This is a genomic window from Veillonella criceti (assembly GCF_900460315.1).
Lineage (GTDB): Bacteria > Bacillota > Negativicutes > Veillonellales > Veillonellaceae > Veillonella_A > Veillonella_A criceti.
The window spans coordinates 1365514-1480856 of record NZ_UHIO01000001.1; the positions used below are offsets into that span (position 1 = coordinate 1365514).

The 115343-nt window shown below is 37.8% G+C and carries 89 protein-coding genes, 1 tRNA gene, 1 other RNA gene, 1 pseudogene, 1 CRISPR repeat array and 1 other annotated feature (2 of these 94 only partly in view); of the genes and pseudogenes, 22 read left to right on the forward strand and 70 right to left on the reverse strand.

Features of this window, described 5'->3' with window-relative positions; translation table 11 throughout:
- Both DYE54_RS06175 and ileS read right to left on the reverse strand, forming a co-directional pair.
- Positions 1-149, reverse strand: partial view of an HAD family hydrolase gene (locus tag DYE54_RS06175; protein ID WP_172460567.1) — the 5' portion only. Its footprint begins 808 nt before the window's first position; 149 of the gene's 957 nt are visible here — the first part of the coding sequence; its start codon is at positions 147-149; its stop codon lies off the left edge, out of view.
- A 228-nt stretch (positions 150-377) separates the two neighbouring features.
- Positions 378-3209 (reverse strand): isoleucine--tRNA ligase, encoded by a 2832-nt coding sequence (gene ileS, locus DYE54_RS06180; protein WP_115310417.1) that lies wholly within the window; start codon positions 3207-3209, stop codon positions 378-380.
- A 41-nt stretch (positions 3210-3250) separates the two neighbouring features.
- Positions 3251-3451 (reverse strand) — a binding site (T-box leader).
- Between the two features lie 242 nt (positions 3452-3693).
- On the opposite strand from ileS, the gene DYE54_RS06185 reads away from it, so the two are divergent.
- Positions 3694-4875, forward strand: coding sequence for an MFS transporter (locus tag DYE54_RS06185; RefSeq protein ID WP_115310418.1), 1182 nt, complete (start codon positions 3694-3696; stop codon positions 4873-4875).
- A gap of 57 nt (positions 4876-4932) precedes the next feature.
- Here the strand turns inward: DYE54_RS06185 and DYE54_RS06190 are convergent, their stop codons facing one another.
- The 4 genes from DYE54_RS06190 to fusA form a co-directional block, all read right to left on the reverse strand.
- Positions 4933-5256 carry an ArsR/SmtB family transcription factor gene (locus DYE54_RS06190; protein ID WP_115310419.1) on the reverse strand — a complete coding sequence of 108 codons (324 nt, stop codon included), beginning with the start codon at positions 5254-5256 and terminating at the stop codon, positions 4933-4935.
- A gap of 126 nt (positions 5257-5382) precedes the next feature.
- A complete protein-coding gene (locus DYE54_RS06195) occupies positions 5383-6279 on the reverse strand; it encodes a DMT family transporter (RefSeq protein WP_115310420.1) in 897 nt (298 codons plus the stop codon).
- Positions 6280-6375: 96 nt separating this feature from the next.
- The gene (locus DYE54_RS06200; RefSeq protein WP_115310421.1) at positions 6376-6849 is read right to left on the reverse strand and encodes a NanQ anomerase/TabA/YiaL family protein; all 474 of its coding nucleotides are present in this window, start codon (positions 6847-6849) and stop codon (positions 6376-6378) included.
- Positions 6850-6972: 123 nt separating this feature from the next.
- Positions 6973-9045 carry an elongation factor G gene (fusA, locus tag DYE54_RS06205; RefSeq protein WP_115310422.1) on the reverse strand — a complete coding sequence of 691 codons (2073 nt, stop codon included), beginning with the start codon at positions 9043-9045 and terminating at the stop codon, positions 6973-6975.
- A gap of 262 nt (positions 9046-9307) precedes the next feature.
- Between fusA and DYE54_RS06210 the strand changes: the two genes are divergently transcribed.
- Entirely contained in the window at positions 9308-10678 is a 1371-nt protein-coding gene (locus DYE54_RS06210; protein WP_115310423.1) for an amino acid permease, read from the forward strand.
- A gap of 303 nt (positions 10679-10981) precedes the next feature.
- On the opposite strand, the gene DYE54_RS06215 is transcribed toward DYE54_RS06210, so the two are convergent.
- The 6 genes from DYE54_RS06215 to DYE54_RS06240 all read right to left on the reverse strand — a co-directional run bounded on the left by DYE54_RS06215 (position 10982) and on the right by DYE54_RS06240 (position 18093).
- A complete protein-coding gene (locus DYE54_RS06215; RefSeq protein WP_115310424.1) occupies positions 10982-11887 on the reverse strand; it encodes a LysR family transcriptional regulator in 906 nt (301 codons plus the stop codon).
- A 107-nt stretch (positions 11888-11994) separates the two neighbouring features.
- The gene (potE, locus tag DYE54_RS06220) at positions 11995-13323 is read right to left on the reverse strand and encodes a putrescine-ornithine antiporter (protein WP_115310425.1); all 1329 of its coding nucleotides are present in this window, start codon (positions 13321-13323) and stop codon (positions 11995-11997) included.
- Between the two features lie 617 nt (positions 13324-13940).
- The gene (locus DYE54_RS06225) at positions 13941-14534 is read right to left on the reverse strand and encodes a hydrolase (protein ID WP_115310426.1); all 594 of its coding nucleotides are present in this window, start codon (positions 14532-14534) and stop codon (positions 13941-13943) included.
- 1 nt (position 14535) lies between these two features.
- On the reverse strand, positions 14536-15957 hold the full coding sequence (gene argH / locus DYE54_RS06230; protein WP_115310427.1) for an argininosuccinate lyase: 1422 nt from the start codon (positions 15955-15957) through the stop codon (positions 14536-14538).
- On the reverse strand, positions 15958-17169 hold the full coding sequence (locus DYE54_RS06235; protein WP_115310428.1) for an argininosuccinate synthase: 1212 nt from the start codon (positions 17167-17169) through the stop codon (positions 15958-15960).
- 111 nt (positions 17170-17280) lie between these two features.
- A complete protein-coding gene (locus DYE54_RS06240; protein WP_115310429.1) occupies positions 17281-18093 on the reverse strand; it encodes a class III extradiol ring-cleavage dioxygenase family protein in 813 nt (270 codons plus the stop codon).
- Positions 18094-18336: 243 nt separating this feature from the next.
- On the opposite strand from DYE54_RS06240, the gene DYE54_RS06245 reads away from it, so the two are divergent.
- Positions 18337-19269 carry a transglycosylase domain-containing protein gene (locus tag DYE54_RS06245; RefSeq protein ID WP_115310430.1) on the forward strand — a complete coding sequence of 311 codons (933 nt, stop codon included), beginning with the start codon at positions 18337-18339 and terminating at the stop codon, positions 19267-19269.
- Positions 19270-19466: 197 nt separating this feature from the next.
- Positions 19467-20060 carry a helix-turn-helix domain-containing protein gene (locus DYE54_RS06250; RefSeq protein WP_115310431.1) on the forward strand — a complete coding sequence of 198 codons (594 nt, stop codon included), beginning with the start codon at positions 19467-19469 and terminating at the stop codon, positions 20058-20060.
- A gap of 101 nt (positions 20061-20161) precedes the next feature.
- On the opposite strand, the gene DYE54_RS06255 is transcribed toward DYE54_RS06250, so the two are convergent.
- Genes DYE54_RS06255 through DYE54_RS06270 form a run of 4 tightly spaced genes read right to left on the reverse strand, consistent with a single transcriptional unit; the run spans position 20162 to position 22425 of the window.
- Positions 20162-20416 (reverse strand): putative Se/S carrier protein, encoded by a 255-nt coding sequence (locus tag DYE54_RS06255; RefSeq protein ID WP_172460568.1) that lies wholly within the window; start codon positions 20414-20416, stop codon positions 20162-20164.
- Positions 20417-20452: 36 nt separating this feature from the next.
- Positions 20453-21139, reverse strand: coding sequence for a sulfurtransferase-like selenium metabolism protein YedF (gene yedF / locus DYE54_RS06260; protein WP_115310433.1), 687 nt, complete (start codon positions 21137-21139; stop codon positions 20453-20455).
- On the reverse strand, positions 21129-22166 hold the full coding sequence (gene selD, locus DYE54_RS06265) for a selenide, water dikinase SelD (protein WP_422822099.1): 1038 nt from the start codon (positions 22164-22166) through the stop codon (positions 21129-21131). Before selD ends, yedF begins: the two co-directional genes overlap by 11 nt.
- A complete protein-coding gene (locus DYE54_RS06270) occupies positions 22159-22425 on the reverse strand; it encodes a DUF951 domain-containing protein (RefSeq protein WP_115311099.1) in 267 nt (88 codons plus the stop codon). Before DYE54_RS06270 ends, selD begins: the two co-directional genes overlap by 8 nt.
- A gap of 601 nt (positions 22426-23026) precedes the next feature.
- Between DYE54_RS06270 and rbr the strand changes: the two genes are divergently transcribed.
- Complete coding sequence (gene rbr, locus DYE54_RS06275; RefSeq protein ID WP_115310435.1) at positions 23027-23575, forward strand: rubrerythrin; 549 nt, start codon at positions 23027-23029, stop codon at positions 23573-23575.
- A 268-nt stretch (positions 23576-23843) separates the two neighbouring features.
- Here rbr and DYE54_RS06280 read toward each other — a convergent pair whose 3' ends face one another.
- From DYE54_RS06280 to modA, 3 genes are read right to left on the reverse strand one after another with little or no spacing between them, the layout of a single operon-like run.
- Entirely contained in the window at positions 23844-24473 is a 630-nt protein-coding gene (locus DYE54_RS06280; RefSeq protein WP_115310436.1) for an ATP-binding cassette domain-containing protein, read from the reverse strand.
- An 11-nt stretch (positions 24474-24484) separates the two neighbouring features.
- Positions 24485-25153 (reverse strand): molybdate ABC transporter permease subunit, encoded by a 669-nt coding sequence (gene modB, locus DYE54_RS06285; RefSeq protein ID WP_115310437.1) that lies wholly within the window; start codon positions 25151-25153, stop codon positions 24485-24487.
- 36 nt (positions 25154-25189) lie between these two features.
- Positions 25190-25993: a molybdate ABC transporter substrate-binding protein gene (gene modA, locus DYE54_RS06290; protein ID WP_115310438.1), complete on the reverse strand. Its 804-nt coding sequence runs from the start codon at positions 25991-25993 to the stop codon at positions 25190-25192.
- Positions 25994-26298: 305 nt separating this feature from the next.
- Here modA and DYE54_RS06295 point away from each other — a divergent pair, with 305 nt between their 5' ends.
- From DYE54_RS06295 to DYE54_RS06325, 7 genes are all read left to right on the forward strand, one after another.
- On the forward strand, positions 26299-27276 hold the full coding sequence (locus DYE54_RS06295; RefSeq protein ID WP_115310439.1) for an AEC family transporter: 978 nt from the start codon (positions 26299-26301) through the stop codon (positions 27274-27276).
- Positions 27277-27683: 407 nt separating this feature from the next.
- Positions 27684-28721 (forward strand): N-acetyl-gamma-glutamyl-phosphate reductase, encoded by a 1038-nt coding sequence (gene argC / locus DYE54_RS06300; protein ID WP_218564760.1) that lies wholly within the window; start codon positions 27684-27686, stop codon positions 28719-28721.
- A 93-nt stretch (positions 28722-28814) separates the two neighbouring features.
- Positions 28815-30035 (forward strand): bifunctional glutamate N-acetyltransferase/amino-acid acetyltransferase ArgJ, encoded by a 1221-nt coding sequence (argJ, locus tag DYE54_RS06305; RefSeq protein ID WP_218564761.1) that lies wholly within the window; start codon positions 28815-28817, stop codon positions 30033-30035.
- Positions 30036-30142: 107 nt separating this feature from the next.
- Positions 30143-31096: an acetylglutamate kinase gene (gene argB / locus DYE54_RS06310; protein ID WP_115310440.1), complete on the forward strand. Its 954-nt coding sequence runs from the start codon at positions 30143-30145 to the stop codon at positions 31094-31096.
- An 11-nt stretch (positions 31097-31107) separates the two neighbouring features.
- Positions 31108-32304 (forward strand): acetylornithine transaminase, encoded by a 1197-nt coding sequence (locus tag DYE54_RS06315; protein WP_115310441.1) that lies wholly within the window; start codon positions 31108-31110, stop codon positions 32302-32304.
- 113 nt (positions 32305-32417) lie between these two features.
- On the forward strand, positions 32418-33344 hold the full coding sequence (argF, locus tag DYE54_RS06320) for an ornithine carbamoyltransferase (protein ID WP_115310442.1): 927 nt from the start codon (positions 32418-32420) through the stop codon (positions 33342-33344).
- Between the two features lie 167 nt (positions 33345-33511).
- Complete coding sequence (locus DYE54_RS06325; protein WP_115310443.1) at positions 33512-34075, forward strand: biotin transporter BioY; 564 nt, start codon at positions 33512-33514, stop codon at positions 34073-34075.
- Between the two features lie 130 nt (positions 34076-34205).
- Here DYE54_RS06325 and DYE54_RS06330 read toward each other — a convergent pair whose 3' ends face one another.
- From DYE54_RS06330 to DYE54_RS06380, 11 genes are all read right to left on the reverse strand, one after another.
- Complete coding sequence (locus DYE54_RS06330) at positions 34206-35093, reverse strand: dioxygenase family protein (protein ID WP_115310444.1); 888 nt, start codon at positions 35091-35093, stop codon at positions 34206-34208.
- 231 nt (positions 35094-35324) lie between these two features.
- Positions 35325-37851: a CRISPR direct-repeat array (repeat unit 33 nt; unit sequence ACTTCAATCCACTTGCACTCATAAGCACAAGAC).
- Between the two features lie 517 nt (positions 37852-38368).
- Complete coding sequence (gene cas2, locus DYE54_RS06335; RefSeq protein WP_115310445.1) at positions 38369-38659, reverse strand: CRISPR-associated endonuclease Cas2; 291 nt, start codon at positions 38657-38659, stop codon at positions 38369-38371.
- Between the two features lie 33 nt (positions 38660-38692).
- On the reverse strand, positions 38693-39724 hold the full coding sequence (cas1c, locus tag DYE54_RS06340) for a type I-C CRISPR-associated endonuclease Cas1c (protein ID WP_115310446.1): 1032 nt from the start codon (positions 39722-39724) through the stop codon (positions 38693-38695).
- Positions 39721-40374: a CRISPR-associated protein Cas4 gene (cas4, locus tag DYE54_RS06345; protein ID WP_115310447.1), complete on the reverse strand. Its 654-nt coding sequence runs from the start codon at positions 40372-40374 to the stop codon at positions 39721-39723. Before cas4 ends, cas1c begins: the two co-directional genes overlap by 4 nt.
- 43 nt (positions 40375-40417) lie before the next feature.
- Positions 40418-41266 carry a type I-C CRISPR-associated protein Cas7/Csd2 gene (cas7c, locus tag DYE54_RS06350; RefSeq protein ID WP_115310448.1) on the reverse strand — a complete coding sequence of 283 codons (849 nt, stop codon included), beginning with the start codon at positions 41264-41266 and terminating at the stop codon, positions 40418-40420.
- Between the two features lie 69 nt (positions 41267-41335).
- Positions 41336-43348, reverse strand: a complete 2013-nt coding sequence (gene cas8c / locus DYE54_RS06355; protein ID WP_115310449.1) for a type I-C CRISPR-associated protein Cas8c/Csd1 — start codon at positions 43346-43348, stop codon at positions 41336-41338.
- Positions 43345-44142 carry a type I-C CRISPR-associated protein Cas5c gene (gene cas5c, locus DYE54_RS06360; protein WP_115310450.1) on the reverse strand — a complete coding sequence of 266 codons (798 nt, stop codon included), beginning with the start codon at positions 44140-44142 and terminating at the stop codon, positions 43345-43347. The genes cas8c and cas5c overlap by 4 nt, the downstream gene beginning before the upstream one ends.
- Before the next feature lie 13 nt (positions 44143-44155).
- Positions 44156-46894, reverse strand: coding sequence for a CRISPR-associated helicase Cas3' (cas3, locus tag DYE54_RS06365; protein ID WP_115310451.1), 2739 nt, complete (start codon positions 46892-46894; stop codon positions 44156-44158).
- 336 nt (positions 46895-47230) lie between these two features.
- Positions 47231-48643 carry an anion permease gene (locus tag DYE54_RS06370; RefSeq protein WP_115310452.1) on the reverse strand — a complete coding sequence of 471 codons (1413 nt, stop codon included), beginning with the start codon at positions 48641-48643 and terminating at the stop codon, positions 47231-47233.
- A gap of 63 nt (positions 48644-48706) precedes the next feature.
- Positions 48707-49258: a FumA C-terminus/TtdB family hydratase beta subunit gene (locus tag DYE54_RS06375; RefSeq protein WP_115310453.1), complete on the reverse strand. Its 552-nt coding sequence runs from the start codon at positions 49256-49258 to the stop codon at positions 48707-48709.
- A 9-nt stretch (positions 49259-49267) separates the two neighbouring features.
- The gene (locus DYE54_RS06380) at positions 49268-50110 is read right to left on the reverse strand and encodes a fumarate hydratase (protein ID WP_115310454.1); all 843 of its coding nucleotides are present in this window, start codon (positions 50108-50110) and stop codon (positions 49268-49270) included.
- A gap of 217 nt (positions 50111-50327) precedes the next feature.
- Here DYE54_RS06380 and DYE54_RS06385 point away from each other — a divergent pair, with 217 nt between their 5' ends.
- Positions 50328-51209 (forward strand): LysR family transcriptional regulator, encoded by an 882-nt coding sequence (locus tag DYE54_RS06385; RefSeq protein WP_115310455.1) that lies wholly within the window; start codon positions 50328-50330, stop codon positions 51207-51209.
- A 196-nt stretch (positions 51210-51405) separates the two neighbouring features.
- Here the strand turns inward: DYE54_RS06385 and DYE54_RS06390 are convergent, their stop codons facing one another.
- Both DYE54_RS06390 and DYE54_RS06395 read right to left on the reverse strand, forming a co-directional pair.
- Positions 51406-51543 (reverse strand): rubredoxin, encoded by a 138-nt coding sequence (locus DYE54_RS06390; RefSeq protein WP_115310456.1) that lies wholly within the window; start codon positions 51541-51543, stop codon positions 51406-51408.
- 54 nt (positions 51544-51597) lie between these two features.
- The gene (locus DYE54_RS06395; protein ID WP_115310457.1) at positions 51598-53076 is read right to left on the reverse strand and encodes an FAD-dependent oxidoreductase; all 1479 of its coding nucleotides are present in this window, start codon (positions 53074-53076) and stop codon (positions 51598-51600) included.
- 322 nt (positions 53077-53398) lie between these two features.
- Here DYE54_RS06395 and DYE54_RS06400 point away from each other — a divergent pair, with 322 nt between their 5' ends.
- Entirely contained in the window at positions 53399-53770 is a 372-nt protein-coding gene (locus DYE54_RS06400; RefSeq protein WP_115310458.1) for a pyridoxamine 5'-phosphate oxidase family protein, read from the forward strand.
- Between the two features lie 122 nt (positions 53771-53892).
- On the opposite strand, the gene DYE54_RS06405 is transcribed toward DYE54_RS06400, so the two are convergent.
- A complete protein-coding gene (locus DYE54_RS06405; protein WP_115310459.1) occupies positions 53893-54753 on the reverse strand; it encodes an MBL fold metallo-hydrolase in 861 nt (286 codons plus the stop codon).
- 204 nt (positions 54754-54957) lie between these two features.
- Between DYE54_RS06405 and DYE54_RS06410 the strand changes: the two genes are divergently transcribed.
- Positions 54958-55584: a TetR/AcrR family transcriptional regulator gene (locus tag DYE54_RS06410; protein WP_115310460.1), complete on the forward strand. Its 627-nt coding sequence runs from the start codon at positions 54958-54960 to the stop codon at positions 55582-55584.
- Between the two features lie 84 nt (positions 55585-55668).
- Here the strand turns inward: DYE54_RS06410 and DYE54_RS06415 are convergent.
- The 12 genes from DYE54_RS06415 to DYE54_RS06470 all read right to left on the reverse strand — a co-directional run bounded on the left by DYE54_RS06415 (position 55669) and on the right by DYE54_RS06470 (position 70776).
- Positions 55669-55744: transfer RNA gene (locus tag DYE54_RS06415), tRNA-Thr, on the reverse strand.
- Positions 55745-55910: 166 nt separating this feature from the next.
- A complete protein-coding gene (locus DYE54_RS10115; RefSeq protein WP_147285263.1) occupies positions 55911-56732 on the reverse strand; it encodes a TPM domain-containing protein in 822 nt (273 codons plus the stop codon).
- A gap of 62 nt (positions 56733-56794) precedes the next feature.
- Positions 56795-57349, reverse strand: a complete 555-nt coding sequence (locus DYE54_RS06425; RefSeq protein ID WP_115310461.1) for a LemA family protein — start codon at positions 57347-57349, stop codon at positions 56795-56797.
- A 268-nt stretch (positions 57350-57617) separates the two neighbouring features.
- Positions 57618-58574 carry a magnesium transporter CorA family protein gene (locus tag DYE54_RS06430; protein ID WP_115310462.1) on the reverse strand — a complete coding sequence of 319 codons (957 nt, stop codon included), beginning with the start codon at positions 58572-58574 and terminating at the stop codon, positions 57618-57620.
- 225 nt (positions 58575-58799) lie between these two features.
- Positions 58800-60896, reverse strand: coding sequence for a heavy metal translocating P-type ATPase (locus DYE54_RS06435; protein WP_115310463.1), 2097 nt, complete (start codon positions 60894-60896; stop codon positions 58800-58802).
- 381 nt (positions 60897-61277) lie between these two features.
- Positions 61278-61838, reverse strand: coding sequence for a Fe-S-containing hydro-lyase (locus tag DYE54_RS06440; RefSeq protein ID WP_115310464.1), 561 nt, complete (start codon positions 61836-61838; stop codon positions 61278-61280).
- A gap of 21 nt (positions 61839-61859) precedes the next feature.
- Complete coding sequence (locus DYE54_RS06445; protein ID WP_115310465.1) at positions 61860-62702, reverse strand: fumarate hydratase; 843 nt, start codon at positions 62700-62702, stop codon at positions 61860-61862.
- Positions 62703-63458: 756 nt separating this feature from the next.
- Complete coding sequence (gene narI, locus DYE54_RS06450; protein WP_115310466.1) at positions 63459-64121, reverse strand: respiratory nitrate reductase subunit gamma; 663 nt, start codon at positions 64119-64121, stop codon at positions 63459-63461.
- Positions 64118-64690 (reverse strand): nitrate reductase molybdenum cofactor assembly chaperone, encoded by a 573-nt coding sequence (narJ, locus tag DYE54_RS06455; protein WP_115310467.1) that lies wholly within the window; start codon positions 64688-64690, stop codon positions 64118-64120. The genes narI and narJ overlap by 4 nt, the downstream gene beginning before the upstream one ends.
- Positions 64683-66155 carry a nitrate reductase subunit beta gene (gene narH, locus DYE54_RS06460; RefSeq protein WP_115310468.1) on the reverse strand — a complete coding sequence of 491 codons (1473 nt, stop codon included), beginning with the start codon at positions 66153-66155 and terminating at the stop codon, positions 64683-64685. The genes narJ and narH overlap by 8 nt, the downstream gene beginning before the upstream one ends.
- Positions 66145-69867, reverse strand: a complete 3723-nt coding sequence (locus tag DYE54_RS06465) for a nitrate reductase subunit alpha (RefSeq protein ID WP_115310469.1) — start codon at positions 69865-69867, stop codon at positions 66145-66147. The genes narH and DYE54_RS06465 overlap by 11 nt, the downstream gene beginning before the upstream one ends.
- A 228-nt stretch (positions 69868-70095) precedes the next feature.
- Complete coding sequence (locus DYE54_RS06470; RefSeq protein WP_115310470.1) at positions 70096-70776, reverse strand: Crp/Fnr family transcriptional regulator; 681 nt, start codon at positions 70774-70776, stop codon at positions 70096-70098.
- Positions 70777-71220: 444 nt separating this feature from the next.
- Here DYE54_RS06470 and DYE54_RS06475 point away from each other — a divergent pair, with 444 nt between their 5' ends.
- Both DYE54_RS06475 and DYE54_RS06480 read left to right on the forward strand, forming a co-directional pair.
- Entirely contained in the window at positions 71221-72558 is a 1338-nt protein-coding gene (locus DYE54_RS06475) for an MFS transporter (RefSeq protein ID WP_115310471.1), read from the forward strand.
- 279 nt (positions 72559-72837) lie between these two features.
- Positions 72838-73272, forward strand: a complete 435-nt coding sequence (locus DYE54_RS06480) for a Dps family protein (RefSeq protein WP_115310472.1) — start codon at positions 72838-72840, stop codon at positions 73270-73272.
- Between the two features lie 134 nt (positions 73273-73406).
- Here the strand turns inward: DYE54_RS06480 and DYE54_RS06485 are convergent, their stop codons facing one another.
- Together DYE54_RS06485 and DYE54_RS06490 are read right to left on the reverse strand one after the other, a co-directional pair.
- A complete protein-coding gene (locus DYE54_RS06485) occupies positions 73407-74384 on the reverse strand; it encodes an aldo/keto reductase (protein ID WP_115310473.1) in 978 nt (325 codons plus the stop codon).
- 197 nt (positions 74385-74581) lie between these two features.
- Positions 74582-75316, reverse strand: coding sequence for a hypothetical protein (locus DYE54_RS06490; protein ID WP_115310474.1), 735 nt, complete (start codon positions 75314-75316; stop codon positions 74582-74584).
- A gap of 141 nt (positions 75317-75457) precedes the next feature.
- On the opposite strand from DYE54_RS06490, the gene DYE54_RS06495 reads away from it, so the two are divergent.
- Positions 75458-76090 (forward strand): hypothetical protein, encoded by a 633-nt coding sequence (locus tag DYE54_RS06495; RefSeq protein WP_147285264.1) that lies wholly within the window; start codon positions 75458-75460, stop codon positions 76088-76090.
- Between the two features lie 113 nt (positions 76091-76203).
- Here the strand turns inward: DYE54_RS06495 and DYE54_RS06500 are convergent, their stop codons facing one another.
- Both DYE54_RS06500 and DYE54_RS06505 read right to left on the reverse strand, forming a co-directional pair.
- Positions 76204-77523: a phospholipase D-like domain-containing protein gene (locus DYE54_RS06500; RefSeq protein ID WP_115310476.1), complete on the reverse strand. Its 1320-nt coding sequence runs from the start codon at positions 77521-77523 to the stop codon at positions 76204-76206.
- Between the two features lie 35 nt (positions 77524-77558).
- Positions 77559-78776 carry a DNA cytosine methyltransferase gene (locus tag DYE54_RS06505; protein WP_115310477.1) on the reverse strand — a complete coding sequence of 406 codons (1218 nt, stop codon included), beginning with the start codon at positions 78774-78776 and terminating at the stop codon, positions 77559-77561.
- A gap of 285 nt (positions 78777-79061) precedes the next feature.
- Between DYE54_RS06505 and DYE54_RS06515 the strand changes: the two genes are divergently transcribed.
- Positions 79062-80603, forward strand: coding sequence for an IS1182 family transposase (locus DYE54_RS06515; RefSeq protein WP_245935699.1), 1542 nt, complete (start codon positions 79062-79064; stop codon positions 80601-80603).
- Positions 80604-80962: 359 nt separating this feature from the next.
- Here DYE54_RS06515 and DYE54_RS06520 read toward each other — a convergent pair whose 3' ends face one another.
- The 11 genes and pseudogenes from DYE54_RS06520 to ffs all read right to left on the reverse strand — a co-directional run bounded on the left by DYE54_RS06520 (position 80963) and on the right by ffs (position 95201).
- Entirely contained in the window at positions 80963-82159 is a 1197-nt protein-coding gene (locus DYE54_RS06520; RefSeq protein WP_115310479.1) for a phospholipase D-like domain-containing protein, read from the reverse strand.
- 52 nt (positions 82160-82211) lie between these two features.
- A pseudogene (locus tag DYE54_RS06530) lies at positions 82212-84355 on the reverse strand (AAA family ATPase).
- A gap of 478 nt (positions 84356-84833) precedes the next feature.
- A complete protein-coding gene (locus DYE54_RS06535; RefSeq protein WP_115310482.1) occupies positions 84834-86159 on the reverse strand; it encodes an ATP-binding protein in 1326 nt (441 codons plus the stop codon).
- A gap of 178 nt (positions 86160-86337) precedes the next feature.
- Positions 86338-87663: an MFS transporter gene (locus DYE54_RS06540; RefSeq protein WP_115310483.1), complete on the reverse strand. Its 1326-nt coding sequence runs from the start codon at positions 87661-87663 to the stop codon at positions 86338-86340.
- Between the two features lie 274 nt (positions 87664-87937).
- Positions 87938-88864, reverse strand: coding sequence for an RluA family pseudouridine synthase (locus DYE54_RS06545; RefSeq protein WP_115310484.1), 927 nt, complete (start codon positions 88862-88864; stop codon positions 87938-87940).
- Between the two features lie 54 nt (positions 88865-88918).
- The gene (locus tag DYE54_RS06550) at positions 88919-91489 is read right to left on the reverse strand and encodes a 3'-5' exonuclease (protein ID WP_115310485.1); all 2571 of its coding nucleotides are present in this window, start codon (positions 91487-91489) and stop codon (positions 88919-88921) included.
- 15 nt (positions 91490-91504) lie between these two features.
- Positions 91505-91738, reverse strand: coding sequence for a hypothetical protein (locus tag DYE54_RS06555; RefSeq protein WP_115310486.1), 234 nt, complete (start codon positions 91736-91738; stop codon positions 91505-91507).
- A gap of 9 nt (positions 91739-91747) precedes the next feature.
- A complete protein-coding gene (gene recR / locus DYE54_RS06560) occupies positions 91748-92338 on the reverse strand; it encodes a recombination mediator RecR (RefSeq protein WP_115310487.1) in 591 nt (196 codons plus the stop codon).
- A gap of 1 nt (position 92339) precedes the next feature.
- A complete protein-coding gene (locus DYE54_RS06565) occupies positions 92340-92675 on the reverse strand; it encodes a YbaB/EbfC family nucleoid-associated protein (RefSeq protein WP_115310488.1) in 336 nt (111 codons plus the stop codon).
- Positions 92676-92714: 39 nt separating this feature from the next.
- Positions 92715-94982 (reverse strand): DNA polymerase III subunit gamma/tau, encoded by a 2268-nt coding sequence (gene dnaX, locus DYE54_RS06570; protein WP_115310489.1) that lies wholly within the window; start codon positions 94980-94982, stop codon positions 92715-92717.
- 119 nt (positions 94983-95101) lie between these two features.
- An RNA gene (gene ffs, locus DYE54_RS06575) (signal recognition particle sRNA small type) lies at positions 95102-95201 on the reverse strand.
- 211 nt (positions 95202-95412) lie between these two features.
- Here ffs and DYE54_RS06580 point away from each other — a divergent pair.
- Complete coding sequence (locus tag DYE54_RS06580) at positions 95413-96834, forward strand: alanine/glycine:cation symporter family protein (protein ID WP_115310490.1); 1422 nt, start codon at positions 95413-95415, stop codon at positions 96832-96834.
- 121 nt (positions 96835-96955) lie between these two features.
- Complete coding sequence (locus DYE54_RS06585; protein WP_172460570.1) at positions 96956-97747, forward strand: basic amino acid ABC transporter substrate-binding protein; 792 nt, start codon at positions 96956-96958, stop codon at positions 97745-97747.
- Between the two features lie 172 nt (positions 97748-97919).
- Here the strand turns inward: DYE54_RS06585 and DYE54_RS06590 are convergent, their stop codons facing one another.
- Genes DYE54_RS06590 through DYE54_RS06600 form a run of 3 tightly spaced genes read right to left on the reverse strand, consistent with a single transcriptional unit; the run spans position 97920 to position 102410 of the window.
- Positions 97920-99320 carry a DASS family sodium-coupled anion symporter gene (locus DYE54_RS06590; RefSeq protein WP_115310491.1) on the reverse strand — a complete coding sequence of 467 codons (1401 nt, stop codon included), beginning with the start codon at positions 99318-99320 and terminating at the stop codon, positions 97920-97922.
- A 13-nt stretch (positions 99321-99333) separates the two neighbouring features.
- Positions 99334-100473: a 2-methylaconitate cis-trans isomerase PrpF family protein gene (locus DYE54_RS06595; protein ID WP_115310492.1), complete on the reverse strand. Its 1140-nt coding sequence runs from the start codon at positions 100471-100473 to the stop codon at positions 99334-99336.
- A gap of 2 nt (positions 100474-100475) precedes the next feature.
- Positions 100476-102410 (reverse strand): aconitate hydratase, encoded by a 1935-nt coding sequence (locus DYE54_RS06600; protein WP_115310493.1) that lies wholly within the window; start codon positions 102408-102410, stop codon positions 100476-100478.
- A 158-nt stretch (positions 102411-102568) separates the two neighbouring features.
- Between DYE54_RS06600 and DYE54_RS06605 the strand changes: the two genes are divergently transcribed.
- Positions 102569-103471, forward strand: coding sequence for a LysR family transcriptional regulator (locus DYE54_RS06605; protein WP_172460571.1), 903 nt, complete (start codon positions 102569-102571; stop codon positions 103469-103471).
- A 126-nt stretch (positions 103472-103597) separates the two neighbouring features.
- On the opposite strand, the gene DYE54_RS06610 is transcribed toward DYE54_RS06605, so the two are convergent.
- The 7 genes from DYE54_RS06610 to DYE54_RS06640 form a co-directional block, all read right to left on the reverse strand.
- Positions 103598-104560, reverse strand: a complete 963-nt coding sequence (locus DYE54_RS06610; RefSeq protein ID WP_172460572.1) for a siderophore ABC transporter substrate-binding protein — start codon at positions 104558-104560, stop codon at positions 103598-103600.
- 16 nt (positions 104561-104576) lie between these two features.
- Positions 104577-105335 (reverse strand): iron ABC transporter ATP-binding protein, encoded by a 759-nt coding sequence (locus DYE54_RS06615; RefSeq protein ID WP_115310496.1) that lies wholly within the window; start codon positions 105333-105335, stop codon positions 104577-104579.
- Entirely contained in the window at positions 105329-106285 is a 957-nt protein-coding gene (locus tag DYE54_RS06620) for an iron chelate uptake ABC transporter family permease subunit (RefSeq protein ID WP_115310497.1), read from the reverse strand. Before DYE54_RS06620 ends, DYE54_RS06615 begins: the two co-directional genes overlap by 7 nt.
- Entirely contained in the window at positions 106278-107213 is a 936-nt protein-coding gene (locus DYE54_RS06625; RefSeq protein ID WP_115310498.1) for an ABC transporter permease, read from the reverse strand. Before DYE54_RS06625 ends, DYE54_RS06620 begins: the two co-directional genes overlap by 8 nt.
- An 80-nt stretch (positions 107214-107293) precedes the next feature.
- A complete protein-coding gene (locus DYE54_RS06630; RefSeq protein WP_115310499.1) occupies positions 107294-109477 on the reverse strand; it encodes a TonB-dependent receptor domain-containing protein in 2184 nt (727 codons plus the stop codon).
- A gap of 491 nt (positions 109478-109968) precedes the next feature.
- The gene (locus tag DYE54_RS06635) at positions 109969-113814 is read right to left on the reverse strand and encodes a UvrD-helicase domain-containing protein (protein WP_115310500.1); all 3846 of its coding nucleotides are present in this window, start codon (positions 113812-113814) and stop codon (positions 109969-109971) included.
- Positions 113774-115343 carry the 3' portion of a PD-(D/E)XK nuclease family protein gene (locus tag DYE54_RS06640; RefSeq protein WP_115310501.1) on the reverse strand. The gene runs 1916 nt beyond the window's last position, so only the last 1570 of its 3486 coding nucleotides appear in the window; the start codon falls outside the window, past its right edge; the stop codon is at positions 113774-113776. The genes DYE54_RS06635 and DYE54_RS06640 overlap by 41 nt, the downstream gene beginning before the upstream one ends.

Sequence of the window (115343 nt, forward strand, 5' to 3'; positions counted from 1 at the left end):
TCTACATCGGATACCATCAACTTAATCGGCTTTTTTAATTGTAAATCACCTACTGTAGTGGGTAAACTTGCTTCTTTGCCTCGTTGCTCCGCCGCTTTAAACATAGCGGCTTGATCATCTATATTTACGGAATTTATTTTATCTGTCATAGTCATCTCCATTACTATATAAATACTATAAATACTTAAGGTACGCTATCACTATACGAATTTCCATCAAATCAACGAAATATGTCAATATAATTATTATATCATACAAAAAGGCTCCTCTTCCTGCAACATTTCTAAATCTTTGATCTAGATTTGAGCAAAAGAGGAGCCTAAAAAGGCTTCTTACTATCAACGCCTTTTCAGTAAGAAAAATCGTTTACAAGAATTTTATTTACCTAACACATCGGCACAACGATGACATAAGGTAGGATGTTCAGCATCTTGACCGACTGTATCACGATGAATCCAGCAGCGTTCACATTTTTCAAATTCACTTGGTTTTACAACTACACTCAAGTGACCTTCTTCTGTCGCCACAGCTTCAGCCGGTGCATTATTACGACCTTCTACAAGGTACGCTTCACTCACAATAAGAAGGGCTGCCAAGTCTTTCACTTGTGCTAACATTTCATAAGCAGCGCCATCAGCATAAACAGTGATAGCAGCATCTAACGAATGGCCGATAACTTTATCTTGACGAGCTGTTTCAAGCGCTTTAGTTAATTCACCACGAAGAGCTAACACTTGACTCCATTTTTCAGCTAAGGCAGCATCATAATGTGCTTCATTACCGATAGGCCAATCTTCAAGCATTACACTTTCACGCATACCGTCTTCTTTAGGCATATATTGCCATACTTCTTCAGCTGTAAAGGAAAGCACTGGTGCTACCATGCGAACTAAGGTAGTTACAATTTCATACATAGCGGTCTGCGCACTACGACGTGCTACAGAAGTTGCTTCTTCTGCATACATCGTATCTTTCAATACATCTAAGTAGAAAGAACTTAAATCAACAGTGCAGAAGTTATGAATTGTATGATATAAAATATGGAATTCATAGTTTTCATAGGCTTCCGTTACTTTACGACGAACTTCTTCTAAGCGAAGGAGCGCCCATTTATCAATTTCAGATAATTGATCATAGGAAACTTTGTCAGTATTTGGATTGAAGTCATCCAAATTACCAAGCAAGAAACGGAATGTGTTGCGAATCTTACGATAGACTTCAGATAACTGTTTTACGATATCTTTAGACAAACGTACATCGCCTTGATAATCAGCAGAGGATACCCAAAGGCGCATTACGTCAGCCCCATATACATCAATGATATCGGAAGGTGCCACTGTATTCCCTACGGATTTAGACATTTTACGCCCTTCACCATCTACTACGAAACCATGTGTTAATACTGAATTATAAGGGGCTTTACCTGTCGTTGCTACGCCAGTTAACAAGGATGAGTTAAACCAACCACGATGTTGGTCAGACCCTTCAAGATACATAGCACATGGCACATCAAGTCCTTCATTTTCAAGTACGCCAGACCAAGAAGAACCACTATCAAACCAAACGTCCATAATATCTGTTTCTTTACGGAATTCATCATGACCACAATGAGGGCATGTGAAACCATCTGGCAATAATTCTTTTTCCGTATGATTCCACCAAGCATCAGAGCCTTCTTTAGCTACCCATGCTTGCACAGATTTAATGGTATCATCATTGATAACATAATCACCACAAGATTTACAGTAGAATACAGGAATTGGCACACCCCAAACACGTTGACGAGATACACACCAATCACCACGGTCAGCAATCATATTATAGATACGATCATGGCCCCATTTAGGAATCCACTGTACTTGATTATCAATAACGTCGAGGGCTTCTTTACGATAGCCATCTACTGAAGAAAACCACTGTTCTGTAGCACGGTAGATAACAGGATTTTTACAACGCCAGCAATGTGCATATTGGTGGCGCAAGCTACCTTTATGAAGTAACGCACCATTATGCGCTACAATTTTTAAAATAGGCACTTCTGCATCATGAATTTCTTTGCCAGCCAAAGCTTCTTCCGTATCGCCATAGCGACCATTATCGACCGCACTTACATACGTACCAGTGGGATCCACAAAAGAAGTGATTTCAAAATCAACTTTGCCTGCTTTTTTATATGTCTGATATACACCAAAGTCTTCTTCACCATGAGCCGGTGCCGTATGAACACAACCTGTACCAGCTTCCAAAGTTACATGATCACCTAAGAATACAGGCACTTCACGTTCAATAAATGGATGTTTAAAGGTAGCCAATTCTAAATCAGCCCCAGAGAAGGTATTAAGAACTGTATATTCAGCCACTTGAGCATCTTTAAACGCATTCGCTACCAAATCAGTGGCCATCAAATAGTATTCATCACCCACTTGTACCCAAGAATATTCTAATTCTGGATTAACAGAAATCGCTTGTGATGCTGGTAATGTCCAAGGCGTTGTTGTCCAAATAACAGCATACGCTTTCTTTGTATCTACATCAGCTGGCAAAGTACGTTTTAACTCATTTACATAGGCGTACTTCACATAAATGGAGAAGGATTTCTTTTCTTTATATTCGATTTCAGCTTCTGCCAAGGCCGTTTCACAATGAGTACACCAATATACTGTTTTTAAACCTTTGTAAATATGGCCTCGTTTCGCCATTTCACCAAAGATACCAAGCTGTTTCACTTCAAATGCAGGTTTCAACGTCAAATACGGATCTTCAAAACGACCAAGTACCCCAAAACGAACAAAGTCTTTCTTTTGATCTTCTACACATTGTAATGCGTAATCTTTACATTTAGCACGTAAATCTAGCGGACTCATTTCATGACGATTAAGGCCTGTATTCTTGATAACAGCATGTTCAATTGGCAAACCATGTGTATCCCAACCAGGGATGTACGGTGTGTAATAGCCCTGCATCGTTTTATATTTCATAATAATATCTTTTAATGTTTTATTGAGGGCATGACCAATATGGAGTTTGCCGTTGGCATACGGAGGGCCATCATGTAACACAAATGGCTTGTTCCCTTTGCGCAACTCTAAGCGTTTTTCATAAATTTTGTTTTCTTCCCAATATTTTAAATATTCTGGTTCTCGTTTTGGTAAGTTGCCGCGCATTGGAAATTCTGTAGCAGGCAAATGTAATGTTTTACCGTAATCCATAATAAACTCTCCTCTCAACTAATAAAAAAAGCGTTCATCCCCGAAGGGACGAACGCTATAAGTCCGTGGTACCACCCTACTGACTCTATAATAGAGCCACTCACGCATATAACGGTGCTCACCGATAAATGTAACATTTATATGCTCCCAAGTGATTCGTCATCTCTTCATTCGCTGAACTCACACCATACATCAGCTCGCTGAGAACTACCCGAAATGACCGTCTTCGTCATCGCATTTCATATACAGTTATAGAAATAAGTCTTACTGTCATGGACAGTTGACCAACTCATAGTAACGTTTGTTATAGATAGAGTATAGAGAAGGGATTTCGTTTTGTCAAGTAACTTTATGATTATTAATACCATAAAGTCTTCTCTTTATTTGAATCCTGCATATTTTGTTAAAAAAGAGTATAATAAAATCATATTTTACGTTATGAATTATCTCTAAGACTTGCCATCAATCATAAAGGAGGACGCCTATGCCCGCCTGGTTACGCACGGACTATATTTGTTTCTTCGGTGCTTTTCTATCGGCCCTTGGCATGAGCCAATTAGCACCACTCTTACCACTTTATTTGCATGATATGGGCGTAACTGCCACCAACGAAGTCGCCTATTGGTCAGGCCTGGCTATGGGTGTGACCTATCTTATCGTAGCCTTTGTTTCCCCTTTTTGGGGGCGTCTCGCCGATCGACGGGGCCGTAAAATTTTATTATTGCGCTCTAGTTTTGGCATGATGCTATGTAATTTGTTAATCTGCTTTGTCCAAACACCAGAACAGCTTGTATTGATTCGATTTGTCCAAGGTCTCGTATCAGGCTTTTTCTCCGCGTCCGTTACACTCGTTGCTTCTGAAACGCCAGAAAACAAAACAGGCTGGGCGTTATCCGTTTTGGCGTCAGCTAACTTAGCTGGCTCACTCTTAGGGCCTCTGATTGGTGGTTATTTAGCCAGTACCTTCGGTATCCGCACTAGCTTTTTTGTCATTGCCTGTTTCTTAGGGGCGGCCTTTCTCCTCATTTTCTTTCTTGTTCACGAAACCTTTGAGCCACAACCTGATACGGTTCCTCATAGTTTCAAAGAATTACAGAATCAACTACCCCATCTCCATGAACTATTTATTATTGCTGCCTCTACCTTTATTTACGCTCTTTCTATGATGTCATTACAACCAATTATCACCGTATACTTAGATGAAATTATGCCTCCCCATACACCACACCTTGCGCTCATTGCCGGTGCTGTCTTTGCAGCTACGGGCTTTGCGCAAATGCTCAGCAGCTCCTATATGGGCAAATGGATTGACCGCATTGGTCCTCGTCGCATTCTTATTGGCTCACTGATTTATACAGCCGTCATGACCATTCCACAAGCCTATGTAACAACATCCTGGCAACTAGGCGTCTTACGATTTCTCACAGGACTAGGTCTTGCTGGTTTATTACCATCCCTAAATACCTATATTTCAACCCATTCACCTAAACATCTATCTGGGCAAGTCTTTTCCTATAACCAAACTACTCAATTTTTAGGTTATTTTATGGGATCTGTCGGCGGAGCCCTCTTTATGGGACAATTTGGTTTTACCGCCTTATTCTGGGGCACTGGTTTACTATTCTTATTTAACGCCATATGGGTATACACAAAATTAAAAGCCTAAATACTTCTCTAATTTTTAAAATTAGACTAAAAAACAGCCCTAGGGCTGTTTTTTTGCTTATAATTCTGTTCCAACATACGCCGCGAATGCCTCTATCGTTGCATTATTACGACGATAATACGTCCATTTACCATAACGAGCCGACTCCAATAATCCTGCTCGCTGCATCAAATCTAAATAATGTGATACTGCGGATTGTGAAATGCCTAACTTATCTTGAATACTCCCCACACAGACTCCTCCTTTAAATGAGTCGTCCTCAAGAACGTGAAGTCCTTGGGGTGGAAAATGTTTCGTTGGTTCTTTGAGCCATTGCAAGATTTTTAAGCGACTTTCATTAGATAAGACTTTAAAAATATCAAGTAATTGTTTATCATTCATAATTTTATTATATCTTTTTTTCTAGATATGTCAATCTATTTTATCGAAATTAATCAATATATTTTACCAAAACAAAACCCATCAAGTCATTCATGAACTGATGGGTTTAACCTATTTGCCCCTATTTTAATGATTGTGTTTCTCTCTTGCCAAGATAAATATAGTCGACAAAATCAACATAAAGCCAATAATATCACTGGTCATAAAGGCACTTCCTAAGACTAACCAGCTCAATACAGCCGCCGAAATGGGTTCAATAGAAGATAGTACAGACCCTTTTACCGCTCCAATACGACGAACACCTTCCAGATATGCATTAAAGGAAACAATAGTACCTAATACAACCACATTAAAAACGCCCACATAGGTCCACATATCCCAAACGCCAGGAATATCAAAAGGAGATGCTATCATCGCTGTCACCAGACCTGACAACAACATGGCAAAGCCAACTACAGGTCCCGTCCCATATCGTCGCAACAGTGATACCGGCTGCACGCTATAAATCGCTACAGCCACTGCTGATAAAAGACCCCAAAATAATACTCTTTCGTCAATGCCCGCCAATTCAAAATTTCCATGAAAGGCAATCAAAGCCGTCCCCAGCATGGCCAATATAACACTAATCCCTTCACCCCACGTTGGTAACGTAAAGTAACGAACCGCCATATACACTACAATCATAGCCGGCGCTAAATATTGTAATACCGTAGCAATCCCTGCGCCAGCATAATAAATAGAGCGAAAATACGCATACTGACAAAGGGCCATACCTAATAAACCAAATACAAATAAACCGACTACATGACTCGGTGTCTTAAAAATTGTAAAAATATGCACTCGTCCTTGATAAAAAGCGGCTAACACGGTCACAATTCCCGCTATCAGCAAGCGTACTGTCAGTAACCACTCAGGACTAATAGCTCGTTGTTGCTGCAAAAACTGAGCCGATATGCCCGATAACCCCCATAAAATACCACCAAATAAAGTAAGGGCAATCCCTACTGCTTTATCCCTATCCATCATGCCCTCCTTTATTAATAGCATTTATTTACCTAATGAATTTATAAAGACGACCAGCAAGCACTGGTCGCCTTTAACTATACTTTTATTATACCATTAGTCAACTAATTTCATAGCGACTTTTACTACTACTTTTAACACCTTACTTGGCTCATCATTGACTGCGCAACAAGGGCGATGAATATCTTCAGGGAAGAAAATAGCATAGGAACCAGATTGAGCAATAATATAGCCTTCATCAGGTAAGTCCTGTTTGTAGAAATACAAATCCTTGTCATCATGTGCTTCTACCACTGGTTCAGTTTGGCGATCTGGTAAAAAGCCCATTTTTTCCTTGCCATCAATAACAAACTGCACATCTAAGTACTGCTTATGTGCTTCAGGGCGAGTTTCTGCAAACTTCTTAGTGATTACTTCTTGTACTAAAGCAAAGATATTATCTCCCTCAATATCATGACGACCAATTGCTAAACTTTTTAAATCAGTGTCTTTTAACCAATCGAGGACGCGTTCTAATACAGGTGCATAACCTAACCCTTTGTAATTCACATTCACACTACCAAATATCATATATATTATCTCCTTTGGCCCGCTTGGGGCTATTTATTTTTAACTCTACTTAGATGAGCCACATCTTCAAGCCAAGGTAAACTATACTGAAACGTCCCGCCAAACTACTGTTTCAAGTACTAGCTATTCATCATCACCAGTCCCGTCAAACTTAGCAATAATGCCTTCCGCTGTTTTATGCGGCACTTCTTCATAGGAGCTAAATTCCATATTAAACACGCCTTGACCTTGTGTCATACTGCGCAATACGGTTACATAATCAAGCATTTCGGCAAATGGCACTTGCGCTTTAACAACGGTAATTCCTTCCCGTTCACCTTGTTCCATGCCCAATACACGACCACGACGACTGTTTAAGTCACCCATAATATCGCCCATGAAATTATCAGGTGCAAATACATTGACATTATAAACAGGTTCTAATAAAACTGGTTTGGCTTGAGGCACTCCTTTTTTAAGAGCCTGAGCAGCCGCTACTTTAAAGGCCAACTCGGAAGAGTCTACCGCATGATATGACCCATCTAATAAGGTCACTTTTACACCAATCATTGGATAACCTGCTAACAAGCCTTTATCTAGTGTTTCTTTTGCCCCTTTTTCAACAGCTGGAATATATTGTTTTGGTACAGCACCACCGAAGATTTTATCTACAAATTCAAAATCTCCTTCATAGGAAGGTTCAATGGCTAATTTAACATGACCATATTGACCATGGCCACCACTTTGTTTTTTATGTTTCCCTTCCACTTCTATTTTACCACGAACTGTTTCACGATATGGAATATATGGTTTTTCTAATTTCGCTTTAACACCATATTTGCGTTCCATCTTCGTAAGAATATGTTCTAAATGCACTTCGCCCATACAACGCACTTGCATCTGACGACCTTCCACATCTTTGACTACTACGCAAGTTGGATCTTCTTCAGAAATACGCTGTAACGCACTTGCTAATTTTTCTTCTTCCCCTTTCTTTTCAGGGACCATTGCTACTGTATGTAATGGTTGTGGGAAGCGAATTTGACGATATTTTACTTTAAAACCTGGCGTTGCAAAGGTATCGCCAGTCTTAGTCGCTGTAAGTTTAGGAATAACTACAATATCCCCAGCCCCCGCTTCTGTAACAGGCACTTGTTGCTTACCAATTAGAGTATACATTTTACCCCATTTTTCTTCAATCCCTTGCGTTACATTAAGCAGTTTATCGCCTTCTTTAAGTTCTCCTGAGAATACTCTAACAAAGCTTTGCTTCCCTGCAAATGGATCTAAGATAGTCTTAAATACAAAGCCTGTAAATGGTTTATCTACATGAACAATCCGTTCTTCACCAGTATCTACATCTTCGGCGGTCATCACCCGTTTAGACGCATCAGGCATGTAGCGAATCATACGATCTAATACTTGGTCCATGCCAATATTATTAATGGCACTACCGCACATAACAGCACAAACACGGCCAGTCAACATACCTTCGCGCAAACCTTGACGGATTTCTTCTAAGGTTAATTCTTGACCATCTAAGTATTTTTCAAGTAATTCATCATTACCTTCAGCCGCCGCTTCTACTGTCATTTCACGAATTTCTTCTACTTTAGCTTCTAATTCAGCAGGAACAGCTACTTCAGTCATCTTACCATTTTCATAAATATAAGCTGTGCGTTTCGCTACGTCTACAACGCCTTTAAAGTCAGGCCCTTCTCCAATTGGAATCTGCAATGGCATGATAGCTTTACCAAATAGAGCATGCATTTTTTCAAGGGTCCCAAAGAAATCGGCTCCTTCTACATCCATCTTGTTGATAAATGCCATGCGTGGCATCTGCAATTCTACCCCATAATCCCAAGCACGAATGGTATCTACTTCAACGCCAGAGGTTGCCGATAATACCATAAGCATACCATCGGCTGCACGCAAAGCTGCTCGTACTTCTCCATGGAATTCAGAATAACCAGGGGTATCAATGAAATTAATTTTATAATTTTTCCATTCACAAGGTGCCATACCTAATTGAATTGTTACATTACGTTTAATTTCTTCAGGCTCAAAGTCCATAATGTGTTTATTATCTTGACCTTTACCTACGGATGCTACGGCACCGCAAGCCAATAGTAAAGATTCCACTAATGCTGTTTTACCAGCTCCATCGTGAGATACAATTGCCACATTACGAATCAAATCACTAGCATATTCTTTCATATGAACCGCCTCCTTTAAAGCGCAGAAACGCAATTTACTGTACTTATTCGCTACTCATGTATGAATCTCCTTTATTCTTGTTATACATTTTTCGAAAGTATGCTAATTTTTTACAAATTGTCCTGTTAAATTATACAAATAGCTTGCCAAAACCGACTATTTACCGTAACATTAAAGAATATATATAGGTTTGGCCACCCAAAATTCAAGTAATATAGTAGTTTAGTAGAGTCGAATGGCCAAACACGAAGGGGGATTTTTTATGAGTGAACATGAAACACAAGACAAGCATCATATGAAGCGTGGTCTGAAAAATCGTCACATGCAGATGATTGCCTTAGGTGCATCGGTGGGGACAGGCTTATTCTATGGCTCAGCACCAACCATTAAATTAGTTGGCCCTGGGATTATTGCCTCGTATGCCTTAGCGGGTCTCTTTATTTTCTTTGTTATGCGCATGCTCGGTGAAATGGCGGTCCGTGAACCAGTATCTGGTTCATTCAGTCATTTTGCTAATAAATATTGGAATGGCTTCATGGGATATCTAGCCGGTTGGAATTATTGGACTTTATTTATGCTGGCTGGCATGGCTGAATTAGCCGCCATTGCCGTCTATCTAGCTTACTGGTTCCCAGATATACCGCACTGGCTCACCACCCTCATATGTCTGGTTATTATTACGGCTATTAACTTAATCAATGTTAAAGCCTATGGTGAAGTAGAATTCTGGGCCTCCTTTATTAAAATTGGGGCCATCGTCAGTATGATACTCTTTGGTTTCTATCTTATTTTCACAACTATGGGTTCTTTCCCTAATAACTTCCATAATTTATGGGATAACGGGGGCTTCTTCCCTAATGGTTCATGGGGTTTCCTTTGCTCATTAGCGGTTGTTATGTTCTCCTTTGGAGGCGTGGATCTTATCGGTATTACCGCTGGTGAAGCTGAAAATCCTGAAAAGAGTTTGCCAACAGCGATTAATGAATTATTACTTCGTATCTTAATTTTCTACATCGGCACTATGGTTGTACTTATGTCCCTCGCACCATGGGATAAAGTAGGCCTTGAAGCTAGTCCATTTGTACAAATCTTTGAAGAAATTGGCATTCCCGCTGCTTCTAATATTTTAAACTTAGTCGTATTAGTGGCTGCACTTTCTGTTTTCAACAGTATTTTGTACAGTAATTCACGTATGCTTTACGGTCTGGCGAAAGCAGGGAATGCCCCTAAAATTTTTGGCTATTTAACAGTAAGTGGTGTGCCTTTAGCCAGTACCTTATTTTCAGCAGGTCTTGCCTTAATCATCGTATTAACAACTTACCTCTACCCACAGGCAGGCGAAGTTTTCATGCATCTGCTAGCCCTTGTGGTAGCGGGCCTTGTTATTAGTTGGTTCGTCATCATTGCGACACATATTAAATTCCGCAATACGTTCATTCGTGAGAATCGCTTAGATGAACTAAAATTCAAATCGCCAATGTATCCTTTCATCAACTACTTGTGTATCCTATTCCTACTTGTAGTTGTAGGTGTAATGTGGCAAATGGATAGTTTCAAACCATCCGTTATTGCAATTCCATTCTGGATTTTGTTCTTATATGTAACCTATAAGTTAAAACGAACAAAGAAATAATGTAACACAACATAAAACGCCTGTAAGCACTTTATACTCTATAGTGCTTACAGGCGTTTTTAGTTACGCTCTCTTCTCACTCAATATAAGGTCAATCCATCTTTATAACAATAACTTGACTACCTTAAACCCCAACGTAACTCTCTCTTTTTCCCTCAATCTCCCTAGTCAATACCACTAACCCCTTGACTGGAATTTATTATACGTGCTTTTTTACTTCATGACTAATATATACAAAAAATGGTTAGTTATAGTCTAATCCTATAACTAACCATTTTCATATTAATGTAGCTAATCAACCGATTACACACTTTGCGTATTTTTCTTTAATGCTTCAATGTACTGTTGACAATACTTACCTGCTGCTACTTTATTATGCAATATGTAGCCAATTTCAATTTTTTCATCCACATCAAGAGGAATAGCTAAAATATTAGGACCATTCAATTTTTCACTAATAATCCCTGAACAAATGGTATACCCATCAAGACCAATTAACAAATTAAACAAAGTCGCTCGATCACACACTACAATATCTTTAGCACTTTCACAAGTACTTAGAATCTCTTCCGAAAAGTAAAACGAATTATGTTCACCTTGCTCATAGGAAAGTCTTGGAAATGGCGCTAAGTCCTCTAGGGTTACAATATCCTTGGTTGCTAAAGGACTAAAAGAACTGACAAATACATGAGGACGCGCTGTAAACAATGGATGAAACGTTAAATCATGGCGTTTAAATTCCTTACGCAAAATTGTTTCATTAAATTCATTTAAATACAAAATCCCAATTTCACTGCGCAAACGAGCTACATCTTCAATAATTTCATAGGTCTGCGTTTCACGAATACGGAAGTCATATTCATTACCACCATAAGCCTTTAACACATCCACAAAAGCTTCTACTGCAAACGAATAATGTTGAGTAGACACACAAAACTCATGTTTCACAGCCGTCTGCCCAAAATATTTTTCTTCAATTAAATTGGTTTGCTCAATCACCTGACGAGCATAGCCTAGAAACTCATCCCCTTCAGGCGATACGATAACCCCTTTATTTGTCCGTGAAAAAATGGTAATGCCTAATTCTTGTTCTAATTCTTTAATAGCCGCAGTTAAACTCGGTTGCGCAATAAAAAGTTCTTTAGCTGCTTTATTAATCGATCCTTGCTTAGCTACGGTTACAATATATTTTAACTGTAATAATGTCATACATACCCTCTTTTAATCTCTTAGCCTCAAAATACTATATTTAAATTGTAATAGAAAACAAAAAGGACTGCAAGCCCACTAAGAGCCTTACAGTCCTCAATATATTATTAGATGATGCTACGTTTGGAACGAACCGCACGAGGTACAATATTGAAAGCTAATTGATAGATAATATATCCTACGATGATGGCAATCGTACCACCTACGATTGGTCCTTCACCGCTCGCATAGATTGCATATACCGAGTAAGCAAAGGCAACTACGCTCAAACCATACATGCTACGACGAGTAAATAAGGAAGCTCCTTCAGTTTTCAATAATTTATTAACAGCAATACAGCAAAGAAGATAAGGGAATACATTCGTTACAACTGCTAAATTAACTAAATTTTCAAACTGACGGCTTAAAGAATCATTCATTGTCATGAACGCTAAGGCAGATTGAACAGCTAATAAAATTAACAAACCACGAACTGGTGCATCTGCTTTATTAACACGGCTGAATACTTTAGGGAATAAACCTGCATCAGCAGAACTTTTGAATACACGAGATAAAGTAAACTGCCAGCAAAGAATAGCCCCACAACAAGAAATTACCATGGCTGCCATCACAATTTTACCAACGGTATCATTAAACATCTGAGCAAATACCATACCGAATGGTGCTGTGGAATTCAACAAATCCACATTAGGCACGATTCCTGCCATTATATTAGTAGACAATACATAAATCACCGCTACTGCTAATGTGCCGAAGAACGTTGCAATTGGTACGTTTTTCTTTGGATTTTCAACAGCATCCATGTTAGCTGCTGCGGATTCAAAACCTAAGAATCCCCAAAGAGTTAAAGCGATGGAAGAACTCACTGCATCAAAGAAGGGCAGTTGATTTGGATTCCATACAGCTGAATACAAACTTGGGTCAAACCAGAACCAGCCAAATACACTGATGAAAAGAACTGGTAGGATAGCCCCCCAAACCGTAATATTACTTATACGACCAGTTTTAGCATTGCCACCAAAATTTAATACAGCCGCAAGCCATAACAACACAATCGTTGCTAAACTCATTTGTACTGGCGATAAGGTTAAATCAAATAAGACAGCTGCGTAGCCCACTGCGGAAATCGCAATCGCTACGTTTGCAATTACAAGCGAAATGGCATAAGCATAATTTGCCATAAAATGTCCGGTTTTGCCAAAACTATACTCTGCATAGCCCCCCATGCCACCACTTTTAGTTGTGAACATACCACACTGTGCAAAGATATGGGCCAATACTAAAGACCCTACGGCTGTAATCAGCCAAGACAAAACGGAAATGGTTCCTACTTCTGCAAGTTTAGTAGGTAACATAATAATCCCAGCACCCATCATATTCGCTGCAACGAGCGTGGTCAACTGGAATACAGACATTTTTTTAGCGGTGGTTTTCATGTATCAATCCCCTTTCTATGTAGCTCAACATCTACAACTTAACTAAGTGAACCGCTATCGATATCAGTCCTTGCGGTTGTGCGTGGATGTGATATCGCATGTAACGTATTTCTATTTTTTATTGACGACTTATTCTAACATCTATTAGAAAATAATAAAAGTCTTTTTTTCAATATAAAAAGTCCAACAAAGCTAGACGCCGTCTAATTCGGCACCTGTTTTTCTGAACTGAATTCTCAAAGTAGGCATTAACACTACTTTTTTAGTTTTTTCATAGTCTATTTCTACCATTGGCGGACACAAAATTGTTACACGAATTGAATAATTCTTTATAAACCAACTATTTAAAACGAGGAGAACTCATTTTATCCATAATAAGTTTTAATTTTAGTCTATTTTTTCCTATGCCAATTAGGTATTTTCAAGGCCTATTACGAAATAATTATGACTTTTTTCGAAGCAACAGTGTCTATATCCACTCCAAAAGTACACAAAATTCAATGAATTTTATAAGAAATTTCTATTGGCTTATAATTTCACAGTTTGTTAACTAAAAAAGAGAGAGTCATTGATTAATATATTCCTCAATGACTCTTTCTTTTTATGCTAAACCGACCTCAACCAACTTGTTGATTATATTCAGTTATAATATGATCTTCCATCGCTTGCATAGCCGCTAATGTTTTACTCAATAATTCATCTAACTCCCAGCCCAATCGATCTGCCCCCGCTTTAATTACATCACGAGAGCAACCAGCTGCGAATTTTTTATCTTTGAATTTTTTCTTTAAACTCTTAAGTTCCATATCCTTAGTCGATTTAGAAGGACGCATCAAGGCGGCCGCCCCAATAAGACCGGTTAATTCATCAGCTGCAAACAAGACATTTTCCATCAATTCTTTTGGTTCCCAATCGATGCAAATACCATAACCATGGCAACAAATTGAATATACCATATCATCAGCTACGCCAGCTTGTTTTAACAACGCTTGTGCTTTCACACAATGTTCTTCAGGATACATTTCAAAATCTAAATCATGTAATAAGCCAACTTGTGCCCAATAATCAGCCTCTTCAGTAAAACCTAGTTGTTCCGCATACCAACGCATAACCGCTTCTACGGTTAAGGCATGTTGAATATGAAATGGCTCTTTATTATATGTTTTTAACAATTCTAAGGCCGTTTCACGACTTAACGATGGTGTATGCATATTAAACCCTCCCCAGTTGATCAGCCCATGTTGCCAATTGTGCTTCTTCTTCCTCGATTTGAGCTGCTCCCACTTGCCGTTGACGCGCCACACATTCAGGCGCCGTACCACTGTAATTTTTACGGCCAGCTACGCAAGCTTCAATCGTAATAGCTTCTAATATATCCGCTTCAAATACAGGGGAAATCTTTTTAAAATCCTCTACTGTCAAATCAAGCAATACACAATGATTTTGAATACAATGTTGCACCGCTTCCCCCACAATTGCATGTGCTTCGCGGAAAGGAACCCCTTTTTTGGCTAAATAATCCGCCATATCCGTAGCATTGGAGAAATCATTAGCTAATACTGCATAAGTACGTTCTCCATTTACTTTCATCTGGCGCAACATATCTGCCATAATGGATAAGGCAAAATGTAAAGTATCAACCGCATCAAAGATACCTTCTTTATCTTCTTGCATATCTTTATTATATGTAAGTGGAAGGCCTTTCATTGTAGTCAATAAGCCCAATAAATGGCCATAAATACGTCCCGTTTTACCACGAACAAGCTCACACACATCAGGATTCTTCTTCTGTGGCATAATACTAGAGCCTGTACAATGTGCATCGTCAAGTTCAACAAAACCAAATTCGGTGCTCGACCAAATAATAAGTTCTTCACTTAAACGGCTTAAATGCATCATAACAGTAGAAGCAAAATGCAAAAATTCAAGTACATAATCACGGTCACTAACTGCATCCATACTATTTTCGTAAATTTTACTAAATGCCAATAGTTCTTGCGTATAGGCTTGATCAATTGGATAGGTAGTTCCTGCTAAAGCCCCTGCACCTAAAGGCATAACATCAGCATGTTTATAAATCAATGGCAAATGATCAAAATCACGTTGAAACATAGAGAAATAAGCCATCATATGATGACTAAATAAAACTGGCTGCGCCCGTTGTAAATGCGTATACCCCGGCATAATTATATCTTGATGTTTTTCAGCTACCTCAAGCAACGCTTTTTGTAGATTAACAAGCAATTCACCCATATGAACGACCGTTTTACGGACATACATATGAAGATCTACAGCACATTGATCATTACGGCTACGTCCTGTATGGAGCCGTCCACCAGCTTCACCAATGGCATCAGTTAATCGTTTTTCAATATTCATATGAATATCTTCCAAGGCCACGGAAAAGTCGAAAGTGCCTGCTTCAATCTGTTTTTGAATGTCTGTTAAGCCAGCTACAATATCATTACAATCAGTTTGTGAAATGATACCTTGTTTTGCTAGCATCTTCGCATGTGCTTTACTACCTGCAATATCTTCCGCATACATACGGGCATCAAAAGCGATAGAGGACGTAAAGTCCTCTACCGCTTTGTCAGTCCCCTTTGTAAAACGGCCACCCCAAAGTTTAGCCATTTATTTACCTGCCTTTTCTTTCATCAATGCATTAATTTTAAGTGGTAATCCGAAGAGATTAATGAACCCTTCTGCATCAGCTTGATTATATACATCATCTTCTTCAAATGTAACAAATTCCTGATTATATAAGGAATAAGGAGATGTAGCACCAGCACTGATAATATTACCTTTATATAATTTCAAGTTAATCGTACCTGTTACTGTTTTCTGTGTTTCATCAACAAATGCTTGTAACGCTGCCATTAATGGTGCAAACCACATACCATCATATACAAGTTCTGCATATTTATTAGCCACTAATTCTTTGTAATGGTAAGTAGCCCGATCAAGGCAAAGGTATTCTAATTCACGATGGGCATACATGATAATAGCTCCACCTGGATTTTCATACACGCCACGGGATTTCATACCCACTAAACGGTTTTCAACAATATCAACAATGCCGACTCCATTAGCCGCACCCAATTCATTTAATGTTTGTAATAACTCAAGTGGTGTGCCCGCTTTACCATTAACAGCCACTGGCACCCCTTCTTTAAATTCAATCGATACTAGAGCTGGGGTATCAGGTGCTTCTTCTGGAGATTTACAAACTAAATGCACATCATTTTTAGGTGCATTTGCAGGATCTTCTAAGTCGCCACCTTCATGCGATAAATGCCATACATTTTGATCCATACTATAAGGATGAGATTTAGTCGCTACTACTGGAATATCATGTTTAGCTGCAAATTCCATGCAATCTTCACGAGATTTCAAATCCCATTCACGCCATGGGGCAATAATTTTAGTATTAGGTGCTAATGCTTTAATCGTCAACTCAAAACGTACTTGGTCATTCCCTTTACCAGTAGCGCCATGAGCAATCGCATCCGCCCCTTCTTGCTTAGCCACTTCTACTAATTTTTTAGCAATCAACGGACGGGCAAAAGAAGTCCCTAATAAATATTTGCCTTCATATACGGCACCAGCTTTGACAGTTGGCCAAATATAATCAGCCACGAATTCTTCTTGTACATCTAAAATATAGGCTTTAGAGGCACCTGATTTAATGGCTTTCTTTTCAACGGCCGCATAATCTTCTGGTTGACCAAGATTACAGCAAACAGCAATAACTTCACAGCCATAATTTTCTTTAAGCCAGGGAATAATAACAGACGTATCAAGACCACCGGAATATGCTAATACTACTTTTTTAATGTCACTCATTATAAACACCTCAACTTGCTTTTCATTAAAATGGATTTCTCTATTTCATGTGTAACATTATACATACTAACGAATATTAATGCAAGTATTTTTGTAAAAATATACAGAAATTTATTTTTGTTTAAGTTTATACTGCACTAAACCATACGTTTCCCCATTCACAGATGAAAAGTGATGCGTTTCAACACTCCCATTAAGACCACTAACAGCCCCCAGCACAAACGCTGCTGTACGCAAGGAATAATCTTCTTCTGCCGGATACCCTAACTCTTGCAAAATACGTGGCTGCTGATCACCTAATGCTTGCATAATACCAATATTTACATCTAAATTTTTATCTACACCATTAACCCAATGATTAGGTAATAAATTAGCGCTCCCAATAACGGCTACGCGACGCCCTGAAGATTCAGCCGCTAACTGAACAACTCGCCCAAAAGTATATAACTCTTCATAGCTTAAACGCCCCATTGTAAGGCGAACAATTTGCTTATTAGTCAACCCTTGTTCTGATAGGAAATGAAGTGGAATCGTAGCCGTATGATGTAATAAATAGTCATCCGTTGAAATAATCGGTAAACTATCCAAAATACTCGTCAAGGGAATGCCCATGCGTTCACTTTGAAGTTGTAATGCCTGATTAAACACACTATCTGTTTCAAGGCCTACAGTAAATGTAGTCCCATTCGTCAAAGGAATAGCCCCTCGCAAACGCGCTTGTGGGCTAAAACCTAAAGCATCATTTAGCGTCAATTGATAACGGCTTAATATTAAAATAGTTTGCGGTTTGCTTGCTTTAATCGCCTGTGCCGCTTGTTCCATAGCACCTATGACTTCATTATATGAACCACGATCTGCTGCTACCGCTTCATAATAACGCAAAGGTGCCGGCCAATAAGAAACACTAACGATACGCCCCTTCATAGAGACCTCCTTGTTAACACTTGACACTTAATTTAGAAATGTATATCACAATAATCAATTTTCATATTAATACAATTATAGTATTAATTTTATTTTACTCTATTTTACTATAAATTAATTTTTATTTCATCTGTATGAAGAAAGAAATAACCTTTTTTCATGTACAATTTCTTTTTACCAAATATATGATAACTATGCATAAAAAGGACTAGCTTATTTTCTAACATATGGTATGATAGAGCCATGAAACTTCTATTTAAATTATTACTAACACTTATCGTATTAGGGCTTGGCTTATACTGGTTTGCAGGCTATACCCCTGAAGACACTAATACACCTCGAAGCCCTCATACACAGCGCGAAGAATCTCTTGAATCTACAGAAGACCAACTAAGTCGTACAGAGCGTATTAATCGTTTATTCCATTTTAAAGAGGCTGTACAAACAGCCCTTCATAACCGTGTGCCTCAAAATCAACAAGTGAAAGGAGACCAAATTAGCACACACTTAAAAGAAGCGCTCGTAGCAACAGAAGACAAACGCTTTTATGATCACGGCGCTATTGATGTATTTGGTATTGGCCGTGCCTTTTATACCAATGTGACAGCTGGTAAAACCGTAGAAGGCGGTAGCACCATTACGCAACAATTAGTAAAAAACCTATTTCTATCATCAAAACGAATTATGTCGCGTAAAGTAGAGGAAGTTATTTTAGCGTATTTAATGGAATACTATTATACCAAGGATGAAATCTTAGCCATGTATTTAAATACAATCTATTATGGCAATGATTATTATGGTATTTACCAAGCTAGTAACGGTTATTTTGACACTACACCGGCCCATTTAACCTTAGGCCAATCAGCCTTATTAGCGGGTTTACCACAAGCCCCATCCTACTATAATCCTATTAAAAATTATAAAGTTGCCAAAGAGCGACAACGAACGGTGTTAACCTTAATGGCACAACAAGGAATCATTTCTAATCGCGAAGCAGATAAAGCCTATTATTCAAATTTACAATTAACTAGTGGCGAGACGGACTCTACTGATTATTCAAATACAGAACTAGAGTCTAAAACAACAACAGATTCTAATTCTACTTCACGTACAAGTAAATCAAGTCACCCCTCCAGCCATTCCTCATCCCCCGATAAATTCAGTCTTGATGAGTAATAAACACCATAAATTCCATATGTAAAAAAGTCTACGCTCCATAGATTGTGTGCGTAGACTTTTTATATTACACTTACTATGAAAGACGTCTTTAAATTGCTATCTTGCTAACAACAATTAGTTTTAATTTTAGCACAATCATTAAAACAGCAAAGATAAATTAACTATAAATTTATTGTCCCCAAACAGGAGTTATTATGGATACAGAAAAAATTGGACAATTGATTTCTCAATTGCGCAAGGAAAAACAATTAACACAACAACAATTAGCTGAGGCACTTCATATCACCAACAAAACCATATCTAAATGGGAATGTGGTAAAGGCATTCCTGATATCACACTATGGGAGCCATTAGCCCAACTATTAGGCGCAGATATCTTAAAACTTTTACAAGGAAATTTATCACTTAATACTATAGATACTGGTAATATACGTCGTTTAAAAATATTTGTATGCCCTCATTGTGGTAATATTCTAACTAGTACTAGCACAACTACGATTACCTGTTGCGGACGCTCACTGACAGCCCTAACAGCTATGTTAAATGATACCACTCATAAACCAAACGTAATTAGTATTGACGGTGCTAACTATCTAACTTTTACTCACACCATGACGAAAGAAGAATATATATATTTTGTAGCTTATATATATGACGATTTTATTTGGCTACAAAGATTATATCCAGAACAAGAACCAGCTATACAATTACCTCGCTTAAAGCGTGGCGGAAAATTATTAGTCTATTGTTTAAATCACGGTCTTTTTTCCTATCAGCATATAATATAAACTTACAATTTTAAATTTATATAACAATAAAAGTCTACGCTCCATAAATTGGATGCGTAGACTTTTTCATTAGTCAAGTAAAGTAGTGCCATACGAATTATCTATAGCACAGTTAATTTACTACACTTTTTCGCAGCTCGATCATACTCATATACACCAGAATGCGATACCCGCGCCTCTTTTAAAACGGCAAGGACTCGTACTAAATCATCTTTAGCACATAAAATACATAAACCACACGCATGATGTAAAACTGCTGGTGTCGGAATTAATTGCAACTTAATATCAGCTGCTTTTAATACTTTCTCAGCCTTGGTAGCAAAATAATAATCTGTAAAAACAATTAAAAGCTCCATACGCAGTGTCCTCATATAATCGATTATTCAATATTTTTATAGCGTTATCATTGACTCCATCATCATGGCATCTGTAACAGCATATAAATTTGTAATAGAACCGACTGCCACTTTTTCTTTTAAGCCATAAAAATCTAAACAAATGCCACAAGCTGCTATTTCAACCCCTGCGTCAACCAATTTCTGAAGATTTTCTAAATGTTCAGATTCTTCGGTTACCATTTTAACACCACTATTGATAAAGAATACTTTAGCTGGCTTTACGTCCGCCTCGGTTAAACAAAACCAAAAGGTCTTCATCAATGTGCGACCTAATTCTTGATTACCTTCTCCTAAGTAATCTTTGGTTGCCAACAATACTTTACCGCCCACTGAGGCTGGTGTATCTAACATGGCCATAGTAGCCGGTGTTTCTACCAAAGTCACACCATCACCTATTGGAGTTTCATCTGTAACAGTAACAGGTATTAATGTTACATAAAAATCAGCCCCATCAGCCGTTATCGTTACATTACACTGACGAGATTGCCCAAATTTAGCTACATTATCACGACTTACTTCATTATCTACAATAGTCGTAAATACAGCGCCAGGATGGTCTTCCATAGCTTTTTTCGTTTCAATTACTGGCGTTGGACATAATGAACCACGCACATCCACTACTATATTATTAGCACCTACTAAGGCTGTATTAACTATTTTGTTATTATCTTTATTTAACATATACTGCATACTCTCCTTTCACTGCAACATGACCAATATGGCGTGCCTGTGTCAGCCCTGCCTGCTTTAATGCCAATAACAAAGCATCCCTTTCCTCAGCAGGTACGGCTAACAATAATCCTCCTGACGTCTGCGGATCATAACAAATATCACTCCACACAGGAGCCAATTTTTCAAATCCGGTCACCGATGTAATGGCCTTACGATTGCCATAAGTCGCCGCCGGCACTAAGCCCATTTCAGCAGCTTCAATAGCGCCAGTAAACAAAGGCAATGCTTCCGTTTGAAGCACAATAGATACGCCACTGCCCTCTGCCATTTCACAACTATGACCAAGCAAACTAAAGCCCGTAATATCTGTACAGGCATGTACAGTAAAGGCTTGTGCCATCTCACGAGCCTCTTTATTTAAGGTCCCCATACTCTGAGTAGCTTCCTCTGTTCCAGCCTGAAATAAATCCCCTTTCAAGGCTGTACTCATAATACCCGTGCCCAGCGGTTTCGTAAGAATCAATACGTCACCAACTTGCGCCCCACTATTACGCCATATGTTATGAGGATTCACATGACCAGTCACGGACATACCAAAAATAGGAGTTTCATTTTCAATACTATGGCCCCCCACGACTACAACCTGAGCTTCTTTTAATACGCTCATAGCGCCTTCTAAAACAGCAGTCAATGCACCTTGCTCTACCAAAGGCACGGGAAATCCTACTAAATTCATAGCCGTCAGTGGAGTACCTCCCATAGCATATACATCACTCAAGCTATTGGCTGCTGCAATTCGACCAAACAGATATGGATCATCCACAATAGGCGTAAAAAAATCAACAGTCTGTACCAACGCCATGTCATTACTTATTTGATATACACCTGCATCATCAGAGCCTTGCATATTAACCAAAACAGATTCATTGGTTGGGAATTCTAAGCCAGTTAAGACAGACTGCAAAATGTGAGGACCTAACTTACAGGCACAGCCACCTTTAGCAGCATAATTCGTCAATTTAACCAAATTACTCACCACCTAAAGGGTCTACTTTACCATTTGCCGGAGTCTGTGCATTCGCTCCATCTAAGGTCCCTTCTTGCACTACACGACTAACAATTTTCTTTACAGCTTTCTCAAACTTAGGACGAGCAATCATCACTTGATGCCCACAACCACGACACACTATGGTAAAGTCAGTACCAATACGACGAACTTCCCATTCATCACTACCACAAGGATGTGATTTTTTCATTTTCACCACATCACCTACATAATATCGTACAAATGCCATAGTTGCCTCCTTAACCACATTCACCACTACTACGTCCAATAATTCTAAATACATTCAATACTATAGCCATCCTATGTAAGGTGCTATTCTCTATACGTATATCTTACTATTTTGATTCTTTTATACTTTATATTATATACTGAATCAAACTTTATGCGTACTTTTTTCTACTATTGAAATAGTTTCTACTATACACTATGTATGGTATATAAAAATATATTCTGTACTACACGTAGTAGATTTCTTTTTTAATTCCTACTAAAATTTAGGATATTCTCATTGAACTTCTTTACAAAGCGATATCAATTCTCATTTACACAAACAGCTTAATTATCCCTTTATCCAGTAACGAATATCCCAAAATGCCAGCAAAATCAAGCATTGATAAACATTATCAAATAAATATTTTTTGACTCTTTTCGATTTTAGCACTTGATTTTCTCATTTTCATAGTCTATAATGTAATCAACAATGATTATTCATTAGTTTGAATTGTTGTAAACATTATAAAGTGTATTTCTAAGCTATTTAATTTTTTACTTCATTTTGTAAGTACATTATGATTGTAGTAAAGTTACTACAATAAGAAGGAGAGATTAACATGTCTGAATTAAAAGGTACAAAAACAGAACAAAATTTACAAGCCGCTTTTGCTGGTGAATCCCAAGCTAACCGCAAATATACTTACTACGCTTCTGCAGCTCGCAAAGCTGGTTTAAACAAAATTGCTGATTATTTTGAAGAAACTGCTTTGAACGAAAGCGCTCATGCTAAAGTATGGTTCAAATTATTGCATGGTGGCGACGTAAACGCTGATGTAGTTGTCAACTTAAAAGATGCAGCTGCTGGTGAAAACTACGAACACACTGAAATGTACCCTGAATTCGCTAAAGTAGCAAAAGAAGAAGGCTTCACTAAAATTGCTTACTTATTTGAACAAGTTGGTAAAATCGAAGCTCGTCACGAACAACGTTATCTTGACTTGGTAGAATATGTAAATGGTGGCCGTGTATTCAAACGCGAACAGCCAGTAGCATGGATTTGTGCAAACTGTGGTTACATTCATGTAGGTACAGAAGCTCCTCAAGTTTGCCCAGTATGTGCTCACCCACAAGCATTCTTCTCCCAACACATCGAAACAACTTTATAATTTAAAACAAACTGTGCCATACACAGTACTCAAGTGAGCTATTCATTATAAAAGCAAGTGCTAATTTTTACATAATCAAGTGTTCTATTACTGATTTAACTTTAGTCCCTAGCATATGAGGAATAAGTATTTCCTTCCTATTATATATTTTGAAAGTTCAATTAGTACTAACGCCAAGTGGCGTCCTATATGATTTGAAACCAAGTGGTTTCCATAGTAACAGTACGAGAAAAAGCCCCCAATTGGGGGCTTTTTCTTATATTATCTACTATTGTGTCCCCTTAAGGACACCCTTTTCAAAATACCAATGATTATGACCCACTATTTGTGCTTCCTCCTCATCATGAGTCACCCACAAGCAAGGAATATTCCACTCTTTAATAATGTCCACAATATCAGCTTGCACTTGATGACGCAATGTCCAGTCTAATGCAGATAAAGGCTCATCGAGCAACAATATACAAGGCTTAGCATACAAAGCTCGGCCTAAAGCTACCCGTTGCTGTTCACCACCAGATAACTTACCAGCTTTCGTATGGCTATATCGCTCTAGTTGTAGCCGTTCCATAATCCGGGCCAACAAAACTTCATCGCCTCGTTTACTATACGTAATATTTTGCAAAACACTCATATGAGGAAAAATAATATTCCCCTGTGGCATATATCCAACCTGACGCTGTTGTGGCTTTAAAAAGATTTTTTCAGATTTATTAAACCAATATACATCATCCTGCTTAATATAACCGCTCTTAGGTTTTATTAAACCAGCCAAACTCTTGATTAATGTGGATTTGCCATTACCCGATGCACCGGTTAGTGCCGTAATCCCTGCACCAAGAGAACCTGCTCCTTGTATTAAAATAGTAGGCCGTTGTACGGCTATATCAAAACATATCATATCCGTACCTCCTAGCGTTCTTCTTCATATTTAAACAATGACCCCTTCGTAATAAAATGTACAGTCCAAAGGAGGCCTAATGTAAGTGCACAAATATAAATAACTAACTCAAAAGCTCCCGCATAATCGCCAAACTCTACTAATGAATAAATGGCTAATGGCATCGTTCTAGTTACACCAGGAATATTGCCAGCAATTAATATAGTGGCGCCAAATTCTCCCAGGGCGCGACTAAAAGCCAAAATGCTCCCTGTCAAAATTCCTTTCCAAGCCAAAGGAATAGAAATTGTTAAAAAGATACGCCACTCCGAAGCCCCTAATGTACGAGCTACATCTTCTACTGAAGAATCAATAGAACCTAATGCCGTGCGCACCGTTTGATAAAATAAAGGAAACCCAATAATAGAAGAGGCCAGAATCGCGCCTACTTTAGAAAACACCACTTGCCAGCCATACATATCTAACCAAGCACCCAACGCACTTCCAGGTGTAAATACTAATAATAAGGCAAATCCCACTACCACAGGTGGCAATACAAGTGGCAGGGTCACAATCGAATCGATTAACGCTTTACCAGGAAAGCGATACCGTTTCAAAATATAACAAAGCAATAAGCCCCCTATGACTATATTACAGAGAGCAATGCTTGCTACCTCTAGCGATAGCCATAAAGGGCTCATATTTAATAACCTTTCTTATACTATGTCTAATTTACACTACTTAGCACTATTATCGATACTTGTAAAACCATATTTTTGTAAAATTTGTTGTGCTTCTTTACTGGTTAAATATTCATAAAATTGCTGTGCTAATTCATTGTCATATTTAGTTACGAGCGCAATTGGATAACGAATGGGATCATGACTATCACTCGGCGCTGTAGCCACTATTTGCACACGATCTTTTAAATCAATGGCATCTGTTTTATATACAAAACCTGCATCGGCAGAGCCTTCAGCCACATATGCAGCTACGGCCTTAACATCTTTAGCATACACAATCTTACTTTCTACTTGATTCCAGAGATTCAATTTAGTCAATGCCTGCTTCGCATATTTACCAGCCGGTACTGTCTCAACGGTCCCTAAGGCTAGGCGATTCACACTGGGCACTTGTTCTAGCGTAATTTGTGGTTTATCTTTAGGAACAATTAATACTAATGAATTAGATATTAATGGTTTCACTTTTGTTACTAAATTCTTTTCCTGTAACTGATGCATATTTTTCTCATCAGCAGAAATAAAAATACTTGCTGGTGCTCCATTTTCAATTTGTTGGCGTAAAGTACCAGAACCACCAAAATTAAGCGTAATCTGAGTCGGATCTAAATGACGCGATTTAATAAAATTATCCTTTAATTCATTAGCTGCTGCTTGTAAACTAGCTGCAGCCGATACAGTGATGGATTCTGATTTAGTTGCTTGTGCCGCCTTCTGATCATTAGACGAGCCCCCACAACCAGACACCGCTAAAGCCATAGCACTCAAAGCTACCATAAGCCACATTCTGTACCGTTTCATGTAAATTGCCTCCTTACTTTGCTAAATTACACTACCTAACTTAGCTTTTTACTTCTAACATCTACCCTGCTATTCTACTACGCCTAGTAAAATAACTATTTGTAAATTCATTATACTCTATTTATAAGATAAATGTAATATAAAGCCCCTCTTTAAAATGCCAATTTTTCCTTACTCATCTAACCATATAAAAAAATATCAACTCATCAATATATTTACCATCCTTTTAGTTGTTTTTTATATTGCAATTGCGTTATAGTATAAATGAAACATAGTGTAATAGAAATGTAAAGGAGGCCATTCTATTGTCATTATTTCTGCATATCTTCTGGACAAGTGTCGTTCCAATTTTAGTCTTAGTGGCTGTAGGCTTTATTTTGGATAAAAATTTCAATCTTGACTTACGCTCATTGAGCAAATTAAATTTTTTTATTTTGCTCCCAGCCTATGTATTTAGGTCTCTATATACAGCTCATCTAACAACAGAAAGTATTGGCATTTCAGTATGTGCCTTTATTATTTTATTCTCCAATAGTTTTATGGCCTTAGGCGTCTCCAAATTTTTTGGCTATGATCGAAAAAAGACGCAAATCGTACGCAATGCCACCATGTTTAATAATGGTGGTAACATTGGGGTGGCCATAGCTACCTTCGTGTTCTCCAATATGCCCTACATTGTTGATGGGCAAACACCGTACTTAGAAGCTGGCATCGTAGCCGTTATTGCTACATTTATTATTCAGACTATCTTCTGTAATACTTTAGGCTTTTATCAAGCTGGCTCCGGCCTTTTAACACGCCACGATGCGCTAAAACTCGTATTCCACATGCCTGTATTATATGCGGCCCCAGCCGCTTTGTTAGCGCGCCTAATTCCCTATGATTTAACAACATTAGTCCTATGGTCTCCACTCAACATCTTTGCCAGTGCTTTTGTTGGAATGGCCATGATTACCTTAGGCGTTCAAATGAGTCGTACTCCTTATAATTTCTTCAAAAAGGATGTTATGGTAACAACGTCCTTACGACTAATCGGTGGTCCTATTCTCGCCTGCGTCGTTATGCTACTATATATCTTCCTTTATAAACCAGTGGATCCTATAGCAGCACAAGCTATTATTATTACTTATAGCGTACCATCAGCTGTTAATACAGCCCTCATTGCTTTTGAAATGAAAAACAATCCAGAATTTGCTACCCAGGTAGTTATGTCAACAACATTACTCTCCGCCATAACCATGCCGTTAGCCATTCTCTTTGCTTATTATACCTTCCCTATTTAATGTTGCTGTGATTAATATCACCTAATACCATACTATCAAAACACCGTTAGCTTTAGCCAACGGTGTTTTTTTATACATTTTTATAGTTTTAAAAGCTAAAAAAGAACCATTACTCTCCCCTTCATTTTAGTGATATCAATGAAGATAATTACATAATATCATATTTCATATTCTTAAGTAATATATAGACTTTCGTGTATTTTTATAATTCAATATTGCATTTTTATTCCTCAAAGGTGTATAATTTCAACCATAGAATTTTTATACACATTAAACGAATATTAATTCCAAATTATATTTAAAGATTCACATAATTAAAGCTAACAATTCGTCGTGAATCGCTAACTACATAAAAAGTATATACATATATACATGCATATTTAATTAGGTATTAGAGGTGTTTCATCATGATCAAAGTAAGTATTATTGGCGCCACTGGCTATGCAGGCGCTGAATTAGTCAAATTATTATTACAACATCCAAAAGTAACATTAACCCACGTAACCTCTGAAAGTCATCAGGGCCTAGCACTAAGCGAAGTCTATCCCCATTTATTCGGACTGACTAACTTAATCTTAGAAAGCCTCCAAAACTTACCCACTATCGCTAATGATAGTGATTTTATCTTCATCGCCTTGCCTCATGGTCACGCTATGAAAGTTGGCCTAGCTTTACAGGATACCCCCGTCCGAATCATCGATTTAGGTGCAGATTATCGTTTCAACGATACCACAATCTATGAAACCTGGTACCATGTGCCTCATACCCATCCCAATGCACCTAGCGTATACGGATTAGCCGAGTTAAATCGTGAAGCCATTAAAACCGCCAAAATCATCGGCAACGCGGGGTGCTATACAACAGCTTCTATCTTAGCATTAGCCCCCTTAATACAACATAAACTCATCGATACAAACTCAATAATCATTGATGCCAAATCAGGAACCTCTGGTGCCGGACGGTCACCGAAACAAGATACACACTATCCTGAATTTTATGATGCCTTTAAAGCCTACGGTGTAGCCACTCATCGGCATACACCTGAAATAGAACAAGCTTTAAGTGATTTAAACGGAGCTCCTTTACTGATTAACTTCACACCGCATCTAGTTCCTATGAGTCGCGGTATTTTAGCTACAGCCTATGCAACATTACATGCCAAAGTTACAGATGATGACGTAACAAAAACCTTTGAAACAATGTATGGTAAGGAACCCTTTGTCCGATTACGAGGTGAAGGGGCCTACCCTAATACAAAATATGTACGCGGTTCCAATTTCATTGATTTAGGTTGGCATATAGATCCACGAACGCACCGTGTCATTGTTCTCAGCGCTATCGATAATTTAGTAAAAGGCGCCGCTGGTCAAGCCATCCAAAACTTAAACATTGCTTGTGGTTACGAAGAAACAACTGGCTTACAACTAGTTCCTATGTATCCATAAGACGTTTAAACAATTACGAAATCATATATAGCTACTCCTCTTATGACAGTAGCCATTCCCCATAACTTTTTCACGACCAAGGAGGTCTTTCCTATGAAACAAACCATTACTTTAGATACAATGTCTCACGGTGTTACCTATGCCAAAGGATTTCAAGCCATCGGCATCCAAGCTGGTTTAAAGAAAAGTGGCAAACATGACTTAGCTCTTATTTATACCGATAAAAAAGCAGCCGTAGCCGGCACTTTCACCCAAAATAAAGTAGCCGCAGCGCCTGTCTATGTCTCCAAAGAAACCGTGGCAACTGGTACCGCTCATGCTATCATTTCTAACTCAGGTTGTGCCAACGCTTGTACCGGTGCGCAAGGCTTAGCCGACGCACACACTATGGCCAAAGCAACCGCTGAAGCTCTTCATTGTTCACCAAATGACATCATCGTCGGTTCTACAGGTATAATTGGTCAACAACTACCAATTAACGATATAACTAAAGCCATTCCTACCTTAGTCAATAGCTTATCCTTTGAGGGTACCGAATTGGCAGGCAAAGCTATCCTTACAACGGATACTTACTCTAAAACTGCAAGCACACATTTTACAATTGACGGCAAAGACATTCATATGGGTGCCATTGCTAAAGGTTCCGGTATGATTCGTCCTAACATGGCAACTATGCTTTGTTACATCACCACCGATATCGCTATTACGCCTACCCTCTTACAAAAAGCCTTACACGCCTGTGTTAATAAATCATTTAACATGATTTCCGTAGACGGCGATATGAGCACTAATGATATGGCCATTGTACTCGCTAATGGAGCCGCTGAAAATACACTTATTGATACAGAAAACAGCGATTTTTACTTGTTCCAAGAAGCCCTCATGGCTATCACTGTGTCGCTTGCTAAACAAATTGCTGCCGATGGCGAAGGGGCTAGTAAATTTATTACTATCAATGTCGAAGGAGCCACTGATTTCGAAAACGCTAAATTAGTAGGTATGACCATTGCGAACTCACCGCTCGTAAAAACAGCCTTCTTTGGTGAAGATCCAAACTGGGGCCGCCTTATCTGTGCAGCTGGTTACGCCGGAGCGCCTATGAATCCTGATACTACAGTTCTAAAAATTGGTGGTATTATCATTTTTAAGAATGGCATGGGTGCCGTTTATAACGAAAAGAAACTCCAAGATATTATGAGTGCTCATGATATTACGGTCACGGTAGAACTCGACGAAGGAGAGGCCCAAGCTACTGTTTGGACCTGCGACCTAACCTATGATTATGTAAAAATTAATGGTGAATATCATACCTGATACGGCCGTCATACAACCTAGCTTGCTATGATCCCTCTTATCCATAACACATAATAACATCTAGCATCCATACATAGTCATATCCATTCTCTGAAAGGAGCCTTCCTATGATTAACGAACTTAACGATATTAATATAGCCACGGTCCATAACCCTGCTGAAATCGCTGCCCATACTACCTTGAGTGCCGCTAGCAAAGCCTCCATCCTAATTGAAGCTCTCCCCTATATTCAAAAATTCGCCGGTAAGACAATGGTCATCAAATATGGTGGCAATGCTATGATTAGCGAAGAACTAAAAAATAAAGTCATGCAAGACATTGCCCTCATGAAATGTATTGGCATTCGCCCTGTCCTCGTCCATGGTGGTGGCCCCGATATAACAGATTTTTTAGAAAAAATAGGCAAAACTAGCACTTTTGTAAGTGGTTTACGGGTAACTGATGCAGAAACAGTAACAATTGCCCAAATGGTATTAGGCGGTAAAATCAACGCTGAAATTGTAAGCCGTCTAAACAGCCTTGGCATCCCTGCCATCGGTCTCACTGGTAAAGATGCCAATCTATTAAAAGCCCATAAGAAACTAGCAGAAATACATGAAGCCAATGGCCAAACCAACCATGTAGATATTGGTTTTGTAGGTGAAGTAACTGCTGTCAATACACAGCTCATCAATGATTTACTCGATAATGGATATGTACCCGTCATTTCACCAATCGGTGCTGGTAAAGGTGAAACAACCTACAATATCAATGCAGACTATGTAGCAGCCGAAGTAGCTGGTGCCTTAGGGGCTGAAAAACTCCTCATGTTAACTAACACCAAAGGAATTTATACCTCATTAGATGACCCAAAATCCTTTCTATCGAGTATTCCTCAAGCTGAAGCGACTATCATGATTGAAAACGGTACCATCCAAGGGGGGATGATTCCTAAAGTGGAAGCCGTATTACACGCCCTCCAGTGTGGCACAAAACGAGTTAGTATCATCGACGGTCGCGAGCCACATGCCTTATTACTCGAACTATTCACCAATAAAGGAATTGGTACTGAAATTATTTAAGGAGGTTTCCCATGAATACAACCGATATTATAACTCACGATAAAACTGACTATTTCCCCGTCTTTGCACGGTATAACATTGTTCTTGACCATGGCGAAGGGCCATTCTTATACGATGCTAATGGCAATAAATATTTAGACTATTTAGCGGGTATTGCTGTTAATATAGTTGGTCATAACTATCCTCCATTAGTAAACGCTATTACGGAACAAGCGAGTAAAATGATCCATTGTTCCAATCTCTACTACACAGAAGTCCAAGCAAACGCTGCTACTAAGCTCAAAGCTTTGAGTGGCATGGACAAAGTGTTTTTTGCTAACTCAGGCGCTGAAGCTAATGAAGGCGCCATCAAACTAGCCCGTAAATACGCTACAGCTAAAGACCCAGAAAAAATCCAAATTATTTCAGCCCTTCATAGTTTCCACGGTCGTACCATCGCTACACTAACTGCTACGGGCCAAGACAAATATCATCAAGGTTTCGGTCCCTTACCAGCTGGCTTTGACTATGTGCCCTATGGCGATATAGATGCCCTTACTGCTAAAGTCACAGATAAAACATGTGCTATCTTATTAGAAGCAATTCAAGGGGAAGGAGGCGTACATGTCCCTCCTGCCCATTACTTACAAGCAGTAAAGGATCTTTGCGACAAACACGATGTGCTTCTCATCATCGATGAAATACAAGCTGGCATGGGCCGAACTGGTAAATTTTTTGCCTATCAACATTTTGGCATCCAACCAGATATTGTAACACTCGCCAAGGGCCTAGCTGGTGGTGTCCCTATTGGAGCCTTTCTAAGTACTAATAAATTGGCTCATACCTTTAAAGCAGGCGATCACGGCTCCACCTTTGGTGGTAATCCTCTAGCTTGTGCCGCCGCTAATGCTGTATTAACTGCCATTGAAACCGAACAGCTCATGGCAAATGCTACAACGGTAGGCGATTATCTACTAGAACAACTACTTCATTTAAAAACACGCTATCCTACACTTATCACCGATGTACGTGGTAAAGGACTCATGGTAGGCGTAGAACTCACTAAACCAGGTCGGGATATTGTGAATGACAGCTTACAAAAAGGGCTCATCATTAATTGTACGGCAAACACAGTTCTTCGTTTTGTCCCACCACTAACTATCACAAAAAAACATGTTGACCAACTCATTTCCATATTAAATGACGTATTACCAACGCATGTAGGATAAACTTGACTATACATAGGTCACTATATCAAATGTAGCCGCTATAGTAAATTTGACCTCTATTACTTTACTTTTTAATACTAACCACAGTAACTATCTTAGCAAAGGAGCAACTTATGAAACACGGTGACGATTTTATTTCTATCCACGATCTTACTACTGAAGACATATGGCAACTATTAGATTTAGCCGCTGATTTAAAACAAAAACAAAAAGCAGGCATTCCTCATCCTTTTTTACAAGGCAAAACACTCGGTATGATTTTTGAAAAATCGTCTACCCGTACTCGTGTATCCTTTGAAACAGGTATTTACCAATTAGGAGGGCAAGGACTCTTTCTTTCTAGCCGCGATTTACAAATTGGCCGTGGTGAACCAATTAAGGATACAGCCCGTGTACTATCCCGTTATGTAGATGGCATTATGATTCGTACCTTTGCTCATGATACAGTATTAGAACTTGCCCAATATGCTGATGTGCCTGTCATCAATGCACTGACAGATTTATTACACCCATGTCAGGCTATGGCTGATATGATGACAGCCATGGAATATAAAGGTAATGATTTAGCCGGCAAAAAATTAACATTTATTGGTGATGGTAATAATATGGCCCATTCTTTAATGTTTGCCTGTGCCAAACTCGGTATGCATTTCACTTTTGCTGGCCCTAAAGGCTACGAACCCAATAAAGAAATTATTGAATTAGCCGCAGCTGATGCTAAAAAGTCAGGTGGTTCTATTGAAATTCTAAATGATCCAATGTTGGCTGCTGAAAATGCCGACATTTTCTACACAGATGTATACGCTAGTATGGGCCAAGAAGATGAATACGAAGCACGGCTTAAGATTTTCAAAGGATTTCAAGTCAACAAAAATGTTCTTAGCGTAGCACAACCCGATGCCATTGTTATGCATTGTTTACCCGCCCATCGAGAAGAAGAAATCACTGACGAAGTCTTCGAAGAACAAGCACAGGTTATCTTTGACGAAGCAGAAAATCGCTTACATATGCAAAAAGCCATTATGGCTACTATTATGTAATACACAATATGTATAGCCCCCAACAACTCGTGCTCTCCCTTTCATTAACCTAACTATGTCTCGCCAGAATTTCCTTTTTATTGTAAACCATATTAAAATTGTAGGTTGATAAAATAAACCTCCCCTTGTATACTTAGAACTAGGTATAGTAAGAGGAGGTTATTTCTATGAAAACACGTTTATTATTTCGTGCAGCTTTAATTATTGCCTTATTAGCCGTAGGTGCACGCATTCAAATTCCATTACCTTATTTTGATTATTACACATTGCAATTTACTTTTGTTTTACTCGCCGCTGTCATTTTGCCACCCCGTTATGCTTGGGGTTCTGTAGGCACATACGTGCTTATGGGACTCATTGGTATTCCTATTTTTGCTGGCGGTGGTGGTCTTGGTTACATTGTCCGCCCTAGCTTCGGCTACTTAATTGGTTTTATCTTCACCGCTGGTATTCTTTCTTATTTGAAACATCAATACCAAATTCACAGTCGCAAAGGTTATTTTGGCCTTAATTGTTTAGGTATTTTTATCACCTATCTTTTTGGTCTATCTTACAAAATTGCCATGTTAGCCTTATATTTAAACCAAGCAGTACCATTAGATGATATTTTTCATGTAGCTATCGCCTTTGATATTCCAGCCGACTTTCTCATGATTATCCTCTTATCGGCCGCTGAAGTGCCTATTGTAAATGCACTCCAAAGTTTAAACCAACGTGCTTTAACACATTAAACATGTGTATCTTCAATAAAAAATATCTACATACCGAGAAAGATTATAGTACTCAAATAAAATCATATTGACTTAACAGGCCACGATTCTAAGTTAAGAATCGTGGCCTGTTTATTCATTACACTCTATATTATAATCCCCAAGTTAAGCTTGTCATACTTAAACTACCCCACACATAATCGTGTGAACTTATAGTTAAGGGTTGTAAAGATAATTCTTCAATATTACCTGTACCTAATACAGCACCTAAACAATAGTATAAAGGCGCTAAATGATCAGGTGACTCAGCCGCAACCTGAGCACCTGGCAAGCGTTCCCAGTACAGAGCTCCCACTAAATCATTCTCTTTAGTTGGATCTAATTTACGTAATAAAGTTTCTTCAAAATTTTCTGCCTGAGGTAATGCTGTATTGCCCATATTAGGATCAATTAACCGTAAGTTATGAACAATATCGCCACTCCCCATAATAAGTACACCTTCATCTCGTAGCGATGACAACTTTTGACCTAAAGCAAACCATTGACGAGCATCCACTTTATAATTCACTGATAACTGCACTACTGGAATATCAGCTTGTGGAAACATTTTCAATAATGGTGCATAAGCACCATGATCATAGCCACGATTCGTTTTAACAGTTACTTCACTACCTAATGCATGTTGTATCTGCTGAATTAGTGCTTCTGATGTATGAGCTGAATATTGCAACGCATAAATAGGATCAGGAAATCCATACATATCATAAATCATAGCTGGTTTTTCATCACCTTGTACATAACTCCCAGCCGTATACCAATGCGCTGAAATCATTAAAATCGCCTTAGGTCTAGGCGTAATGTTTGCAATTGCTTCCCATTCCTTAGTCCAAGGATTTTCTTCGATTAAATTCATAGGAGAACCATGCCCAATAAATAAAACTGGCATACGTTTACTTGTAGACTTCATTACGCCCTCTGGCGACATCGCTTCTACTGGAGTTTTTTCATTGATATTTTTAGTTTGACCTTCTATTGCCATATTAAACACCTCTCAAACTCTGTCACTCATCACATAAGGTATTAAATTATATCTTATTAACATACACTCTATATTGCTACCATTTATACTATTACAACACTATTATAAAATGTAACTTTAAATATTACAAGTATATTTTTTGTTAATCATAGCGTTCCTCATAACCTAACTATAAAAGTCATTTTTTACATTAAGCTTTAGTATGGCATACAACAACAAACGCCAACACATACTTCAATAGTCTTGCACCCATAAGCACAAGACTATGCCAGGTCAGCCATGGATTAATCCGTATAAAACTTCAATCCACTTGCACTCATAAGCACAAGACAATGCTACACGACGTACACGCGTTAAAATATCCCCTCTTCAATCCACTTGCACTCATAAGCACAAGACTGTTAGTTTCATGCGACTTGATTACACTACTCAAAACTTCAATCCACTTGCACTCATAAGCACAAGACTAGCGATTGCAAGCGACAAACATCAGGCAATTAGAACTTCAATCCACTTGCACTCATAAGCACAAGACTGGTAAATATCCAGCAAACAAAACTGAAACAATCACTTCAATCCACTTGCACTCATAAGCACAAGACTTCTTTTTGCCGTGTGAACAGATATTTTTCTCCCACTTCAATCCACTTGCACTCATAAGCACAAGACTTGAGCTGGCAAGTGATTTAGATGAGGCAGCAGAAACTTCAATCCACTTGCACTCATAAGCACAAGACCGAATTTTTAATGTACCAAAAACTTATACCATGGAACTTCAATCCACTTGCACTCATAAGCACAAGACTCGTGGGTGGTGTGCTTATTGTTGGTTAGCTTTTTACTTCAATCCACTTGCACTCATAAGCACAAGACTCTTCATCCTTAGCTTCCAGCTCTTTTATTACATACTTCAATCCACTTGCACTCATAAGCACAAGACTACTTAGAGGAAATATCATTACTCAAATTAGATTACTTCAATCCACTTGCACTCATAAGCACAAGACGTAGAACTTATACCAATATGAGTGAAGATTGGGAAACTTCAATCCACTTGCACTCATAAGCACAAGACAAGCATTGGCGTGCCTGCGCTCTTGAGTTGTTTGTACTTCAATCCACTTGCACTCATAAGCACAAGACGCGTTTTAAACCCTGTTTATATCCTTCTGCAACAGACTTCAATCCACTTGCACTCATAAGCACAAGACAACTCAAAAGATAAATCAAAGGGTAGCCGTACTAACTTCAATCCACTTGCACTCATAAGCACAAGACGTGAAATAGTTGGTGGTAGTGCAGAGCATGGAAAACTTCAATCCACTTGCACTCATAAGCACAAGACTGTGTCTTAACCATGAGTACGCAGGTATTCAAAGGACTTCAATCCACTTGCACTCATAAGCACAAGACCCTATGCCTTGTTCACCTTTAAGAGTGAGAACGACTTCAATCCACTTGCACTCATAAGCACAAGACGAGAGCGCAAGCACGCCAATGCTTACGCTCCAGTTACTTCAATCCACTTGCACTCATAAGCACAAGACTAGTCTTTGGCTTAGCTTTTATCTTAATATCTAGACTTCAATCCACTTGCACTCATAAGCACAAGACGGACTTGCAAAAACTTGTAAGTCCTATTTTTGGCACTTCAATCCACTTGCACTCATAAGCACAAGACGGAGACTACAACTATGAAAACTTGGAAAATCACAACTTCAATCCACTTGCACTCATAAGCACAAGACACGGACACGCAATTATGCAACAGTGGTTTACCCTACTTCAATCCACTTGCACTCATAAGCACAAGACTTACATTGACGACTTCGGATTAACGGTTGAGCATACTTCAATCCACTTGCACTCATAAGCACAAGACACGTCGGCACCATAAACATAATCGGAGAGGGGTGACTTCAATCCACTTGCACTCATAAGCACAAGACGTTACTTACGCCCCACCGTGGAGGCGTAAGCTATACTTCAATCCACTTGCACTCATAAGCACAAGACCTATATATGGTACCGTCGTGGAGCGACAATAGCAATACTTCAATCCACTTGCACTCATAAGCACAAGACGCAAGATGAGGACATGACTAGCTATATGAAGTTAACTTCAATCCACTTGCACTCATAAGCACAAGACAAATATGACGCAAAACGTGTAGGGCAGAGAACTAACTTCAATCCACTTGCACTCATAAGCACAAGACAGGAAATAAAGCGTCTTATTTATGGAGATAATGCAACTTCAATCCACTTGCACTCATAAGCACAAGACGTACCTGATAGTAATCGTATTTATATTCGATAAAACTTCAATCCACTTGCACTCATAAGCACAAGACACCAATCGAAATATCAAGTAAATGACAAAGGTCAAACTTCAATCCACTTGCACTCATAAGCACAAGACTTGTACCCACAAAGTGGTTAAACGCGTCTTGTAAACTTCAATCCACTTGCACTCATAAGCACAAGACTATGAAAAAGAAAGATGTAATTAATTATATCCATACTTCAATCCACTTGCACTCATAAGCACAAGACAAAACTCGGTGGCTTTAAATTAATCAGGCGGGTGACTTCAATCCACTTGCACTCATAAGCACAAGACCTATGGATTAATACGGAGTTAACAAGTTGCGAAGACTTCAATCCACTTGCACTCATAAGCACAAGACGAGAGCTAGAGCTGATGCAAAACGTGCAGGACAAAACTTCAATCCACTTGCACTCATAAGCACAAGACAGCTATATATAGTAGTAAAAGTAACTATACACAACAAAACTACAACTTATCATTAATATTTTTTATAAAAATTTTCCTATTATAATCATATAATTATTAAATACATCAAGAATTGGTGCGAAACTATTTATATTTTACAATCCATCTAACCTTCGCACCTCAAAATATAAAATAATAAAAATAGTAACATACTGTTAACATTATTACTTACTATTTCTTAATCCTTACATATATGCATAAGACACTATTTCTATAAACGCCATATTAGAAATTAACGATTTCAATCCTCTTAAACACATTTTTAAAACCTAAAAATTGGATACGGCTACACGATTAATATCAATATCCCCTCTTACCTACATTTATAATATAGCTATATAGTAACTAATAATTATAAATACTACCACTCATAATAAATTATCAACATACAAAAAAGAGTGCGAAATGTATTTAGTTTTAACAAACAACTTACCTTTCGCACTCCATCACAATGAATTTTTAGCCTATACAAATCCCCCTAAATAATCATAGGGCCTTCCACATCATAGGAACGATCTTGCCCCATAGTTTCAATGCTACTCTTATAATTTTTACCTAAACGGTAAAAGCGAAGATTATCAACCTCATCATCAATAATTTTTTCCAACTTATGCTTTAATAGACGAAATTGACCCTCATCAACACTACATTCGAATACCGAATTTTGAACTCGTTGCCCATAATCAAGACAAACTTTAGCCACCTGACGTAACCTTCGTCGCCCAGCTGTACTTTCTGTGTTGATATCATATGTCACTAATACATACATGCTATCACTTCCAGCCTTTTCAGTCTCAACACATTATTTCCACATAAATGGAGGATACGCATCTAAATCGCCTCTCAAAAAACGAGCATATAGAAGTGCTTGTACAAAGGGTACCAATCCCCATGGAATCTTCTCCTCTAAAAATGGATGAACTAAGGTTTCCTTTTTACGCTCTTGCCATTTAGCAATTACAGTTCGTCGAGCTTCATCATTCATCAAGACAGCTCCATTACTTTCCTCTGAAAAGTCTTTATCATTAATAACTTTACGGTTAATTATTGACAGCACAAATCGATCTACTAATGGCGAACGCAATTCTTCTAACAAATCTAAAGCAAATGAAATTCGTCCGGGCCTATCTACATGCATAACCCCTGCATACGCATCTAACCCTACTGACTCTAAAGCGCTAGCCACATCATTAGCTAAAACACTATACATAAAAGATAATAACGCATTAGCTCGATCTAATGGTGGTCTACGCGACCGTGTTGTAAATTGAAACGCTTCCTTTTGATTTAAAATCATATCATCAAAAACACTGAAATATTCAGACTGGGCCACACCTTCAATACCACGTAAATGTGACATATTTGTAGCAGACATACATTGCTTACTATAAGCTGTTAATGTATTAGAAATACTTTTTAAATGATTCGTATCAAGTCGTTCACTATACTGTCTAATATATCGTTCTAGTGTCCATTTTTCATTATAAATCTTAGCTGTAATCACATGCTTGGCTACTACAAGGGCGCGCTCTGCATCATCACATAACCGATATTGCTCACGCCGTAATAAAATATTACCTTGTGACCGACCTTGCATACGACTAATCAAACGACCATGGCTTGTCATAAAAGCAATTCCTATGCCTTGCTCCATGCAACGTTCTAATAACTTAGGACTAATGCCGCTATATGCAAACGTCACAATATCTTGAATATTATGCAACGGGTAACGGCCTAATATCTCGCCTTCTTTTTTCAAAACTACATTTTCACCAGCAGTTGCCAAATAAATATCAGGAGTCATTATATATAATGTATTTTGAAGTACTTTCATTCTGCCAACCGCCTTTGCATATATTCTGTTGCCGATTTCACCTTGTTTAATTCAGGCAAACAGATAGTTTGTAATGAGCAGGCCTTACAACGTTTAGTCACCTTTACTCTAGGTGTATATTGCCGTTCATAGTATTGATTCATTTCACTAACCATTTGCTTAACATAATCACGTATAGCCTTTGTAATTGGAACTATTTCACGACGCCTCGTTTCATGATAAAACAATGCGCCTTCTGTAATTTCAATACCCAACATTTCTTCTAAACACAGAGCTTGTGCTACAACTTGCAATTGATCACTTAAGTCTTCTTTCGATTTACCACGCTTATATTCTACTGGAATAACCTTATATTTGGCATCATATTTACTAAAATACTCACCTGTATCAGACTCTATGAGTTCCACGGCATCACAAATACCACGAATTTCTAATGCATGAGAGATAACCGGCAACGAACGGAGTACCCGTTTGTTGCCAATTTTCTCATCTGTTTTACCAGTATCTACATTTTCATGCTTAATACTCCCGTCAATGGTAAAAAAATTATCTGCCCATGCTTGCTCAATATGAATTAATGCCCATTGTCTACGACAAAATGCAAAATGTTGAATACCTGCGATTTGTAAATAATCATCGTCTCGTGTCATACTATCACACTTATTCAATACTTATTCAATACTTATTCAATACTTATTCAATGATTTCAACAGTGAGACCATCCGCCTTATAGCTAGCTAACTTATCTTCATTAAGTGTGATTTCATAGTCATCGAAACTACGTGGAGCGCCTTCAGCTAAATGTTTTACTTCTACTAAATTATGAACATGTGCTGTCGATGTACAACCTGATTTATTAGGATGTGTAAACCAATATAACCGTTCTACAGCCATGCTACCTTCTGGGCGAGCCGAGGACATATCATTTTCAAATAAAGTTTTTAGTGCCTCTTTCACAAGCTCTGCATCCTCATCTGTGAAACCTGTTTTTTCTGCAAAATAACAGTTAATACTACCACATACTTTATAAACGCCATATTCAACGAAATATTTTGTACCCATTGTATCGGAAGAACGTTTACCAACTTCAGCATTCATCCCGTTTGTACTTCGCGTAATTTGCATAGTAATAACATCTACTACATCAAGACTTTTACCACGGCTAATAGAGACAGGTCCACGAATCCCAATAGAGCGTTTTTGAAACGTCATAACTTGTCCAAACGCACGCACATCAAGCCAAGTTTCACAAGATTCTTTCACTACATCTTCAGTGCTTACTTTGTCATTAAATTTATTAGTGAAACGAGCTTCTAAAGAAGAAAATCCATCATCAATTCGTTCTTGAGATTTTACAAAAATTTCATGCCCTGTATCTTGAAAGCGATTGCGCAATTTACGTTTAATAGCCACATCAGATACTTCCCCATAGCCATCATAATCAGAACGAGGGGTATTTCCCATTAAAGGATCCCCATTAGGATTGGCCCCATTTACAGAAAAGAATAAAACGAAATCAATTTTTTTACTTAATGTACTCATAGTAGTACCTCCCTAATCATTACTCTATCAACTTAAATTAACATTTATCATTTATACTATAGCGGTTCCTTATTCAACAGCACTTTCTTGTTCCACCACTGTATTTTCTGCCTTTTCTTTCTTAGTATAGAAAAGTTGTTTTTGAGCATAATAACCTAGTATAAAATCTTCTTTTAACACAGCTCTTGCTACACTTGTACTACCAGCTTCAGCTTCTCTAATTCCATTATAGATTTCAGTAAGTAAATTACTATACATTATTTGAAGGCCATATTTTCGTTTTTTCAAACTATTTTGATACGGCATACTTTTTCGCTGTAATAAAGTAGCAATTTGTAATGGACGACTCTGCATAGCACTCCACAATCGCTCTGCGTTCGTTATACGTCCTTCACTTTTACTATTACTGGACATAGCGTCCATTTCTAACTTTTCATAAGTCGCTAACAAACGACCATACAAGAAACTGCGTGAATTTTCCATACGCAAAGCCCCCTTCTCATCAAAAACTTGGTATCCTTTATCTGCTTTATGTTTCTTTATAATGCTACAACAACGATTTAGTGCTGCATCCCAAAATTTATCATAGGATTCTCTATTTTTTAAACGATTAACTGCAGTCTGAAAAAAATCACTAGGCAATGGTCTACCGGTTAATACACATGGCAAAAGTCGTTCTAAATTTTTACGTACTACCTTCTTTTGCTGACAAACAATACCCTTATCGCCCTCTTCACCATAAGTGTAATTAATCAACTTTCGTAAACTAGGCGCTTGCATAATACGCGACTGAGTTCTCACATCCCAATACGGCCAAGCTAAATCAATATACCACTGCTGTGCCCGTTCTTTAATATCGGAAATAACAAAACTTTGAAAATATTTCACCGACATACGACCATTACTGCTTTTTTCAATAATCAAAACGCAGAAATATTTATCGCAGTCATCTGTCTCACGCATTCCTTCACCAGCAAAGTACTTATTTATTGCTGGTACTAAATGCTCAATGAATATGTCGCCATGATTCGAAGAATTATTAGGCGCCTCTTCATCATTTGCATTGTCATCATAGTCATTATCGTAGTCATCATAATCATCATCATTTACACTATTTACTTCTTGATCTTCAAAGAAAGGAGCTTGAGCCGCCAACAAGTCATAAGATAACCAAGATACACAATAGGAATTTTCCCCTAAATAATACTTATACTTATCACTATCTAATAAAAACTTTAACATGTTATGAATCTTTTGCGAAGTTTCATAGCCAATATGAATAATTTGTTCCCCATCTGTAAAACGGCCAAAATATGTATCCTTATGATTACTAATACTGATTAACTTAGCTTTACCAACAAGACCTCGATGCGTACTAATACAATACATCTTTTTGCCAGCAATATCACAATACTCTTGTTCAGGCTGTGCTTCATTTTGAGCGGTTACATAATCAATATACAACTGGTGAAATTCCTTATCTTGCGAAACAGTGATAATACCTTTATCAGCATAAGCAATTTCAAAGGTAATAAATAACTTAGCCAAATCAACCTTCGTTACCTTACCTTCTGTTTCATAAATTACCGTTGAACCCTCTAGAGTATATGCCTGACCTTGCGTTACATTATTGGCTATATCTTCAAGAAGTGTATTTCCTCTCACGTAGCGATAAATGGCTTCAAACGCAATATTTTGCTTATTATGTTGCTGTAAAAATGCTTTTATATCATCTTGCACTTCAAAATACAATCTATTCTTTTCAATCCCTTTTTTAGAGCCATCGCTAACTAGATAACTGACTTCATCACAAATAGGATGGGGCGCAGCGTTTGTTGTCCGATTAATAGACCCTTCTGTCACAGGAAATACAATATACTCGTTTTGTGCCAAATAATCCCCATTTATTAAGCGTCCCTCTTCATTTAAAGTAATTACAAAGATATCTTTACCAGTTGCTGATTTTTTATTACTGTGATACAGAGGTAACAAATTAGGTTCTTTCATATTGTCACTATTATCTACAATCCCTCGTTTAAGGGCTTGATCGTAAGTAGTTAATAGTACCTTCAATAAATTCATTCACTGTCACCTCCTTCAGCTTCATACAAAGCCAGCTCCTCATCTGCAGGGATATATCGTATATCTTTTAACTTAGGATATGGTCTTAATTTATGGGTAATTTCACACTCTTCAGGACGTTTAAACGTAATAACTCCATCACGCATAAAAATAGATGTAAAATTAGAATATAAATGACCATCCGTATATGACTGTGTCACACCTTTTTGCCGTGGTTCCCGTTTATCTTGATTAGCAAAACCAGGATAAATAAAGGAGTGAAACATAATTCCATAAGACACATCACCCGTCTTTACTGGCTTTAGCGCCTCATACTCATTTTGGCGTAATCGTTCAACATATCCTAAACATTCCCTCGTACCTAAGAAAATATCCCGACGGCCACCTTTACTCATAGAACGTAAAATAATCTGCTCATGCTTTATTTCATCCCAATCTTTTTTCATATCAGGAAATTGTTCATTCCACTCAAAGTGAAACTTAATCGCATAGGCCACATCTTTTAAATAGGTAAAATACGATAAATCTTTATTGGGAATGCCCGTTTTACTATCTGATGTTCCTAAAGGCAATAAAATACCTCTCGTTTCCATTTTTACAGGATTTAGTACCTTTAATTCATCGATTACGTAGTAAATACTAGGCTTCCAATAAGAAGCTTCCACAATACCTTTTAACGCTTGATATGTCGGCACTTGGTAAGTGAACTTTTCACCGCCCCCTTTTGACATAGGATCCGTAAATAAAGCATACTCACCATATACCTTCATATAAAATGGTTTGGATTGAAACATAGCATCCCCTCCTCTAGTAAATCAGTGTTTCCATTTCACCCTTTATAAAACCTTTTTTGCCATCATAATCTTGCTTTTGCAAGATACAAATTTGTTTATCTAACTCCCAAGACACTGTACAGTCATTAATCATATCACGACGAATGGAAATGGTATATCGTTGTAACCGACGTAAAACTTGTCTTAATTCTTTATAAATATCATCTCCCGACCAAGTAGTAATTTGACCCAAGATATCATATAACTTATTTAATAATGCGCTGCATTCTTCACTCTCATATGGCACAATAACAGTTACCGTATTATCATCAATCAGTCTAAAATTGTCTCCAGCTGTACGGAAACTTTGCTTTAAGATAGGATTTATCTTACTTCTTATTTTCTTACCACTTAATAAGGCTCTTACAAGATCAGCTTCTGATGCTGTTTTTTGAGAAAATTCATCATAAATACGTTGATTGGTACTTAACAAATCTAACATGGTTAACTTTATCTTATTTCCTTTAAATTTAATTTCATATTTTAATGCATCACCATCTTTATTTTGTAAATTTCTATACAATTCTTTATTATAGGCCACTAATAATTCATTAATAGAATTCGTCATCGTAAAGCTTGAATCCTCTTTATTAAAAATCCAATTATGTATATCTATTCTATCCAATATCGATTTAGTGGCTGTCCGGGCCATTTGAAACAAAGGAAGATAACTTAATTTTTCTTCCTTATAATTCATAATATACACTAAACCTTTTCGTTGCTTTTTTCCTTCACGATTACAACGTCCTGCTGATTGAATAATACTATCTATCCCAATTAATGAGCGATATACCACATCAAAATCTACATCTACCCCCGCTTCAATCAGCTTTGTACTAATACAAATAAGACGTTGATTACTTTCTCCTTTACGTAAAGCTTTTAATTGAGATTTTATCTTAACAATATAATCTAAACGGTGAGCTGCACACTGATTTGTTGTTAAATTATATAAAGAAATATCTTCTGTTTGTCCACTACCAATCAAAGCTACTTCTAACGCCTCATACAAGGTAGTCACTGCTTTCTTAGTATTAACTACTACTAAAATACTTTGCTCTGACTGAATCCGTTCTAAAAGATGATTAATTAATCCTTCTGTCGATAATGTAGCTTGATGGTTTTTGCCTAATAAACTTCTGTATTCCACTCGTGAAAAAATCTCATTAGTACTATTTTCTTTAGAGGTTAATTCAATCAACGGTACTTCCGTACCCTTAGCAAAGGTACGATAACCATAAATACAAGGATAACTTAACACCGCGCTCTGATCATAGCCAGGTGGCGTAGCCGTACAATGAATCAAAGTTACGCCTGCCATCTTAGTTAAAAAATTCATCATTAAATTATAGTTATAAATTATCTCAGGAGGCAAACTTTGAATTTCATCAATTATGATTGTTGAGTTTATCAATTTACAGAATCGACGAATTGAAGCCGCGCGACTGGCAAACAATGTATTACTAAGTTGTACAATCGTAGTTAAAACAACAGGAATCTCCCAAGACTCACGTAAATAATTTACATAACTATAGTCCTCGTCCTCTGTATATGAGTTTTCTAAAACTTGCTCATCACCTAATGTTTTTTCTTTATAATCATCAATAATGTTTGAATGGTGTTCTAAAATATAACTTTCTATGTCTGCTCTAGTCCCCCTTGCCGTTAAAACATCTTTAATTTCTTGCGCATTTTGCTCAAGAACAGATAAAAAGGCGGTCGTATAGAAAATCCGCTTCTTATTGAAATGTTTAGCATTTTCAATAGCAAATCTTAGCGCCGCATACGTTTTACCTGAACCTACTGGCATATCTAATTTAAAATTCCCTTGTTTACATTGAACGGCTTTTTCCAACACCTCATCCGCTAATGCTGTCCGCACACGATTTAATTCATTACTCGGCGCACCCAATTGTTTATAAAAGTTTGTAATTTGCTGACTCAACTCATCCCAAACAGTTTGCGTTTCTTCTTTACTATAGCGTTTATCCATAATATCTCGACCAAAATTAGCAGAGTCATAAATGTCACTTTCTTTCAAGATCGATAAGATCAATCGTGCTTGATAAGCCTCATAAGTAGCTTTTGCAATAGTACGTTCCACCTTATTGACCTTAGGATCATATTCCTGAAGTAATTCTTCTTTCAATGCATCCCATTTTGCAAATTCCTCATACCCTTGAATGAATAATTCCTCTAAAGTTTGATGATAATTTTCTACTAACCAATCATTTAACATGGTAAAAAATTCTTGCTCTTCTTCTTTATTTTCACCATAATTTTTTTGATATTCATTAATACGATATATAAACTTACATGAATTATCTTTAAATATATCAAAAAGGCCATGATGAGCTAAGATTGCATACTGCATGATTGCCAAATATAGTTTGCGTTGTCTCTGTTCACTTTTAGAAATAACTATTTGTTTTTCTTGTCCATTTTTCCAAACTGACTGGCTCACTTCTTTTAAATATCGAGCACCAGTATTGGAGTGAATAACTTTACCTTTTGTTTCACCATTAATATAGCTTTGAAAAGCCGTTGTCGCCTTGCCTGAATCATGTAGCAGTCCTACTAAGAAACACATTGTTGGTATACCAATCTCTTGCCCCATTTTTTTAGAATACTCTGCACAATTTTGTAAGTGTTCAAATATGTATTGTGTTTTAACTTCTTTGTTATACATATTAGCATGAACTATCATATTCATTAAAGAGCCCTCCTCAAAATTACCATTATCTTATGTCACATTATATCTCTATTATTCTAAAAATGCAATCTTAAAATCCAAAAAGAAAAAGTTCGTATCAAAATTGATACGAACCCTTCTTAATTGTAAATTAAATCCATATAAGCATCCTTCAATCCACACCGCCAAAGCGGAGACATAGGAGTAAACTCCCTATTACCTTTCAGTAATTCTACCTAAATTGTAACACAGAAGTTTTAACGACTTCAAACTTTCAATATATACATTTTAATATGAACCTTTTATATAACCTATCATACAAAAACACAGCAGGCCTATACAAGCCTGCTGCGTACTTTACCATAAGCCTAACATATGCCACCAAGCGGAACCTATGCCAAACCAAATTATTATATTAATAACAGATACTTGAAAACCTAACTTCCACCACATCGACTGCGATACGTAGCCAGCGCCAAAGTAAATTGGTGCCGGAGCTGCTGCATAGTGTGTTAATGACATACACAAGTTAGAAGCAAAGGCAAATACTAACACAGCCAAATACACGGGTGCTCCAGCTGCCACAGCAATCGTAATAAAAGCGGAATACAGGGCGGTAATGTGAGCGGTCAAACTTGCAAAACCATAATGAATATAAAAATAGATAAGCAATAAAATAGTCAAAGTAGCTAACCAAGATACACCAACTAAAGCACTACTGATATGAACTGACATCCAATCAATGATACCCGTCTTAGCAAGTTGACCAGCTAAGCCTACTAAAGTGCCCATCCAAATCAACGTATCCCAAGCACCTTTTTCATCTAATACGTCTTGCCATGTCAATATCTTCGTAATCAACATACTCGATACGCCTAATAGGGCCACTACAGTCGCATGAATACCCGTAATATTCGAAGTACTCCATAATAATAAAGCGCCTATAAAAATAATAGCTACCAATTTTTCAGCAGAACTCATCGGGCCCATATCCACTAATTCTCGCTGTGCTAATGCTTGTGCTTCTGGCGTTTTTTTCAACTCTGGTGGATACACCTTATACAAATAATATGGCACTACGGCTAAAGCAATCAGCCCCGGTACTATAGCGGCCAAAGCCCAAGTCCCCCAGGACATATTAATACCTAATGCTTGGCTAGCTAATAAGATAGCCAATGGATTACCGGCCATAGAGGTCATAAACATAGCTGATGTTATCGTATTGCCTTGATACTCTGCTTGCATCAAAAAGGCCCCTACACGCCGTGGATTCTTATCTGGTTCAGAATCAAAAGCTGAAGCTAACCCCCTAACGATAGGAAATAAAATACCTCCAGCACGTGCTGCATTGGAAGGTGTAGCCGGACTAATAATTAAATCGCTTAAAATAATAGTATAAGCTAACTTTAACGTACTTGTTCCCATTTTAGTAATTAACCAAAATGCAATACGTCGCCCTAACCCAGTTTTTATAAAACTTTTGGCAAATAAAAATGCCGCTACAATTAACCAAATACTACTATTACCAAAACCAGCTAACGCTTGGCTCGGTTTTAGAATATTTGCTAATTGAGTAATGGTAATACTAATAAATGCAATAGCCCCTATAGGTAATGGCTGCAATATAAAGCCAATAATGGTACTTAAAAATATCGCTAGCAAATACCAAGCCTGCGTCGTGAGCCCTTCTGGTACTGGCAAAACAGCAATTCCTACCCCTACTATGATAGGAACTATCCAAGACGCTATTGTTTTACTCCTATTGTTCATAACTATCCCTATCTTTACCTAATTATAAAGTTTTATCATTACTCTCAACAAGGACACGCTCTACTAATCCCGTTTATATTTAGGTACTTCTTGCTTCTGCAATACATTCCCTTCTGTATCAATACCCACAATAACGCGGTAACGATCAAAATATAATTTTTTAATCGACTCAGTCCCTAACTCAGGATACAGTACAATCTCAGCAGATTTAACACGAGCTGCATTAATAGCTGACGCACCACCAACACCTAATAAGGATACGCCACCATATTGTTTACACAAATCAGCTACATAAGGAGCTCGGTCACCTTTGCCCAAAAAGGCAACAACGCCTAATTGAAACATCATTTCCACAAAAGGATCCATACGTGCAGCGGTCGTAGGACCATTTGAATTAAATACTTGACCTGGCTGAGGTGGACATGGACCAGCATAATATACTAATTGATTGGTCCAATCTAATGGTGATTGTTCCCCTGCATCTAACAAATCTTTAATTCGTTTATGAGCTGCATCACGACAAGTATATACATAGCCGGATAGATATAAAACATCGCCTACTTTTAATTGTTTCACAAATTCTTTAGTTAATGGTAATTGTACGTCCCGTTCCATAATAGCCTCCTAAATAACTTCACTTGCTTGACGTGCTGCATTACATTGGAAATTAATAGCTACTGGTAGTGCTGTAATATGCACACCATGGTAATCAATATGTACATCTAACGCAGTTACAGTACCGCCCATACCAATAGGCCCAATGCCTGATTTATTAACAGCTTCCAAGAATTCTTCCTCTAATTCAGCATAATATGGATTCGAGTTACGTTCACCAATAGGACGAAGCAATGCTTTCTTAGCCATCCAAGCACAAGTATCCATAGTACCACCTACACCTATGCCAATAATATATGGTGGGCAAGGATTACCGCCTACTTTAGCTACGGTTTCAAGTAAGAATTGTTTAACCCCTTCTTTACCTTCACCAGGTAGCAACACTTTAAAAGCACCCATATTTTCACTACCGCCCCCTTTAGGCATAACGGTTACTTTTACTTGATTGCCTGGCACAATTTCAACATGTAACATGGCCGGTGTATTATCATTGGTGTTTTCACGATTTAATGGGTCTGCTACTACCGATTTACGTAAATATCCATTAGTATAACCACGTCTTACCCCTTCATTAACAGCGTCTTCTAATGGCATACCTTCCCAACATACTTCCTGACCACATTCTAATAGCACAACAGCTACACCTGTATCGTGACAACATGGCAATTGTTCTTTTTTAGCAAATTCACCATTTTCAACAATAATTTCTAATGACTGTTTTCCAATGGGGGATTCTTCAGTTTCTAACGCTTTGCGAAAAGCATCCATTACATTATCATTCAATTCACAACATGCTTTAATACATAATTTTTCAATGACAGGAATTAAGGCTTCTGTCTGTAATACTCTCATGTTAGACCTCCTAATACGCAATACACTAAACCTTTACTAACTACTTATAACGACTTTCGTTGGCATAATCATAACAACTGTATAACTTTTTGTGAAATATGTTATAATAATTATGCAATAAATATAATTTATACCACTAAATTTAATTTATGTTTTATGTATTTTTACATCTATCAATTTTTACATCCTAAATATATCCAATACGAAGAGGTCTTATATGGAGCTAAAACAATTAGAATTTTTTATTTCAGTAGCTGAATTGGGTAATATGACTAAAGCAGCCCAACAACATTATGTATCACAACCTAATATCACCGTGGCTATAAAAAAATTAGAAGACGAATTAGGCGTTGCATTATTTAAACGGGAATATAAAAAAATGACCTTAACAGAAAAAGGTCATCTGTTTTACAACTCTATAAAGCAAACACTAGCACAACTACAAAATGCCGTAGACGAAATCAAAGATGAACAACATAAGCTCTCTGGTACTGTTACCATTGGAATCCCGCCTATGATTAGTGCCTACCTATTTACACCTTTACTCGAACATTTTAGACAAGAATATCCGCAATGGGAGCTCAATGTCCTAGTAGAAGGCTCAGCCGGTGTATCTGAACGAGTGCTAGCCGAAGAAGCTGATTTAGGCATTGTCATTATCGATAACATATCCCCTAAGCTAGAAACTGTGCCCCTCTTTAAAAGTGAACATAAATTGTGTATCCCCAGCGAACACCCCTTTCATTCCCTTTCGCAAGTTCCTTTTGCCCTACTAAAAGAAGAATCCCTCATCTTAATGAAAATAGATTCTGTTCACCGCAAAAATGTACTCTCTCACTGTGAAGCCTGCGGCTTTTTGCCCAAAATTGTACTATCCTCCAACCAAATAGAAACTAACATTGATTCTGTATCTAAAGGAGTGGGATTATCCTTTCTACTAGATATTGCTAAGTTAAATAGAAATGATGTGAAATTAATTTCTATGGATCCACCCTTAACAGTTACCATCGGTTTAGTTTGGCGTAAAAATAAATATCTGTCCTATGCTATGAAAGATTTAATTAATTTTATTAAACATATTTCCTTTACACAACACTAACGAGTCCCACTATATGCCTTATTTTCAATAATCTAAGCATAAATTGGATTATAGGATAAAAATTCATAACATAAATACGAGGTTTACAACATATAATTAACCATAAAAAAGACGATTGCCTAAGGATATAGTCCTATAGACAATCGTCTTTTTTTGATTACATGATAAATACATTATCATATATTAGAAATATCTATTACATTCTTTCAAACTTATCTTTAGGTACACCACAAGTCGGGCATTCCCAATCAGCTGGTAAATCAGCAAATTTTACCCCTTCAGCCGCTTCATCATACACATAGCCACATACAGTACATACATATTTTTCGTTCATAAGTCATTCCTCCTTAGGAATAAAAAAATAAATATATAGCAACTTGTACAATCCTTATAAATCACCCATAATTTCCTTGGCAATCACATAGCCTTGAGTATAATTATGGCCTAGATTTAAGCCAAACACATCCAGTGGATAGTCAGTACTCCCATAGAAGTTACCAGCTACATTACCAGCTGCATAGAGCCCTTCAATCGGCTTATCTTCAGTATCTAATACTTGAGAGCGTTCATTGACGACCATCCCCGAACAGGAAACGGTAAAACGAATACGACGATGCGTACCGTAGAACGGTGCTTTAATGACTGGACACAATAATTCCTTAGCAACACCAAATTCTAAATCTTGTCCTTTGGCCGCCATTTCATTGTATCGTTGTACGGTAGCCACAAAGGTTTTAACATCTTTAATTTTAAGTTTTTCTGCTAATTCTTCTAGGGTATCTGCTTTAAAAGTAGCAATTAAGCCGGGCACAACGCCTGTATGTTCCACATCTTCTTCAGGCATCCATTTCTTAATCGACTCAAAATCTTCATAGCCATAGCCCATACTTTTAGCCTGTTCTATATAGTTGCTGTCAAAAATTTGACAATAATGGCCCTGATCTCCCTTGCTAGTTAAATAACAATTCATCAATTCCATACCGACAGATTCATCACAGAACCGCTTACCATTAAGTTTCACCCGCAAATATGGAGAATCCATCATAGAAGCCGGTCCAGAGTCCATATCATGAGCCATCTTCGTATGACCCACATTTTCCATACGACCGCCAGCCCAAGCAATCATCTTGTGACCATCACCATCATAGCCAAAACGCTTACGTCCTAAATTATCCATATCAGGCAAATAATAATGCATCATTTCATCATTATTCGCATAATCACCAGTAGCCACTACAACGGCTTTTTTCGCATTCAATTGCATATATCCGTCTGTTGATTTTGCAATGACTCCTGTAACACGCCCCGTTTCATCTTGCACTAACTGTTCAGCCGGTGTGCCATAATAAATGTCTACACCTTTTTGCTTGGCTAACGTACAAATAGCTTTCATACCTTGGCCTGTATTATAGGGTTTAGGCCCAAATACACAAGTTGTAAAGGTCAACTGCAAACCATGGCGTTTCAATAAAGGTTCATGGACTGACGTACCTACGTCTTTTACTTGTGCCCCTGCTTCTTTAGCCAATTCAATCGTACAACGTACCGCTTCCCCTGAATGCTGTGCCCACATGTCGATTAAACCACGCTTAGCACGATGATCAGCAGCCGCTTCTAATAGTGTCACTAAACGTTGTACATCATAAGGATTACTTTCTTCTAAAATAAGCCCTGCACCAAAATTACCACCAGCCATAGCTGATTTCAACTTTTGTACAATCGCTACCTTAGCCCCTAATTCAGCCGCCTTAAACGCACAAGGAATACCTGGAGACCCGGCTCCAATTACGACAATATCATACTCTTTAACAGCCTTGATATCTGTAATCGGATCAGGCTTAGCAAAAAATGATAATTGCCCATTCATACACATTACCTCTTTTCAAAACAGAATGTAATTCTTAAAATAAGAATCTTAAAAATACAAACGTCGAATACAAAGGTACTATATTCATCTTTATTGTACGCCTTATAACGAAAAATATCAATATGATGTAATAGAATCAAATGCTAACCCTGCATACCTCATTATAAACTACTTCCAAATCTGACGGTACACATTCATATTGCCAATTATATTTTAATATTATTTCTAACTATATTTTGATATTATTTCTCATATAAAGTATGATATACTAAATATGTACATTGTCCTATAAAAAATATTCTGCTAACAAGGAGATATAATTATGTTACCTGAGAAATTTTTTGAAGTTTTAAAATATGAAGGTGTAGTATCCATTACAACTTGGAGCGATAATGAAGCCCATGTAACCAACACCTGGAACTCCTACTTAAAAGTCAAGGAAGACGTATTACTCATTCCTGCAGCTGGCATGACATCCACTGAAGCTGACATTCAAAACAATAATCGAGTTATTGTTACTTTAGGAGCACGCGAAGTTGAAGGCTTCAACGGCTATCAAGGAACAGGATTCCGCCTTGAAGGTACCGCTAATTTTATAGCTGATGGTCCTATTTATGATGAAATGTATGCTGACTTTCCTTTCTTGAAACGCGTATTAGCCATAAATATCGAATCTGCTAAACAACTTTTATAATCTCGCCTAAGTCCTTCTATACTTTTAAAATTTTTATACTACAAAACGCTGTAATCGAACTATTGACTATACTATCTCAGCTTTGATTACAGCGTTTTGTTTTATTATATTATATTAATAACTTATAGATTGACTGTTTCACCATCTTCGGGAATGACAACTTGGTCGTTTAATTTCATACCATCTACATATTTTTTCATATCCTTACGACTAGTAGCTGTATGATTAACTGTATCCATATGTACAGTCAAAATTTTAGCATTTGGTGCTAAGTTAGCCGCTTTACCTACATCTTCAGTGCCCATAATGATACTATCTTCATATCCTAACACTTTGGCATAACCAGTGTTCATGATCATCACATCTGGATTATATTTATTAATAGATTTTGTTACTTCTGCTGTCCAAACAGTATCCCCCACTAAGTATACTGTTTTTTCATTTGGCATAGAAAATACGACACCCATCGCTTCACCAAGATTAGCCCCCAGTGCTTTATTTTCATACATTTCTTCAGTACCATGGGAACCATTGCGATGAGTCATAGTTACACCACCAAAAGTAGCACTTTCACTAAGTACGCGCACATCTTTAAAACCTTGCTTCTGAATTAATCTTTGATCATCTGTATGCTGAACATAAATAGGTATATTTTTATCTATACTTTGTGCCGCCACGTCATCCCAATGATCTAAATGTGTATGTGTTACAACAACAGCATCTACATCTTTTAAAATTTCATCAATAGACATTGGTAAATCTACTAACGGCATTCTCTGAGTTTCATTAAAACTGCCTTCAAAGCCAGGGTGACTATTTTTAGCTGCAAAAAATGGGTCAATTAAAATCGTTGTATCATTGTATGTTAATTTCCCCGTTGCATTCCGAATATGTTCATATGAACTATCTGCGGATGCAGTAAATCCCCAAGTTGTTAAAACCGCAGCGGCTAATAAAGAGGCGCCTATTTTTTTTAATTTCATAACTATAACTCCTTTGACGTTTCACATATAGTTTCAAATTACAATGTATTAAAATCTATCTCATAGTGAGATACTCTTTTCTATGGACTTAGTATAGCAATAATTGCTATACTAAACTCAACAAATATGAACAGACTGTCTATTAAATTGACACATTGTATACTTTTGTATAGTTTTATACGCTTTACAAATAAAGGAGCCCTAATGAACCAAAAACCCATGAGCCGCAAAGAATATACACGCCACCAGATTAAAGAAGGCCTGCTTTATGCTTTAACACAAGACTCATTTGATACATTAACCATTTCTAAAGTGAGTCAATTAGCTGGCATAACACGAGCCACATTTTATTTGCACTACGCCAATTTAACAGAAACGCTTTCAGATTTGCTAGATGATGCCATTTCAGCAGCAGGCCCTACTGACAATCACCAAAACAATCTATTAATTATTAATCAAACGTTACAAGCGGCCAGCACTATAGAAGAGTTACGTCAAGCCTATGATTCTATTTTTCATAAATTACCATTGTGTCAAAGAGTTTCAGCTGATACCAAATATATTCCTCTTTTTAAAGATACAACCTTAAGTGAATATATTATTCATAATTTGTACTATAAAGAGCAATCTGTCCAAGTACAAAACATAGCTACACAACTTAATATACCAACAGCTATTGCTACCTCTATATTCCTATTTTGTGTCCACGGCTTATACGCAATCAATCAACAATATAATTGGCAACGAAGTGATGACTGGCTAAAAGCACAAAAAGCACTATTTCAGTTTATGACAAAGGGCCTAACTAGTTTAAAAAACTTTACATTTTAGAAATGCTTACGTCTAAAACGCATAAACACATAAATAAAAAATACAGCACAAGGCTTTCACCTGTGCTGTATCTATGTTTCACTATGGAGCCGATAGCAGGATTTGAACCTGTGACCTACTCATTACGAATGAGCCGCTCTACCAACTGAGCTATACCGGCATGTCTACTTTGTTATTTTAGCGGATTTCACTCCAAACGTCAAGAAAAATACAATTTTACTAAATCACCTCAATAAATTATTCCATTAAAAAAGGCCGAGTTACACTCTGTGTACTCGGTCTTTTTCACGTTACCACAATTAAATACTAAACACTAAACAATCTAATTACCAACCTCGACCAGCACCTCCACCACCACCGGAGCCACCACCAAAGCCTCCACCTCGACCGCCAGATCCGCCGCCAAAACCACCGCCTCCGCGACCTCCACCAATCGAAATATGAGCCAACAAAAAGCGTGTAATGGCGCCACCGAAGAAGAAAAAGTCAAGAATAAGAAAGAGAATTACACCGCCACCAATGTACATCACTTCTTCATCGGAAAGTTCATCAGAATTAGCTGGACGCCGATTCCCCTCTTTCACGACACCTTTCATTTCCTTACTTATATCGGGATACACAATTTGAACCGTTTGCCAAACCGTAGCAACTATGCCACTACCATATTTCCCGTCTCTAAAATAGGGTAGAGCATACGTATCCAACAGCTGGCCTACTTTAGCATCATTCAAATCGCCTTCTAAACCATAGCCAACGGATAAATAAACACGTTTATCCTCCGTAGCTACAGCCATCACAAAACCATCATTTTTATTGCCATGGCCAACACCCCATCCGCGTAAAACAGTTAATGCATAATCAGCTGGCGCTTGCTCCCCAAAAGTAGGTACAACAACGACTGCTAATTGCCCTTTCCCCGATTTATCAAATTGAGTGCCTATGGCATTTAAAGTTTGAATCTCTTGCTGTGACAGCACCTTTGCCTGATCAACTACATATTGCCCCGTTGGTGGTTTCGCTGGAATCTCAGCATATACTACATTGATTAGCAAACTAAGTAACATCAATACTAACCAAAGTATTCGAGTGCTTTGGCGAATCTTATCATAACCTAGACCCTCGCTCACCCTATTTACGTTACAAGACATGCTGACCTCCTAACCTTATTCATAGTATTTAGAGCTAGTCTAATAGCCCTGAAGGATAAGTTTTAGAAAGATACGGTAGGCGCAGCCTGTGCACTTTCATCAGCTTGGAAATAAGCTTTTTGTTGGAACCCAAACATACCTGCATAAATCGATGTTGGGAATGTACGTACTTTCGCATTATAACCACGAACTACGTCATTATAATCCTTACGAGCTACAGCAATTCGGTTTTCAGTACCTGCTAATTCATCTTGCAAGGCTCTAAAGTTTTGATCTGCTTTTAAATTTGGATAGTTTTCTGTAATCATAAGCAAACGACTTAACGCATTCGATAATTCGCCATCAGCCTGGGACATTTCTTCCACAGAGCGGGCACCACCTAATTTAGCACGTGCATCGGATACCGCTTTAATAGCCTCTTGTTCATGAGATGCATAACCTTTTACCGTATTTACTAAGTTTGGAATTAAATCATTACGACGTTGCAATTGGGTCTGAACTTGAGCCAACTGATTATTCGTTGTTTCATCCATTTGTACCAAACCATTATAGCCACTTACCAACCACACTGCCATGACCGCAATAACTGCAATCACAATAAGCCATGTCTTTTTCATTCTTGTCCTCCCAAAATTTAATCTTCATCGTTCTTCGAATATTCATAACAAACAATATATCGAATTATATCGTATATATTTTATTATACTATATAATCCACTCTTTGTAATACTCTGTATGATGCTCTTTTTAATATATAGGCCCCTTTTTAAACCTAAAAAAATCTACGCCTTTGTAAACAATAAAGACGTAGATAATCTGTAGGACTCACCGTATTAAGTTAAATATTGATTCAAAGATTCGCAATACACAAACTAATCTAACTTCTTACAAGAAATCATTTTTCCATAAGAGAATCCCTGCAATAAACGTTGCTAACAAGGCAATGCTTACTACAAACATAAAGCCTTCGCCACCGAGCTCTTCAAATGGAACGGGCACATTAACGCCCCACAAGCTAAAAATAACGGTTGGTACAGCCAAAATAATCGTAACAGCGGCCAACAATTTCATGACCATATTTAGGTTATTAGAGATAATCGATGTAAACGCATTCATCATATTCATCAGAATATTGGAATACATTTCAACCATTTCAATAGCCTGTTTATTTTCAATAATAACGTCTTCTAACAAATCTTCGTCTTCTTCATACATTTTAAGTAGATGACGTACATCTTCATGGCTCCGAATCCGTAAAATGCGCTCCATTACAGTACCATTCGTTTTTAAAGCGGACGTAAAATACGTCATGGATTTCTGTAACTCTAGCAATTGGAAAAAGTCTTTATTTTTAGTGGTATGACGTAATTGGATCTCAATATCATCCGTACGACGATTGATTTGTTGTAAATATCGTAAGAACAAAGTCGCCGTACGATACATAATTTGAAATAAGAATCTTGTTTTCTTATAAGTATAAAATGTAGCCACTTGATTATTCAAGAAAGGATACATAACCTCTGACTCTTCTAAACAAACGGTAATAAAAAAGTCTGGTGTCAAAAAAATACCGAGTGGTACCGTATCATAACTATCGCTACCACGCAAGGCAGGAATGTTGATAACGACAAAGATATAGTTTTCTTCAATTTCCACGTGCGAACGTTCTTCCATATCCAAAGCAGTTTTCAAAACGTCCGTAGGGATTTCCGTCATAATATTGACAAGCGCCAGCTCATCGGGGTCAGGATTCACCAAGTTAATCCACGAGCCCTTTGTTGCATCAGCTACTGTTGTATCTGATATTAGCTCGCCGTCTTCATGTTTGTATACCGTGAGCATACGCCACCTCCCATTCATTTGCTTATTCTTTATACTTCATCATATCCAACCAAAGTAGGATTCGTCAAGTATAGAATCAGTGAAACAAGCATAAAAAACGCTCTTAGGACATATTATACACATTGTCTTTTCCCAAGAGCGTTTTAACCATAGGAGCGAAGCAAAAATTTAATAGAAATCACAATCGGACTTAATGGCTAATCCTTACTACGTGCCTACCACTATTTATTGTTTATACAAAATACGAATTGAATTTAAAATACAAAGAATGGACACTCCTGTATCAGCAAATACAGCCACCCACATATTGGCAAAACCAAACAATCCTAAGATCATAACCAAAATCTTAACACCTAAGGCTACCACTACATTCTGCCAAGCAATCGAAATTGTATTGTTAGCAATATTAAATGATTCCACTACAGAACTTATACTTGGGCGCATATACACTACATCGGCTGCTTCAATAGCTGCATCGGCGCCACTGCCCATAGCACCGCCTACATCAGCGCCTGCCAATACAGGGGCATCATTTATCCCGTCGCCAACAAACATTGTCGAGCCATATTCTTGTCGAAGTTCTTGCATAACGCTCAATTTATCAACTGGTAATAACTCAGCGCGGACAGCACTAATACCAGCCTCTTTTGCCATATAATCAGCACCTGCTTTTGTATCGCCAGTGAGCATAATAGTAGCAAGTCCTCGCTTAGTTAGCGCTAAAATAGCCTCTTTAGTATCCGTCTTTAATTTATCTGAAATCAAGATAGAGCCCGCATATTGGCCATTAATAGCAACCAATACTTCACTGCCATAAGCAGTAGACTCTGTAGGATATCCAGTAATCTGAAGTTCTTCCATGAGACGACGATTACCAACAGCTACCGTATCCCCCTTCACAATCCCGGTCATACCACGACCAGAGAGTTCAGCCAACTCCTCTACACTAGCAATAAACATATTCCGTTTTCTTGCTTCATTAGCGATACTAACGGCGACTGGATGTGTGGAACGCACTTCTAAAGCAGTTGCATGAGATAAGACAGACAACTCATCAAAGCCATCAGCACTATCAATTGACTGGACCGCAAATTCACCCGTCGTAATAGTCCCTGTTTTATCCATTGCAATTGCCTTCACCTTAGTTAAGGCTTCCATAGATAGACCACCTTTAAATAAGATTCCTACACGAGAACCACGGCCAATACCCGAGAAAAATGCCAAGGGCACACTCAATACTAGCGCACAAGGACAACTAATAACGAGGAAGGTCAACGCTGTATAGATCCAGTAAGACCAATTCCCTGTTATTAGAGAAGGAATAACTGCTACTAACACAGCTAATACAACGACTATAGGCGTATATACACGAGCAAAACGCGTAATAAAACGATCCAATTTAGGTTTAGTAGCGGCTGCATTTTCTACAGCATCTAAAATCCGCGTTACCATAGAATCTTTTAATTCTTTATCAACACGCATTAGAATTCGACCACTCTGATTAATACAACCCGATAAAATTTCAGTACCAGGACCCGCTTGTGCTGGCACTGGCTCACCGGTAACCGGTGCTGTATCGATGCGCGTTGTCCCTTCCATAACCGTACCATCTAAAGGGATCCGTTCTCCAGCTAATACTTCAATCGTCTGACCAATCCGCACATCTTCGGGGTTAACTAGACCTGTCTGGCCTTGAGCATCCACCACCCGGACTTGTTCTGGCCGCATATCAATAGCCTCCATAATCGCTGAGCGACTACGTTTCGTTGCTTTTTCTTCAAAATACGTACCGATGCGATAAAAAAGCATAACCCCTACGGCTTCAGACGTTTCACCAATAAACAATGCCCCAAGGGTGGCCACACTCATCAAGAAGTTTTCATCAAAAATCTGTCCAGAAACAATATTCTTTATGGCGGTCCATAAAATGCTCCAACCTAATAGCAAATAAGTGGCTACTAATATACCCCATTCAATGGACTTTGGAATTCCATCAACTAAAATATCAATCAGCATAACGATGGCACCAATAATAATTGGAATTATACTGCCTCCATGGTCATGCGCATGATCATGGGCCTGTTCACCTTTTGCTTTACGCTGATAAACCTGTACTTCCACGCCGTCTTCAACAGCATCACAAATGCCTTGAATTTCTGAAACTAAAGCTGTCGTGTCTGGTACCGTCGAGGTAATCCGCAATTGTCCCGTACCAATCGAAAAAGAGGCTGCACTAACCGTTTCTAATTTCTTAATTCGGTCTTCAATTTTAGCAGCACAGTTCGCACATGTTAAATTTTTAAGTAATAAAATCCGTTCCATTATTGACTCCTCGTGTGTCTGTCGATACTAAAATAATGATATAAATTTTGTGTCAGTAGGTAACTTAACCTCTATGTATTAAACATCTTATGTGCCTTACTTTTCTTAACATATGAACAATTATTCATATGTTTTATACTCTTATTATATATATTCCCTTGACACTTGTCAATATAAGAGGAATTGCTTATAAAATTTTATCATATTTAATATATTTAGAGCCCATATAACAAAAACACGGCTTTATTAAAAGCCGTGTCATGTGTTTGTCTAGTATAACTAGCATTTGTTGGAATGCCTTAGTGTTTCTATATTATGTGTCTATATAAGCAGTGACTACATTGCCCATACTCGTAATCGTGCGCCTTATATAGTTTATAATTAGTCTTCTTGACGATATGGTTCTTGACCAAGTTTGTAGAAGTCATTACCTTCGCTGTCGATAACTACGATAGCTGGGAAGTCTTCAACAGTTAATTCAGCCAAAGCTTCTGGACCTAAGTCACCATAAGCAATAACTTCATATTTTTTAATGGATTTTGCGATTAAAGAAGCAGCACCACCAACAGCAGCAAAGTAAGTTACGCCGTTTTTCTTCATGGATTCAACAACTTCTTTAGAACGAGAACCTTTACCAATCATGCCTTTAATCCCTTGATCAAGCATTGTTGGTGTGTAAGCATCCATACGACCAGATGTTGTAGGACCAGCTGCACCAATTGGATCACCAGGTTTTGCTGGGGATGGTCCAAGATAATAAACGATTTTATCATGCCAATCGATTGGCAATTCTTCGCCACGAGCTAATGCTTCTGTCATAACTTTATGAGCAGCATCACGAGCGCTATAAATTTTACCAGTAATCAACACGCTGTCGCCAGCACGAAGTGTTCTGGATACTTCTTCAGTTAATGGTGTGGTAATGTGTTTAGTTTCAGCCATTGTAATCTTCCTCCTCAAACATTAAATGATTTCTTCAGCATGACGGCTTGCATGGCAGCAAATTGTCACGGCTACAGGAAGACCAGCAATATGAGTAGCAGCCCATTCGATATTAACTGCTAACGCTGTAGTGGTACCACCAAGCTGAGGTCCAATACCAGTTTTGTTAATCATTTCTAACAATTCTTCTTCTAATTTAGCATATTCTGGCATGTCGTTACGTTTTTTAGTAGAACGAAGTAATGCTTTTTTGGAAAGCAATGCTGCATAGTCCATAGTACCGCCGATACCAACGCCAAGAACCATTGGAGGGCAAGGGTTAGGACCTGCTTTTTTAACAATTTCCATAACAGCATTTTTAACGCCTTCAACACCATCAGCTGGTACAAGCATTTTAACGCCAGATTTGTTTTCAGAACCGAAACCTTTAAGTTCCATGTCAATTTTAACTTTATCGCCAGGAACAATACGAGTGTAGATAATGCAAGGTGTATTGTTACCAGTGTTTTTACGATTGAATAAAGGTTCTGCTACTACGGATTTACGTAAGTACCCTTCTACATAACCTTTAGCAACACCTTCTTGAACAGCTTCTTCTAAGTTGCCGCCTTCGAAGTGTACATCTTGACCAACTTCTAAGAATACGATGGTATAACCAGTATCTTGGCAGATTGGACGATCTTCTTCACGAGCAATTTCAGCATTTTTAATAATTTGGTCTAATACAACACAACCTACTGGAGATTTTTCTGTTTCACGACCTGCTTTTAAGCCTTCATATACATCTTGTGGTAAATAGTAAGCCGCATTTTTACACATTTGGGCTACTGTTTCCGTCACTTTTGCTACATCGATAGTACGCAAAGTAATCCCTCCTCAACTTAAAACGAGTTTTCTGATGACTTAATCATAGCACACATGACAAACCCTTTCAAACAAGTCCTATGCAGTTTAATCAAGTATTTATGTCTAGTGATATTAATTCTCAAAACTATAAAATTAAAGATACTTACGATAGTTTATGTATTTAAAAACTACTATATAGGTGTTCATTATAATTCTTATATGTATCAATATGCAGTAAATATACATGCCTATGAAGTTATCTACAATACAAACAAGTAATAACTCCTAACCTTTACATCTTCTCCACTCTTATAACTCGATATTACTAAAATTCTCCATACTATATACATACGTTTTCTCTGCACATACTATACAAAGAGAGAGATTCATTACACAAATACAATGACCCATTAACTGGCATTAAGCACCTTACAGTTGCCAACTATATCGAAATCCCTATTTTTATTATTGATAATAATTACCAATTAATTATTTTATTTCACGCTTTTTGACGGTATTCAAATTTAAAAATGGACTTTTCGACCTATTTTTTTGACGTTTTACGGACACCTATACTCAATTGGTATAGCCTATTCCCCTTTTTTATCATTAATCTATGATGAAAAAATAGGGTTTCACAACCAAAAGTTATGAAACCCTATATTCTTACAAATTAATCAAATATTTCAATTGTAATCCACTTAGCAAATGATGTTATAACCACATCAATAATTAGAACTTTATTTAATAGCCCTTAGCTAACCTATTCAACAACTATCGCTTCCGATATACAATGGCACTACGATTCAAATAACGGAATGGGAAACTCAAGCAATGTACCAAACGACTAAATGGGAAAATAATACATACAATCATCCAAGATAACATATGTGCTTTAAAAATAGGCGGAATGTTGAGCATTAGTTCGGGCTGAGGCTGCATAATCAAAAGACTTCGGAACCACGGCCCAATATACGCACGATAATTAAAAGCACCATCGGCATTCATCATCGTTCCTAAAAAACCTGTCAAAATGGTAATTCCTAAAAAAGCAAAGAGCCACACATCCATGGACGATGTATTGACTTTCATATACGACGTACCAAAACGGCGTTTCATAAGCAACAAAAAGCCAACCACTAACAAAATACCAGCAAGGCCCCCAATATAAAGAGCCCCTGCATGATAAAGATGCTCGTCTACCCCTACCATTTCAGTCACTTCTTGCGGTACCAAGATGCCACCTACATGCCCCAAAAATACTAGCAATAAAGCAAAGTGGAACAAAGGACCAGCAATCCGCAATTGTTTTTTCTCTAAAAACTGACTTGATTTTGTCGTCCAATTGCGCTCTGATACCGTATAACGCACCGCCGACCCAATGATTAAAAAGGTAAACGCTATATACGGCAAGGCGACCCATACAAATTCACTCATCGTGTAGTCCCCTCCCAACGTTCAATAACTTGTAAAATCACATCTAAAATAAAAGCTTGTACCTGTCGACTATCAATCAGACGTTGTCGCAAAACCACTAAGCTTTCTTTACTATGAGCCAAAATAGGCAATGCCTCAGGTACACTCAAAGTGCTACAAAGTTCTAATAAAGCGGGCACATAATCAGGCAACTCTCTAGCTACATCAAAGCCATGCTTTTGATAAAACTCTTTATACACTAATAGTTCTGCCGCTTGTTCTTCTGCATTAGTCGCATCATATGACGTCAAATACATATTAGTATTGCCACTAAAATCAAACACACGCACATATTCATCCTCGTATTCGCGCTGTGTTTGACTCGTGATGTATTCTACAACCGAACCTAAACTCTCCTTTATCGGCCCCTCTGACCAAGCCGATAATTCAGCCTCTAATTCGTTTAATGCCGACCACCAAGTTTCACTAGGATAACTTAGTAAATACGCACATACTTGTAACACGTCTTGTTCTGTATACAACCGTTGTGTTGCCGCAGATGCTTGTGTTGGCGCCACCGTATTATTCATGGCAACCACCTCCTGAACAACCACTAGCACCGGCACTTCCAGAGCAGCCACCAAAGGCGCAATCACTAAAACCACCTACGCCTTGATGCAATCGTTTTTCTTCTTGTGAGGCATTCATACCAGCAGGAATTCTAAAGCGATCCTTATACTTAGCTACCCCTAATAAGCGGTACATATCATATAATGCATGAGGGCCATATTTTTCATCAAACTCTGTAGTCGCTTCCCCACGTGTACGCTGTTGCATATAGCGACGCAAATCTAATAATGTATCTAACACACGACGTATTACCACTTCATTGCCAGCTGACAACAATTGTGCTAAATACGCTACAGGAATACGCATGGCTTCCGCTTCAGGAAAATGTACGGATGACGCTTGTTTATGTAGAATAGGACTCATTGGTGGCACGTACCACACCATAGGTACTGTGCGATATTCTGCATGGAGAGGCAACGCAATCTGCCATTCTTTAATCAAGCGATATACCGGTGACTCTTTAGCCGCTTTTAACCAATTCTCTGGTATTCCCTGTTCACGAGCCATTTTTACAATGTCTGGGTCATGTGGATCTAAAATAACATCTAGCATATTGCCATAAATATCCTGTGAATTTTCAGTCGCTGCTATATCAGCCACTTTATCCAAATCATATAGTAGTACCCCTACATAACGCATGCGCCCTACACAAGTATCAGCACAAATTTGAGGTAACCCATTTTCTAGACGCGGATAACAGAACACACATTTTTCAGCTTTATTGGTCTGCCAATTATAATAAATCTTTTTATAAGGGCAAGCCGGTACACAATGGCGCCAACCGCGACATACATCCTGTGAAATAAGAACTACTCCATCTTCGTCACGTTTATAAATGGCCCCTGAAGGACAAGCCGCTACACAAGCAGGATTTAAACAATGATTACAAAGACGTGGCAAGTATTTCATAAAAATATCGTGGAAGTCAAGCGCAATATTTTGCCCTATGTTTTGCAAGTTTACATCAGCTCGAGCAGTACTACCTCCAGCCAAATCATCTTCCCAGTTAGGACCCCATTCAATCTCCATTTTCTCTTTTGTAATCAACGAACGGGGGCGTGCTACTGGTTGATTGTTTTTACGCTTAGAATGAATCAATGTTTCATAATCATACGTCCAAGGCTCAAAATAATCTTTCAATTCAGGTTGTTCAGGGTGAAAAAAGAGTTTCATTAAGCGATTGCCTTTGGAACCAGTAGCTAATTCCAGCTTGCCATTCTTTAACACCCAACCGCCTTTCCAGCGATTCTGGTCTTCCCAATGTTTCGGATAACCTATACCAGGCTTCGTTTCCACATTATTAAAATACATGTATTCGGCCCCTTCACGGTTAGTCCACGTATTTTTACAAGTAATCGAACAGGTATGACAGCCGATACATTTATCTAAATTCATGACCATGGAAATTTGTGCTTTAATCTTCAAGCCAATCAACCTCCTTCATCTTACGCACTACCACAAGCATGTCGCGTTGATTACCGGTAGGTCCGTAATAGTTAAACCCATAACTTAATTGTCCATAACCACCAATCATATGGGTTGGTTTCATATGAATACGCGTTGGCGTATTATGTGTACCGCCCCGGCCACCAGTCAAACTAGTGCCAGGTACATTAATATGACGATCTTGCGCATGGTGCATATACACTAGCCCTCGTGGAATACGTGGCGTCACTACCGCCCGCGAAGCCACTACACCATTGCTATTGTATAATTCAATCCAATCATTATCGGTGACGCCAATTTCATTGGCATCGTCCTCGTTAAGCCATACGGATTGACCACCACGGAATAAGGTAAGCATCTGTGGCGTATCAAAGTACATACTATGAATGCTCCACTTATTATGAGGCGTTAAATATTTGAGTGTAATTTCTCGAGTGCCATCATTTGGCAGAGCTTCTCGCATAGGCGCATAAGCTAAGATTGGTTTATATGTAGCCATTTGTTCGCCCCATTCCGCCATCATATCATGATCTAAGAAATAGGATTGACGCCCTGTAATGGTACGGAATGGCATGAGTAATTCCACATTATTCGTAAACGGCGTATAACGGCGATTATCTTTACCATTACCAGTAAAAATCGGCGTGCTAATAACCAAGCGTGGTTGAGCCACAATATCTTCAAAGGTAATGTGTTCACCACTACGGCCACCTGTCATTTTGGTTAAATCCGTAAGGCCTGTTAATTCTTCCGCCTTAGCCCAGCTCTTATGTGCAACGGCCCCATTCGTAGCAGAAGACATGGTAAGTACCGCTTGGCAAGCTTGGTACGCATCTTCAATCGAAGGACAACCAATCCCTACATCACCAGTAGCAACCTCCGTCATATTACCGGCCTTAACACCACCTAGACTAGCATCACGAATCACACCGTTACGAGCCTTTAATTCTTCATACTGCTCACCAATATTGACAGCAATCCCATGAGCGCCTACGGCTCCATTCGCTAAATTAGGACCTAACGCACGTTGTTTTTCAAAAATACGCGTATAATCACGCGTCACTTCTACCAGTTGAGGCATTGTTTTACCTGGAATTGGTTCACATTCACCACGGCTCCAATCCTTCACCACTCCACCTGGTTGCGCTAATTCTGCTTCAGAATCATGTTGCAAAGGCATCGCCACCATATCACGGTATACAGGCATATTCACTTCTTTTGCTAGTTTTGAAACGGCTTTGCCTAAAGTTAAGAATATATCCCAATCGGTCTTAGCTTCCCAACCTGGATCAACAGCAGGCTGGAAAGGATGCACAAACGGATGCATATCGGTTGATGACAAATCTGTCTTTTCATACCAAGTTGCGGTCGGTAATACAATGTCAGAATATAAAGCAGACCCAGCCATGCGGAAGTCTAAATCAACCAGCAAGTCCAACTTGCCTTCACCTGCCTGTTCACGCCACTTAATTTCTGTTGGTTTTGCTACAGGCTCGTTATTTTCTAAAAGGCCATTTTTCGTACCTAACAAATGTTTCATAAAATATTCGTGCCCTTTAGAAGACGAAGTAATTAAATTTGCCCGCCATACTATAAGATTGCGCGGGAAGTTTTCTGGTGCATCTGGATCTTCCACAGCAAAGCTTAATTCTTTCTTCTTTAATTGCTCGGCTACAAACGTTTTTACATCGCCAAACTCTGTAAGACCTGCTTGTTTAGCCTCCTCAAAAATAGCTGCTCCACTTTTATTAAAGGTTGGATAGGAAGGCAACCAACCAAGACGAGCCGCTAATACATTATAATCACCTACATGACGATATCGTGGCGATGCCAATGGCGATACTAAATCATCTGTATCCATTTCATCAGTACGCCACTGATCCGTAGCGAAATAGAAAAAAGACGTACCATTTTGTAAACGAGGAACTGGCTGCCAATCTTTAGCACTCATAATAGCGCCCCAACCTTCAGCAGGACGAAGTTTCTCCTGGCCTACATAGTGCGCCCAACCGCCACCATTTTTACCTTCACAAGCACAGAATAGTACAAGGTTCAATACAGCGCGATAAATTACATCCGCATGGAACCAGTGATTGATACCACCACCCATAATAATCAGGGAACGACCACCCGTAGCAATCGCATTATCTGCAAATTCACGAGCTGTATGAATCACCATGTCTGGTGCAATGCCGGTATATTTTTCTTGCCAAGTTGGGGTAAATGGCGTATCACTGGTGTAGTCCGTATTAACAGCACCACCTAAACCTCGGTCTACGCCATAATTAGCAAGTAGTAAATCATAAACTGTCGTTACATACACCACGCCCTCACGGGTATGCAACCGTTTCACTGGCACATGACGGTCTAATGTTTGCTTGTCATCTAAATGGCCAAAAAACGGCAATGTAACTGCCTTAATCTCATCTTTACTATCAATAAAGGAGAGTACGGGATTAATCGGTGCTCCATTTTCACTATTTTCAAGCTTCAAGTTCCACTTTGACTTATCGCTCCAACGATGCCCCATTTGACCATTAGGAATCACCAATGAATCAGTCGTTTCATCTAATACATAGTACTTAAATTCACTATGTGCGGACTTGTCGCCCATCGTTTTAGCTGTTAAGAAATGGCCCGCCACTAACTTGCCATCTTGTTCTTCTAATTGCACGAGGAATGGAAAATCCGTATATCGTTTGGCATAGTCCACAAACATAGGCGTCGTATTATCTACATAATATTCTTTTAAAATAACATGTCCCATAGCCATAGCAAGAGCGCCATCAGAACCCGCTTTCACATTCAACCAAGTGTCCGCAGCGGTAGTCGATTCCGCATAATCAGGGGATACGGAGATAACCTTAGTGCCTTTATAACGTACTTCTGTTAGAAAATGAGCATCTGGCGTACGAGTCTGAGGAACATTGGACCCCCAAGTCATAATATAGCCTGCATTATACCAGTCACTACTTTCCGGCACATCCGTCTGATCACCCCACACTTGAGGACTAGCTGGTGGCAAATCGGCATACCAATCATAGAAACTAAGGCAGGCACCACCCATAAGGTTCATGAAACGAGCGCCTGCTGCATAGCTAATCATAGACATAGCTGGAATTGGTGAAAACCCAAAATTACGATCTGGGCCATAGGTCTGCACGGTATATAACATAGAGGCCGCTGTAATTTCTGAGGCTTCTTCCCATGTAGAACGGACAAAACCGCCCATACCACGAGCCGATTTATAACGTTTCGCTTTTTCTGGGTCTGTCACAATCGATTTCCAAGCTTCTAACGCATTAGGATATTCTTTTTTAGCGGCACGCCACATATCCGCCAATTCACCACGTACATACGGGTATTTCACCCGCAAAGGGCTGTACATATACCATGAAAACGATGCCCCGCGCGGACAACCACGAGGCTCAAAATCTGGCATATCTGGACTTGTTTCAGGATAATCATGATTCTGATTTTCCCAAGTGACAATGCCATTTTTGACAAAAACATTCCAACTGCAAGAACCTGTACAGTTAACGCCATGTGTTGAACGCACTACTTTGTCGTAAGACCAACGATTGCGATACATGGATTCCCAGTCACGGCCTCCTTCATAAATGGCTTGATGACCTGATTCACTTTTATTTTTAGGTGCTAAATAGGAAAATTTCTTAAAGAACGTGTTCATGCTGTGTCCCTCCTTATTACTTTCAGCATACCAAAGGAGGCCTTTAGGTTATGTGATTTTAATCACACAAGATAAATAAATTTAATCCATTTAGACACGTTCCGTTAAATTCTCTAATAAACCACTTACATACGTAAAAAAGCCGGTGCCAAGACACCGACTCTAAAATACCTTAAATATATTTTTTAGTTTCTTACTCACAATATGTATATACTCATAGCTCAGGCCCTATGTTAATGAATCTGCTGGTACCAATATTTTAAAATGATTCTTCTCAAATTCGATTAAGCCATCTGCTTGCATACGCGATAACTCCCGCGTAAGGGCACTGCGATCGACACACAAGTATTCGCTTAAAGCCACTCGACCTAGAGGCACATCAAATTCCATACGCCCCCAAGCTTTGGCCATATACGAAAAATACGCCATCAATTTATCACGCAAATTACGCTTCGATACAATTTCCAGTTTTTGTAAAATACGTACATTTTTATCAGCTACCAAAGTCATAATATTTTGCACTAACTGACGATAAGGTCCTACATCTTTAGACGCAAAGGCTAATAATTTATCAAAAGGAATATAAAGAGCCGTTACATCTGATGCTGCATAAAAGTTAACTAATGATACTTGATTAGAGCTACAAGCAAAAGATTCGCCAAATAAGTCGCCACGATTCATAAAAACTAAAATGGAACGATTTCCCCATATGTCTTCGCTCATCATATGAACGGTACCTTTAATAATCACGCTAACACAGCGAATTTCTTCTTCGGCTAAGGTAATATAGCCCCCTTTTTTAAAATGTTTGCTATATGCCCCTATACTCTTTATTACATCATTAAATTCTGTTTCTTGTAATCCGTGAAAGGCTCGTAATTCTTTCACCATTTCAAACGTATACTTCATACGTAGCACCTCAGCCTTATTCTATATCCCGACCAACGCCCTTTCCCTATAAGCATTAATATATTTATTATAGCACATTCGTTACTGCATATCGAAGCTTTTCTATAACAACCTATTCTCTCGCCATTTTCTAACAATCTTTTAGTTTCGTGATAAATATCACATACAAGGCCTTTTATTTTTCTTATACTCCAATTAGACAAGGACATTTCATCCTGTCGTACCCTATATAGATAGACGCTAACAACCCTACAATCCTATTTGCGCCTCATCTATTGGCAACCTAGATTGTCGAATCCTAAACCTAATAAACATAATGAATATTAACCCTATTTCCCCAGTCTAGGCTTGCCACAGGGGCTTATTTATTTTAACTTACTATTTTTACCAATATATTTCTAATCGATTAATACTATGTTATTAACACCGAAAAGGAGCCTATGTATGTCAACAACGTCCGACCGTACCGCTTCACTGAGTCGCCGCGAAATCCTAGCTCAGTGGCAGCCAGACAATGAACAATTTTGGAATCAATATGGGAAAAAAATTGCAAAACAAAATCTAATTGTATCGACCATTGCCTTAACCATTTCTTTCTGTGTATGGACTTTATGGTCAACAATTGCTGTTAAACTTAACGCCATAGGTTTTCATTTTACCGATGAACAGCTTTTTACCCTAGCAGCCATGCCCGGCTTAGTAGGCGCTACAGGACGCTTAATTTATACCTATATGCCAGGTATCCTAGGTGGCCGAAACTGGACATTTTTCGCTACAGCCCTCTTACTCATTCCATTATGGGGCTTAGCTCAGGCATTGCAAGATCCTACTACCTCTTATGAAACCTTTTTCATCTATGTAGCCTTATTAGGCATTGCAGGCGCTAACTTTTCTTCTTCTATGGCCAATATCGGCCACTTCTTCCCTCGTTCGCAACGGGGTACCGCACTCGGCATCAATGCAGGGATAGGTAATTTAGGGGTATCTATTATCTTTCTCATGGCGCCAATCGTAATGGGTATGACAATCTTTGCGCCTTTAGTAGGATCCCCTCAAACGATGCAAGATGGGACTATTTTATTCTTACAAAACACTTGTTATGTAGGTATTATTCAAATATTAATCACCTTAGGTCTTATTGCGAAATACATGGATAATTTACCATTGCCCAAACAAAGTCCGTCCTCTATGATGAGTATCTTTACTAATAAACATACTTGGATTATGACTTGGATTTATACTTGTGGCTTTGGTGCTTTTATTGGTTTTTCCGTAGCTCTTAGTTTATTAGTACAAAAAGAATTCCCTGAAATTGCCTTTGCTTACGGTGCTTTCTTAGGGCCTTTCATCGGCGCAGGGATTCGACCTGTTGGTGGCTGGCTCTCTGATAAAATCAATAGCGGTACGACCATTACCTTATGGTCATTAGTCGGCATGCTCATCGGCGCTATTTTCATTATGTACGGAATAACAGCCCATAACTTTATTATTTTCTTCTGTGCCTTCTTGTTCTTATTCTTCATGACAGGCCTTGAAACAGGGGCTTCTTTCCGCATGATTCCCTATATCTTTACTAATGGGATGCAATCTTCCTTAGTAACCGGTTTTACCGCTGCTATCGGTGCCTATGGCGCCTTCTTTATACCAAAAGTATTTGGCTGGGCTTATAGCACCTATCAGTCCGTTATGCCAGCTTTCTACATCATTCTAGTCTTTATGGTAATTACTATTTTCTTAACCTATTGGTTCTATGCTCGCAAAGCAGCTGGCATGAAATGCTAATCCCTGTGTATCTTACATTTTTACACCAAATCATCAACTCAAAATTAATACTTAATAGCTAACACTAATAGTTAACGGAAAATTATTATTAATTGTATTGACATCGATAATCGTCTATGTTATGATATGCACATAGCAACGGATAATTATTATAAATTAAAAATAATTCCTTGTTATATTAATTAAATTTGAATACTTAACTCTCTATTAAGAGCTAACAAATAGTATGATTGAAAGCGACTGATGCCTTATCAGTCACATATTTAGGAGGAAACAATTATGAAAAATGTACAAGAAGTTAACAAATATTTAGCAAATTTAGCCATCTGGAATGTAAAACTACATAACCTTCATTTCAATGTAGTAGGTTCTCAATTCGTACCAACTCACGAATACCTTGAAAGTGTATACGATAATGCTTTCGAATACTACGATGCCGTAGCCGAACTTCTAAAAATGAAAGGCGAAGAACCAGTAGTTCGTGTATCTGAATACTTAAAAATTGCCTCTATCGAGGAATTAGATGGTCGTAATTTCAGTGTCAAAGAAGTATACGAAATCCTTCAAGGAGATTTCAAACTTATGTCTGACTTAGCCTTAGCTATCCGTAGTGCTGCTGATGAAGAAGATAACTTTGCTTTAGTTTCTCTTATGGAAGATCACTTAGCTTATTATGAAAAACAACTTTGGTTTTTACGTGCTAGCTTAGCATAAATCAAAATCCTTTATGCCTAACCATATAACGAAACCTTAACATATAAAAGGTGTAACCGAATTCTCCCATCGGTTACACCTTTTTTGATTTGTATTATTTTGTATTACATCTCTAGTGAGATTTCAATCCAACCCTATTTATCATTAGGCACTGGAATTGGCCCCATCATTTTATGTGGTACATATAATTCATCTAAATACGTTACTTCTTCAGTAGTTAATTTTACAGTCAGTGCTTTTACAGCATCCTCTATATGCCTTGCTTTGGTAGCCCCTACAATCGGCGCCGTAATCCCTTTAGCCCATTGCCAAGCCAAGGCAATTTGTGACATTGTCACTTCATGCGCACTCGCTAATTCTGCCACTCGTTGCACAATTGGTAAATCCTGTGTTTTGGTACTATCATATTTTCGTTTTGCAATTGTATCAATCTCACTGCGCTTTGTCTGTTCCTGCCAATTTATACGAGCTAAACGACCCCCTGCTAATGGACTATAGGGCATTAGCATAACACCTTGTTGCTTACAAAGCGGAATCATTTCACGCTCTTCTTCCCGATACAATAAATTATAGTGATTCTCCATAGCCACAAATGGTGTCCAACCATGACGTTCCGCTACCTGTTGCATTGTATGGAATTGAAACGCAAACATAGAAGAGGCCCCTAAAGCCCTTACTTTTCCTGCTTTTACTAAATTATGTAATGCCTCCATAGTTTCCTCAATCGGCGTTTCATAATCAAAACGATGAATAATATATAAATCAAGATAGTCCGTGCCTAAACGTTTCAAAGAACCATCTATTTCACGAGCAATGGCCTCTTTTGACAATTTGCCATCATTAAAATAGACCTTACTAGCAATAGCCACTTGATCACGAGCTACCAATTTTTTAAGTGCCCGCCCCAAATATTCTTCACTCGTCCCATCGCCGTATTGATTGGCTGTATCAAAAAAATTAAGACCTAGTTCAAGGGATAACTTAACCATATCATGAGTCTCTTCTGGATTTAAACTCCACTTTTGACCAAGCACATCTTTGCCAAAACTCATGCAACCTACGGTAATTGGTGAAATTTTAATATCTGTAGTAGGAATTGTGGTGTAACGCATACAGACTCCTTTCATTATGAACGTTAGTTAAATTTATATTAGCTTAACCTGTCTAAAACCTATGATTTTATTACTTTTATTATACTAAAAGGATTTATCTATTAGCTAGAAATAGTTTTTACTATTAGCCTAAAAACCAAAAAATACTAAATAAAAAAATCTTACCCTTAAAAATAATATTGTGGCCTTTCCCTTAATTATTTATTAAGATGAATACTATCTACCGAAGCACCGTATAAATCAAAAATAGATAAAATATCATCCCATATAGCATTCCAAAAACCTATTTCATAATAATTAGTAAACAATTTTATCACTTGAATATCAATAAATAACAAAAATATTCCTACCAAAATAAAACCTGTATAACGATGTATAGTAAATATGTGCGCATCAAAGAAAAGTTTAATTGAACCTACAAAAGCCATAATAAATCCAATAATAGCAAATGCCCATGTCGCTAAAGCCTTTATAATCATTTGAATCATAAAGTTGAGTATATCGCCTACACTATCAACTTCTAATGTAGTTTTATCCAAATATAACATATAAGAAATGCCATAAGGTATCACTAAAATCCCAACAGAAGCAATAATGACTCCCATTAACTTTAATAATAATATCTGCCACGAAGTTGCTTTAGTTACCATAGCCGACCACAAAAGCCATAAAAACTGAAAGATTAAAAATGCAAAACTATATAATAATAAAGTAAATGTAATACCTCTAGCAAGAAATGATATTAAAAATTTCCCTACCCAAAATAAAAATTTAGTTTCAAAAAATCCCCAATGCATACTTAACCATGTTTCAAGTATGTTAAATCCATAAAAATATAGCCACAAGAAAAGCAAGCAACCTGCATTTCCCATCAAAAGCAGTAATACAATCTCTTTCAGATCTTGAATCCCTTTCGAATTCCATCTAAACACTATGAAGTAACTCCCTCCTATAATACGCACATTTCGAATATTTAATTTCATAAAAATTTCACGTTTCTGCTTTTAAAATGATATACTAAAATTATAATATTTTCAATTTTAAAAGTTTTTATAGTAATGAATGGAGGCTGTATGATGAAATATTTCAACAAATTTAAATGGATTCCTTTATTATCATTTGTTTGTTTTCTAAGTTTTACCTCATTAAGTTTCGCTCAAATTACTTACCAAGGCAACTATTCACTCCGTTATCCTGTTTATAAATTTATGGAACCAGAACCTAATACAATCAAAACAAATGATGGTAAAATTACTGCAGAACTCACAGAACACGTATTTTCTTTATATATCAACAAAAAGATTGCTCAAATCATTCCACTTGAAAATTTTAATAGCGGGCAAGCTCTTATTTCTGCTTTTCATGATGATAAAGCTAATCGAAATTTCTATTCAGTCACAATAATTAATTTTGGTGCTAAAATGCCAAACCCAACTTATTTATTCACTTCATATCCTAAATCCCCATCCTCTGAGCTTCTAACACTAATAGACACCAAAGACTATTACAACCCATTTAGCCAAGATAGCGCTCCAAGCTCTAGCTATTTTGCAATTACACCTGATAATCCCAACGTTTTGATTCTTGAACATGTAAAAAATAATTATAAAATGCAATATAGATATGCCCTAACCTGGCATGAAAAAGATTTTAAATTTACATATGAAGATCTAGGCTATATGCATGAAGATAGAAATGATTATTAAACATATATAGCCTATCTTCACAATTCAATAAATATTAAAAGGCACTATTATAGAGATTTTATAATAGTGCCTTTTAAGTATATATACCAAATAGTCAAAAACAATTAAACCGCTCAATTATCTTCTATCTGAATTTCTTCATCTTTCATGAAATGCTCAAAACTATTAATTGGTGCAAAATCAATATTAATCAAACTATAATCATTTTTCTTTCTCCATAATCGTACAGAGTCAGTGCCTTTCTTTTCAAGCCAAGCTCTAGTAACTAAAGTCCTTTCTTTTAACCCTAATACATCTATCAATAACCATTGCCCTAATGCAGCTTGGCTATAAGGCTTCCCAGTCTCAGGATCACGTTCTGTTTGACTACCTGATTGAAAGGCCTTCATATTATCTTGAGTCAGTAAGCCTGGTATAACTTTACCATTAGGTAACTTTAGATTAAATCTTATTTTAAGATTTTTACGCTCTTCCTTTGTAGCATTTTTATATTCTTCTAAAAATGCTAATATATTTTTACAAAAAAAGTCAGGATATTTTCTATGAAACTCAATTGGAATAGGAATATATACTTCATTTAATGGTCTTAGCCCACCATTTTTAGTTTTAGGTGCTGCATTCCATGCATTTAAACCAGATTTTTCAGCTACTTCTCCAGTATCATATGAATATAGTGGCAAATAAGCTTCTACAATTTCATCCTTTTTTACTACTGAATAAAAATTAATAGAATCAGTATAAAGCACATCATAAGATTGAAGTAAAAAGTCAAATGGATCATCTACAATATTAACATCAAATGAATTAATAATCTCTGTTCCCGTCGATTCACCATCAAAGTATTGCCAAATTTGGGAGTCGCTAAAAGTAAACCGATATTTCTTATGACCATCAGACCAGGAAAAAGAGCTTGATGTTCTACTAAAATCTTTCAAATGGCTTAAATCTACCAAAGGATATACGGTTTCTTGTATCACAAATCTCCCTGCATCTCGCGTTATGTAATGATAAATATTTTTATCTTCAGAAAGTCCTAGCCGATTATAATCTATTTTCATTCTTTCATTTTTAATTTCTGAAAGTTTATAGGCTAATGCCTCATCAGACTCAGCTTTTGCAATATCAATTTCATCTTTATAGCGCTTTAACTGCATTACTTTTTGAAAAGACGGCACTGAGTTCATCCATGTTTTTAAACCAATACCGATACGCTCACTACCAAATACAGATAAAATATCATGAGGCGTGTTTCCTATATCAACATTCTCACTTTTAAATACTTTTGCATAAATAGTTTCTTGAAATTTAGAGTCTAAGTATGGTATGGGATCCCCATGCTTTTGTCTAAACAAGTTAGACAAAGCTCCATAAATTTGTAAATATTTTATATATTCATCTTGTTCTTCCTTTGAGTATTTTTCCCATATAGACATACTATTCCCCCTTTAAACCTTATGCTAAATACCAACTATATAATACTATAAAATTCTTGACTGCCTTTTTTTCTAATCAGCTTAAGATATTCAGAATCATCTAGAACCTTTAACTCATCATTATATAACTCAATTTTTCTTAAAGCCTCTTCATAAGTTGTTGCAATATCTTTAATATAAGATTCACCTTCAAATTGCCCATTTATTTTTGTATATATAATAGAAAATGGAGCTTCCCTTGTAAATACTAACTCTCTATTAGCATTATTAAGCGCATAAGCAATATTATTAGCAATCCGTCTAATAACAGGAACTACAACACTATTTCCTGCTTGCTTATAAAGTTGTCCATTAGATACTTCTTCTGGTAATTTAAAACTCTTAGGATATCCTTGAACATTAAAAGTTTCCTTAGGTGTTAATTTACGGATTTCTCCATTATCCGTAAGTATCAAAGGTACATTATGTCCACCTGTCCCCATATTAGCAGTTAATGTTGGAACCACTCCATTTTTATTCTCTCTAACATATTGTCTCCGCCATTGATAAACTGTATTTTGACTGATAATGCTTCTTTTTAATTCGTCAAAAAAACCTTGCTTATTTTCTCTATAGTAGTAAATTTCATCTTCCTTTTTTTTAAAATCTATTACATCCTTAAGTGTTTTATCTAATTCTATTTTTTCAGGAAACAAGAATAAATCATAAGCTACTTTATTATCAAAGCCAACTATATAAATACGCTCTCTATTTTGTGGAATATTTCCATAATCTTTACCATTTAATACTTTCCACTTTATAAAATAGTTATTTTTAGTTAATGCTTCGCGAATAACTTTAAACGTATTTCCATGATCATGTGACACCATATTTTTTACATTCTCAATAAAAATTGCTTTAGGACGTCTATGTTCAATCATCCGCAATAATTCAAAAAATAAGTCTCCTCTAGCATCTTTAAAGCCTTTTCTATAGCCGGCTACACTAAATGCTTGACAAGGAAATCCTCCAACAATAATATCTGTATCTTCACTACCAATATCTCTAGGGTCAACATCATGAATATCTCTTCCATCTAAATTAATCTCTGGATAATTCAAACTATAAGTCATTCTAGCAAACTTATCAAATTCATTGGCATACACCACTCTGAACTCGTTGGTTTGTTCAAATCCCAACTCAATTCCCCCAACACCACTAAAAAATGCTGCAACATTGTACTTGTGCTTGGCAGAACTTACAGAATTTGTCATGTAATAACCTCCTTTTATTATTTAACTAGTATACCATGAATAGAACATACTAGCTAATACATAAAGGTCTAAAATACTAATGGGCTGTAACGAAATACAACTCCTGAAATAAATAATGCGGTTTGAAGATATAAAAGTGTCTTCGAACCGCATTATTTCTATATTTATATAAGAAAAAAGGCCCCAAAGGGCCTTTTTTGTTGGTATAATTAATTTATGAACAAAAACCATATCCAACACGGTAATTATACTAAAATTTCAGGTTTTCGCCAAGTAGTTTTATCTTTGGATTATGGCGTTCGGATTGGACCTAATGAGCCGGTGAGATTACTGGATGCTGTATTGGAGGAACTAGATTATACAAAGTTACAGCATCTCTATTCTTCAAAAGGAAGAAAATCTTTAGTACCACCATCTATTTTGTTTAAAATCTATGTATATGCCATGACCGAAGGCATTGTATCTGTTCGTAAAATTGCAGAACAATGTACTAAAAATGTTCACTATATGTGGTTATTACAGGGGTATCCAACACCCTCACATATGGTATTTCATCGATTTTTCAAGCGACTAACTATTGAAGTATTGCAAGATTTGTTTACACAACTAATTGAAACACTGAGCCAAGTAGATAGTATAGATTTTTCAGAAGTATTTATTGATGGAACTAAATGGGAGGCTTATGCCAATAAATATAGTTTTGTATGGAAAAAAGCGATTCTAAAACATGCGGCTAAACTTCCAGAAAAGTTAAACATACTACAGGATAAAGTGGCTACTGAACTTCAATGTGATAAGGTAACATCATTGACTAATGATGAACTTTTAGTCTATCTAGAGAAAGAAATTATCAGACAACAAATTCAATTTGTACATGGTTCAGGTAAGCGTAAGCATACATTACAACGCTTATTCGAAGAGTGTGTAGCCATTCGTAACAAGCGTATGGAGTATGATGAAGCATTACAAATATTAGGGAGTCGAAATAGTTATTCAAAAACAGATGCTGACGCTACCTTTATGCGATTAAAAGAAGACCATATGCTAAATGGTCAATTAAAACCTGCGTATAATGTGCAATTAGCCGTTCATAGTGAATACATTGTGGGTGTTGGTGTATTTCCTAATCCTACAGATACAAAGACGTTAATCCCGTTTATGAAACAATTAGAATCTCAGTACAAACAGAAATTTCAATATATAGTAGCGGATGCTGGTTATGACAGTAATGAAAATTTATCTTGGTTGTTAGCACATGACTACAAAACATGTATAAAACCAAGTAACTACGAACGAAGTAAGACTAAACGATACCGCGAAGACATAGGTCGTGCAGAAAATATGGCGTATGATGAGGTAAGTGATAGTTTTACCTGCGCTAAAGGGCGTAAATTACACTTTCAACGTATTAGAAAAAGTAAAAGTAAAACAGGATTTGTCTATGAAAGTAGAGTCTACTGTTGCGAAACATGCAATTATTGTGGATTACGTAACCAGTGCCAAAAAGCATATTATGGAGTACAACCTAAACGTAACAAAACACTTTATATTTCAACAGATTACCAAGCAATGCTAGCAAAAAACAATGAGGTCTTTAACAGCCCGTTAGGAACACGGCTTCGTGTTAATCGCTCCATTCAAGTTGAAGGCGTATTCGGTGTACTAAAAGAAGATATGATGTACAAACGCTTTCGACATCGAGGGAAAGATAATGTGGAAAAAGATCTTTTACTAATGGCGTTTGGTTTCAATCTAATGAAGTTACATAACCGAATACAAAAAGGCCGGTTAGGTCAGCGTTTATTTGAATTAAAAACCGTTGCATAATTATATTTAAAATAGCTTTGTTGAAAGCTTATTTAAGTGCGTCTAAAAACTAACACCAAGACTTCTTTGAAGACATCAGTATCTCAAAGAAGTCTTGGTGTTAAAAAGAAAAAAGGGCTGTAACGTAAATGCCGGATAAAATCCACATTTCGTTACAGCCCCTTAGTAAAAACTTTCCTTTAAAATTTTTTATTCAAAGTTTTTAACAAACTCATATATTAATAGAAATAAACACTGAAGATACCCCTTAATACAACTTCCTGCATATTTATTATAAATCCTATTGAATCAGATTTGTAAAATACTATCTCTACATTACCAATCTATCCAATGCCTAAAATAAATTATTTCTCTAAAACTCAATATAAGCTAGCTCTATACTTATCATAAAACTCCTCAAAACTACCTGTTTTTAAAAAATCTAATGTAAATGTTCCGTCTTTTAATTTTGATAATTGTACACTATCAATCCCTATTACATCAAGAGTTTCTTTAGTCACCAATTCTCCCTTAGAAACTCGTAAAACATCTCTCAATATCCATCTTCCTAAATCCTGATTAGGATTACTCATTAATGCTTTTCCACCCTCTTGGGTAACTCTAACACTTAAAACTTTTTTATTCGGTAGTACTACTGAAAAGGGATTTGTTTTATGTTCTATATTATTATATGGAAAAAAATTAGGTTTATATACATGAATCCAAGATGGAATTGGAATATAAACTTCATTTTCCGCTCTTTTACGACCACCAGCATTCCATTGATTTAATCCTGATCTCTGAGGTACATTTTTATCTCTAGAACTATATAACGGCAAAATTATATAATCAACGATATTTTTCTCTAAAATGTTATTATTTTCAAATATATCCTGAAAATTAATTTCTTTTTTATATTTTTTCGAGTTACTTGACAACAAAAATTCGAAAGGATCTTTTAAAATATTAATATTAAATCCATAAACTAAATCTTTTTCTTTAGTGAAAAAACGTTTTAGCAAAGTACTTTTTGATAAATTAAATGTATATTCATGCTGATTATCAGTAAATCGAATTATTGTAGCCTTCTTCTCTAAAATCTTTATAGAAGATGTATCAATTAAATCCATATGTTCTTCAAATATACCCATATATCGCTCTTTTCGTGTAATTACATGGTAAATCATATCCTCTAAACTGCACATCCTCATAGTAGCCAATATTCGTTCATTTCTCATATCAGAAACCTTTGAAATAAGTGCTTTAGGAGAAAGACCTTTAAATAAATAAGATTCACGATTAAATTCTGCAATTTTTTGAAATGTAGCGCCATTATTATGTAAAAAAGTTTTTAAGCCTATTCCTAATCTATCCTTACCAGCATCAGCGGAAATATCACTTCGAGAAAAATTATTGGCATTAAATGCTTTACAAAATATATTTTCCATTAACCTATAATATAAAAAAGGATTCTCACTAACTGTAAATAAATTAGACAATGAGCCAGTAATTGATAATAACTGAATATAAAGTTTTCTCTCATCTGAACTTTGATTATTAAAAAAAAGTTGCCCCATAAAAATCACCTAATATTCTTACTTTCACTTATATACTATATAAACTATGACACTAAATATTTAGATCATCCATATACTTATTATAATGTGCCTCTGCATCATTTTGTTTAAAAGCTTCTCTCATTAAATTAATAATAGTCTTTTTATTCAGAGCACTTAAATCTGCACTAAAATCATCAATACCATGAGAATTAACATCAAAATATTTTTTAGTACCTTCAACTTTTTCATAAAAACTTTTAAGCCCAATATTATTAAATTTTACAAATGTTTCTATAATTCTACGAATTGGATTTAATAACATAAATGGTTTTGCTTCCTCTGCTCTATACAGAAACTTCAACTCACTCCACAACATCTCATAACTAGATTTAAAATCTTGTTCACTATTTTCTATTTTTATAATATTTGTTTTAAAATCAGTCTTTACTAATCTATAAAATCCATTTTTATTATATGAATTTGATAGCTTATTATGTAATAAATTAACGTAAAAGTGTGTATTATGTGTAAATATAAAAATTATATCTTCTTTATTTTCTTTTATAAGTTTTTGTAATTTTTCAATTATCAAATATTGTAGAGTGTCATCATTTGAACTCATAGGATCATCAAAAACTATTATACGTTTTTTATGAGGATCATATAAAGTCACATCTTTTAATTGTTCCAAAAAATATAAAAATGCTACAATATTTTTTCACCTGTCGATAATTCTTTTATAGAACGAATTGTCTGATCTATTCTTGATTTAACTTGATAATGACCTTTATCTCCTACATCTTCCTGATATACCAATTCAAAGGAATTTAGATTATCTCCTAAAATCTTATTTATTGATTCTACTAGCTGTAGTTTGCTAATAGTCCGCTCTTGTAAATCACAAATCTTCAAATTTTTTTCTTCGATTTTTCCTTTCAAATTTAAATATTCTTGATTAGATTTTTCAATTTTTTTATTAATCTGCTCTATTTCTGTTTTTAAAGACTTATTATTTTTTAATAAATCAGTATATTCTGAATTATCTTTTTTTAGTATTGCCAAATAATGCAATCTTAAACTATCTCTAGCTTCATTTTGCTTCTCTTCTAAACTACTATTATTATTTAATTCAACTAACTTATTATATTCTGTAAAATCTAAGACTAATTCACTAATTTCGGGAATTTTAATTTGCTCACTTGCACTAAAAATATCCTTTTCTAATAATGACCGTTGTAGTCTTTCCAAACTGCTGAGTATCTTTCTTTTTCTATTTTCTAAATCATCAATTACCGGACTTACTTTATACATATACTCAAGATAAAATTCATCTTTTTTTAATATAACTTTTTCAATTTTTTCTACTATATCAGTCAATTCTAATTTTGCATAATATATTTCTTGTTTTAACTCTTCGACTTCAGTCGCATCAAAATATCGCTTTAATTTATTATATTCATTAGAATCAATTTTACTCCCACAAAAGATACATGTATCTAAATTCTCATGAAGATTTAGACCTTCTTCAGCAAATCGTCTTTTTTCTAAAGAATCTAGACGAGGAATGACTTCAAACGCCTCGACCTTCTTTCCCAAAAGATGATTTACTTTTTTTAATATTTCTATAAAATTAAATGATAGGGTTGGTATTGTACTAGCATGTTTTAATTCTGCTTTTAAAACCTCTATATATCTTGTTACCTCATTTACCGATATCTCTCTAACACATTCAATTTCTTTTTTTAAATGATATGCTGTGTAATTACTATTAACTAAAGGCGGGGTTAACTGTTGATTAACCTTTTGCGCCCACTCTTTATAAATACGACCAAGTTTTCTATCTCCTTGATCACATTCTCTCTGTAGTTTTTTCTTCTCTTCTTCAAAATTTTGATATTCAGTTATTTTTATTTCCACTAACTTATTTAAATTATCAATTTCACCTCTTAATTTTTTAATTTCATTATCTACTTCTATATTTTCTTTTCCTAATATAACAGCATTTAAAGTTTCATCTTCACTTATTACACCAGAAAAGCCACTAAAGATACGTACATCATAACGTCCTTGGAATTGCCCATACACTAATTCAGCCAAAGTTGATTTTCCAGTTCCATTTTTTCCAAAAATATAATTAACTTGATTTGAAAATTCTATATCTTCGCAATTAAATGTAGCAACAGCATTTAAATCTACAATTATATTCTTAGTCATAAAAAATTCCCCTTTAATAATTCTAGAGCCTAAAAATTAAATCTTTAATTCAGAATAATATCTATTCAATCTTCTTCATTGTTTCCATTCCATTTATCTATATATTTTGTATTACTTAAAAACTCCAATGCATTAAACTCTTGGTCAATTTTTAGTCCCTTAAAAAATAATGTATGCATTTTTTCTTTCCAGCAATATAAGTCATCTGACTCAATATCAGAAATCCTATTATATCCTTTACTATCCTTAAACTTTATTATATCTCCTGTTATAGTTTGACCAGTATTAATAGAATTTTTATCCTCTATTATTATTATCGGTATACCATCTTTATCATAACATTTACCTTTAATAGAATCTTGTCGAATATAATCAATATTATCTTTTATTAATGAATGTGCTAGCTCATTTTTTTAAAAAAATCCATAAGAAAAAAAAGGTAAATCTTTATTTCTAGGTAGCATTTTACATCTCCCCCTCATATCAACCAATCTACCACATCCACTACTCTAATACCATCATACTCTCGCTCTAATCCTGTATTCAAAGTTAATATTATTTTAGGATAGCTATCCCTTATTTTTTGTAATGGCGCTAATTCTCGATTGCGCACTGATTCTTCTAACATAGATTCTGTTACTTGAATATATAACTTTTCATCTAATTTAGTAGCAATAAAATCAACCTCTAAACGATCTACCTTGCCAATTGCTACATCATAGCCACGACGTAGTAATTCTAAATACACTATATTTTCAAGTACATGACCTGTGTCACGATTACGAAGTCCTAATAAATAATTTCGTAACCCTATATCAACAATATAATACTTCCCTAATGTTCGTAAAAACTCTTTACCCTTAATATCAAATCGTTTAATTTCATAAAAGAAATAAGATTCCAATAATGTATTAATATATGCTTGTACCGTATGGGTACTAGGCTTTCCCTGTTTACTACCTGCCCGATTGTTTACCGCTAACAAGCCTTCATTTACTAATGTATTTCCAATTGAAGACACTGAAATATTGTTCCCAATATTATCAGCTAAAAAACGGACAATTTTTTGTAATAATGGTGCATCCGTTACTTGTCGTTGCCCTCGCCTAAGTTCACGATCTAATATATCTCGAACAACAACTGTATTATAAATACCATCCAATAGAGTCATAGCCCTATCTTGATCAAGGCCTACATCCGCTATACCTGGCATTCCTCCAAAGCGTAAATATATTTCAAATACTTCATCTAATGAATAGATATGATTATTTTCATCATAAACTCTTTTTTTAGTAATCCCTAATACAGTATTATCTTCTTTAATTGCCAATCCCTGAAACTCAATAAATTCCTTAAATGATAATGGTAACATTTTTATTTCAACACAGCGTCCCGATAAATAAGTGGCATATTCAGAAGATAGTAAATATGCATTAGAACCTGTTAAATATATGTCACAATTAAACTCTACTCTAAATGCATTAATAGCTTCTTCCCAGCCTTCAACTCGTTGAATTTCATCAAAGAACAAATAAGTAACCCCTGATGGAGCTAACCTTGTTTTTACATATTCATATACATCTTTCGCTTTCATGTCTTTGAAATCAAAAGCTTCAAAGTTTATTTCTATTATAGATGTTTCAGAAACCCCCTGCTCTTTTAAGTGCTCTATCATCAATTTTAATAAACTAGATTTTCCACAACGACGTATTCCCGTTACCACTTTAACAGGTTCCGTATCTTTAAAGGCGATTAATTTTTGTAGGTAAAAATCCCTAGGTTTTAATGCCCGTACAGCCATCATGCACCCACCTCCTCTTACGCTCATCATAGCAAAAACTTTTTATTTTTACAAGTTTATGCTATCAATAGCACAAAGTTGTATTTTTTACATTTTTTTGCTATAAAAGAAAGCCTCTTACTACTAACAACACCGTTAGCAATAAGAGGCTTTTTCTTAACACTATTAATATTAAATTAGATTATTTCAAATCAGCTGCTTGTTTATAAATCTTTTGAACCCCTCGGTTAGATAAATAGCAAGCAAACATACAAAGAACGACACCTACTAGCAATGTATAAAAGCCCATGTCCCAACCATAATGATCAACAACAAAGCCAAATAAGGTAGTGCCTAGCGAACTACCTACTAAATAACTCATAAGACCACGTAGCCCCACAGCCGACCCTAGAGCAAAGGTAGGAATAACTTCCATTGCCTGTACAGGAATCATAGATTGTGGAATATAAATCAAGCATCCCGTAATACAAGCAAAAATGGTCGCCCATAAAATAGAATCTGAATTCATATAGCCAATTACACACGCAAAAATAACAACTAAGCAATAAATTGGCAACTGCATAATACGCCCTTTAAAGTATTTATCAACTAAATAACCAGCAATAATCGTTGATGGAATAGCCGCCCATTCAAATAACATATAGGCCACGCTCATTTCAGCTTTACTGAAACCTTTTACTTTTAATAAATATAAAGGAATCCACGTTAACATGCCAAAACGTACCATATATACAAATACGTCAATGAGCACTAGGTACCAAGAATTAGGATTTTTAAATACATAATGATAAAACACATGGAATGCATTCATATTGTCTGGTCGTTCGCTATCCATTTTAGCTGACTTTTGACCAGCTGCTTCTTCGTGATACATCTCTTCAACAGTTGGCAAACCTTCTTCTGTAGGGCGTTTGCGAACAAAATATAAAATCAATAATACACCAATTGCTGCCAACATCGCAGGCACTGTAAAAGTACCTAACCGCCAATGTTCAGCACCTAAATAACCAACAGCAGCCCCCACAATAGGTGCTACAATGCCACCACCTAAGTTATGTGACATATTCCAAATGGTACTCGCACGACCTCGTTGTGACCGTGGAAACCAATAACCTACGGTAATAATAGAAGGGCCCACGCCCATTCCTTGAAACAAGCCCAATAAAATAATAAGTGCAATAAATAGGCTGTAATGTGTGGTGAACCCCATAATTATATTAATAATAACGCAAAGTGCTAACCCTGTAGCCATAAAGTATTTAGGATTCGCCTTATCTGCCAACACACTCATAAAGCCTTTACTAAGACCATACGTAATGAGCATACAACTAGTTAATAACCCTAGCTGTGTCTTAGTTAATCCCATCTCTCCCGATAAATATGGTAAGGCTAAGTTAAAATTGCTTCGTACTACATAATACATAGCATAGCCAATCCATATCCCAATTAATGAATGCATCTGCAAGCGTAGAAACCGATGTTTCGTAGCTTGTAACGCTTCACTCATTGTAAAACCTCCTTCAAACTTAAAAAACAACACTAAAAATTAAACACTTCGTCAATTATATTATAAAAAATTTATTTTGCCTATACATATCGACTATACATATTACTCATGATTCAAACTATAAACAGTCTATGTTCCTAAAAAAATAAAAAACAAGTAACAATCAAAGAGTCTTAACCCTTTAATCATTACTTGTTCTATAATTTATTGGAAAACTACTTTGCTCAAGTCCAACAAAACTTCTTATTTATACATTGAGCACACTAAATACATCTTAATCCGCTTCTACTGTCACCATTTGTCCTGTTCGCAAAGATGTAAAGACTACACGCTTAGCCCGTAGTTGATAGGTACGCCCTGGTCGTTCACAACCATATAAAGCATCTCCCACTAATGGATGACCTAAATGAGCCATAGCTACCCGAATTTGATGCGTTTTACCAGTATATAAACGAACATCCACTTTAGTTACTAATTGGGCCTGTTCTTCTGGAGATAATTGTGCTAAATCTTCATTGTTTACTAGCTTTAACTCTACGCCATCTTCTCTATATATACCTAATGCATTATAGGCAGTGCGAGTCATTTTACCATCTTCCCGAACTTCATAATGAATGCCATCTTCACTTCGCCCCATGGGAAGCTCCACTATATTAACGCCTTGTAATACGCCTTGTACCGTCGTTGTATACCATTTTTCAAAACGTTGATCTTCAATTTGCTTTTGATAGAAACTCTGGGCTAAGGCACTTTTAGCTACGATAATACACCCTGATGTATCACGGTCAAGACGATTCAAAAAACGTACTTTTCGCTTAATACCATTCTCTTTAAAGTACTTTGCTACCCCATTAGCCAACGATGTTTGTCCTTTAGAGTTAACTGTAATGCCCACTGGTTTATCTAAAATAAGCAAATCGTCGTCTTCATACAATATGGTTAGCGCCACTTCAATCGGTTCATAATCTATCTTTTCTTTAGGTAGCTGTAACCGCAACTCATCGCTAAGTGTCACCGCCGCTTTAGGATTCGTTTTTTTACCATTCAATAAAACTAACTTGTCCTGAAACAAGTGCTTCATCACTGCCCGTGACATGTGCTTGGCATCTAGCCATTCGCCAACGGTCGTAATACCAGCTTCTACGTCTTCCGGCATTAATAAAAAATTTACATCATCTGACCGAAATGTTTTACGTGCCATACAACACCTCCTTGCTTTAATACGTCTACCTTCCTATTATCCATAGTAATACACTTATTCCCATACAACATCATTAGGTAAATATTGCAAAAATTCACTCGCTTTGCAAGGCTTCCCCCGCTCATTAGTCGTAGCATAGGAGATAAATAGACGTTGTTTCGCTCTAGTAATCGCTACATAGAACAGACGTCGTTCTTCCGACAATTTACCTTCTTTTAAAGCTAAGAAACTAGGGAATACACCGTCTCGTAAGCCTGCTAAAAAAACATAATCAAACTCACTGCCTTTAGCCTGATGTACGGTAATAATCGGAATTCGTTCACTATTTTTCAAGCGCTGATCTGGTTCACCGGCCGTTAACGCTGCTTGTTCTAACATGCGCTGTAAATATTCACGCCCTGCCAAGTGCTTGTCTTGGCCTTCTAAATCCACCATAAGTCGATATAAGTCTCGAATATACTCAACGCGCTCATGTTCTTTACGTTCATTATAGTGCACCAACACACCCATATCATTCATAATATACGCCAATAATTCAGACGGCTTATCCGTTGCTATTTTGCGACGTAATGTAGCCATTTGCGAAGCCATCGTAGCAAAGGCATTTTTAAAATTACTAATTAAAGCACGTCTTTGATCGGCCGTAGGCTCAATATTTTCTTTAATAGCATATAGTAATAATCGAGCCGTTGCTCGAATATCATCCATAGCATTATGCGTTGGCGTGTAGTGAATCGGGAACGTTTCACTTAAAAAGCCTAATTTATGATTAGCTAAACGCGGATAAAAGCGACGATATATATCTAAAGTATCATAAACACCAGCAAATTGAGGATCTCCTAAATTATGGCGATGAAGCTCACTGGTAAAAATGCTAATATCATAATTAACATTATGCCCAACAATAATGGCATTGTTAGTAAATTCTTTAAACTCAGCTAGTACGGTCGTAGCCTCTTCACCATGTTCAGCTAAATAAACATCACTAAAACCATGAACCAGCTCAGAATCACCTACGGATTTACTAGGACGAATAAAGCGTTCAAATACCTCCCCTTCTGACCCATCAGGATTCAGTTTAAAGGCTGCTATTTGAATAATCTCATCCTTTGTTGTATCCGTACCGGTGCTTTCCACATCGTACACAATAATATTGCCCGCTGCTAGGCCTTTCAAAAGACCATCGTAGGGTTCACTTTCAAAGATTTGCATATCTAAAAAATCAGTAAGGCGAAGGCCCATAGTACGAACTGCTTCACTTTCAATTTGCTGAATCCTAGCCTCACCAATACCTTTTACATAGCGCTTAATTATGCGTTTAGCACTAATAGCATCATGAGGATTTAAAAGCAATTTAAAATAAGCCATTACATCTTTAATTTCTTGCCGGCGAAAGAATTTATATTCATCAATAATCATAAATTGACGTTGTTCGGCTGGTGGTAAATTATCATTGCAACGACTAAATAAACCGCTCAAATACTGAGCCTGTTTATTTCCTCGCACCAAGACGCCAATACTGGCATTTTTAGGTAAAGTTTGAATGGTGTCAAAAATATAAGCCCCTTCTTTCCACTCTGTAGGAGACTTATGCACAATAATTGGCTCGCCTTCTTCGTTAGTCGCGGCAAAGGGCGTCTTTTCATAAAATTCATCAATTAATCGTGGAAACATGCGTTTCAATACGGCAAATGACGCATTAAATAATTGTCGATTTGCTCGATAATTTTCATAGAAGACAATCACTTCTGGATTAAACTCTCGTTTATAATCAGCTAATAAACGTTCAGGATTCGAACCACGCCATTCATAAATGGTTTGAAAATAATCACCACAAAGCAAAATATGATTACCTTGCCAAAGGAGCTTCATCACTTCCGCCTCTAAATCACTTGTATCCTGCATTTCATCAACTGAAATATAAGCGTAACGACTACGCCACCGTTCACGAATTGTTTCATCTTGAAATAAACGATGAACCTGTGTAATTAAATCAGTAAAATCTACACCATGCACATTCGCTAAAGCTTCTTCATAAGCAACTAGCGTTTCATAACCTATTTCACGAAAATCAGCGAGCGTACTCATCGTAAGACCATTGAAAAAGCGTTCCATCGTCTCCCGCTCATCTATAAATAAACGATCAACGGTCATGCGATAATCTTCAGACGGTTCGTCCGTATAATAGCCCCATAATGACCGATATTCTTTCACATGGCTAATTAAATTCATAAAGACAGGTTCACGCATGCCAATAGGTAGCCACGGAGCTAATAGTTCTTGACAATCCACTTCATCATAAATGGACATATCCATATACAGCGTATCATTGCGCTTACTTTCCTCTTGTAGCACTTTATAACAAAAGCTGTGAAAGGTACTAACCTCCACAGCTTTAGCCACTGACCCCGCCATGGTAAGAATGCGATCCTTCATCTCACGACATGCCTTATTAGTAAATGTCATGCAAAGAATTTCATCGCCCTTCGCTGCGCCACTTCGTAAAATATGCGCCACCCGGTGAGCCAAGGTATTTGTTTTTCCAGTGCCAGCTGAGGCCAATAACAGTATATTCTTGTCCAACGTTGTTACTACACGCTGTTGGGCTTCATTTAACTGCTCCATGGTCTCTTAGCCTCCTTACATACTATGCATAAAAGCCACCACAATGACAGGGATTGGCCCTAATACTGCTGTTAAAAACCACATGAGCACGGTCATATCCACAGGGATATGGAAAAAATTATTGCAAATATAAAAAGCAGCATAGCCTAAAATCAAATTCAGACCTACTTTTTTAACAGTGTAAAATGCTACTTTAAAAATCGTATAAATAACGACCACAGCCACGACTACAGTTAGTGTTAATTCCATCTAAACGCCTCACATTTCTCGGCGGTTCATAACAGCGCCACCGATAGTTAACTCATCTGCGTATTCAATATCGCCACCAACTGGTACCCCGCGAGCAATACGCGTTACTTTTATACCAATCGGCTTCAATAATCGTGCCAAATAAAGAGCCGTTGCTTCGCCTTCAGGATCAGGATCGGTAGCCAAAATAACCTCGGTTACTGTTTCGTCACGCAAACGGTCTAAGAGTTCTTTTATACGGATATCTTCTACCCCAATGCCTTCTAACGGTGATAAAGCCCCCTCTAGCACATGGTATACGCCCTTATAATCACCACTACGTTCAATAGCAATCACATCACGCGAAGTTTCCACCACGCAAATAACACTGTGATCTCGATTATTGTTGGCACAGTATTCACAAGGATCTTGCGCCGATAAATTAAAACAAACAGAACAGCGTTTAGTCGCCTCTTTAGCCTGCACAATCGTTGCCACTAAAGCCTCCACCTCTTCATTTGGAAGCTCCACTAAATGATACGCCAAACGGCGAGCCGATTTAGCACCAATGCCAGGCAACCGGCGCAATTCTTCTACTAACCGTTCTAAAGGATTCGTCATCTTAGAACATCCCTGGTAATTTCATACCACCAGTTACTTTGCTCATTTCTTGCGCCATCATGTCATCTACTTTTTGACCAGCTGCATTAACTGCTGATAATACTAAATCTTCTAGCATTTCCATATCATCTGTATCAACTACGGATGGATCAATTTTAACAGATTGTACTACTTTTTCACCATTCATAACGATACTAACAGCGCCACCACCAACAGATGCGTCTACTGTTTTCGTTTTTAATTCTTCCTGCATTTTCTGCATATCTGCTTGCATTTTCTGCACTTTTTTCATCATACCTTGCATATTGCCCATATTTGGCATACCTTTACCGAACATTGTTGTTCCTCCTTTAATTCATACACATTTATACGCAGATTAAGATTCTTCTTCATCATCTGGTACAATTTCTACATAAATATCATTACCCTCAGCCGCTGCATGAGCTAACGCCCCTATGAGCAATGGATTTTCTAATTCTTCAGGTCTACAATGGTTAGGATCCCATTTTGGTAGACTCTGTAAATTCGTGGCTGTTAAGGTCTTTTTTTTTTCACCCAATTCACTAGCCACATCCGAATTTACCGGTGAATGATTAGCTGGTGAAACAGCCGTAGCCCCAAAGTCATCAACCACTGGTTCTACTGAATCAAATTCATCAATTGGTGGTGGCGGTATCTCCATAGCACCAGTGCCAAAATCATCAACCACAGCTTCTGAAACAGGTTTACTGATAGGCTTAACACTCACTGATTCAGTCTTTGAGGGCCCTACCGATTGGATTGACGGCGACGGCCTATCTGATGCAGGTGTTACCGGCGCCTTAGGCGGTGTACTTTGACTGGCTACACCCATTGCTACGTCTTTAGCAGCCTGCCAGTACTGCTTAGCCTCTGGATCGACTTTACTAAACAACTGCACGCGCACGGAATAGCCTAATGCTTGATCCATGCTTTGCTCCACTTCATACAATCGGTCCGAATGACCAGCGATAGCCACAAGCGGAGCCTGTGAAAAGAGAAAAACGACACGCTCCTCATCCACATAAATCAGTTCAGCATTTTTATAAAATCCACTTACCAAATTCCAAGAACGGCTCGAAGCATAATTTAGCATATCCGATTTTATTTTACCATAAGTTTTAGGATTTACGATACGTTGTCCAAATACAACACTTTTATCCTCAACAGACGAAATCGGACCTTTTGACTTAGTAGCGCCCCCTTTATGAGCCTCTGAAACAGCCGGCCCTACTGCGGTAGCTACACTACTAGATTTTGTAGGGCGCACTGACCGTTTTGGCGGTTTAGTCCCTGGTGGTGGCACCATACCAGGCGTTACATGGACTGGTGAAGGCGCAGACCCTGGCGGAACAGTACCCACTGTCGCAGTGGTACTGACTCCCGCAGAAGTAGCCGTATTCATCCCCTGTATAGGAGCGGCCACCGTAACCGTTGGCTGACTTTCTAACTGCGCTAACCGCACACTCCATTGACTATCAGCCGAATCTAACCGACTCTCTACAGCAGCTAAGCGTTCCATCACATCATCTTCGCTGACTTGTACTCGGGCACAAATACCAAGCAACCCCATCTCGATAACAATCCGCGGATTATCTACTCGCTTAGCATCATTTAAAATCTGTTGTAATTCTTTAACATAATAATTTAAATCCTCCACTGAAAATACAGAGGCTTGTGCACTAAATTTCTCTTTAAACGGCGCATACAAGGCCAATTCTTCAGCCGTAGGCAACACTTTCTCTATTACTAACGCTCTCACATGTTGAATCAAGGCCTCAATAATTTGCTTACTATCGCGTCCTTCGCTAAGTGCCTTTTTACATGCCACTAATACAGATGCACCATCACCTTGACGCAAATAATCTAAGAACGTCATAATCCACTCTTTGCCGACTAGACCAATCATAGACTCTACTGTTTCTGACGTAATCTGATCCGTAGCCATCCCAGAACATTGATCTAGGATACTCAATGCATCACGCAGACCCCCATCAGCATGAATGGCAATTAACTGTGCCGCTTCAGGCGTTAACTGAATCTGACTTTCTGCAGCCACATGAAGCAGATGTTCCGCAATATCATCCGCCGTAATACGGCGGAATGTATACCGCTGACAACGCGACAAAATGGTAACTGGTAGTTTATCTACTTCTGTTGTAGCAAAGATAAACATAATATGGGGTGGTGGTTCTTCAATCGTTTTAAGTAGCGCATTCCATGCTTCATTCGTCAACATGTGCGCTTCATCAATAATAAAAATTTTCTTGCGACCTTCTACTGGCAGAAATTTAACACTTTCTCGTAAAGACCGAATTTCATCAATACCACGATTAGACGCCGCATCAATTTCTAATACATCCATAGATTGACCATTTAAAATCTGCTTGCACGAAGTACATTCATTACACGGATGATCAGTTGGTCCTTTTTCACAATTAATAGCCCGGGCAAAAATCTTGGCCACACTGGTTTTCCCTGTTCCACGGGGTCCTGAAAAGAGGTAAGCATGAGCCACTTTATCTTCACGAATCGCTCGCATCAAAGTTTCACTCACTTGCTTTTGCCCTACTACATCCGTAAATGTCTGAGGTCGCCACTTACGATACAACGCTACATAACTCATAACCTACCTCCTTTCTTGCTATACTTTATTAACTAGCATATTTCACTGTCTATATTTCACTATCAATTTTATGTTTCACTACCAATCAAAAAAAGCCGTAGCAACACTCGATTATGACAGCCTTATAGGTTCCCTCGTGGCACATGAAAGTAACCGCTTAGTGCTGCTATCTCTCGATCCTGACACGATTCACAGGCTTCCATTGCACGAGCCCCACAAGACTGCCATAATCCAGTCCTGCATTACGGCTAGCTATATTATTATATACTAATAAGTGTAAAAATACAAGCTAACACCCTTTTGAACTACTAAAATAATCAATGTATACACATAAAAGCATATACGCCACTCTTACTATATAGTATAATATCTATATCTTTATATTCTATAGACATTATTATTTTGATTTATGACATGAAAGGAATGTAATATGGACGCGTTCAACTCTCTCGTCGGAACCATAACAGGCTTTCTCTGGGACTACATTATCATTATCTACCTAGTAGCCGCTGGTTTTTGGTTCTCTCTCTCCACTGGTTTCATCCAAATCCGACACCTTAAAGAAATGGTACGACTCTTAGGTGAAGGGGTAGGTACCAAAACCAATGGCAATCGTATTTCCTCTTTCCAGGCCTTTTGCGTAAGCTCAGCCTCTCGCGTGGGTGTTGGTAATATTGCAGGCATCGCTATCGCTGTCGTACTTGGTGGTCCAGGCGCTGTTTTCTGGATGTGGTTTATTGCCTTTTTAGGCGCGGCAACTGGCTTCGTTGAAAGTACCTTAGCCCAGATTTATAAAGTCCCTTCTAAAAAAGGTGGCTTCCATGGTGGCCCAGCCTACTATATCAAACAAGGTCTAAAAAGCCCTGTATTTGCTTTCATTTTTGCCGTACTCATCAGTGTTACTTACGGTCTTATCTACAATTCCGTACAAGCTAATACACTGGCTAGTGCCCTTCAGACCGTGCAAATTGATCTTCAATATACCGCCATTGCCGTAACTATTTTAACAGCCCTTGTTATCTTTGGTGGAATTGCTCGTGTAGCCCGCCTCAGTGAATGGCTAGTCCCTATAATGGCCGGCGTATATATCTTAACAGCTATCTATATTGTACTCGTTAACATTACGGAATTACCTAATGTATTTTATGCTATTTTCACTAAAGCCTTCACCTTTGATGCTGCATCCGGTGGTTTCTTTGGGGCCGCCATTATGAATGGTATTAAACGTGGCTTATTCTCCAATGAAGCTGGGGAAGGGTCCGTACCAAATGCAGCAGCCACAGCGGATGTGAGTCACCCGGTTAAACAAGGTCTTATCCAAAGTTTTGGTGTATTTGTTGATACCTTCTTAGTATGTACGGCCTCTGCATTTATCGTACTCGTATCAGGTAACTACGAAAGCTCTAACCTTACTGGTATCGCCCTTGTACAGCATGACCTCGCTATGCAACTTGGCGATTGGGCGCCTGGCGTTATGGCTATTTTCATCTTCATGTTCGCCTTCTCTTCTATCGTAGGTAACTACTACTATGGTGAAATTAACATTGCTCATTTAACTAAAAACACGTTATACCTCCATATCTTCCGCATTTTTGTAGTTATTATGGTATATTTTGGCTCTATTGCATCCTTAAATCTAGTATGGAACTTGGCCGATTTATTCATGGCCTTCATGGTTCTTACTAACTTAACTGCTATTCTGTTACTCGCCAAGCAAAGCAAAGTAGCTATGTTTGACTATTTTAAACAGAAAAAAGCGGGGATTGTAGAACCAACCTTCGATCGTAGCACCTTACCTAATCAAGAAGGCATCGTTTGGTGGCATAAAGATGCTAAACATGAAGATGCTTAAACATAAAATCGTATAGATATACAAAATTATTTTTATTTTATTGATATTTATACAAAAACGGGCTATAATATGCTTATAATTTAATTTTAAATCACCTAATATGTAAATGGGGGCGGACAGTATGTTTAATAGTCTAAAAAAATTAGCAAGCAAAAAAGTAGTGGTAACACTGACAGCGGCTCTATTAACCGCTGGTTTAATTGCTGGTTGCGGTAGTAGCACCGGTAGTGATTCACAAGAAAAAGTTCTTAAAGTAGGGGCCGAAACAACCTTCCCTCCTTTTGAATTCACCGAAGGGGATAAATATGTAGGCTTTGACATTGACTTAGCTGATGCAGTCGCTAAAAAAATGGGCTACAAAATGGAATTCAAAAGCATGGGCTTTGATGCGCTAATTCCTGCCTTACAAAGTAAAGATATTGATATGATTGCCTCTGGTTTAAGCGCTACACCAGAACGTGAAAAAGCCGTATTATTCAGTACACCATACTTTGACAAGGGTGGCTTCGTAGCCATTGTCAAAAAAGGTGATACAGCTACTGGTATGAATGACTTAGCAGGCAAACGCATCGTTGTCCAAATTGGTAGTGTTGCTTTAGATGTAGCTGAAAAAATCCCTAATGCACAAGTTAAATCTGTAGATAGCAACTCTCAATTATTCAATGAATTAAACGCAGGCACAGCTGATGCTATCGTCCTTGATAATGCTGTTGCACTTTACTACTTAAAACAAGGTGCCGATGCCGATGCTAAAATTATTGGCGACCCAGTAGATCCAGAACCATTTGTATGGGCCTTCCGTAAAGATGACAAACAGCTAAAAGAAAAAGCTGACAAAGCATTAGAAGAATTAAAAGCTGACGGCACTTACGACAAAATCTATGAAAAATGGTTTGGCGCTGCAAAAAAATAATAGCAATATATAAGATTTAATCCAAATCACAAATAATTCAATATGAAAAGAGCTGTAACGAAATAGCGGAATCGAATCCGTATTTCAGTTACAGCTCTTTTTATATTACAAGATACATAAACACAACTACAACGTAATAGGTTACCAAAGTTTACTGTTTACTATTTACCACTTACCAAAGGCCTAGTACATGCCACCAAGCTAGCCCTACTACAAAATAAACAGCCATAGAATAAAACGCTATCACATGACCAGTTAACCACCAACGACCTTCAGCCACATAACCGGCACCAAACAGCAAAGGTCCCACTGCATTCCCATAATGAGTCAATAAACTTGCTAATTGTGCTGATGCAGCAACTAATAACAATAGTGGAATCGCTGGTAAACCAAAGACTTGCCCCAATGTGAAAATAACAGGCACCAAGGTGACTACATAAGCAATCGTTGAGGCAAAGAAATAGCGAATTAACATAGTTAGAACCAATAATAATGCCAGCGCAACTAGTGGCGGAAAAATATGCAAATCCAAATTATTATGGAACCAATCGCCTAACCATAAGAAGAAACCACCTTTAGTCAATGCATCGGATATCCCCATAATTCCTGAATACCATACAAAAGTACTCCAACCACTTTTTACATCCATTACTTGAGTCCAAGATATAACATTGGTAATCATTGAAATCGCTAAAAAGGCAATCGCTACGGCTGCCGTAGGAATCTTAGTCATGCCCCCCGTTACCCAACCAATGATAGCAAGCACAAAGTATAAAGCCAATAACTTCTCTTTAGTTGACATAGGGCCAATTTCTTCACGCCCCGCTTTAGCTAAGGCTTTATTATCAATCGATTTTAACTCTGGCGTATTAATACGATATACAATATATGGCGTAAGTAATAAACAAATACACCCTGGTACTAACATAGCCTGTGCCCAACCAAGCCAAGTAATATCAGCCCCCATAATCGTATTTGACAAATGAATCATCATCGGCATAATAGCGCCAGAGGTAACAAATAAAGTCCCTGTGGTCAAGCTATTCTGGTACAATAAACTCATAAAGAAGGCGCCCACACGTTTAGGATTTTTATCTGGATACGAGTCTAATGTATATGCTAGATTTTGAAAAATAGGATACACTAAACCGCCTGAACGAGCTGTATTAGACGGAATCGCCGGTGATAAAATAAAATCTGTTAATGTTGACACATAGCCTAAACGCAATGTGGTATGCCCAAACTTATCAATCAAAAAATATGCAATGCGTTTACCAAGCCCCGTAATTACAAAGCAATGCCCTATGACAAAGGCCGTTAAAATAAGCCAAGATGTACTGCTACTAAACGCACTTAACGCATCTTTTAATTGTAAATAGACGGTAGATAATACTGACATACTGATAATCAAAATAACAGGTTCTGGAAAAGGTCGCAACACTATACCTAAAACCGTACCTAAATATAAGCCCAATACACGCCAAGTTGCTACTGCTAGACCTTCTGGCGCTGGTATTAGCCAAAATAATAGCACCACTAAAACACAACATATGCTTTTTATCCACTTACCCATAAATACCTCCACGTCATACTGTTACGTAGGCAAACCCTTCCATAATAGGCCGTGCAGTACGTGCTACCCCAGCCTTATATAAAACGTAGTCTGAACCGTCATGTTTAATATCAATACTAAAACTAAAAGAACCCGATGGATGCCCTAATACAACCGTATGGCTTGCTTTAGCTCGTTCACTCACTATTTCATTAACTACTGTACCTGGTATTAAGGCGGCCGTTGCCGTACAAATCCCACCGGTTACTGCATACGCTTTATGAATCACCTTTAAAGCTTTAGTCCGTGCTACCAAATCAATGCTATCGGACTCAATCTCACGTCCATCTACAGTTAAATAAGATTGTGCTGAGGCTACCATACAAACCTTTGGCACCGCAGGGCTAGCGCTTTCCAGCGTATCAACAAGTCCCATCATAACGGCCCCTTTATGTCTAATTTCTTCAAGAATATTTAGCAAGCCCTGCGGGTCACTTTCAATATCAGCCGGTAACTCTGTACCTATGTAGCCTAACGCATCGGCTCTGACGAATATGGCCGGCGTCGCTGCATCTACTAAACTTACAGAAATTGTTCGACCATCGGCTAAGGTAATTTCATTTTTCACCTGTCCGGTTGGTAATAGGGCGCCCGTTTTAGAACCTGCTGGATCTTTAAAATACAAAATTATTTTTGAAGCCGTTCCAGGCACTCCATCAATAGCAAACTCACCAAGAACAGAAGGTTCTCCATTTTTCACAGGAATATGAGCCTCAATCACTTTATCTGTATTAGTATTATAGATACGAACCACTGTTTCCGGCTCTACAGGCGTAACTAGGCCTCGCATAATGGCAAATACACCCACACCAGCGGACATATTGCCACAATTGCCTTCATAATCAACCACGGCCTCCTCAATACCAACATAGCCAAAGGTATAATCTACATCAATCCCCGTTCGCTGTGATTTCCCTACCAACGCAACTTTACTTGTCAGTGGATCGGCCCCACCAATACCATCAATCTGGCGTTTATCAGGGCTCCCATACAAGGACAAGATGCAAGCATCGCGTGACTTTGTATCCGCTGGTAAATCAGCTATATCAATATAGGCCCCTTTACTCGTGCCACCACGCATATATATAACTGGTAATTTCACATACCCTTCCATGCTTATTTACCTCCTGCGCGCAAAAAATTTAATTTACCACCAGCTCGAACGATTTCTTTTTGACGATCGTTCAACGGTGTCTTCATACTAAAGGAGGTACCTTGAGTAACATTTTTTACGATAAATTCACCACTGGTAAAAGCCACGTCATTCATATCAATGGTTAATTCATCCCCACATTCCAAAGCTTCATAATCAGCGTCTTCTGTGAAAAATAATGGTAAAATACCAAAGTTCACTAAATTATCCATATGAATACGTTCGATAGATTTGGCCATAACGGCTTTAACACCTAAATACATTGGACATAAAGCAGCATGTTCACGCGAAGATCCTTGACCATAACTTTCATGGGCTACAATAATATTAAATTGGCCCTTCGCTACATTAGCTTTACAAGTATCTGCAAAATCTGGTTTCACATGACAAAATGTATATTGACTATATTTAGGTACATTGGAGCGGAATTTTAAATAAGGGCCAGCTGGCATAATATGATCTGTGGTAATCTTATCGCCCACCTTAATAGCTACTTTAGCCTCTACCACTTCAGGCATAGCTTCATTGCTTGGTGGATTACCAATATTAGGTCCTCTCAAAATCTCTTGCTGTGCATCCATAGCTGGTTTTACAATCATAGAGTCATCAATATCGTAAACTTCTGGCAATGTAATATTTGGCTTTTCAAAATCTAATGTGCGTGGATCCGTAAATTTACCTGTCAAAGCAGAAGCTACAGCCGTTTCTGCACTGACTAAATGAACTTGTGCATCTTTAGTACCACTACGTCCTTCATAATTGCGATTATTTGTACGTAATGAAATACTCTTAGAACGCGGTGCTTGACCACAGCCCACACAGAAACCACAAGTGCTTTCTAAAATACGTGCACCAGAACTAATGATGTCTGCTAAAGCACCATTTTTAGAAATCATTTCAAGTACTTGCCGACTACCTGGCGCTACGCCAAAGCTAACATTAGGATGAATCTTACGACCTTTTAACATGGCCGCCACTACCATCAAATCACGGTATGAAGAATTCGTACAACTACCTACCAAAACCTGATCAACAGGGATTTCATTCATTTCAGCAACGGTCTTAACATTATCTGGAGAATGAGGGCAAGCTACTAGCGGTTCCAATTCATCCAAATTAATTTCAATCACATCATCATATACGGCATCCGCGTCCGGTGCTAATGGTAACCACATATCTTCTCGCTGTTGCGCTTTTAAAAATTCCCGTGTCCGTTCATCACTTGGGAAAATAGAAGTTGTTACACCCATTTCCGCCCCCATATTCGTAATGGTGGCCCGTTCAGGCACTGTCAAACTAGCAATCCCTTCACCGGTATATTCCAAAGCTGTACCAACATTCCCTTTAGTCGTTAAAATACTTAATACTTTTAGCACTACATCCTTCGCAGCACACCAAGCTGGTAAGGAACCTGTTAATTTAATATTAATAACACGTGGGCAAATTAAATGGAACGCATGACCCGCCATAGAGGCCGCTACATCCATGCCACCAACACCCATAGCAAACATGCCTAAGGACCCCGATGTTGGTGTATGACTATCGGACCCTACCAGAGTTTGTCCAGGTCGAGCAAAACGTTCCACATGAACTTGGTGACAAATTCCGTTCCCTGCTTTGGAATAATAAATCCCATATTTACTAGCTACATCTTGTAAATATTTATGATCATCAGCATTTTCAAAACCATCTTGTAAAGTATTGTGGTCTACATAAGACACGGATAAAGTCTTAACTTTTTCAACACCTAATGCTTCAAACTCAAGATATGCCATCGTACCTAAAGCATCTTGAGTCAGTGTTTGATCTATCTTAATCCCAATATCTGTACCAGCCTTTAACTCACCTTCCATTAAATGGTCTTCTAAAATTTTATACATCAAACTCTTGCCTGCCATATCTATACCTCCTACATCAATTGACTAAATAGCATATTTTCTATGCGTTTATAATATCGCTATTCCGAAAATAAGAAAAATAGATAACTTATATATTTTGTGATAAAATATTTATATTGCAAGTAATGTATAATCGACTATTTATCAGGAGTCTGACTATGGATACACTAGAAAAAGATTGGGACATATTCCTAACAATTGCACAAGAACAAAACATAACAAAAGCAGCCAATAAGCTCTTTATCTCCCAACCAGCCTTAAGTTATCGTCTAACGCAACTAGAAAAAAACTTTGACGAACCCCTCTTTATTCGCACTACTAAAGGTGTTATATTAACAGAAACCGGCGAACTATATTACCAATATGCACTTGACAGCCTAAAACGAAAGCACGAATTTGAAGAAGCCTTAGAAAATAGAAAGCATATTATCTCAGGGCCCTTACAATTAGGCTCTTCGTCTATATTTGCCAACTATGAGTTACCTTCCATTTTGGCAGGTTTCACCAATCAATATCCTCATGTCCAACTTCATCTTCAGACGGGAATTAGTTCTCGCATCGCACAACTCTTTACCAACAATGATATTCACATAGGAATTATCCGTGGTCATCATGCCCCTACTGGCGAAAAAATATACTTAAATTCTGAACCAATCTGTCTAGTTACTTCTAAAGATTGTAATCGAGAAGCCCTGACTACAGTACCACAAATTCGCTATACTACAGATCCGTCATTATACACAATCATGGATACTTGGTGGAACCAAAATTTTGACACACCACCCAACACGAGCTTGTATGTAGATACTATGGCTACCTGTCGTCGATTTATTCAAAAAAATCTTGGCTGGTCTATTCTGCCCTATACAGGCCTCGAATATTTTAAAGATGATATTTATATCGAGCCCCTCTATTGGGATAATGGTCTACCTATTGAGCGCGAAACAAATTTGTATTACCATGTACGCACGCCACAACGCAAACCTGTTCAAGCCTTCATAAACTATATGCAAAAATATATAAAAAACAAAAAAAGCCCTAAGAATTCAAAACACAAATAAATTTCTTACTTATAAAAAAACGAACTGTAACTTTGTCCGTAGAATGTTCTACTAAAGTTACAGTTCGTTTTCTGTATAATCCTATATATTTTTAGATGTTTATTAATTTTATTACATCAACTAGCTTTATTGAATAGCTCTTGTAATATCATCAAGCATGAGTGCTGTCGATTCTAAACCACCTCCGGATAAATACCAAAGGGCGGAATCCGCATACACAATATGACCTGTCTGTGCTGCTTTCGTCTGATTAATCAACGGTGTATTCATAATATCCTTAGCCGAACCACCTTGTCCAATCGCATTATCCCGATCAATCACAATCATAAAATCAGGATTTTTTTCAGCTAGAAATTCAAAAGAAGCTCGTTGACCATGAGTCATTTCTTTGCCATCTGTCGGTGCTGGCAAAATGGACTGTGCCCCAACTGTATCAAAGATGAGTCCATAGCGTGTGCCTGGACCAAACACACTTAATTTACCACCATTAACCATTACAACCACCCCTTTTTTCTCGCTATTTAGGGTAATCTTTTTCAAATCGGCCACACGATTTTGCAAGGCTTTTAATTCTGTTTCAGCTTCTTTTTCTTTATTAAAAATCTGACCAATAATTTTTACATTATGTTGCATAGAATCCCAATAATGAGCCATATCTAACCCTAAATTAATTGTAGGCGCAATGGATGCTAATTCTTTATAGGATTCTTCTTGGCGACCTGAAATAATAATTAAATCTGGCTTTAATTGGCTAACCTTTTCAAAATTAATTTCCTTTAAATTGCCCACACTTATATATGTATTTGAATCTTTATATTTATCTAAATAAGCAGGCATTAAATCATTTGGCAATCCTACAACAGAACTACTTAAGCCTAACTTGTCCATTGTATCAAGACTTGCTAAGTCTAAAACAACAACGCGTTTAGGATTAACGGGAACCGTAGTATCCCCCGATTTATGTTGAATCTGTATAGTTCCACCCGTACCTTCATTACTATTAGAGCTCGATGTGCTACCACAACCAGCCAATAATCCCATAGCCACTACACATATGGTTACTGCCATATATTTAAAGATTTTTCTCATTCTCTTACATCCTTTCTTACTGAAAATATTCACAAAGTCGTTTATCATTTATATGGCTAACACGAATATCCATATCATAGATTCTCCGCAGCATATCTTCATTAATAATAGATTCTATATCCCCTTGTTTCACTAACTGCCCCGCTTTGACAGCAATGATTTCATCGGAATAAAAGGAAGCAAAATTGATATCATGAATCACAATAATTACCGTTTTACCAAATTGGTCAACCATCTGTCGCAAGGCTTTCATAATCTGTACAGAATGTTTCATGTCCAAATTATTTAACGGCTCATCTAACAATACATAATCCGTATCTTGTGCCAAAGTCATAGCAATAAAAGCACGTTGTCGCTCACCACCACTAAGTTGGTCAATAAAACGATCCGCCATAGCTTCTAATTGTAAATACGCCATAGCTTCCTCAATCTTTACTTCGTCCTCTTTTGTTAAACGCCCATGCGAATAGGGAAAACGACCAAAAGCAATCAGCTCTCGCACTGTTAAACGTACATTCACCGTATTACTTTGTCTTAAAAAGGAAATTCGCTTGGCCAGCTCTTGGCGATCAAAGTTTGTAATTGACATATCATCAAGCATAACTTGCCCTTGTGTCTGGGGCGATAATTGCGTAATAACACTAAGTAAGGTGCTCTTACCTGCTCCATTAGGGCCAATAATAGAAACAAGCCGTCCTGGCCGGAAGGTAACCGACACATCCTGCAATACCGTCTTATCGCGATATGCTTTAGTTATATGTGTTAACGTTAGCATGATTTACCCTCCTTCAACAATAAATACAAGAAATAGGAACCACCAATCCCGTTAATAATCACCGTCAAATTAGTGGCAAAATCTAGTCCATGCTCAACAATGACAAGCCCTACTAATAATGTGACCCAACTAATTAGAACTGTACCGCCTATAAGAATACTATGACGATATGTAGCCAATACTTGATACGCTATATTGACAACCAATAAACCAAGAAAAGTAATCGGCCCTACTAAGGCTGTAGCTACCGCAACCAGTAACGCAATCACACGAAGAACTCGTTTTTGTAAATGTACCGTATCAATCCCTAGATTATGGGCATTTTCTCGTCCCAAAATAAATACATCCAGCTCACGCCGTAATGACCAACCATACCCTATAGCTATAGCCGTTAATATAGCTGCTATACCTAATAAGTCGGTAGGAATCAAATTAAAACTAGCAAACATTTTATTTTGTAGCACATAAAATTGATCTGGATCTAACAGAAGCATAAAAAACGAAAAAGCACTGCGAAAGAGCATGCCACAGACTACGCCCCCCAGTAATATAAAGTAAATGTACGATTGCTCACGCTGAAATAGAAATCGAAATAATACATCCGCAAACACGACCATTAGCGCTACATTTATAAGAAAATAATAACTTTCACCTAAAATGCCTGTCATCGTGCTTCCAAAAATAAATAATACGCCCCCTTGTATTAATAAATAGAGCGAATCAAAACCTATAATAGACGGTGTTAAAATTCGATTATGCGTAATGGTCTGAAACAATACAGAGCTGACGGCTATACCAAAACCAGCCAACAAAACAGCGGCTACTTTTTCTAAACGCCGTGGCAAGGCATAGGCCATTTGAGCGGTTGACATATTGATCATCAAATAGGCCCCTAACGCCATCACAAAGAGCCCTATTAAGAGAAGCAACCGTCGCTGATTATTAGCCATGTTGCTTCCTCCTCACTAAAAATGTTAAGAATATCATACTCCCTATGACACCGATAACCAGACTAACGGATACTTCATAAGGGAAAATAATAAGACGCCCTATCATATCGCAAATAAGCACAAATAAAGCCCCCATAATAGCTACATAGGGTAAATTAGCTCTAATATTATCCCCACGCCACATCGTAACTAAATTGGGAATAATTAGACCAATAAAAGATATTTCACCTACAGTTAAAACCACAGTAGCTGTGGAAATAGCTACTAAAGTTAGCCCTAATCGCTTCACCGCTTGATAATTAAGGCCTAAACTATGGGCAAAGGATTCACCAAAACCTGCAATCGTCAATTTATGAGCATATAGGTAAGTAACCATAATGACGACAATCCCCAAGTAAAGAAGTTCATAACGGCCTTTTAAAACCCCTGAAAAATCGCCATACATCCAAGCATTTAAACTTTGCACTAAATCATACTTGTAGGCAATAAATGTTGTCATAGCCGCAATAACCCGGCCAAACATAATACCAAGTAAGGGGATAAATAACGCATCTTTATATACTACGCGATCTAACATAGCCATAAATAGCCAAGAGCCACCTAAAGCAAAGACAAAGGCCATCGCGACTTTCACCCAAAGAGTGGTAGCCCCCACAAATACCATAGCTACCAACAGCCCCAAACTCGCCGCTTCAATCGTACCAGACGTAGAAGGGGCTGCAAATTTATTCTGTGATAACTGTTGCATAATAAGGCCCGCTATAGACATAGTAGCACCAGTAATCAAAATAGCTATGAGCCTAGGTATGCGACTTTGCACTAAGATTTGTAAATTTTCACGAGTCAAAGTTTGCCATGAAATATCAGCCACGCCCACAAATAAAGAGGCGATGGCCCCTATGATTAATAACAAAATCCATTTCCACATAGACGCCACCTCCTTAATGAATCATTACATTTACTACTGAAATATACAACGCCAAGACTAGCTAGATTTCCATTAAACTTTTAGAAATTATAACCAATGGATAGCCAATAACTACGGCCAGCTAAATACGTACCACCAGTGGCCTTACCTGAACTGTAGTAATAATTATATTCTGTACCATCAATCATAGTACTCTTATCAAAATCTTTGTCGAAAATATTATTAATCTGTGCATTTAATGTAATACCACGATCAAATTTATAACTAGCACCTAAATTAAATACGGCATAAGATTTATAATATTTGCCTAATTCCTTAACAACTTTGGCATTAGCCGTTGTACTCCCAGCATAACGAGCAATTCGGTTGCGGTATTCCATACCGAACCATACATTAGTGCGCTCATTCGCATCCCAATCAATCTTGGCATTAACCATATGTTTTGGCGTAGCTGTCAAAGGACTGCCTTTATAATCGCCACTTGTAATTTTACTAGAAGTAAATGTGTAGTTAACATTGAAATTAACATCGTCAGCAATCGGCGTACGATACGCAAATTCTACCCCTTGTGCTTTACCTCGGTCGGTATTTGTATACATCTGATTACGAGCATCTAACTCAATCGTATCAATTTTATTTTTATAGTCTGTATTGAAGTAAGTCACATGGCCTCGTACTCCATTTGGATTACTATAATAGAAACCGATTTCTTTATTGACACTCTTTTCAGGTTGCAAGTTAGGATTACCATGTATATAAATTGGGTTAGGATTTCCTCGTCCACCGGTAAATCCTACAATACCGCTTTGAGTCTGTGCTAATGTTGGCACTCTAAAGCCTGTACTTACACCACCTTTAACAGTCCATTTATCCGTTGCTTTATACACTAAGTAGCCTCGTGGCGTAAAATGATCATCAAATTTATCCGGATGTTCATAACGAACACCATAGGTAAAATCAAGTTTTGGCGCTACACTCCACGTATCTTCAGCATATAATGCCCACGTATCATTTTCTAACACACCCAATTTAGGACTGGTGCTGCCGCCTTCACGAAGCATGGAATCATCTAGTTTTTCCTTCCAGTAACGGAACCCAAAGGTAGCATGATGATCCGCCCACTTCGTCATTTCTAACTTAGTCTCGCCGATATAATTTTTATCTTTCATATCACGAGCACGGGTCTGGCGATTTGTATCTGTAAAAGTATATCCTTTCATAGCCGTATCATTATAGGTTAACGTTGTATTCCAAATCCCATAGGACTTAATATTCTCTGCGGCAAATACATATTTTTGACGGTCAAAACGCATGCCTAAATTGTTACCTGTGTTATCCCCACTTTGGTCAACACGAGATTTATCTAAATCAATCCAATAAGTATTGTCCATGGTTGGCGTCCATGTCACTTTAGTACCTAAGCTATAATTCTTAAGTTCCGATGGTGTTCGCATAGCCCCACGTACTGTAGAACCATCTTCTAGCGTAGAATTTTGACGATAAATATAGCTACCACGAAGTTCCATTCCTACTTTATCTTTTTGTAAAGGCCCACGAATACTCATAGACGTACGAGTTGTATCACCACGGCCTTCATCAGTTTCAAACGTATGGTCAACGCTAATATTACCATGAACTTCATTCGTAATTTTCTTTGTAATAATATTAATAGCGCCGCCCAAAGCATCAGAACCATATAACGTAGACATAGGTCCACGTACCACTTCAATTCGTTCAATGCTATTAGCTGGCGGAATAAAGCTATAAATCTGCTGATACATACCATTAGGGCCAATATCTTGTGACGAAGCCCCATTAACCGGCACTCCATCCACCATGATTAGTGTATACTTTTGATCCATACCACGAATACTTACGCCAGCAGCCCCCATACGACCATTAGAACCACGCACATCAATACCTTCTACATCCGATAATAGACCGGCAAAGTCGGTATAGTTTTTGCGAGCAATTTCTTCTTTAGTAATAACGGTAATATCGGCTGGCGAATTTTTCACTAACTGTGTGAAACCAGCGGCTGTCACTGAAATCGGTTCAATATGCACTGTTTTGTCAGCGTTAGCTTTTTCTGCTTGTTTATACTGCGCTGCATCTTGTGCATTAACTACAGGCGCATTAACTGCATTCGTAGTAAACGCTGCTGAATTATCCTGTATCCCTGTTGCTGCATACGAAGGTAACGTTACGGCTGCCAATACACTAGCAACTAATAGAGCCCGTTCTGTTCTTCGTTGTTGTTTCATACATACCTCCACACATAACCTACACAAATCACAAATAAAATTGAAAATAATTATTATTTATAATATTTACGATGTGAGTATACCTTGAAATAATCACTATTTCAAGTCGATTTCAGCATACATTCTACATGCAAATTATGCGAATATTGCAAGCTCCATTTCGTTTTTCCTGCTACAAAATTTAGATTTATGCTTTATTGTACACTAATTAATAAATGATATTTAATATCATTTATTAATGCTCCATTCCGTTTTCCTAAACTTCATATTTTACTCATTCACCTACAACGATTTACTTCACCAAACAATTCACTCATACAGCCAAATAAAAAGACAGTCCTACAATACTATCGATTGCTAAGACTGTCTTTTTATTAACTTATTAACTTATTTACTTATCAACTTGTCAATTTACTAACTCAATTAACTTTTCAATGTATCAACTTATACATTGAGTATCGCTACTCCCCTTATCAATGTATTGAAGCTTACTATTTATTAGGCACTGCTACGGCCTCATGTAAGCGGAAGGAATAAATATATCGTTCCTTCACTGGTTTCTTAGTGAGCCGTTCTAACGCGTGGCTGTATATACGCAACTGTACTCCATACCGCTCAACAAGTTCTTCTGCGGAAGTAACTCTATCTGTCTTATAATCAACCAACACCCATTGATTATCTTCTAAAAAAGCTGTATCCACAATCCCTTGCAAAAAGAGTTTTTCTCTTGGTTCCACCTCTGGATATACTTCATGACCTTCAATAAGCATGCTAAACGGCCACTCTCGAGCCACTTGGGATGATGCTAGTAAGCGTTTACCCAACGCCGAGGTAAAAAAGCGATACAACGCACGTTCATTGAGTACTCGCCGTTCGTCGACAGTAAAATAGCCGTCTAATGTTAATCTATCTAAAGCTTCACGCAAACTTTGTTGCGTATAAGCCTTCATTGGCAACCATTGCATGGCTTCATGCATTAATGTCCCCCACCGAGCTCCTGAGGTCACTTCTTCTTGATCCATCAGTGCTTGTGGTTTTACTTCGAAGAGGCCCAAATCAGTGATTTCCTCGCTAGACTTTGAGACTTGCTTATAACGCACATTAGCTTCTACCATATGCGTGGCTTCTTCTTCTGGTTCAGCAAAACGCCGTTTCAACTCACTCACAGAAATCTTAGCGGCCCGTTGCACCGCCCCCATATACGGATACGCGAAATTAAAGCGGCCTATAATCTCATCCGCTAATGGTTCTGCCTGAATCGGTTCTAACCGCTCAACGGCTGCTAATAAGGCAGGTTCTTTTGCCACATGTTTTGGCGTACTATTATAGCGAGCCCCATCGTGCAAAGTAATGCTAAGTCGACATGTCTTATCAGGTAAATCCATAAGACCCACATCTTCTACTTCACTATACACGCGAATCGGATTCCCTTCCAAATGACGACTTAAACTCATTATAAACCAGTCCAAATAGGAGTCAGCCCCCGTAATTAAAGACGTTGGTAACTTCTCTGAATTGGAAACAAGTGCTGGGCCAGCTTGTTTTTGACAAAGTCCTTTAAAATCCTTAACAAAGCCAGTAATAAAGAGTTTATCTCTAGCTCTCGTTAATGCTACATACAAAATGCGTTCTTCTTCCGCTTTAGCAGCTAACCGTAACTGTTCCCGCATATGTAGCCAAGGCAAGGAAGCATATAAGACCCGATACTCCTCAAAATAGCCTTTAACCGCTACGCCACTATCGCCATGAAGTAACATAGGTGCCTGAATGTCTCGCAAATTAAACTTCTTTTGTGAAGACGCTAGAAATACTACAGGAAATTCCAGACCTTTACTTTTGTGAATGCTCATAATACGCACTACATCATCCGCTTCACTAACGGTTTTACCAATCCCTAAGTCTTGACCCGCTTCTTGTAGACTTTCAAGGAAACGTAAAAAGCGGAAAATCCCTCGGAAGCTCCCCGCTTCATATTGCTTAGCTCGCTCATATAAAGCCATTACATTAGCGCGCCGCACAAGACCATTTGGCATAGCACTTACATAGTCTACATAATTCATTTCTTCGTAAATAGTCCACAATAAATCACTCACACTATGCTGCCGTGAATAGGTACGCCATGCCTCTAAGCGTTCTACAAAACGGATAACGACATCATTATCCATAGCTGCCCCATAAGCTGGCAGAAGCGACCATAAAGATCCTTCACCACTCATGCGCAAATGCCCTAGTTCATTAGCATCTAACCCAACAAATGGTGAACTTAACACCGCCGCCATAGGTAAATCTTGCTCTGGATTATCAATAACTTGCAACAACGCCAACAATAATTTGACTTCTAACGCACTAAAATAGCCACTATTTTCCTCAGCATAGGCAGGGATACCCGCTTGGCGTAAGGCTTCTACCATACGTCCAGCCTTAGTTTTAACCGAACGCAATAAAATGACTACATCTCGCCACGCCATAGAACGATAGGTGCCATCAGGGTTTTGGACAACCTTTCCTTGTGCTTTTAACGCCTGTAGTTTCTCAATAATAAACGCTGTTTCCTTCTCATCATTTTCTAAATCAGCGTCATCCTCTTCATCACTGCTAAGGCCCTCACTATTAGAATGACGGCCCTCAGCAGGCCCTGCTGACCACATAGACGTCTGCCCGTTAGTGGCTGTATCAGCTGTACCTCTATCCTCAGCAAAGGTTGATTTATTTCCTTGTCCTACATCAATTAAATGTAGTTCTACAGGGCCACCTACCCAATTTGCTGGTGCCTCCGTCACAATGCGCCCTGGATTCAGTGCTTCTTCATCGCCATAAGTAAGCTCCGCCGCAGCCTCCGTCATAATTTGACGAAAGACAAAATTAGTAAAGGCTAAAATATTTTCATCCGATCTAAAGTTCTGTGATAAATCAATGCGTCGTTCTACAGCCTCCACATCACGGCCAAAACGATGATATTTCTCCATAAATAGCAATGGATTGGCCATGCGGAAACGGTAAATACTCTGTTTCACATCCCCTACATAGAAGCGATTATCCTTACGAGATACTAAATTTACAATCGCTTCCTGCACACCGCTCGTATCTTGATATTCATCAACCATTACTTCTTTAAAGGTCTCTTGTAATTCAAGGGCCACTTCTGATGGAGCCCATGTACCATCCTCTTGTTTTGTCCGTAATAAAGCTAAACAAAGATGTTCCAAGTCTGAAAAATCTAACATACTCAGTTCTTTTTTAGCGGCTGCAAAGTCTACCATAAAGGCCAGCGTTAAATCAATTAATCCTTGCACATATGGTAGCATTTGCCCAATTTGCTCATTAAACTGTGCTTCAGTAATCACGAACGGCCCCGACTTCATAGCTTGTAAAGCCTCCTTATTCGCCGTCCCCAAAGCTTTTACTTGTGAAACTAAGCCATCACTCACGACACCAGCCTCTAACTCTTTTTTAAAGGAACGTGTATCAAAGGATTTAAACTTATGTTGACTAATAAGTGCTACCGCTTCGTGCATAGCATCCCATGTCTTAGCCTCTATTAAGGCACCCATAATATATTGCACCGAATCAGCCTGTTCCACCCATTTAGTAGGACCATCAGGTAAGCTTGTTAAAGATCGTAACGACTCATATCGTTCCGTAATCTCACCAATCAGCTGTTGTTGCTGTTTCCAAAAATATTGGCCCCAAATCGTATCTAACACAGGCTGGTTTAATGCCTCTTCATACTGTTTTTTAGACTGTATAAGCCAATCTTCCGGATCAGCTTGGGCTACGGCAAACCGCTGCAGTGACAAAATTTGTACCATAATACTCTCATCAGAGCGGTCATTCCCAAACATATCAGCAATCTCAAACATATGATATAAATTCTCTTCATACGCTTTGCCCAATAACTTAGCTAACACATCCGTTTTTAGTAACATTAACTCCCCTTCATTACCAATACGGTATGTAGGATCAATGTCTAACCGATAAAAATAACTACTAATGACCCATTGGCAAAAGGAGTGCAAGGTTGAAATATGCGCGGATGGTAACAAACTTAACTGCTCTTCTAACTTAGCATCACCAGTACTATTAAATACCTCTGCTAATTTAGCCCCAATACGAGCGCTCATTTCCGCCGCGGCCGCTTTAGTAAATGTCACAACTAATAACTCTTGAATAGATAACGGTCTCTCTTTATCTTGTAATCGTTGAATAATTCGTTCTACCAATACAGCTGTTTTACCAGAACCAGCCGCCGCCGCTACAAGTAGCGTCTGTGAAGGGAGTGACCCTGGCCGTGGTGAATCAATCGCGTGTTGTTGATCGTCTGTCCACTTCATAAACAGTCCCTCCTTCCGCCATGCGAGCTAAACATACATCTTCCGCCATGCCTTCTATATAGCGATAGGCATTACGGGTATTTTCAAAACGACATAACGCACGATATTGACAATAATTACAAGGTATCTGGTGATTCATATTATAAGGACTAATAGGAAAATGACCTGCTAAAATATGTTGCCCTGCCTTGCTCATGACCTGCTCGGCATACTCTGTTAATATATTAAATTGCTCTGTCGTTTTTACTTTGTCTTTATCGGTACCATATACAGCCCCTGCTTTTGTCAAACGAACTGGCACATACGGGGTCGACTTACTCCCTACCGTCTCATCTATTTTAGTCAATAGTTCTGGATCATTTAAATAATAGCCCGCATTGCGTAAACTAGACTCCGTATTCAGTAGGGCGGCCGCACTTTCTTCGGTTAATACCTCACTTTTTGAAACGCGCGGATTTTTTACATATGTATATACTAAGGCAGCTGGCTTAATATTATCAGTCCGTTGCGCTCTTTCTAAAGCCAATAAATACGTAACCAATTGCAACTTCAAGCCATAATACACATCAGAGGCTTTTACATTCGCACCACCTGACTTGTAATCAACCACCAACCCATACGTAATACCATCATACGTCCATTCATCAACACGGTCTAATTGACCTTGCAAACGAATATAGGTTTCACCACCAAGCGGGATTTGAACCGCTGGCCAACTGCTAGGGCCACCACCAAAGTTTTTCTCTAAATAACGTGTATTAAAGGCACTCTTACTCGACCAATCACTGAGCCGGTGAACCGTGCGACGTAAGGTAGCCTCTAATCGCTGTTGCAACACCATTTCATAAATGTCGCCTTCTTCCCCTAACAGTAACTCCTTACTAACATCAGCCACTACTTGTTGACATAATTTTACTTCTTCCTCAGGTGCTACATCACGCCACTGCCGATTCTGTGCCAATAATTGCATCCCTAAAGCACGCAAACTTTCGTGAAGAAAAATCCCTATTTCAGGAGCCCCAAATTGTTTCACCTTACGAGGCTCTAATTTCAAACCATACTTAGCATAAAAAGCAAATGGACACCGCTGATAGCTTTCCAATCGCGTCACAGAACCACTCAGCGCCTCTTGACGGAATAACAATGCTTGCACAACAGTACGATCTACTAAAGGAACATCATTACTATCAGTAACGCCACGGGTAGCAATGCGCAAAGCTTCTTTATACGGTCCCGTTAACCCCCAACTATATAAACTTCGCCAAAGAGGTAGCAAATCCTGACCTTGCGTTAAAGCGCCCATTTGTCCAGCTAATAAGGCTAGGCTTTGCATAGGCCGCCACAAATACTGCGAAACGACTGATTCAGGAATCGTTAAAGGCTCCCCTTGTGGGGCGCCACTATAGCCTAACTGTTGCCACCGTTTAATAGCCAGCGCACTCTCCATAGCCCCGCCTTCTTCATCAGCACCAGCATAGGAGATATGTAATTCTTCACGCCCTCGCGTACAGGCTAGATACAGAAGAAAATTTTCA

Bases quoted from the DNA above. Each gene is read 5' to 3' on its own strand.
- argH (WP_115310427.1), bottom strand. From the start codon at position 15,957: ATGGCTAAACTTTGGGGTGGCCGTTTTACAAAGGGGACTGACAAAGCG.
- DYE54_RS06280 (WP_115310436.1), bottom strand. From the start codon at position 24,473: ATGATATGTTTTGATATAGCCGTACAACGGCCTACTATTTTAATACAA.
- DYE54_RS06485 (WP_115310473.1), bottom strand. From the start codon at position 74,384: ATGCGTTACACCACAATTCCTACTACAGATATTAAAATTTCACCAATT.
- DYE54_RS06610 (WP_172460572.1), bottom strand. From the start codon at position 104,560: ATGAGAAAAATCTTTAAATATATGGCAGTAACCATATGTGTAGTGGCT.
- DYE54_RS06245 (WP_115310430.1), top strand. From the start codon at position 18,337: ATGAAACTTCTATTTAAATTATTACTAACACTTATCGTATTAGGGCTT.
- modA (WP_115310438.1), bottom strand. From the start codon at position 25,993: ATGAAACGGTACAGAATGTGGCTTATGGTAGCTTTGAGTGCTATGGCT.
- dnaX (WP_115310489.1), bottom strand. From the start codon at position 94,982: ATGAGTTATGTAGCGTTGTATCGTAAGTGGCGACCTCAGACATTTACG.
- DYE54_RS06435 (WP_115310463.1), bottom strand. From the start codon at position 60,896: ATGGAACGGATTTTATTACTTAAAAATTTAACATGTGCGAACTGTGCT.
- DYE54_RS06475 (WP_115310471.1), top strand. From the start codon at position 71,221: ATGTCAACAACGTCCGACCGTACCGCTTCACTGAGTCGCCGCGAAATC.
- DYE54_RS06480 (WP_115310472.1), top strand. From the start codon at position 72,838: ATGAAAAATGTACAAGAAGTTAACAAATATTTAGCAAATTTAGCCATC.
- DYE54_RS06565 (WP_115310488.1), bottom strand. From the start codon at position 92,675: ATGTTCGGTAAAGGTATGCCAAATATGGGCAATATGCAAGGTATGATG.
- narI (WP_115310466.1), bottom strand. From the start codon at position 64,121: ATGAGTGAATTTGTATGGGTCGCCTTGCCGTATATAGCGTTTACCTTT.
- recR (WP_115310487.1), bottom strand. From the start codon at position 92,338: ATGACGAATCCTTTAGAACGGTTAGTAGAAGAATTGCGCCGGTTGCCT.
- DYE54_RS06200 (WP_115310421.1), bottom strand. From the start codon at position 6,849: ATGATATTTGGTAGTGTGAATGTGAATTACAAAGGGTTAGGTTATGCA.
- DYE54_RS06250 (WP_115310431.1), top strand. From the start codon at position 19,467: ATGGATACAGAAAAAATTGGACAATTGATTTCTCAATTGCGCAAGGAA.
- DYE54_RS06185 (WP_115310418.1), top strand. From the start codon at position 3,694: ATGCCCGCCTGGTTACGCACGGACTATATTTGTTTCTTCGGTGCTTTT.
- yedF (WP_115310433.1), bottom strand. From the start codon at position 21,139: ATGTTAAATAAAGATAATAACAAAATAGTTAATACAGCCTTAGTAGGT.
- ileS (WP_115310417.1), bottom strand. From the start codon at position 3,209: ATGGATTACGGTAAAACATTACATTTGCCTGCTACAGAATTTCCAATG.
- DYE54_RS06555 (WP_115310486.1), bottom strand. From the start codon at position 91,738: ATGGAATTAACACTAACTGTAGTCGTGGCTGTGGTCGTTATTTATACG.
- cas2 (WP_115310445.1), bottom strand. From the start codon at position 38,659: ATGTATGTATTAGTGACATATGATATCAACACAGAAAGTACAGCTGGG.
- DYE54_RS06535 (WP_115310482.1), bottom strand. From the start codon at position 86,159: ATGATGGCTGTACGGGCATTAAAACCTAGGGATTTTTACCTACAAAAA.
- rbr (WP_115310435.1), top strand. From the start codon at position 23,027: ATGTCTGAATTAAAAGGTACAAAAACAGAACAAAATTTACAAGCCGCT.
- DYE54_RS06400 (WP_115310458.1), top strand. From the start codon at position 53,399: ATGTTACCTGAGAAATTTTTTGAAGTTTTAAAATATGAAGGTGTAGTA.
- DYE54_RS06550 (WP_115310485.1), bottom strand. From the start codon at position 91,489: ATGGAGCAGTTAAATGAAGCCCAACAGCGTGTAGTAACAACGTTGGAC.
- cas4 (WP_115310447.1), bottom strand. From the start codon at position 40,374: ATGACACGAGACGATGATTATTTACAAATCGCAGGTATTCAACATTTT.
- DYE54_RS06235 (WP_115310428.1), bottom strand. From the start codon at position 17,169: ATGAGTGACATTAAAAAAGTAGTATTAGCATATTCCGGTGGTCTTGAT.
- DYE54_RS06545 (WP_115310484.1), bottom strand. From the start codon at position 88,864: ATGGCACGTAAAACATTTCGGTCAGATGATGTAAATTTTTTATTAATG.
- DYE54_RS06410 (WP_115310460.1), top strand. From the start codon at position 54,958: ATGAACCAAAAACCCATGAGCCGCAAAGAATATACACGCCACCAGATT.
- potE (WP_115310425.1), bottom strand. From the start codon at position 13,323: ATGAAAACCACCGCTAAAAAAATGTCTGTATTCCAGTTGACCACGCTC.
- DYE54_RS06590 (WP_115310491.1), bottom strand. From the start codon at position 99,320: ATGGGTAAGTGGATAAAAAGCATATGTTGTGTTTTAGTGGTGCTATTA.
- DYE54_RS06500 (WP_115310476.1), bottom strand. From the start codon at position 77,523: ATGTCTATATGGGAAAAATACTCAAAGGAAGAACAAGATGAATATATA.
- DYE54_RS06520 (WP_115310479.1), bottom strand. From the start codon at position 82,159: ATGGGGCAACTTTTTTTTAATAATCAAAGTTCAGATGAGAGAAAACTT.
- DYE54_RS06430 (WP_115310462.1), bottom strand. From the start codon at position 58,574: ATGCTCACGGTATACAAACATGAAGACGGCGAGCTAATATCAGATACA.
- argB (WP_115310440.1), top strand. From the start codon at position 30,143: ATGATTAACGAACTTAACGATATTAATATAGCCACGGTCCATAACCCT.
- DYE54_RS06270 (WP_115311099.1), bottom strand. From the start codon at position 22,425: ATGGCATTTGTACGATATTATGTAGGTGATGTGGTGAAAATGAAAAAA.
- DYE54_RS06585 (WP_172460570.1), top strand. From the start codon at position 96,956: ATGTTTAATAGTCTAAAAAAATTAGCAAGCAAAAAAGTAGTGGTAACA.
- cas5c (WP_115310450.1), bottom strand. From the start codon at position 44,142: ATGTTTCAATCCAAACCATTTTATATGAAGGTATATGGTGAGTATGCT.
- DYE54_RS10115 (WP_147285263.1), bottom strand. From the start codon at position 56,732: ATGTCTTGTAACGTAAATAGGGTGAGCGAGGGTCTAGGTTATGATAAG.
- DYE54_RS06330 (WP_115310444.1), bottom strand. From the start codon at position 35,093: ATGGCAATAGAAGGTCAAACTAAAAATATCAATGAAAAAACTCCAGTA.
- argC (WP_218564760.1), top strand. From the start codon at position 27,684: ATGATCAAAGTAAGTATTATTGGCGCCACTGGCTATGCAGGCGCTGAA.
- cas1c (WP_115310446.1), bottom strand. From the start codon at position 39,724: ATGAAAGTACTTCAAAATACATTATATATAATGACTCCTGATATTTAT.
- DYE54_RS06390 (WP_115310456.1), bottom strand. From the start codon at position 51,543: ATGAACGAAAAATATGTATGTACTGTATGTGGCTATGTGTATGATGAA.
- DYE54_RS06625 (WP_115310498.1), bottom strand. From the start codon at position 107,213: ATGTGGAAATGGATTTTGTTATTAATCATAGGGGCCATCGCCTCTTTA.
- argF (WP_115310442.1), top strand. From the start codon at position 32,418: ATGAAACACGGTGACGATTTTATTTCTATCCACGATCTTACTACTGAA.
- DYE54_RS06580 (WP_115310490.1), top strand. From the start codon at position 95,413: ATGGACGCGTTCAACTCTCTCGTCGGAACCATAACAGGCTTTCTCTGG.
- DYE54_RS06470 (WP_115310470.1), bottom strand. From the start codon at position 70,776: ATGAAGTATACGTTTGAAATGGTGAAAGAATTACGAGCCTTTCACGGA.
- DYE54_RS06630 (WP_115310499.1), bottom strand. From the start codon at position 109,477: ATGAAACAACAACGAAGAACAGAACGGGCTCTATTAGTTGCTAGTGTA.
- cas7c (WP_115310448.1), bottom strand. From the start codon at position 41,266: ATGAGTACATTAAGTAAAAAAATTGATTTCGTTTTATTCTTTTCTGTA.
- DYE54_RS06380 (WP_115310454.1), bottom strand. From the start codon at position 50,110: ATGAGAGTATTACAGACAGAAGCCTTAATTCCTGTCATTGAAAAATTA.
- DYE54_RS06210 (WP_115310423.1), top strand. From the start codon at position 9,308: ATGAGTGAACATGAAACACAAGACAAGCATCATATGAAGCGTGGTCTG.
- DYE54_RS06405 (WP_115310459.1), bottom strand. From the start codon at position 54,753: ATGAAATTAAAAAAAATAGGCGCCTCTTTATTAGCCGCTGCGGTTTTA.
- DYE54_RS06240 (WP_115310429.1), bottom strand. From the start codon at position 18,093: ATGAAGGGGCGTATCGTTAGTGTTTCTTATTGGCCGGCACCTTTGCGT.
- DYE54_RS06615 (WP_115310496.1), bottom strand. From the start codon at position 105,335: ATGCTAACGTTAACACATATAACTAAAGCATATCGCGATAAGACGGTA.
- DYE54_RS06195 (WP_115310420.1), bottom strand. From the start codon at position 6,279: ATGGATAGGGATAAAGCAGTAGGGATTGCCCTTACTTTATTTGGTGGT.
- DYE54_RS06540 (WP_115310483.1), bottom strand. From the start codon at position 87,663: ATGAGTGAAGCGTTACAAGCTACGAAACATCGGTTTCTACGCTTGCAG.
- DYE54_RS06425 (WP_115310461.1), bottom strand. From the start codon at position 57,349: ATGAAAAAGACATGGCTTATTGTGATTGCAGTTATTGCGGTCATGGCA.
- DYE54_RS06385 (WP_115310455.1), top strand. From the start codon at position 50,328: ATGGAGCTAAAACAATTAGAATTTTTTATTTCAGTAGCTGAATTGGGT.
- DYE54_RS06620 (WP_115310497.1), bottom strand. From the start codon at position 106,285: ATGGCTAATAATCAGCGACGGTTGCTTCTCTTAATAGGGCTCTTTGTG.
- DYE54_RS06225 (WP_115310426.1), bottom strand. From the start codon at position 14,534: ATGCATACACCATCGTTAAGTCGTGAAACGGCCTTAGAATTGTTAAAA.
- modB (WP_115310437.1), bottom strand. From the start codon at position 25,153: ATGAGCCCTTTATGGCTATCGCTAGAGGTAGCAAGCATTGCTCTCTGT.
- fusA (WP_115310422.1), bottom strand. From the start codon at position 9,045: ATGAAAGAATATGCTAGTGATTTGATTCGTAATGTGGCAATTGTATCT.
- DYE54_RS06505 (WP_115310477.1), bottom strand. From the start codon at position 78,776: ATGACAAATTCTGTAAGTTCTGCCAAGCACAAGTACAATGTTGCAGCA.
- DYE54_RS06600 (WP_115310493.1), bottom strand. From the start codon at position 102,410: ATGGCAGGCAAGAGTTTGATGTATAAAATTTTAGAAGACCATTTAATG.
- DYE54_RS06595 (WP_115310492.1), bottom strand. From the start codon at position 100,473: ATGGAAGGGTATGTGAAATTACCAGTTATATATATGCGTGGTGGCACG.
- DYE54_RS06495 (WP_147285264.1), top strand. From the start codon at position 75,458: ATGATGAAATATTTCAACAAATTTAAATGGATTCCTTTATTATCATTT.
- argJ (WP_218564761.1), top strand. From the start codon at position 28,815: ATGAAACAAACCATTACTTTAGATACAATGTCTCACGGTGTTACCTAT.
- DYE54_RS06465 (WP_115310469.1), bottom strand. From the start codon at position 69,867: ATGAACACGTTCTTTAAGAAATTTTCCTATTTAGCACCTAAAAATAAA.
- cas8c (WP_115310449.1), bottom strand. From the start codon at position 43,348: ATGAATTTATTGAAGGTACTATTAACTACTTACGATCAAGCCCTTAAA.
- DYE54_RS06190 (WP_115310419.1), bottom strand. From the start codon at position 5,256: ATGAATGATAAACAATTACTTGATATTTTTAAAGTCTTATCTAATGAA.
- narJ (WP_115310467.1), bottom strand. From the start codon at position 64,690: ATGAATAATACGGTGGCGCCAACACAAGCATCTGCGGCAACACAACGG.
- DYE54_RS06605 (WP_172460571.1), top strand. From the start codon at position 102,569: ATGGATACACTAGAAAAAGATTGGGACATATTCCTAACAATTGCACAA.
- DYE54_RS06315 (WP_115310441.1), top strand. From the start codon at position 31,108: ATGAATACAACCGATATTATAACTCACGATAAAACTGACTATTTCCCC.
- DYE54_RS06370 (WP_115310452.1), bottom strand. From the start codon at position 48,643: ATGAACAATAGGAGTAAAACAATAGCGTCTTGGATAGTTCCTATCATA.
- cas3 (WP_115310451.1), bottom strand. From the start codon at position 46,894: ATGAATATGATAGTTCATGCTAATATGTATAACAAAGAAGTTAAAACA.
- DYE54_RS06440 (WP_115310464.1), bottom strand. From the start codon at position 61,838: ATGGCTGAAACTAAACACATTACCACACCATTAACTGAAGAAGTATCC.
- DYE54_RS06215 (WP_115310424.1), bottom strand. From the start codon at position 11,887: ATGACATTATTACAGTTAAAATATATTGTAACCGTAGCTAAGCAAGGA.
- DYE54_RS06255 (WP_172460568.1), bottom strand. From the start codon at position 20,416: ATGGAGCTTTTAATTGTTTTTACAGATTATTATTTTGCTACCAAGGCT.
- DYE54_RS06395 (WP_115310457.1), bottom strand. From the start codon at position 53,076: ATGAATGGGCAATTATCATTTTTTGCTAAGCCTGATCCGATTACAGAT.
- DYE54_RS06325 (WP_115310443.1), top strand. From the start codon at position 33,512: ATGAAAACACGTTTATTATTTCGTGCAGCTTTAATTATTGCCTTATTA.
- DYE54_RS06375 (WP_115310453.1), bottom strand. From the start codon at position 49,258: ATGGAACGGGACGTACAATTACCATTAACTAAAGAATTTGTGAAACAA.